At 62.1% G+C, this 113,129-nt stretch carries 110 protein-coding genes (2 of these 110 running past the window's edge); 54 read left to right on the top strand and 56 right to left on the bottom strand.

Going from position 1 to position 113,129, the window contains the following annotated elements:
• The 6 genes from FCT00_RS06375 to FCT00_RS06350 form a co-directional block, all read right to left on the bottom strand.
• On the bottom strand, positions 1–567 hold the start of the coding sequence (locus tag FCT00_RS06375; protein ID WP_008332371.1) for a TRAP transporter large permease. Its footprint begins 732 nt before the window's first position; 567 of the gene's 1,299 nt are visible here — the first part of the coding sequence; it begins with the start codon at positions 565–567; the stop codon falls past the left edge of the window.
• Positions 564–1,082 (bottom strand): TRAP transporter small permease, encoded by a 519-nt coding sequence (locus tag FCT00_RS06370; RefSeq protein WP_138422278.1) that lies wholly within the window; start codon positions 1,080–1,082, stop codon positions 564–566. Before FCT00_RS06370 ends, FCT00_RS06375 begins: the two co-directional genes overlap by 4 nt.
• Before the next feature lie 63 nt (positions 1,083–1,145).
• Positions 1,146–2,234 carry a TRAP transporter substrate-binding protein DctP gene (gene dctP, locus FCT00_RS06365; protein ID WP_008332374.1) on the bottom strand — a complete coding sequence of 363 codons (1,089 nt, stop codon included), beginning with the start codon at positions 2,232–2,234 and terminating at the stop codon, positions 1,146–1,148.
• 26 nt (positions 2,235–2,260) lie between these two features.
• A complete protein-coding gene (locus FCT00_RS06360) occupies positions 2,261–3,148 on the bottom strand; it encodes a 4-hydroxyphenyl-beta-ketoacyl-CoA hydrolase (protein ID WP_008332376.1) in 888 nt (295 codons plus the stop codon).
• Positions 3,139–3,612 carry a MarR family winged helix-turn-helix transcriptional regulator gene (locus FCT00_RS06355; RefSeq protein ID WP_008332377.1) on the bottom strand — a complete coding sequence of 158 codons (474 nt, stop codon included), beginning with the start codon at positions 3,610–3,612 and terminating at the stop codon, positions 3,139–3,141. Before FCT00_RS06355 ends, FCT00_RS06360 begins: the two co-directional genes overlap by 10 nt.
• Positions 3,612–4,394: a crotonase/enoyl-CoA hydratase family protein gene (locus FCT00_RS06350; RefSeq protein WP_008332379.1), complete on the bottom strand. Its 783-nt coding sequence runs from the start codon at positions 4,392–4,394 to the stop codon at positions 3,612–3,614. The genes FCT00_RS06355 and FCT00_RS06350 overlap by 1 nt, the downstream gene beginning before the upstream one ends.
• Positions 4,395–4,506: 112 nt before the next feature.
• Between FCT00_RS06350 and FCT00_RS06345 the strand changes: the two genes are divergently transcribed.
• The 9 genes from FCT00_RS06345 (at position 4,507) to rpe (ending at position 13,417) form a co-directional block, all read left to right on the top strand.
• Positions 4,507–6,333 (top strand): feruloyl-CoA synthase, encoded by a 1,827-nt coding sequence (locus tag FCT00_RS06345; RefSeq protein WP_138422277.1) that lies wholly within the window; start codon positions 4,507–4,509, stop codon positions 6,331–6,333.
• Between the two features lie 64 nt (positions 6,334–6,397).
• Positions 6,398–7,123, top strand: a complete 726-nt coding sequence (locus tag FCT00_RS06340) for a GntR family transcriptional regulator (RefSeq protein ID WP_138422276.1) — start codon at positions 6,398–6,400, stop codon at positions 7,121–7,123.
• A gap of 113 nt (positions 7,124–7,236) precedes the next feature.
• Positions 7,237–8,643 (top strand): vanillate/3-O-methylgallate O-demethylase, encoded by a 1,407-nt coding sequence (gene ligM, locus FCT00_RS06335; protein ID WP_138422275.1) that lies wholly within the window; start codon positions 7,237–7,239, stop codon positions 8,641–8,643.
• Between the two features lie 210 nt (positions 8,644–8,853).
• Entirely contained in the window at positions 8,854–9,840 is a 987-nt protein-coding gene (locus tag FCT00_RS06330) for a TRAP transporter substrate-binding protein (RefSeq protein ID WP_008332390.1), read from the top strand.
• Between the two features lie 3 nt (positions 9,841–9,843).
• Positions 9,844–10,362, top strand: a complete 519-nt coding sequence (locus FCT00_RS06325) for a TRAP transporter small permease (RefSeq protein ID WP_138422274.1) — start codon at positions 9,844–9,846, stop codon at positions 10,360–10,362.
• On the top strand, positions 10,359–11,663 hold the full coding sequence (locus FCT00_RS06320; RefSeq protein WP_138422273.1) for a TRAP transporter large permease: 1,305 nt from the start codon (positions 10,359–10,361) through the stop codon (positions 11,661–11,663). The genes FCT00_RS06325 and FCT00_RS06320 overlap by 4 nt, the downstream gene beginning before the upstream one ends.
• Complete coding sequence (locus tag FCT00_RS06315) at positions 11,663–12,337, top strand: alpha/beta fold hydrolase (RefSeq protein WP_138422272.1); 675 nt, start codon at positions 11,663–11,665, stop codon at positions 12,335–12,337. Before FCT00_RS06320 ends, FCT00_RS06315 begins: the two co-directional genes overlap by 1 nt.
• Before the next feature lie 4 nt (positions 12,338–12,341).
• On the top strand, positions 12,342–12,665 hold the full coding sequence (locus FCT00_RS06310) for a YciI family protein (RefSeq protein ID WP_138422271.1): 324 nt from the start codon (positions 12,342–12,344) through the stop codon (positions 12,663–12,665).
• 56 nt (positions 12,666–12,721) lie between these two features.
• Complete coding sequence (rpe, locus tag FCT00_RS06305; protein WP_138422270.1) at positions 12,722–13,417, top strand: ribulose-phosphate 3-epimerase; 696 nt, start codon at positions 12,722–12,724, stop codon at positions 13,415–13,417.
• On the opposite strand, the gene FCT00_RS06300 is transcribed toward rpe, so the two are convergent.
• From FCT00_RS06300 to FCT00_RS06290, 3 genes are read right to left on the bottom strand one after another with little or no spacing between them, the layout of a single operon-like run.
• On the bottom strand, positions 13,414–14,580 hold the full coding sequence (locus FCT00_RS06300; RefSeq protein WP_235888945.1) for a lytic murein transglycosylase: 1,167 nt from the start codon (positions 14,578–14,580) through the stop codon (positions 13,414–13,416). The two genes, rpe and FCT00_RS06300, sit on opposite strands and share 4 nt — an antisense overlap.
• Positions 14,581–14,613: 33 nt before the next feature.
• On the bottom strand, positions 14,614–16,869 hold the full coding sequence (gene rnr / locus FCT00_RS06295; protein WP_138422269.1) for a ribonuclease R: 2,256 nt from the start codon (positions 16,867–16,869) through the stop codon (positions 14,614–14,616).
• A gap of 31 nt (positions 16,870–16,900) precedes the next feature.
• The gene (locus FCT00_RS06290; protein ID WP_138422268.1) at positions 16,901–17,476 is read right to left on the bottom strand and encodes a TIGR04282 family arsenosugar biosynthesis glycosyltransferase; all 576 of its coding nucleotides are present in this window, start codon (positions 17,474–17,476) and stop codon (positions 16,901–16,903) included.
• A gap of 135 nt (positions 17,477–17,611) precedes the next feature.
• Here FCT00_RS06290 and FCT00_RS06285 point away from each other — a divergent pair, with 135 nt between their 5' ends.
• The 3 genes from FCT00_RS06285 to FCT00_RS06275 all read left to right on the top strand — a co-directional run bounded on the left by FCT00_RS06285 (position 17,612) and on the right by FCT00_RS06275 (position 19,550).
• Positions 17,612–18,223, top strand: a complete 612-nt coding sequence (locus FCT00_RS06285) for a ribonuclease D (RefSeq protein ID WP_138422267.1) — start codon at positions 17,612–17,614, stop codon at positions 18,221–18,223.
• Between the two features lie 238 nt (positions 18,224–18,461).
• The gene (gene hpf / locus FCT00_RS06280; protein WP_008332404.1) at positions 18,462–19,037 is read left to right on the top strand and encodes a ribosome hibernation-promoting factor, HPF/YfiA family; all 576 of its coding nucleotides are present in this window, start codon (positions 18,462–18,464) and stop codon (positions 19,035–19,037) included.
• 48 nt (positions 19,038–19,085) lie between these two features.
• Positions 19,086–19,550 (top strand): PTS sugar transporter subunit IIA, encoded by a 465-nt coding sequence (locus FCT00_RS06275; protein WP_008332405.1) that lies wholly within the window; start codon positions 19,086–19,088, stop codon positions 19,548–19,550.
• Here FCT00_RS06275 and FCT00_RS06270 read toward each other — a convergent pair whose 3' ends face one another.
• The 7 genes from FCT00_RS06270 to cysQ all read right to left on the bottom strand — a co-directional run bounded on the left by FCT00_RS06270 (position 19,551) and on the right by cysQ (position 28,111).
• Entirely contained in the window at positions 19,551–20,990 is a 1,440-nt protein-coding gene (locus tag FCT00_RS06270) for a hypothetical protein (RefSeq protein WP_008332407.1), read from the bottom strand. It abuts the gene before it with no gap.
• A gap of 7 nt (positions 20,991–20,997) precedes the next feature.
• Complete coding sequence (locus FCT00_RS06265) at positions 20,998–22,692, bottom strand: DUF5927 domain-containing protein (protein WP_138422266.1); 1,695 nt, start codon at positions 22,690–22,692, stop codon at positions 20,998–21,000.
• Complete coding sequence (locus FCT00_RS06260) at positions 22,689–23,675, bottom strand: glycosyltransferase family 2 protein (protein WP_008332411.1); 987 nt, start codon at positions 23,673–23,675, stop codon at positions 22,689–22,691. The genes FCT00_RS06265 and FCT00_RS06260 overlap by 4 nt, the downstream gene beginning before the upstream one ends.
• Before the next feature lie 63 nt (positions 23,676–23,738).
• Positions 23,739–24,959, bottom strand: a complete 1,221-nt coding sequence (locus FCT00_RS06255; protein ID WP_138422265.1) for a glycosyltransferase family 4 protein — start codon at positions 24,957–24,959, stop codon at positions 23,739–23,741.
• Positions 24,960–24,969: 10 nt separating this feature from the next.
• The gene (galU, locus tag FCT00_RS06250) at positions 24,970–25,866 is read right to left on the bottom strand and encodes a UTP--glucose-1-phosphate uridylyltransferase GalU (protein WP_138422264.1); all 897 of its coding nucleotides are present in this window, start codon (positions 25,864–25,866) and stop codon (positions 24,970–24,972) included.
• A gap of 136 nt (positions 25,867–26,002) precedes the next feature.
• On the bottom strand, positions 26,003–27,229 hold the full coding sequence (locus FCT00_RS06245) for a glycosyltransferase family 2 protein (protein WP_171042906.1): 1,227 nt from the start codon (positions 27,227–27,229) through the stop codon (positions 26,003–26,005).
• Between the two features lie 84 nt (positions 27,230–27,313).
• A complete protein-coding gene (gene cysQ / locus FCT00_RS06240; RefSeq protein ID WP_138422262.1) occupies positions 27,314–28,111 on the bottom strand; it encodes a 3'(2'),5'-bisphosphate nucleotidase CysQ in 798 nt (265 codons plus the stop codon).
• A gap of 124 nt (positions 28,112–28,235) precedes the next feature.
• Between cysQ and FCT00_RS06235 the strand changes: the two genes are divergently transcribed.
• Both FCT00_RS06235 and FCT00_RS06230 read left to right on the top strand, forming a co-directional pair.
• Positions 28,236–29,057: an ABC transporter permease gene (locus FCT00_RS06235; RefSeq protein ID WP_050772038.1), complete on the top strand. Its 822-nt coding sequence runs from the start codon at positions 28,236–28,238 to the stop codon at positions 29,055–29,057.
• Positions 29,054–29,656 carry an SH3 domain-containing protein gene (locus FCT00_RS06230; RefSeq protein WP_138422261.1) on the top strand — a complete coding sequence of 201 codons (603 nt, stop codon included), beginning with the start codon at positions 29,054–29,056 and terminating at the stop codon, positions 29,654–29,656. The genes FCT00_RS06235 and FCT00_RS06230 overlap by 4 nt, the downstream gene beginning before the upstream one ends.
• On the opposite strand, the gene FCT00_RS06225 is transcribed toward FCT00_RS06230, so the two are convergent.
• Complete coding sequence (locus tag FCT00_RS06225) at positions 29,653–30,279, bottom strand: alpha-ketoglutarate-dependent dioxygenase AlkB family protein (RefSeq protein WP_138422260.1); 627 nt, start codon at positions 30,277–30,279, stop codon at positions 29,653–29,655. The genes FCT00_RS06230 and FCT00_RS06225 overlap by 4 nt on opposite strands.
• Before the next feature lie 190 nt (positions 30,280–30,469).
• Here FCT00_RS06225 and dnaK point away from each other — a divergent pair, with 190 nt between their 5' ends.
• The 3 genes from dnaK (at position 30,470) to radC (ending at position 34,432) form a co-directional block, all read left to right on the top strand.
• Positions 30,470–32,380 (top strand): molecular chaperone DnaK, encoded by a 1,911-nt coding sequence (gene dnaK, locus FCT00_RS06220; protein ID WP_138422259.1) that lies wholly within the window; start codon positions 30,470–30,472, stop codon positions 32,378–32,380.
• A 78-nt stretch (positions 32,381–32,458) separates the two neighbouring features.
• Positions 32,459–33,607, top strand: coding sequence for a molecular chaperone DnaJ (dnaJ, locus tag FCT00_RS06215; protein WP_138422258.1), 1,149 nt, complete (start codon positions 32,459–32,461; stop codon positions 33,605–33,607).
• Positions 33,608–33,658: 51 nt separating this feature from the next.
• The gene (gene radC, locus FCT00_RS06210) at positions 33,659–34,432 is read left to right on the top strand and encodes a RadC family protein (RefSeq protein WP_138422257.1); all 774 of its coding nucleotides are present in this window, start codon (positions 33,659–33,661) and stop codon (positions 34,430–34,432) included.
• 5 nt (positions 34,433–34,437) lie between these two features.
• Here the strand turns inward: radC and FCT00_RS06205 are convergent, their stop codons facing one another.
• From FCT00_RS06205 to secA, 4 genes are all read right to left on the bottom strand, one after another.
• Positions 34,438–35,997, bottom strand: coding sequence for a substrate-binding domain-containing protein (locus tag FCT00_RS06205; RefSeq protein WP_171042905.1), 1,560 nt, complete (start codon positions 35,995–35,997; stop codon positions 34,438–34,440).
• A 55-nt stretch (positions 35,998–36,052) separates the two neighbouring features.
• Positions 36,053–37,333: a hypothetical protein gene (locus FCT00_RS06200; protein ID WP_138422256.1), complete on the bottom strand. Its 1,281-nt coding sequence runs from the start codon at positions 37,331–37,333 to the stop codon at positions 36,053–36,055.
• 188 nt (positions 37,334–37,521) lie between these two features.
• Positions 37,522–39,441, bottom strand: a complete 1,920-nt coding sequence (locus FCT00_RS06195) for an acyltransferase family protein (RefSeq protein WP_138422255.1) — start codon at positions 39,439–39,441, stop codon at positions 37,522–37,524.
• Positions 39,442–39,579: 138 nt separating this feature from the next.
• Entirely contained in the window at positions 39,580–42,279 is a 2,700-nt protein-coding gene (secA, locus tag FCT00_RS06190; protein WP_138422254.1) for a preprotein translocase subunit SecA, read from the bottom strand.
• A 177-nt stretch (positions 42,280–42,456) separates the two neighbouring features.
• On the opposite strand from secA, the gene FCT00_RS06185 reads away from it, so the two are divergent.
• Genes FCT00_RS06185 through mutT form a run of 3 tightly spaced genes read left to right on the top strand, consistent with a single transcriptional unit; the run spans position 42,457 to position 45,083 of the window.
• The gene (locus FCT00_RS06185) at positions 42,457–43,359 is read left to right on the top strand and encodes a peptidylprolyl isomerase (protein WP_008332442.1); all 903 of its coding nucleotides are present in this window, start codon (positions 42,457–42,459) and stop codon (positions 43,357–43,359) included.
• A 60-nt stretch (positions 43,360–43,419) separates the two neighbouring features.
• Complete coding sequence (gene argJ, locus FCT00_RS06180; RefSeq protein WP_138422572.1) at positions 43,420–44,685, top strand: bifunctional glutamate N-acetyltransferase/amino-acid acetyltransferase ArgJ; 1,266 nt, start codon at positions 43,420–43,422, stop codon at positions 44,683–44,685.
• Positions 44,685–45,083, top strand: a complete 399-nt coding sequence (gene mutT, locus FCT00_RS06175; RefSeq protein WP_138422253.1) for an 8-oxo-dGTP diphosphatase MutT — start codon at positions 44,685–44,687, stop codon at positions 45,081–45,083. The genes argJ and mutT overlap by 1 nt, the downstream gene beginning before the upstream one ends.
• 174 nt (positions 45,084–45,257) lie before the next feature.
• Here the strand turns inward: mutT and infB are convergent, their stop codons facing one another.
• Genes infB through rimP form a run of 4 tightly spaced genes read right to left on the bottom strand, consistent with a single transcriptional unit; the run spans position 45,258 to position 50,621 of the window.
• A complete protein-coding gene (infB, locus tag FCT00_RS06170; RefSeq protein ID WP_138422252.1) occupies positions 45,258–47,756 on the bottom strand; it encodes a translation initiation factor IF-2 in 2,499 nt (832 codons plus the stop codon).
• Positions 47,753–48,391, bottom strand: coding sequence for an RNA-binding protein (locus FCT00_RS06165; protein WP_008332449.1), 639 nt, complete (start codon positions 48,389–48,391; stop codon positions 47,753–47,755). The genes infB and FCT00_RS06165 overlap by 4 nt, the downstream gene beginning before the upstream one ends.
• Before the next feature lie 23 nt (positions 48,392–48,414).
• Complete coding sequence (nusA, locus tag FCT00_RS06160; RefSeq protein ID WP_138422251.1) at positions 48,415–50,034, bottom strand: transcription termination factor NusA; 1,620 nt, start codon at positions 50,032–50,034, stop codon at positions 48,415–48,417.
• A gap of 2 nt (positions 50,035–50,036) precedes the next feature.
• Positions 50,037–50,621: a ribosome maturation factor RimP gene (gene rimP / locus FCT00_RS06155; protein WP_008332453.1), complete on the bottom strand. Its 585-nt coding sequence runs from the start codon at positions 50,619–50,621 to the stop codon at positions 50,037–50,039.
• A gap of 220 nt (positions 50,622–50,841) precedes the next feature.
• Here rimP and FCT00_RS06150 point away from each other — a divergent pair, with 220 nt between their 5' ends.
• Positions 50,842–51,855, top strand: a complete 1,014-nt coding sequence (locus FCT00_RS06150) for a ligase-associated DNA damage response exonuclease (RefSeq protein WP_138422250.1) — start codon at positions 50,842–50,844, stop codon at positions 51,853–51,855.
• Positions 51,852–53,411, top strand: a complete 1,560-nt coding sequence (locus FCT00_RS06145; protein ID WP_138422249.1) for a cisplatin damage response ATP-dependent DNA ligase — start codon at positions 51,852–51,854, stop codon at positions 53,409–53,411. Before FCT00_RS06150 ends, FCT00_RS06145 begins: the two co-directional genes overlap by 4 nt.
• On the opposite strand, the gene FCT00_RS06140 is transcribed toward FCT00_RS06145, so the two are convergent.
• A complete protein-coding gene (locus FCT00_RS06140) occupies positions 53,408–54,022 on the bottom strand; it encodes a class I SAM-dependent methyltransferase (RefSeq protein ID WP_138422248.1) in 615 nt (204 codons plus the stop codon). The genes FCT00_RS06145 and FCT00_RS06140 overlap by 4 nt on opposite strands.
• Positions 54,019–55,008 (bottom strand): prolyl aminopeptidase, encoded by a 990-nt coding sequence (gene pip, locus FCT00_RS06135; protein ID WP_138422247.1) that lies wholly within the window; start codon positions 55,006–55,008, stop codon positions 54,019–54,021. The genes FCT00_RS06140 and pip overlap by 4 nt, the downstream gene beginning before the upstream one ends.
• A gap of 52 nt (positions 55,009–55,060) precedes the next feature.
• On the opposite strand from pip, the gene ubiG reads away from it, so the two are divergent.
• Complete coding sequence (gene ubiG / locus FCT00_RS06130; protein ID WP_138422246.1) at positions 55,061–55,807, top strand: bifunctional 2-polyprenyl-6-hydroxyphenol methylase/3-demethylubiquinol 3-O-methyltransferase UbiG; 747 nt, start codon at positions 55,061–55,063, stop codon at positions 55,805–55,807.
• A 37-nt stretch (positions 55,808–55,844) separates the two neighbouring features.
• Here the strand turns inward: ubiG and hslU are convergent, their stop codons facing one another.
• Together hslU and hslV are read right to left on the bottom strand one after the other, a co-directional pair.
• The gene (gene hslU, locus FCT00_RS06125) at positions 55,845–57,152 is read right to left on the bottom strand and encodes an ATP-dependent protease ATPase subunit HslU (protein WP_138422245.1); all 1,308 of its coding nucleotides are present in this window, start codon (positions 57,150–57,152) and stop codon (positions 55,845–55,847) included.
• 9 nt (positions 57,153–57,161) lie between these two features.
• A complete protein-coding gene (gene hslV / locus FCT00_RS06120) occupies positions 57,162–57,713 on the bottom strand; it encodes an ATP-dependent protease subunit HslV (RefSeq protein ID WP_138422244.1) in 552 nt (183 codons plus the stop codon).
• 98 nt (positions 57,714–57,811) lie between these two features.
• Here hslV and FCT00_RS06115 point away from each other — a divergent pair, with 98 nt between their 5' ends.
• A complete protein-coding gene (locus FCT00_RS06115; protein WP_138422243.1) occupies positions 57,812–58,729 on the top strand; it encodes a hypothetical protein in 918 nt (305 codons plus the stop codon).
• 3 nt (positions 58,730–58,732) lie between these two features.
• Here FCT00_RS06115 and hemH read toward each other — a convergent pair whose 3' ends face one another.
• Complete coding sequence (gene hemH, locus FCT00_RS06110) at positions 58,733–59,770, bottom strand: ferrochelatase (RefSeq protein WP_138422242.1); 1,038 nt, start codon at positions 59,768–59,770, stop codon at positions 58,733–58,735.
• Positions 59,771–59,798: 28 nt separating this feature from the next.
• Complete coding sequence (locus FCT00_RS06105; protein WP_008332465.1) at positions 59,799–60,608, bottom strand: methyltransferase domain-containing protein; 810 nt, start codon at positions 60,606–60,608, stop codon at positions 59,799–59,801.
• A 30-nt stretch (positions 60,609–60,638) separates the two neighbouring features.
• On the opposite strand from FCT00_RS06105, the gene FCT00_RS06100 reads away from it, so the two are divergent.
• Genes FCT00_RS06100 through FCT00_RS06085 form a run of 4 tightly spaced genes read left to right on the top strand, consistent with a single transcriptional unit; the run spans position 60,639 to position 62,915 of the window.
• Entirely contained in the window at positions 60,639–61,355 is a 717-nt protein-coding gene (locus tag FCT00_RS06100; protein ID WP_138422241.1) for a ComF family protein, read from the top strand.
• A gap of 41 nt (positions 61,356–61,396) precedes the next feature.
• Positions 61,397–61,651 (top strand): glutaredoxin 3, encoded by a 255-nt coding sequence (gene grxC, locus FCT00_RS06095; protein ID WP_008332471.1) that lies wholly within the window; start codon positions 61,397–61,399, stop codon positions 61,649–61,651.
• Positions 61,651–62,469, top strand: coding sequence for a carbon-nitrogen hydrolase family protein (locus FCT00_RS06090; RefSeq protein ID WP_138422240.1), 819 nt, complete (start codon positions 61,651–61,653; stop codon positions 62,467–62,469). Before grxC ends, FCT00_RS06090 begins: the two co-directional genes overlap by 1 nt.
• The gene (locus tag FCT00_RS06085) at positions 62,469–62,915 is read left to right on the top strand and encodes a MarR family winged helix-turn-helix transcriptional regulator (protein ID WP_008332473.1); all 447 of its coding nucleotides are present in this window, start codon (positions 62,469–62,471) and stop codon (positions 62,913–62,915) included. The genes FCT00_RS06090 and FCT00_RS06085 overlap by 1 nt, the downstream gene beginning before the upstream one ends.
• A gap of 56 nt (positions 62,916–62,971) precedes the next feature.
• Here the strand turns inward: FCT00_RS06085 and secB are convergent, their stop codons facing one another.
• Positions 62,972–63,466 carry a protein-export chaperone SecB gene (gene secB, locus FCT00_RS06080; RefSeq protein WP_008332474.1) on the bottom strand — a complete coding sequence of 165 codons (495 nt, stop codon included), beginning with the start codon at positions 63,464–63,466 and terminating at the stop codon, positions 62,972–62,974.
• Between the two features lie 104 nt (positions 63,467–63,570).
• On the opposite strand from secB, the gene idi reads away from it, so the two are divergent.
• Positions 63,571–64,092, top strand: coding sequence for an isopentenyl-diphosphate delta-isomerase (gene idi / locus FCT00_RS06075; protein WP_138422239.1), 522 nt, complete (start codon positions 63,571–63,573; stop codon positions 64,090–64,092).
• Here the strand turns inward: idi and FCT00_RS06070 are convergent.
• Positions 64,072–64,566, bottom strand: coding sequence for an FxsA family protein (locus FCT00_RS06070; protein ID WP_138422238.1), 495 nt, complete (start codon positions 64,564–64,566; stop codon positions 64,072–64,074). The genes idi and FCT00_RS06070 overlap by 21 nt on opposite strands.
• A 104-nt stretch (positions 64,567–64,670) precedes the next feature.
• Here FCT00_RS06070 and FCT00_RS06065 point away from each other — a divergent pair, with 104 nt between their 5' ends.
• From FCT00_RS06065 to FCT00_RS06055, 3 genes are read left to right on the top strand one after another with little or no spacing between them, the layout of a single operon-like run.
• Complete coding sequence (locus tag FCT00_RS06065) at positions 64,671–65,330, top strand: Tim44/TimA family putative adaptor protein (protein ID WP_008332489.1); 660 nt, start codon at positions 64,671–64,673, stop codon at positions 65,328–65,330.
• Between the two features lies 1 nt (position 65,331).
• A complete protein-coding gene (gene mltA, locus FCT00_RS06060) occupies positions 65,332–66,372 on the top strand; it encodes a murein transglycosylase A (protein WP_138422237.1) in 1,041 nt (346 codons plus the stop codon).
• A 2-nt stretch (positions 66,373–66,374) separates the two neighbouring features.
• Entirely contained in the window at positions 66,375–66,968 is a 594-nt protein-coding gene (locus FCT00_RS06055; RefSeq protein ID WP_138422236.1) for a Smr/MutS family protein, read from the top strand.
• Here the strand turns inward: FCT00_RS06055 and dnaQ are convergent.
• The 4 genes from dnaQ to FCT00_RS06035 are packed head-to-tail and all read right to left on the bottom strand — an operon-like array spanning position 66,965 to position 69,669.
• Entirely contained in the window at positions 66,965–67,657 is a 693-nt protein-coding gene (dnaQ, locus tag FCT00_RS06050) for a DNA polymerase III subunit epsilon (RefSeq protein WP_138422235.1), read from the bottom strand. The two genes, FCT00_RS06055 and dnaQ, sit on opposite strands and share 4 nt — an antisense overlap.
• Complete coding sequence (gene coaE / locus FCT00_RS06045; protein ID WP_138422234.1) at positions 67,650–68,243, bottom strand: dephospho-CoA kinase; 594 nt, start codon at positions 68,241–68,243, stop codon at positions 67,650–67,652. The genes dnaQ and coaE overlap by 8 nt, the downstream gene beginning before the upstream one ends.
• Complete coding sequence (locus tag FCT00_RS06040; RefSeq protein ID WP_008332494.1) at positions 68,240–69,073, bottom strand: shikimate dehydrogenase family protein; 834 nt, start codon at positions 69,071–69,073, stop codon at positions 68,240–68,242. Before FCT00_RS06040 ends, coaE begins: the two co-directional genes overlap by 4 nt.
• The gene (locus FCT00_RS06035) at positions 69,070–69,669 is read right to left on the bottom strand and encodes a Maf family protein (RefSeq protein WP_138422233.1); all 600 of its coding nucleotides are present in this window, start codon (positions 69,667–69,669) and stop codon (positions 69,070–69,072) included. The genes FCT00_RS06040 and FCT00_RS06035 overlap by 4 nt, the downstream gene beginning before the upstream one ends.
• Before the next feature lie 527 nt (positions 69,670–70,196).
• Here FCT00_RS06035 and rho point away from each other — a divergent pair.
• The 6 genes from rho to FCT00_RS06005 are packed head-to-tail and all read left to right on the top strand — an operon-like array spanning position 70,197 to position 76,949.
• Positions 70,197–71,465 carry a transcription termination factor Rho gene (gene rho, locus FCT00_RS06030; protein ID WP_040884862.1) on the top strand — a complete coding sequence of 423 codons (1,269 nt, stop codon included), beginning with the start codon at positions 70,197–70,199 and terminating at the stop codon, positions 71,463–71,465.
• A gap of 26 nt (positions 71,466–71,491) precedes the next feature.
• Positions 71,492–72,763: a tRNA uridine-5-carboxymethylaminomethyl(34) synthesis GTPase MnmE gene (gene mnmE / locus FCT00_RS06025; RefSeq protein WP_138422232.1), complete on the top strand. Its 1,272-nt coding sequence runs from the start codon at positions 71,492–71,494 to the stop codon at positions 72,761–72,763.
• 10 nt (positions 72,764–72,773) lie between these two features.
• A complete protein-coding gene (gene mnmG, locus FCT00_RS06020) occupies positions 72,774–74,651 on the top strand; it encodes a tRNA uridine-5-carboxymethylaminomethyl(34) synthesis enzyme MnmG (protein WP_138422231.1) in 1,878 nt (625 codons plus the stop codon).
• Positions 74,648–75,268 (top strand): 16S rRNA (guanine(527)-N(7))-methyltransferase RsmG, encoded by a 621-nt coding sequence (gene rsmG, locus FCT00_RS06015; protein ID WP_138422230.1) that lies wholly within the window; start codon positions 74,648–74,650, stop codon positions 75,266–75,268. The genes mnmG and rsmG overlap by 4 nt, the downstream gene beginning before the upstream one ends.
• Positions 75,261–76,040 carry a ParA family protein gene (locus tag FCT00_RS06010; protein WP_138422229.1) on the top strand — a complete coding sequence of 260 codons (780 nt, stop codon included), beginning with the start codon at positions 75,261–75,263 and terminating at the stop codon, positions 76,038–76,040. The genes rsmG and FCT00_RS06010 overlap by 8 nt, the downstream gene beginning before the upstream one ends.
• Before the next feature lie 9 nt (positions 76,041–76,049).
• Positions 76,050–76,949 carry a ParB/RepB/Spo0J family partition protein gene (locus FCT00_RS06005; RefSeq protein WP_138422228.1) on the top strand — a complete coding sequence of 300 codons (900 nt, stop codon included), beginning with the start codon at positions 76,050–76,052 and terminating at the stop codon, positions 76,947–76,949.
• Here FCT00_RS06005 and hemW read toward each other — a convergent pair.
• Genes hemW through rph form a run of 3 tightly spaced genes read right to left on the bottom strand, consistent with a single transcriptional unit; the run spans position 76,946 to position 79,417 of the window.
• Positions 76,946–78,103, bottom strand: coding sequence for a radical SAM family heme chaperone HemW (gene hemW, locus FCT00_RS06000; protein ID WP_138422227.1), 1,158 nt, complete (start codon positions 78,101–78,103; stop codon positions 76,946–76,948). The genes FCT00_RS06005 and hemW overlap by 4 nt on opposite strands.
• Positions 78,093–78,707 carry an RdgB/HAM1 family non-canonical purine NTP pyrophosphatase gene (rdgB, locus tag FCT00_RS05995; RefSeq protein WP_138422226.1) on the bottom strand — a complete coding sequence of 205 codons (615 nt, stop codon included), beginning with the start codon at positions 78,705–78,707 and terminating at the stop codon, positions 78,093–78,095. Before rdgB ends, hemW begins: the two co-directional genes overlap by 11 nt.
• Positions 78,704–79,417 carry a ribonuclease PH gene (gene rph / locus FCT00_RS05990; RefSeq protein ID WP_040884868.1) on the bottom strand — a complete coding sequence of 238 codons (714 nt, stop codon included), beginning with the start codon at positions 79,415–79,417 and terminating at the stop codon, positions 78,704–78,706. Before rph ends, rdgB begins: the two co-directional genes overlap by 4 nt.
• 85 nt (positions 79,418–79,502) lie before the next feature.
• Here rph and hrcA point away from each other — a divergent pair, with 85 nt between their 5' ends.
• Both hrcA and FCT00_RS05980 read left to right on the top strand, forming a co-directional pair.
• Positions 79,503–80,567: a heat-inducible transcriptional repressor HrcA gene (hrcA, locus tag FCT00_RS05985; RefSeq protein ID WP_138422225.1), complete on the top strand. Its 1,065-nt coding sequence runs from the start codon at positions 79,503–79,505 to the stop codon at positions 80,565–80,567.
• A gap of 11 nt (positions 80,568–80,578) precedes the next feature.
• Positions 80,579–81,178, top strand: a complete 600-nt coding sequence (locus FCT00_RS05980) for a nucleotide exchange factor GrpE (protein WP_138422224.1) — start codon at positions 80,579–80,581, stop codon at positions 81,176–81,178.
• 3 nt (positions 81,179–81,181) lie between these two features.
• Here FCT00_RS05980 and mutS read toward each other — a convergent pair whose 3' ends face one another.
• Positions 81,182–83,806: a DNA mismatch repair protein MutS gene (gene mutS, locus FCT00_RS05975; RefSeq protein WP_138422571.1), complete on the bottom strand. Its 2,625-nt coding sequence runs from the start codon at positions 83,804–83,806 to the stop codon at positions 81,182–81,184.
• 92 nt (positions 83,807–83,898) lie between these two features.
• Complete coding sequence (gene galE / locus FCT00_RS05970) at positions 83,899–84,906, bottom strand: UDP-glucose 4-epimerase GalE (protein WP_138422223.1); 1,008 nt, start codon at positions 84,904–84,906, stop codon at positions 83,899–83,901.
• 235 nt (positions 84,907–85,141) lie between these two features.
• Here galE and FCT00_RS05965 point away from each other — a divergent pair, with 235 nt between their 5' ends.
• The 3 genes from FCT00_RS05965 (at position 85,142) to FCT00_RS05955 (ending at position 88,795) form a co-directional block, all read left to right on the top strand.
• On the top strand, positions 85,142–87,400 hold the full coding sequence (locus FCT00_RS05965) for an NADP-dependent malic enzyme (protein WP_008332514.1): 2,259 nt from the start codon (positions 85,142–85,144) through the stop codon (positions 87,398–87,400).
• A complete protein-coding gene (locus FCT00_RS05960; protein ID WP_138422222.1) occupies positions 87,400–88,266 on the top strand; it encodes a ribokinase in 867 nt (288 codons plus the stop codon). Before FCT00_RS05965 ends, FCT00_RS05960 begins: the two co-directional genes overlap by 1 nt.
• A 112-nt stretch (positions 88,267–88,378) precedes the next feature.
• Positions 88,379–88,795: a DUF7282 domain-containing protein gene (locus FCT00_RS05955; RefSeq protein WP_138422221.1), complete on the top strand. Its 417-nt coding sequence runs from the start codon at positions 88,379–88,381 to the stop codon at positions 88,793–88,795.
• Positions 88,796–88,851: 56 nt separating this feature from the next.
• Here the strand turns inward: FCT00_RS05955 and FCT00_RS05950 are convergent, their stop codons facing one another.
• From FCT00_RS05950 to FCT00_RS05940, 3 genes are all read right to left on the bottom strand, one after another.
• On the bottom strand, positions 88,852–89,136 hold the full coding sequence (locus FCT00_RS05950) for an SCP2 sterol-binding domain-containing protein (RefSeq protein WP_138422220.1): 285 nt from the start codon (positions 89,134–89,136) through the stop codon (positions 88,852–88,854).
• Positions 89,137–89,232: 96 nt separating this feature from the next.
• Positions 89,233–90,459 (bottom strand): argininosuccinate synthase, encoded by a 1,227-nt coding sequence (locus FCT00_RS05945; RefSeq protein WP_138422219.1) that lies wholly within the window; start codon positions 90,457–90,459, stop codon positions 89,233–89,235.
• 86 nt (positions 90,460–90,545) lie between these two features.
• Positions 90,546–90,872: an Hpt domain-containing protein gene (locus FCT00_RS05940; protein ID WP_138422218.1), complete on the bottom strand. Its 327-nt coding sequence runs from the start codon at positions 90,870–90,872 to the stop codon at positions 90,546–90,548.
• Between the two features lie 140 nt (positions 90,873–91,012).
• On the opposite strand from FCT00_RS05940, the gene FCT00_RS05935 reads away from it, so the two are divergent.
• Positions 91,013–92,314, top strand: coding sequence for a PP2C family protein-serine/threonine phosphatase (locus FCT00_RS05935; protein ID WP_138422217.1), 1,302 nt, complete (start codon positions 91,013–91,015; stop codon positions 92,312–92,314).
• On the opposite strand, the gene FCT00_RS05930 is transcribed toward FCT00_RS05935, so the two are convergent.
• The gene (locus FCT00_RS05930; protein WP_138422216.1) at positions 92,269–92,718 is read right to left on the bottom strand and encodes an NUDIX hydrolase; all 450 of its coding nucleotides are present in this window, start codon (positions 92,716–92,718) and stop codon (positions 92,269–92,271) included. The two genes, FCT00_RS05935 and FCT00_RS05930, sit on opposite strands and share 46 nt — an antisense overlap.
• Before the next feature lie 74 nt (positions 92,719–92,792).
• Here FCT00_RS05930 and hslO point away from each other — a divergent pair, with 74 nt between their 5' ends.
• The 5 genes from hslO to FCT00_RS05905 all read left to right on the top strand — a co-directional run bounded on the left by hslO (position 92,793) and on the right by FCT00_RS05905 (position 97,457).
• Positions 92,793–93,767 (top strand): Hsp33 family molecular chaperone HslO, encoded by a 975-nt coding sequence (hslO, locus tag FCT00_RS05925; protein ID WP_138422215.1) that lies wholly within the window; start codon positions 92,793–92,795, stop codon positions 93,765–93,767.
• On the top strand, positions 93,754–94,353 hold the full coding sequence (locus tag FCT00_RS05920) for a CoA pyrophosphatase (RefSeq protein WP_138422214.1): 600 nt from the start codon (positions 93,754–93,756) through the stop codon (positions 94,351–94,353). The genes hslO and FCT00_RS05920 overlap by 14 nt, the downstream gene beginning before the upstream one ends.
• Positions 94,350–95,513 (top strand): CCA tRNA nucleotidyltransferase, encoded by a 1,164-nt coding sequence (locus FCT00_RS05915; RefSeq protein ID WP_138422213.1) that lies wholly within the window; start codon positions 94,350–94,352, stop codon positions 95,511–95,513. The genes FCT00_RS05920 and FCT00_RS05915 overlap by 4 nt, the downstream gene beginning before the upstream one ends.
• Positions 95,510–96,721 (top strand): class I SAM-dependent RNA methyltransferase, encoded by a 1,212-nt coding sequence (locus tag FCT00_RS05910; protein WP_138422212.1) that lies wholly within the window; start codon positions 95,510–95,512, stop codon positions 96,719–96,721. Before FCT00_RS05915 ends, FCT00_RS05910 begins: the two co-directional genes overlap by 4 nt.
• 70 nt (positions 96,722–96,791) lie before the next feature.
• Positions 96,792–97,457, top strand: a complete 666-nt coding sequence (locus FCT00_RS05905; RefSeq protein ID WP_138422570.1) for a L,D-transpeptidase family protein — start codon at positions 96,792–96,794, stop codon at positions 97,455–97,457.
• Between the two features lie 72 nt (positions 97,458–97,529).
• Here FCT00_RS05905 and dalA read toward each other — a convergent pair whose 3' ends face one another.
• A complete protein-coding gene (dalA, locus tag FCT00_RS05900) occupies positions 97,530–98,042 on the bottom strand; it encodes a divisome-associated lipoprotein DalA (protein WP_040884878.1) in 513 nt (170 codons plus the stop codon).
• 166 nt (positions 98,043–98,208) lie between these two features.
• Here dalA and FCT00_RS05895 point away from each other — a divergent pair, with 166 nt between their 5' ends.
• Both FCT00_RS05895 and FCT00_RS05890 read left to right on the top strand, forming a co-directional pair.
• Positions 98,209–98,820, top strand: coding sequence for a L,D-transpeptidase (locus FCT00_RS05895; RefSeq protein WP_008332533.1), 612 nt, complete (start codon positions 98,209–98,211; stop codon positions 98,818–98,820).
• 125 nt (positions 98,821–98,945) lie between these two features.
• A complete protein-coding gene (locus FCT00_RS05890; RefSeq protein WP_050771961.1) occupies positions 98,946–99,152 on the top strand; it encodes a hypothetical protein in 207 nt (68 codons plus the stop codon).
• A gap of 155 nt (positions 99,153–99,307) precedes the next feature.
• On the opposite strand, the gene trxA is transcribed toward FCT00_RS05890, so the two are convergent.
• The 8 genes from trxA to regB all read right to left on the bottom strand — a co-directional run bounded on the left by trxA (position 99,308) and on the right by regB (position 111,224).
• On the bottom strand, positions 99,308–99,628 hold the full coding sequence (gene trxA, locus FCT00_RS05885; RefSeq protein ID WP_008332536.1) for a thioredoxin: 321 nt from the start codon (positions 99,626–99,628) through the stop codon (positions 99,308–99,310).
• Between the two features lie 34 nt (positions 99,629–99,662).
• Positions 99,663–103,022, bottom strand: a complete 3,360-nt coding sequence (gene addA / locus FCT00_RS05880) for a double-strand break repair helicase AddA (protein WP_138422211.1) — start codon at positions 103,020–103,022, stop codon at positions 99,663–99,665.
• Positions 103,019–105,967, bottom strand: coding sequence for a double-strand break repair protein AddB (addB, locus tag FCT00_RS05875; RefSeq protein WP_138422210.1), 2,949 nt, complete (start codon positions 105,965–105,967; stop codon positions 103,019–103,021). The genes addA and addB overlap by 4 nt, the downstream gene beginning before the upstream one ends.
• The gene (locus FCT00_RS05870) at positions 105,960–106,652 is read right to left on the bottom strand and encodes a nucleotidyltransferase family protein (RefSeq protein WP_138422209.1); all 693 of its coding nucleotides are present in this window, start codon (positions 106,650–106,652) and stop codon (positions 105,960–105,962) included. Before FCT00_RS05870 ends, addB begins: the two co-directional genes overlap by 8 nt.
• Positions 106,628–107,647 (bottom strand): aminoglycoside phosphotransferase family protein, encoded by a 1,020-nt coding sequence (locus tag FCT00_RS05865; protein ID WP_138422208.1) that lies wholly within the window; start codon positions 107,645–107,647, stop codon positions 106,628–106,630. Before FCT00_RS05865 ends, FCT00_RS05870 begins: the two co-directional genes overlap by 25 nt.
• Positions 107,640–108,128 (bottom strand): tRNA (adenosine(37)-N6)-threonylcarbamoyltransferase complex ATPase subunit type 1 TsaE, encoded by a 489-nt coding sequence (gene tsaE / locus FCT00_RS05860; RefSeq protein WP_138422207.1) that lies wholly within the window; start codon positions 108,126–108,128, stop codon positions 107,640–107,642. Before tsaE ends, FCT00_RS05865 begins: the two co-directional genes overlap by 8 nt.
• A gap of 39 nt (positions 108,129–108,167) precedes the next feature.
• Entirely contained in the window at positions 108,168–109,772 is a 1,605-nt protein-coding gene (locus FCT00_RS05855) for a PAS-domain containing protein (protein ID WP_138422206.1), read from the bottom strand.
• Between the two features lie 72 nt (positions 109,773–109,844).
• Positions 109,845–111,224: a sensor histidine kinase RegB gene (gene regB, locus FCT00_RS05850; protein ID WP_138422205.1), complete on the bottom strand. Its 1,380-nt coding sequence runs from the start codon at positions 111,222–111,224 to the stop codon at positions 109,845–109,847.
• Positions 111,225–111,320: 96 nt separating this feature from the next.
• Between regB and FCT00_RS05845 the strand changes: the two genes are divergently transcribed.
• The 3 genes from FCT00_RS05845 to FCT00_RS21415 all read left to right on the top strand — a co-directional run bounded on the left by FCT00_RS05845 (position 111,321) and on the right by FCT00_RS21415 (position 112,931).
• Positions 111,321–111,941 (top strand): SCO family protein, encoded by a 621-nt coding sequence (locus FCT00_RS05845; RefSeq protein ID WP_138422204.1) that lies wholly within the window; start codon positions 111,321–111,323, stop codon positions 111,939–111,941.
• A 100-nt stretch (positions 111,942–112,041) separates the two neighbouring features.
• On the top strand, positions 112,042–112,596 hold the full coding sequence (locus tag FCT00_RS05840) for an ActR/PrrA/RegA family redox response regulator transcription factor (protein ID WP_008332545.1): 555 nt from the start codon (positions 112,042–112,044) through the stop codon (positions 112,594–112,596).
• Between the two features lie 161 nt (positions 112,597–112,757).
• Positions 112,758–112,931 (top strand): hypothetical protein, encoded by a 174-nt coding sequence (locus FCT00_RS21415; RefSeq protein ID WP_171042902.1) that lies wholly within the window; start codon positions 112,758–112,760, stop codon positions 112,929–112,931.
• Here FCT00_RS21415 and FCT00_RS05835 read toward each other — a convergent pair.
• A protein-coding gene (locus tag FCT00_RS05835) for a LysR substrate-binding domain-containing protein (protein ID WP_008332547.1) crosses the window boundary here: on the bottom strand, positions 112,916–113,129 show its 3' portion. 668 nt of this gene lie beyond the right edge of the window; only the last 214 of its 882 coding nucleotides appear in the window; its start codon lies off the right edge, out of view — the gene reads right to left on this strand; it ends in the stop codon at positions 112,916–112,918. The two genes, FCT00_RS21415 and FCT00_RS05835, sit on opposite strands and share 16 nt — an antisense overlap.

The raw sequence follows: 113,129 nt of genomic DNA, 5'->3' as shown, positions 1-113,129 counted from the left end.
GGCGATTGCAGTCGCGATCCCGATGCTGATGCCGCCAAGAAAGACCTTGGTGACCGATGTTTCGGCGATGATGCCGTAGATAATCATCAGGATCGAGGGCGGGATCAGCGCCCCGATGGTGCCACCCGCAGCGATGGACCCGGACGCGATAGACGGTCGATAGCCCGCCTTGACCATTTCCGGGATCGCGATGCGCCCCATGGCCGCTGCCGTGGCGAGCGAAGATCCGGAGAGGGCGGCGAAGCCGGAACAGGCGAAGATGGACGAGATCGCCAGACCGCCGGGCAATCGGGCGAGAAACACCTTCGCCGCATCGAACAAACCCGCCGTCAGGCCGGTGTGGAACGCGACGAAGCCCATCAAGAGGAACATGGGAACCGCGCTCATCGTCCAGCTTGCGACGAAGCTGTAGGGCGTGTTCTCGAGGATGCCGAGCGCGGGTTTCAGCCCGATCATCGCCCAGATACCCGAAAAGGACACGAGGATCAGGGCAAGCGCGACGGGCAGACGCAGGACAAGCAGGATGGCGAGCGCGATGACGCCATAAATGCCGGTTTCGACGCTCATTCGGTGGCCTCATCCAGTTGCGCGGCAAGTGTCGGGTTCAGATAGCCGATCGCCAGCAAGGCGGTGATGACGGTCGCAAGCGTGAACCCGATCGGCGCGAAGTAGAACGAATGCCAGACCGGCATCTTGTAGGTCGCGATCTCGACGAGCGTGCCGACCCGCGTTTCGGAAAGGGCTTTGTCCCAGTTGGTCCAGGCGAGAAAGCCATAGATCACCGATGCAACGACCATGACGAGGGCATCGGAATATTGCCGGACCCGTTCGGACAACGCGAAGTCGATCAGTTCGACCGAGATCATCTGACGGCGAAGCTCCAGCCAGCCGAGCGGCAGGAACGCAAGCGCCGTCATGTAATACCGCGCCACGATTTCAGGCACGGTGTTCATGGAGATACGGAACAGGTTGCGCAGAACGACGTCGAGCGAGATGTGGAGCATCATGGCGACGACGGCGAATGCGCCGATATACCCCATCGTTCGGGCAATCATCCGCGCGATGGCGACCAGCTTTCCCATAGTGCGACCCCGAGATGAGTGGTTGGGGTGCCCCGGCCCATGAACAGGGCCGGGGCATCGGCATCACATGCCGTAGGTTTCAAAGTCGACCTTGGACCAGATCTCGTCCCAGGCGCGGGCGGCGAGAGCTTCGGGGTCTTCACCCACTTCGGCCACGATCCCGTCCCACTTCTCGATCAGCGCGGCGAAGTCGGCGGCCAGCGGGTTGCTGTCGATGCGCGACTGCACGTCCTGTTCGGCGAAACCGTTCGATGCCGCGAGGAACTCTTCCGACGGTTCGGTGTCTTCGATCCCGGCCTCCGCAACGGCGGCGTTGGCTTCACCCGGCATCTGGTAACCCCAGCGGTCGGTCAGCTGCGGGTCGGCGCGGTTGGCGGCTTTGGCGAACTGGGTCCGCTGTTCGACCGACATATCCGCCCAGACATCTGCGGCGACGGTGAAGTTGGACGTCACGTGATAGGTGCCCAGCGGTACGCGCAGCACGTTGGTCGCCACGTCGACGAGACGGTAGGACAGCATGTCCGCGATAGACGCCATGGTGCCGTCGATGGTGCCCTGGCTCAGGGCTTCGAAGGTCTGGCCGACCGGCAGGTTCACAGGGGTCGCGCCGAAGTTTTCGGCCCAACGCGAATACGGTGCTCCGCCCGAACGCAGGCGAAGGCCCTGAAGGTCTTCGATGGTGTTGACCGGCTTCGTGGTCATCAGCACGTAGACGTCCGACGACCCGGAACCCAGGAACACGCCGCCGAAAGCCTTGTATTCTTCCTGACAGGGCGCGCAGTTCACGACCCACTCGGTCATCGCCCAACCCATCGCGTGCGGATTGCGCCCGGCCAGGGCGAGGTCGCCCGCCACGCCGGTTTGCGGGAAGTCCGCCGCGAAATAGAGCGGGAGCGAGTTGCCGACGCCGGCAAGCCCGGTCTGAAGCGCATCCTTCATCTGGGGCAGCGAAACGACTTCCGGCCCGATGACGTTCGCGGTCATTTCGCCGCCGGTTTCCTCGGCGAGGAACTCGGCGAACTTGCCGTACATATAGGCCGCCGGGTGCGCCGGAGGGGCGGCCGGTGCGGCGACGACGGTTTCGGCCTGCGCCGGAACCGCGAAGGCGAGGGCGGCGGCAAGGGCCGCACCCGTTACATTCCAAGTCTTCATTGTGGTTCTCCTCCCAATCAGACGTCCTAAAGGTTCAGAAGACGCTTCGCGTTTTCCTTGAGGATGAGCGGACGTACCTCATCCTTGAATGGAGCTTTCTCGAAATCGGCCAGCCAACGGTCCGGCGTGATCGCGGGCCAGTCGGAACCGAAGAGCATCTTTTTCTTCAGCATCGAATTCGCGTATTTCACCAGAATTTCCGGGAAATACTTCGGGGACCAGCCGGACAGGTCGATGTAGACGTTCGGCTTGTGCTGGGCGACGGCCAGCGCCTCTTCCTGCCACGGGAAGGACGGGTGGGCCATGATGATCTTGAGGTCGGGGAAATCCACCGCCACGTCGTCGATGGACATCGGGTGCGAGTATTTCAGCCGCATCCCCATGCCGCCGCGCATCCCCGAACCGACCCCCGTCTGCCCGGTGTGAAACAGGGTGATGACGCCTTCTTCTTCCAGCACTTCGTAGAAAGGATAGGCCATGCGATCATTGGGCCAGAAGCCCTGCATCGTCGGGTGAAACTTGAACCCCCGCACACCGAAATCACGGATAAGCCGACGCGCCTCCCGCGCGGCCATCTTGCCCTTCCACGGGTCGATGGAGGCAAACGGGATCAGGATGTCGTCGTTCTCGGCGCAGATTTCGGCCACTTCTTCGTTCGAGTAGCGGTGGAAGCCGGTCTCGCGTTCGGTATCGACCGGGAAGATGACGGCGCCGATCTTGCGCTCGCGGAAGTATGCGGCGGTCTGGCCCGGCGACGGAAGCATCCCGTCGGCCCCGGCGGGGTTGCCGAAATACTTGGCCATCCCGGCCTGAAACTCCATGTACCCGTCGTCACGGGTTTCGCCGTGTTTGCACGGCTCTTCCGCGTGGGTGTGGATGTCGATGGCGACGAGTTCGTCGACGTTCAGTGGCATGCGTTCAGTCCTGTGAATTTCTTGAGCAGCGAGGTCAGTTGATCCGCCTCTTCCTGGCTCAGGTTGTCTTTTTCGGTGAAGTTGAACGAAAGGAAGTTCTCGCGGTGCGCTTCCACAAAGCCGCTCCCTTCCTCGGTCAGATAAAGCCGCACCGCACGCCGGTCCGACTTCGGCGTCTTGCGCGTGACGAGCCCGCGCTGGACCAGCCGCGCCGTGAGTTTGGTCATATGGGCCGGCTTGATCCGAAGCGTGTTCGCGATACTGCCCTGCCGCAGTCCGGGGTTCAGACCGATCACCCAGAGCACCGTGAACTCGCCCGGTTTCAGCCCATGGTCGCCCAGATTCTCGAAGAAGTTGTCGAACGCCTTGATCTGGGCCAGACGGATAAGGAAACCGAGCGAATCCGTGATGGCGCCCATCCGGATCGGTGCGTCTTCGGCTTCCTGTTCCATCGCGTCCCGCATCAGTCGTCCTTGGTCACCGCGACCTTGCCCGCTTTCTTGTTCAAGAATGCGTTCAGCCGCTCTTCCGCTTCCGGGCTCGTCGCCGTGAACGAGGCGATGAAGCTTTCGACGAACAGGCCATCGTCCGAGGCCATATCCTGAATGCGGGGCAAGGCATTGATGATCGCGTAGTTCGAGATTTCGGCATTGGTGGCCGCGTGCGAGGCCAGCGCGATCGCCTTTTCCAAAGCCTCGCCTTCGGGCACCACATACTGAACGATGTTCCAGCGTTCAGCGGTGTCGGCATCGACCGCGCGACCCGTCAGCATCATGTCGGTCATCCGCGCCAGTCCCATAAGGCGCGCGGACCGGACCGACGCCCCGCCGCCGACGAAAATGCCGCGCTGGCCCTCGGGCAGCGCGAAAAAGGCCGACTTGTCGGCAACCCGCACGTGAACGGACGAGGCAAGTTCCAGACCACCGCCCACGACGGCGCCGTGAAGTGCGGCGAACCACGGCAGTTTGCCCTTTTGAATCCAGCCGAACACCTCATGCCAGCGGCGCGAGCCATGAACGCCCTCGAAGGGAGTCTTTTTCACATGCTCGGCCAAATCGAGGCCCGCGCAGAAATGGGTGCCATGCCCGTGAATCACCGCCGCTTTGGCCTCGGCTTCCGCCTTGCGCACGATCAGCGCGAGCTCTTCGACGAAGGCATCGGAAATCGCGTTACGCTTTTCGGGCCGGTTCAGGCCGACGAGCGCCACGTTCCCCCGCAGCTCGTAGGTGAGGTATTTCAGGTCCAACGATGTCCTCCCAACCGACTTTTCGAGTCGCGTTGAAACCACTATCCACGGATTTAGTTTCCGCGTAAACTAAATTTTGTAACGCGTCGGGAGGGACGCAAGGGAGGAATGAATGACGAAGGCAAAGCTGCGCCCTGTCAAACTCTGGCAACCGGACATCGCGTGGGAAGAATCGGACGATGGCACGATCTTGGTGCGTCAGACCGCGCCGTTGGGCGACTACCCCGACAAGATCACGGACCGACTGGATCACTGGGCGGATGTCGCGCCGGACCGTCTTTGGATGGTGGAACGGGGCGTCGGCGAGGCGGAGTGGACCGGGCTGACCTATGCCGAAGCGCGCGCTCAGGTCCGGTCGATCGGGCAGGCGCTTCTCGATCTCGGCCTGTCGACGGACAGGCCGCTTGTCATTCTGTCGGGTAACTCGGTCGCCCACGCGCTGATGGCGCTTGGCGCGCAGTATGTCGGCGTGCCCTCTGCGGCCATCGCCCCCGCCTATTCGCTGGTGTCGACGGACCACGGCAAACTCAAAGGCGTTCGGGATCAGATTACGCCCGGCGCGGTCTTCGTCGATGATTTCGCGCCGTTCGAGCCGGCGATTGCGAATGTCTTTCCCGAACTGACGATCATCGCGAAGACAGGGACCGAATGGTCGTGGAGCAGTCTGGTCAACACGCCGGTGACCGAGGCCGTCGATGTGGCGAATGCGGCGATCACGCCCGATACCGTCGCGAAGTTTCTGTTCACCTCAGGCACCACCGGCAGTCCGAAAGCGGTCATCCAGACCCAGCGTATGCTTTGCGCGAACATCGAACAGGTGACGGATTGCTACGCCTATTTGCGGGACGAGCCGCCCATCGTCCTCGACTGGGCGCCGTGGAATCACGTCGCGGCGGGCAACCTGATGTTCAACATCGTGCTGCACAACGGTGGCACGTTCCATATCGACGCGGGGCGGCCCACCAAGGACATGATCGGCGAGACGATCCGAAATCTTCGCGACGTCTCGACGAACTGGTATTTCAACGTGCCCGCCGGGTTCGAGATGATCCTGCACGAGATGGAGCGCGACCCGACATTCGCCGACGCCTTCTTCCGCGACATGAAACTGATGTATTACGCCGGGGCGGCGATGGCCCAGCATACGTGGGACGACCTGAAAGCGATGGCGGTTCGTACGACCGGCGAGGAAATTCTGCTCGCCACCGGGCTTGGCGCCACGGAAACGGCGCCGTTCGTCCTGTTCCAGACCGAGCCTCAGGCAAGTCCGGGCAATATCGGCGTTCCCGCGAAGGACATCACCATCAAGCTGGTTCCCAACGAAGGAAAGCTTGAGGTCCGCGTGAAAGGCCCGAACGTGACGCCCGGCTACTGGCGGAACGAGAAGCTGACCGCCGAGGCTTTCGACGAAGACGGCTTCTACATGCTGGGCGACGCGCTGAGGTTCGCCGCGCCGGGCGACCCGTCCAAAGGATTCTTCTTCGACGGGCGCGTGGCCGAGAACTTCAAACTCCAGACCGGGACATGGGTGTCGGTCGGTGCGGTGCGCGCGAAACTGACCGATGCGCTTGGCGGCCTTGCCCGCGATGTCGTGTTGACCGGCGACGGCGAGGAAAAGCTGGGCGCCCTGCTCGTGCCGTTCCGTCCCGCCATCGCGGCGCTCGTGCCGGGTGGGGCCGAGATGAGCGATGCCGATCTGTTCACCCATCCGGCGCTGCGCGACGCTGTTTCCGAACGGCTCGCCGCCTACAACGCGAAGGCGACAGGTTCGTCGATGCGGGTGCCCATCGCCATGGTGCTGGTGGACCCTCTCGACCTCGACAAGGGCGAAGTGACCGACAAGGGCTCGGTCAATCAACGCGCCGTCCTGCGCGAACGCGCCGATCTGGTCGCCCGGCTTTACGAAGAGGGGCCCGAGGTCATCCGTTCAGGGCGCTGACGTCGATTGTCTTTGCCTTGCCGCGCCAATTGTATACATTTCAGTGTATACATGGGAGCGGTAGATGACTGAAACGCGCGGCAGCACACATGCGAAACGGGCAGCCTACGATCTGCGTCAGCGGATCGTGAAGGGCGAGTTGCCGGGCGGAACGCGGCTTTACGAGGTCGCCCTCGCGGAAGAACTGGAAATATCCCGCACGCCCGTGCGCGAAGCGATGAGCCGTCTTGCCGAAGAGGGCCTGTTGGAGCGCGCGCGGGGCGGCGGATTCGTCGTGCGGTCCTTCACCTATGCCGATGTCCTCGACGCCATCGAACTGCGCGGCGTGCTGGAAGGGACTGCGATCCGGCTGGCGGCCGAGGCAGGCGTTTCGCCGGAAAAAATTCAGCATATCAAGAGTTTGATCGCACAGATCGACGCGGGTTTCAGTGCTGCCGGCGATCCGCCGGACCTTGAGGCCTATTCGGGTCTGAACGAGCAATTCCACGACGATATCGCGGATCTGTGCCCGTCGGGTATCGTCCGGTCCGAATTGCAGCGGGTCAAATCGCTTCCCTTCGCCTCACCCTCGGCCTTCGTCTTCCGCCGCCGCGAATCACAGACGATGACTCAGTCCATCGTGATCGCCCAAGCGCACCACCACGCCATGATCGAAGCGATCGAACGGCGGGAAGGCGCACGGGCCGAGGCGCTTGCGCGGGAACACGCGCTGATCGCCCGAAGAAACCTTGAAGAAAAGGCACTTGCGCCGGGCGAAGGCAATCCGGCGCTCGCTCTGATCGTCGATTAAAACCCGCCCGCGCATACATTCCGAGGCCGATTCAGCGCGGTTTTCCGGATTTTGCTTGCAAAATCGCGTCAATCGTCGTTCCATGTATACATTCTGATGGTAGGGAGGTCATCATGGCGAAGAGCCTTGAGCAAATCATGCAGGAGACGGACATCGTCACGCACCTGCGCAATTCCAAAATCGGCATGTACATTTACCCGGGCGTCGCCCCGGAGTTCACGAACTGGCGTTCGGAACAGATGGCATGGCGTGACTCGGTCGTTCTTTACGACCAATCGCACCACATGGACGAAGTGACCGTCGAAGGCCCGGACGCGCAGGCGTTCCTCGCCCACGTCGGTATCAACGACTTCGGCAACTTCGACATGGGCCGCGCGAAGCACTTCGTGCCCGTGACCCCGGCGGGCCACGTGATCGGCGACCACATCATCTTCCGTCTGGACGAAAACAAGTACGTGACCGTGGGCCGCGCCCCGACCTCGAACTGGATCATGTTCCAGGCCGCGATCGGCAAGTGGAACGTCAAGGTTTCGCACGATCCGCGCTCGGATTCGCGTCCGGACGGCAAGGCGATCTACCGCACGCACTACCGCTTCCAGATCCAAGGCCCCGATGCCGACAAGATCTTTGAAGAGATCAACGGCGGTCCGGTGCCTGAGATCAAGTTCTTCCACGTCGACACGATCAACATCGGGTCGCGCAAGGTGCAGGCCCTGCGTCACGGTATGGCCGGTGCGCCCGGTCTGGAAATCTGGGGCCCCTACGCGGACAAGTCCTACATCCAGTCGACCATCGCCGAGGCCGCCAAAAAGGTCGGTGTCGAGATGCATTTCGTGGGCTCGCGCGCCTATTCGACGAACACCGTCGAATCCGGCTGGATCCCCTCGCCGCTGCCCGGCATCTACACCGGCGACGGCATGATGAAGGACTACCGCGAGTGGCTGACCGAACAGTCGTATGAGGCCGCAGGCTCCATCGGCGGGTCTTATGTCTCCGACAACATCGAAGACTACTACGTGAACCCGTTCGAACTGGGCTACGGCTTCTACATCGGCTGGAAGAAAGACGACTTCATCGGCAAGGACGCCCTGACCAAGATGAAAGGCGCCTCGTCCAACCGCAAGAAAGTCACCTTCGAGTGGAACGCGGAAGACGTGATGAAGGTCATCGCTTCGAACTTCGCGCCGGGCGAGAAGAACTACAAGTGGATCGACTTCCCGCAGCCCAACTACGCCTCGTCCACCGCGGACAAGGTGATGCAGGGCGACAAGATGGTCGGCATGTCGATGTTCAACGGCTATTCGTTTAACGAACGCTGCCTGCTGTCGCTGGGCGTCGTGGACCAGTCGGTCGAAGTCGGCGATGTGCTTGAAATGGTCTGGGGCGAGCCCGACGGCGGGTCCAAGAAGACCTCGGTCGAGCCGCATGAGCAGACCACGATCCGCGTTCGCGTGTCGCCGACGCCGTATTCGACGGAAGCGCGCACCAACTACGCCGACAGCTGGCGCACCAAGACCTGATCGGTCTGGCCAAGCTTTCCTGCGGCGGGATGGGTCATCCCGCCGCAGACAACCCCGAGATGCCTTGTTCAAGCGGTAATCATCGGGGAAGAATAGACAAACCTTATGGGACAAAGCTGAATGTGACTTGACCGGCCCCACGGCTCCCATACCGTGCGGCCACCTCTATAGCCCGAATTCGGGCGCGACATCTGACTGGGAGGACTACAGATGATCCAAGGAAACATTTTCCGCACTGCCGCCGCAGCCGCGGCCGTCACGGTGGCAGGCATGGCTCCGGCCCTTGCCGAAACCGTAAAGTTTGCGCACTGGGTTCCGCCCGCGCACACCCTCACCGCTTCCACCATCGAACCGCTTCAGGCCGCCGTCGAAGGCTCCGGTCTTGAGATCGAAGTCTACCCCGGTGGCGAGCTTGGCGCCGGTCCGCTCGAACAATACGTCCGCGTCGTTCAGGGCGTGGCCGACATCGTGTGGGGGCTTCAGGGCTATACCTCGTCTCAATTCCCGCTGACCATGGTGTCGGAACTGCCGGGCGCCCTGCCCGAGGGCATGACCGGCTACGACATGCTGTGGAACGCCTATGAGGCCGGGCAGCTCGACGGCGAGTTTCCGGGCACCGTTCCGCTCGCCCTGTGGCTGTCGGAACCGAACATCTTCATCATGAAAGACGTCGACGTTCGCACGCCCGCCGACCTTCAGGGTCTCAAGATCCGCGTGTCGGGTTCCGCTGCGGCGGCCGCCGTCGAAGCCCTTGGCGCGACGCCCGTCCAGATGCCCGCTGGCGAAATCTACAACTCGCTCCAGACCGGACTGATCGACGGTGTCATCACCGGCGCCTCCGCCGTCGGCGACTTCAAGCTCGACGAAGTGGCGAACAGCTACACGCTCAACGCGCCGCTCGGCCACATCTCGTTCTACGTCGTCATGAACAAGGCGAAGTACGAAGGGCTGCCCGCCGAGATGAAGGAAGCCATGGACTCGATCATCGGCCGCAAGCTGTCGCAGTCGGCGGAAGAGGGCTGGAACGCCCGCGCCGCGAGTGTGATCGAAAGCCTCGAAGCCGCGGGTGACAACACCGTCTACACGCTTTCGGACGACGAGCGTGCCGCCTTCGAAGAGCTGACCTACCCGATCCGCGAGAAAGTCGTCGGTGAAGTGGGCGGCGAGGACGTGCTCAAGACCATGCAGGGCATGTAAGCCTTGGGCGCACGCGTAAGCACCTGGGCAGACGGGCTTATTCGCCTGTCTGCCCTTGTCGGCACCATCGGCCTCGTCATCGAGGTGGTGGTGATCCTGATCGACGTCATCGGCCGTTTCTTCGGCAGCCCCCTGACCGGAGCGCAGGACATCAGCCAGATGAGCATGGTCCTGATCGTGTTCGGCGGCATGGCGCTGTGCGACAAGATCGGCGGTCACGTGAACGTCGACCTTCTTGAAAACGCCATGCCACGCTGGATGATCTGGGCCGGCGATTTCGCCTCGGCCGTCATCGGCGCGGTTATCTTCATCGGGATCGCATGGACCACCTGGTCTTCGATCTACCTGATGCGGTTCCAGCTTGGTGTCGTTCAGAAAACCAACATCATTGACCTTCAATTCGACTGGTTCAAAGGCGCCATCGTCGTCATGTCGATCATCACCGCCCTCGGGATGATCCTGCGCGCGATCGGATTGGTCTTGACCGGCGACAACGGTCAAGAATCGCGAGGCCACGCATGAGCGTTGAAATGATCGGCCTGCTCGGGCTGGTGGCGTTGTTCGTCCTGCTCGGGCTGCGCATCCCCGTGGCCTTCGCCATGTTCACCGTCGGGTTCATCGGCAACATGATCCTGAACTCCCCGCAGGCCGCGATGAGCCAGCTCGCCTCGGACAGCTTCTCGCTTGCCGCGACCGTGGAACTCGTCGTCGTGCCGCTCTTCATCCTGATGGGCAACGTGGCCACCGAAACCGGGATGAGCCGTAAGCTTTACGATGCCGCCTATGCCTGGATCGGATCGATCCGGGGCGGGCTGGCCTCGGCCACCGTCGTCGCCTGTGGCGGGTTCGCCGCCCTGTCCGGCTCGTCCGTCGCGTCGGCCCTGACCATCGGGCGCGTGTCGCTGTCGGAAATGGAGCGGTTCAAATACGACAACCGCCTGTCGACGGGCGTAGTTGCGGCCGGCGGGACGCTCGGCATTCTGATCCCGCCTTCGACCGGGTTCGTGATCTACGCGTTGTTGACGCAGCAATCCATCGGCCGCCTGTTCCTTGCGGGCGTTCTGCCCGGCCTTTTGCTTTTGTCCATGTTCATCCTGACGATCCTCATCATCACGTGGTTCAAGCCGGAGATGGGGCCGAAAGGCCCGAAAACGACCCTGTCCGACAAGATGCGGTCGACGGGTGGCGCGGCCCCGATCCTGCTGGTCATCGTGCTGACCATCGGCGGCATCTACACCGGCATCTTCTCGCCCGTCGAAGCTTCGGCGGTCGGCGCGGGCCTCATCATCCTGATCGGCGCACTGTCCGGCAAACTGACGCTCAAGACGTTCTGGAAAGCCGCGCAGGACAGCGTCGTGACAACCGCGACGGTCATGCTGATCCTGATTTCGGCCTACATGATCAAGACCTTCCTAGCCCTCAGCCACATTCCGCAATGGCTTGGAGGATTCCTGGAAACCGCCGACATTTCCACGCTTGGCGTCTTGTCGATCATGCTGCTGATCTACCTGGTCCTCGGCTGCTTCCTTGAAGGGTTCGCGATGATGGTGCTGTCGATGCCCATTTTCTTCCCTGTGGTGCAGCAACTTGGTATCGACCCGATCTGGTTCGGTGTGCTGGTCGTTCTGACGCTGGAAATGGGCCTGATCTCCCCGCCCGTGGGATTGAACGTGTTCATCGTGAAAAGCGTGGCGCCGAACGTGTCGCTCGGACGGATGTTCCGGGGCGTGGCACCGTTCTGGCTGGCCATGTTCATCACGCTCATCATCCTTGTCGCCTTCCCGCAGATTTCGCTGATCCTGCCGGACACGATGATTAACTGATGACCGCGATCCTGATCCCCGGCCTGCTGTGCGACGGGTTCTGCTGGGAACCGGTCACCGCCAGAATGCCCGCCTACGTGGCCGAAGTCTCGTCGCAGGACCGGATCGAGCAGATGGCGGTCGATTGCCTTGCCATCGCCGAGGGGCCGCTCGAGGTCGCCGGGCATTCGATGGGGGCCCGCGTCGCGATGGAAATGGCGCGGATCGCACCCGGGCGCGTGCGCAAACTCGCGCTTCTGGACACAGGCTTCGGGCCGCTCAAGGACGGCGAGACCGAGAAGCGGGCGGACATCGTGGCCTATGCCCATGAACACGGGATGCAGGCTCTGGCCGACCGATGGTTGCCGCCGATGGTGTATGAACCGAACCAGACGCCGACGCTCATGGGCGCTTTGACCGAGATGGTCCTGCGCAAGACGCCTGAGCAACATGAACGGCAAATTCATGCTTTGGTGCGCAGGCCCGATGCCTCGGCGTATCTGGATCAGATCGCCTGTCCGACGCTGGTGATGGTCGGGCGGCAGGATGCGTGGTCGCCCGTCGAACAGCACGAGGAGATGGTGAAGCTGATACCCGACGTGCGGCTGGAGATCATCGAAGAGGCCGGCCATTTCGCGCCTGTCGAGCGCCCGAACGAGGTCGCGGACCTTCTGGTGCCGTTTCTGAAAGGGTAACCTTATGTTTTTTCTCATGGAAAACATCCACCACCCCGGCAAACAGGACGAGCGGGACCGCCTGCGACCCGATCACCGCGATTGGGTCGGATCCGGGGGGCATGGGCTGTGCTCGGTCCTGATCGGCTCGGCGCTTTGGAATGACGACGGGGACGCGATCGGTCACTGGGGCGTGCTGGAGGCCGCCACGCTTGCGGATGCACGCGCCTTCGCCGAAGGCGACCCGTTCTACGCGCAAGGTGTCGTCGCAGACCTCAAACTGACCCGTCTGGCGGACGGTTTTCAGGCCCAGCGCATATCGGAGCGCATGAGTCCCGCGATTCCGTAACTGGACCCACACGGGCCGGGGCGCTATGTGCAGGGAAACCGCACATGAGGCCTGCCATGACTTTCGACCGTTCCATCAAGATCGCCCCGTCGATCCTGTCCGCCGACTTCGCCAACTTCGGCGAGGAAATCCGCGCGATCGAAGCTCAGGGCGCGGACTGGGTGCATGTCGACGTGATGGACGGGCATTTCGTGCCGAACCTCACCTTCGGCCCGCCCGCCGTCAAAGCGTTCCGCCCGCACGTGAAGACCGTCATGGACGTCCACCTGATGATCGCGCCGGTCGACCCCTATATCGACGCCTATGCCGAGGCGGGGGCCGATATCCTGACCGCGCATGTCGAGGCCGGGCCGCACACCCACCGGACGCTTCAGGCCATTCGGGGCGCGGGAATGAAGGCGGGCGTCGCGCTTAACCCCGGCACGCCGGCGGACGCGGTCGAGCACCTGCTGGATCTGACCGACCTCATTTGCGTGATGACCGTAAACCCCGGTTTCGGCGGACAGAAGTTCATCGACATGACCGCCAAGGTGCGCCGCCTGCGTGAGATGATCGGTGATCGTCCGATCCATATCGAAATCGACGGTGGCGTCGACCCGACGACGGCCCCCTTGGTGGTCGAGGCGGGTGCGGACGCGCTCGTCGCCGGGTCCGCCGTGTTCAAGGGCGGTTCGGTGGGCAATCCGGACGTTTACGGCGACAATATCCGCGCCATCCGCGCGGCGGCGGAAGGCGCGCGCAAGGTAGCCTAGGCCGCGCCGCCTTTTTCGCGCAGAAGGTCGAGGACCGTGCCCGACAGGTAGCCGTCGGGCACCAGCCCTTCATCGGTCTGGAAAGCGCGCACGGCGCGGCCCGTGTTGGGGCCGCGCATTCCATCGACGCCCTGCGTCGAATAGCCAAGACCGCTGAGCAATTCCTGCGCCTCGCGCACCTCGCTTCGGGTCAGAACGCGATCGTCGAAAGGCCACGGTTGCACCAGCCCTTTGTGGCCGCCGATCCGGTCCGCCAGCACACCGACCCCCAGCACATAGGCTTCGGCATTGTTGTAGCGAAGAAGCGCATGGGCATTGCGCAAAAGCATGACGGCAACGCCGCGCGCCCCCGCTGGCAGCAGGATCGATCCGACGCCGTAGTCCGGCAGCCTGTCCCCCGTCACGGTCCGAACGCCGCGATCATCCCAGAACGGGGCGCCATGCGCCTGATCCATCCCGACGAGCGCATAGTCGAACCCTTCCGGCAACGACACCTCGTAGCCCCACGGCTGCCCCCGCCGCCATCCGTGCTTGGACAGGTAATTCGCGATGGACGCGACCGCGTCGGTCGGGTCGTTCGACCAGATGTTCTTGCGCCCGTCGCCATCGAAATCGACGGCGAAGTTCAGAAAACTCGACGGCATGAATTGCCCGTGACCCATCGCACCGGCCCAAGACCCGACCATCTTTTCGGGCGTCGTGTGGCCGGATTGAAGGATACGCAGGGCTGCGACCAGTTCATCCTCGAAAAACGCCTGCCGGCTTCCGCGCCACGCCAGCGTCGCAAGGGCGGACAGGATGGGCACCGAACCCCGGTTCACGCCATAGCCGGATTCCAGACCCCAGATCGCGGCGACGATTTCGGGTTCGACCCCGAACCGGCGCTCGATCTCGATGAACAGTTCCCGGCGCTTGCGAAGGGCGGTGCGGCCATTGCGAACACGCTCCTCCGATGCGGCGATGTCGAGGTATTCCCAGATCGGCAGGACGAATTCCGACTGGTTCATCTGCCGTTCGACGACATCGGGCAGGAACTGCGCGGACCCCATCGCTTTGTCGAAAACGCCTGCCTGGATCATGCGACCCAGCGCGCGCGGGCGAACCACGCGCGCAATCCAGTCATGGAAATCCGCCTGACTTATGTCAGATTGCGGGACGGTCATGCTCCAACTCCTCGCGTCGCCGGAGCGACGTTCTTATTTCCGCGTTCGACGCACCTTGGCACGTGTTTTCGCTGATTTTTTTCCGGCTCGCGCAGGTTTTCTCCTTACGCCTTTCCCGCCCGGGGTGCGACCTGTCGTTTTGACAGGTTTGCCAGCAACTTCAAGAAGCTGGAACATGAGACCACCTGTCACAGGCACCGCTTCCGAAAGCCTGACAAGGACCGGAAGGCCGACCGTCAGCTCCAACCCGGAGCGTTCGCCGACAAGGCTCTGCGACGGCTCTTCGTAGCGGAAATATTCCGCCCCGATGCTTGAAACCGGCACCAATCCATCGGCGCCTGTTTCATCGAGCCTGACGAAAATCCCGAATCGTTGGACACCCGCGATGCGCCCCGTCATCTCGTTGCCGACACGATCCGACAGGAAGGCGGCAAGGTAACGGTCGGTCGTATCGCGTTCCGCTTCCATCGACCGACGCTCGGTCTGCGAGATATGGGTCGCCGTCGCCTCCAACTGGTCGATGTCGTCCTGCGACAGACCATCGGCACCCCAGTTGTGGCCCGAGATCAGCGCGCGGTGCACGATCAGGTCGGAATACCGGCGGATCGGCGAAGTGAAATGCGCGTAGTTCTTCAACGCCAGACCGAAGTGGCCGAAGTTCTGCGGAAAGTAATAGGCCTGCGTCATCGACCGCAGCGTCGACATATTGATGAGTTCGTCGAATTCGCTGCCTTCGGCCTGAGACAGAAGTTGGTTCAGGTGCCGGGTCTGAAGCACCTGCCCTTTCGCCAGCGTGAAGCCCGAGGCTTGCGCCACCTCCCGCAAGGCTTCGAGTTTTTCCTGCGATGGTTCCTCGTGCACCCGATACAGAAGCGGGCGGCCCAGACGGTTGAGTTCCTCGGCCGCGGCGACGTTGGCCAGAACCATCATTTCTTCGATCAGTCTGTGCGCGTCGAACCGTTCTGCGAACCGCACGCTTTCGACCTTGCCTTCGTCCGAGAGCACGATCTTGCGCTCCGGCAGATCGAGGTCGAGCGGCTGACGAGCCTCGCGCGCCCGGCGCAGGGCATAGTAAGCGTCGTAAAGCGGCGTGATGACCTCATCCATGAACGGCGCGACCTTGTCGTTCGGGCTGCCGTCCTGCGCCTGCTGCACCTCGCCGTAGTTCAGTGAGGCGTGAGATTGCATCAGGCCGCGAATGAACGAATGGCTTTTCTTTTCCCCCTGCGCGTCGATGACGATCCGGGCCGCCAGCACGGCACGCGGCACGCCTTCGTGCAACGAACAGAGATCGCCGGACAGCCGGTCCGGCAGCATCGGCACAACCCGGTCGGGGAAATAGCTGGAGTTGCCGCGTTTGCGCGCCTCACGGTCCAAGGCGGACCCCGGCTTGACGTAATGGGCCACGTCCGCAATGGCGACCCAGATGACGAAACCTCCGGGGTTCTTCGGGTTGTCGTCGGGATGGGCATAGACCGCATCGTCGTGGTCGCGGGCATCATGCGGGTCGATGGTGATAAGCGGCAGGTGACGCAGGTCTTCGCGCCCCTTCAGTCCCGCGGGCTTCATCTTGTCGGCTTCCGCGATCACCTCATCCGGGAACTCATCGGGAATGCCGTGCTGGTGAATCGCGATGAGCGAGACGGCGCGCGGCGCGGTGGGGTCGCCCAAACGCGCGACGATCTGCGCGCGCGGCAGGCCCATCTGGCCTTTCGGGCCGGATTGCTTGGCTTCGACCAGTTCACCATCCGTGGCACCGTTCACGGCACCTTCCGGCACCATCCATTCCTTGTCCGACCCCTTGTCGATGGGAATGATCCGCCCGCCTTCGTGGCCTTTGCGGTAGATGCCAAGGATGCGGCGGGCGTTCTCGCCGATCCTGCGAATGAGCCGCGCCTCGTAGTCGTGGTCGCCGCCATCCACCTCGGTCATCCGACACAACAGGCGGTCGCCCTTCTTCAGCGCGGGATCGCCTTGCTTTGCCACGTACAACACGCGCGGCTTGTCACCCTCCCCCTGCCACTCCAGCGGGTCGGCGAAGATGTCGCCGTCGGGCGTGATCTCGGACACTTCGAGGATGGAAACTGGCGGCAGTTTGTCCGGATCGCGATAGGTCTTTTTCCGCTTTTCCAGATGCCCCTCCGCCTCAAGCTCCTTGAGCAGGCGCTTCAGGTCGATCCTGTCCTGCCCCTTGATGCCGAAGGCCCGCGCAATGTCGCGTTTGGAGGTCTGGGTCGGGTTCTCGGAAATCCACGCGAGGATTTCCTCTTTGCTGGGAATACGTGCCATGTCATCGGCGTATCACGGCGCCACGAGGCCGTCAGTCGGAAAGTCGTGCGAGGTCGGAGGCCGTGTCGACGTCATCCAGCAAAGGCAGGTAGGCAGGCGGCGGGCAGGTCGCCAACGTGTCGGACAGGGCGTTTTCCGTGGACCAGCGGACACCTTGGAACAGGTTTGCCGGTATGGGCCGCCGGGTGTCGAGGCCAATGGCCCAGAAACCGCCGTCGCTTGCGGGACCGAGCACCGCCTTGTGCCGCGCGATCAACTCGAAACCCCGTGCGACGTGATCGCGGGTCAGTCCGGGGATATCCGTGCCGACGACAAGCACCGGGCCGGGCCGGGCCACCCTGAACGCACGCGCCATGCGATCACCCAGGTTACCCGGACCCTGTGGAATGCGGAGGGCATGTGGAATCAAAGCCGATGTCATGGCGCGGTCCGGCGCGACCGCCAGCACGACCGTCCAGCGCTCATGCGCGAGCGTACGAACCATGGTTGCGATCCGGCGACGAACCCAGTGTGCTGCGGGCAAAGCGCCGATATCCGCAGCCAGCCGCGTTTTGACCAGACCCGGTCGCGGTTCCTTGCACATGATGACAAGCGTGTGCGCGGCCATATGCCGACCTCCATTCGGACCGCCAATGAGGCATGGTTCCGCCGGAACAGCCAGCGGAAAGACGCAGGCCGCGGCCGGGCGCCGGAGTTGATCCGCAGAACCGCGCGCCGTATCACGAAAGAAACGGAGGCTCCCATGGCGAACCATCTTTACAAGCGCGATCTGCCGGACGGGCTCGACCTTGGCCCCGTTGTGGCCATCGATTGCGAGACGATGGGCCTGAACCCCCACCGGGACAGGCTTTGCGTCGTCCAGATGTCGGGCGGTGACGGCCACGCACATATGGTGCAGGTCGAACGGGGACAGACCGAGGCGCCGAATTTGACCGCCATGCTCACCGATCCGAACGTCCTGAAGATCTTTCACTTCGGCAGATTCGATATCGCCGCCCTGCTCAATGCGTTCGGCGTCGTCACCGCGCCGGTCTATTGCACCAAGATCGCGTCTAAGCTGATCCGAACCTACACGGACCGGCACGGGCTCAAGACCCTGCTCGAAGAGATCCTCCGAATCGATATCTCCAAGTATCAGCAGCAGACCGACTGGGGCGCGCGGGAACTGACCGAAGCGCAGCTCGACTATGCCGCATCGGACGTTCTTTACCTGCATCGCCTGCGCGAAAAGCTGGACGGGCGGCTTGCCCGCGAAGGCCGGGCGGAGCTTGCTCAGGCCTGCTTCGACTTCCTGCCCGCGCGTGCGCAGCTCGATCTGGCCGGTTGGCCGGATACCGACATCTTCACTCACTAAAGGCTGCGTTCGCAGCATCTTATGTGGATTGACATGGGTTCAAATCGGGCGCTGAATGAAGTTGATGCATGAGTACGCGCCACTTGTTTCGTGCTGCAAGAGAACCACTCGCAGCACGTCATGCGCCCAGGGAAACCGGGCGGCGCGCCTCGCACAACTCCCTGAAATCCGTCCCTTTTTCGTGTCTTTGCGCGCGTCGCGCTAAGGCTCGGGGGCATTCCATCCAAGAGGAGGAAACATGCAGTATCAAATCAGTGGCAAGCAGATCGACATCGGCGAGGCGCTTCAGGTCTATGTGAAAGACGGACTGGGTGCCGTGGTCGAAAAATACGCCGAACGGCCGACCGATGCGCATGTGATTTTCTCCAAGGTGGCGAGCGAATTCTCATGCGAGGCCATCGTGCACCTGTCGACCGGCCTGACGGCGCAAGCCTCGGCCAAATCGCACGATATCCACTCGGCTTTCGACCAATGCGCTGAAAAGATGGAGAAACAACTTCGCCGTTACAAACGCCGTCTGAAAGACCATCACAAAGCGCGCGTTGACCCGGTTGAAGTTTTCGGAGGGGCCTCGTATATCCTCGCCGCGGAAGATGGGTCCGACTCGTCGGAACCCGAAGGCATGGAGCCAATGATCATCGCCGAGATGGAGACGCGGATCCCCGCGCTTTCGGTTGGCGAAGCGGTCATGCAGATGGAGTTGGCCCATGCGCCGGTTCTGGTCTTCCGCAACGAAAAATCGAACGGCGTGAACGTTGTGTATCGCCGTGAAGACGGAAACATCGGTTGGATCGACCCCGGCAACCTCGCCTGAGTTTGGCAGGTTAGAGCAGGAACAGGCCCGGGTCAGCAAATGGGACTTATGGAACTATCCGAAATCCTTCGGCCCGCCGCCGTGAAGGTGGTTGCCAACGTTTCTTCGAAGAAACGTCTGTTTCAGGATCTGGGTGATCTTGTGTCGGCCACCTATGGGATCGACAACGCCGCCGCCTTTGCCGCTCTGCAAGAGCGCGAGACGCTGGGGCCCACCGGCGTGGGCCACGGCATCGCTCTGCCGCATGCAAGGATCGAAGGTCTCGACCGTGTGGTCGGGGCCTTCTTCCGGATCGAAAAGCCGGTGGATTTCGACTCCGTCGACCGTCAGCCGGTGGATCTGGTGTTCGCGCTTTTCGCGCCCGATGGCGGCGGGGTCGACCACCTGAAAGCTCTCGCTCTCGTGTCGCGCACGATGCGGGATGCGGGCGTCACGGCCAAGTTGCGCGCCAATGCGGACCCTGAGACCCTGCACACTATCCTGACGGAAGCGCAGGCCACGCGGGCGGCCTGATCAGCGCCCGTCTCGGTCCCATTTCTTGAAGCCGAAAGCCATGTAGTCGCGCGCATACGCGTCACGGACGGCTTTTTCCACCTCGTCGTCATAGATCGACGCCAGCGGAAACGGCTCGTCCGGGATGGCGTCTCCCAAGGGCGGCGGGTCGATCCCGATCTCCATCGCCAAGACGGCCAGCCCTTCGTTGATCTGCGTCTCGCGCAGAACGTGATCCGGCGCCACGAACTCGGAAAACCCACGCAGGAGGTTGTCCTGCGTCGCCCAGATCGGTTCCACCCCATGCACGCTGGACCCGCCGAGCGACCCGGTCACGAAATGCAGGAACCGCAGGAACGCCTTGCGGTGGCGCACGCGGTCATACCCCTCACCGATGGGCGTGTCCCACGGGATGTCTAGGTCATATCGTTCGATCAACCCGTGCCGAAGCTCCCACATCGTCCAGGGTGTGTGGTTCAGCACGTAGCGGCAGAAGACCGAATGCGCGCGGGCGACCGGGTGGCGCAGCACCGTGAAGCTGCGATGGCCCTTGTTCTGGTTCTTCCACTGCCGCAGCTCTTTCTGCGTAAAGCCGGTGTCCAGCACATCGCGGTGGACGTCGTCGATGGCGCCCAGCCAGTCGCGGATTTCCTGATCCAAGGCCCCCGGCACCGGCATGAAACACAACGGCGCCTTGTGGGCGGTGACGTAGGTCGGAACGGAGGGGCCGCGCGGGGGTTCGAAATTGGGCAGCGCGCCAAGATCGTATCGGTCGATCTCGTTCACCGTCTTTTCGATATCCTCGAAATTGCGGACCTTGTCCGCCAACGGCTCGGGGTTCTGCTTCTTGAACTTGCCCGAGAAGTGCTTGATCTCTTCGGTTTCACCCAGAAATCGGGCGAGTCCGTTGACCACCTTGAGGTCCTGAATGTCGTCGTAGTCGATATAGAACCCTGCCTGCCCCTCGACCTGAAGCCGCCGGGCGATGCCGCGTTGCCGGTCTTTGACCGTGAAGTAGAAGTGCTTGAAATCCTTGGGGTCGAACTTGACCTTCCACTTCTTCACGTCGGCATGGTCGCCAAGCTGCCACTGCTTCGTCGACCATGCGATTCGCTGGCTGACCCATGCATCGACGAGGTTGCGGTTCAGGATGATCTTGGCGCAGCGCCGGTCGCCCATCACATGTTCGAACACGCGCGGATCATGGTCATGGAACAGGCGGAAACCCGGAATGCCGTCCGTGTTTTCCTTCATGGCTTCGATCATGCCGATGGGGTCGGCATCCCGCTTGGCCATGGTGAAGCCGAACAGCTCGGTCCGGTCGGGATCGACGATGAGATAGGGGTTATAGGCCTCGCCATAGCAGGTGATGCCGGGAAAGGCGTTGAGATTGGATTCGAGGAAATTCGACCCTGTGCGCATCTCGGCAAGGATGACGAAATAATCGAAGGGGCGGTCCATCGCGGTCCTACTTCACGAGGTATGGCTTGCGGGGTTTCTGGCGCGACGGCACATTCGCCCCGGTCGGGAAATCGCCCATGAGGTGTGGCTGCATCCCCTGATTCTTCAGGTTTTGCAGGAATTGTCCGAAACCCTCAAGCGATCGCATCCTCGGCGCTTCGGTCAGGCGGTTGGCATTGCGCGCCCCGATCTCGTCGATGATCGTCTGAAGCGGCTCCATCGGCGATTCAACGAAATCGGCGAGCGTCCAGATCCGCACGCGCGCCTTGGTCCAGACCGACCGCAGCACCTCCAGATGAACCGCCTCGATCTTTTGAAGCGCGGCCGCTTCGCGCCGGATTTCCGAAAAGTTCGCGTTGGAATAGAACAGCGGCACGGCCCAGGCGCCGGAAATGACGCTGATCTGAGCGTTCGGGTCTTTGGCGATATCCCACGAGATATCCTGCGTATCCGCCGGGCCGAACATGAAACACTGTCGCTCGCCCCGCGTGTTCCAGATCAGGTTGGTCAGGAACGCGCGCGGGTTGTAGTCACGCAGTTCGGCGCTGTCGGTCAGGGCGCCGGCAAAGACCTTTTGCCCCCCGGAAAACTCGACCCTGTCGGGGCCGAAGATATGCCCATGAACGCGGGTGCCGGTGACACGGGCCAGCCAATCCTCGAAATCCTCGAACAGTTCGGTGAACCCCTCGAACACCGAATATTGCGACGATGTCAGGCCGTTTTCCCAGTTGTCGTTCGGAAACCGGCTTTGCATGTACAGCCCGGGCCGCCCCTTCGTGCGCCGTTCGACCGCCTTGGAAAAGATGCGGTCGATCTTGCCGGGGTTCGGTTCGGCGCCCGTGAAGATCGAGCCATCGTCGGATAGGAACCCGGAGTAGAGCTTTTCCGCCTCGGGCCAGATCTTGCGCGCCACGAAACAGTCGGACCGGCGCAGAAGCTGCATGTGGTCGTCGTAGAAAATATGCGGTTTGCCCTGAAAGTCGAACTTGCTCAGTGTCAGCGAGCGGCTTTCGATATTCGTGGAATAGAGCCTGACGAGGGTCTGAAAATAGCTTTCGTCGGGAATCCAGACCTTCGAGAAATAGCGGTCGAACGCCGGGCGCTGCGGATCTTCGAGAATGGCGGTCAGGGTCTGACGGGTCAGGCACCACCACTGGCTTCCCAGATGCGGCACGAGCCCCTCGGGAATGCGCCGTTTGAATTTCCATCGGCGTTGAAAATTGACGTACCAGTCAAAGGCGCGGCGCTGGCTTTTCCATGAGAACGGGAACCTGAACGTGAAGCGTTCGATATCCAGACCGCCGACCGTCCAAGGCACATCCTCGGTCGTCACGCTTTCGATGAAGTTCGTCATGGGCCGTTCGGCGAGGTATTCCTTCATCTCCTCGACCGGACGAAGCGGCAGGCACGACCCCGACGCGAGGTAGACGTGCCGCACCTCGGGAAATTCGGCGAGCAGCAACTCCGAAGCCGATTGGCTGGCCTCGACAAGGCTCCATGTCCCCCAGTCGCAACTGTGCCGTTTGCAGAACTTGACGTTGTCGAGGTCCGCAAGGCTCGCCGTCAGTTCAAGGTATTTGCGGCGCTTCACCTTCTTGTCGACATGGATCACCACCGGGCAGTCGTTCTTGGCCCAATGGCGCGCAACCTGCGCCGCCCGGCCCAGCGCGGTATGGACCAGCATGGCGAAACCGACCGTCACGCCCAGTTCCCCTTGGACATGATCCCGAGAATTTCGAGCTGCCGCCAGTTGATGTATTTCTCGGACCACTTGCACCACAGGTCCGGGTCATCCTCGAGTTTCTCGTGATACGCCTTGTATTCATGGCTGGCGGCATAGTGCTGCTTGCGCTCCAACTCCTCCGCCGCCTTGATCGCGAAAGTGTCGAGGAACTTGGCGTGCAGCAGGCAGCCGGACGCCTTTTCCCCGCCCCACTCGTCGTAGACGAGGTTCAGACCGCGGGGCAGCAGGTTATGCGTGGACGAGACATAGGTGTAGTTGCGATGCCATTTGACCAGCGGGATCTTGTTCAGCGCGGGGGCGCGGGCCGGGTTGTCGGGAAAGAACATGCGCGCGCGCGGACCGCCCTGAATCCAGAGGTTTCCGAACTTCTTGTTCTTCTCGATCATGTAATTGCCGGCGTCGAACCAGTTCGCGATCTCGAACGGGTCCTGCCCTTCGCGGTAGGGCTGTCGACCCATCGGACCTTTCGGATACATATCCAGCAGCATGGCCCCGAAACTTTTGATCGAAGACGCGTCGAGCCAGTCGGTCAGCGCCCGTAACCCCCGCGTGTCGCAGAACGGAAAAACGAGGAACTCGTCCGGGTCGATGGTCAGGCACCAGTGGCCATGCCCGTGGCGCCGCATCAGCCAGTTGAGCCAGTCCATCCCGAACCGCGCGCGCTTGTAGCTCGCTTTCGAGGTCCAGACCGACACATCGGGTTGCTGCGCCAGATACTCGGCAGACCCGTCGTCGCTGTCGTTGTCGACGAAGATGAAGTGCCCGACACCCATGTCACGGTAGAACCGCAGAAAATACGGGAGCCGCACACGTTCGTTTCGCGCGGTGCAAAAGACGAGGATGTCACGAGGCTTGATTGTGTCGGTTTTGTCGACAATCGGCTTGATCTCGCGACGTTTGCGGAAGGCACGAATACGCCAGCGCTTTCGCAGGAGACGCAATCGGTATGTCCGCACAATGCCCAAAATCGCCCCTTCCACGCCGCACAAGCTTGGTCGCCTGTATCATAGGCACTTTAAGACAAGGTTGAAGTGATCATCCCACGTTGGAAGCGATGATGCCGTTGCCTGTGCCCCGCGGTTCTTAGTCGCGAATGTTCTTATCTGTTCTACCCAAGAATACAGATCGTGTGGATCGAGGTAAACGAGATTGTTTCCAAACACTTCACGATAAACCGGAAGGTCCGAGGCGATCACGGGGCAGCCCAGCGCAAGCGCCTCGCCGGGCGGCAGGCCGAACCCTTCGACGAGGCTCGGCATGAGCAGGGCTTGCGCGCGGGTCAGCAGGCTGGCGACCGCGCCATCGGGAAGCGGACCAAGCTCCCGCACATGGGCCGGGCCTTTGTCCAGCCGATCGAAGACGGGTTCATTGCGCCAACCGCGCGATCCGACGATGTAGAGCATGGGCATATTGTCGCCCGGCAACCGGGTGGCGAGTTCGGCCCAAGCGTCGAGAAGCAGCGCATGGTTCTTGCGCGGTTCGATGGTGCCCAGCGCAACGAAATAGGGTCTATCCCGCCTGATATTGGCCGAAAGCTGCGTGTCGTCGGGGACCGGTGCGTCGATACCGAGATGCGCCACGATCCCATCCGGCACGCTGCCTTCACGTGCGAAATGGCGTTCGGTCTGCTCGCGCGTGGCCTGCGCCGTGTGAACCACCAGATCGGCCTTGCCCGCGACTTGCTGGATGCGGGCGCGGAAACTGTCGACCGTCCCTTCGCGCTGCCAATCCGGGTGATCGAGCGGGATGGTGTCATGGACAAGCACGACGGCCTTTCCACCCAGCCGATGCACGGCGTCGAACACGCTGACCTGAAGATCGGAATGGCCGACGTTGATCCAACACGGTGGACCGGGAAGCATATCCTCCAACAGACCCGGCAAAGCACGACGGTTCGCACGACCAAGGCTCAGGCGGCGCAGGTCGGCCTCGGCCCGCCGTTTATCGGGATGCGCCTTCAGGAACAGACGTGACAGTGCGTCGGCCTGACCCCATGGAATGCGGCTGAACAGCCGATCGGCGAGCGCGTGTGATCCGGCCCGGTCGAAAAGCGTGAACCCGAACGAGGATCGAACGAGCGCGAAAAGGGGTTCATCCTCGGCGAGCAGTCGTTGCAGATAGGCCGCTTCGACCCGGTCGATCCCGGTCCACGCGCCCCGCCCGACGCGGGAAACAAGGCGCGACAGGTCGAGAAGTCGAACCGTGCCCGTCGCGCCCGTGGTCAATCCGCGCCCCTTATTCGGCGGCGCGTTTCATCGCGACGATCTGCTCGAGGTGCTCCATAAGCTCGTCGTGCAACTCTTCGCGCTCCAGCCCGAAGGAAACGGTCGCTTGCAGGTATCCGGCCTTGGACCCGCAGTCGAACCGCTGGCCATCGAACCGATAGCCATGCACCGCTCGGCCCTGCGTGATTTCATCGGCAATCGCGTCGGTGAGCTGAATCTCACCGCCTGCCCCCTTCTTGAACGACCCGAGGTTGTTCAGCACGTCCGGCGTCAGGATGTAGCGGCCGATCACGGCAAGGTTCGAGGGCTGGGTGCCCGCTGCGGGCTTTTCGACCATCGCCTTGACCTTGGCCAGGCGCCCGTTCTCGCTTTCGACGTCGAGGATACCATAGGACGACGCCTTGTCTTCCGGCACTTCCATGCAGGCGACCATCGCGCCCCCGGTTTCTTCATAGGCTTCGACCATTTGTTGCAGGCAGGACTTGCCATTGGTCGCGATCACGTCGTCGGGCAGGATCACCGCGAAGGGTTCGTCACCGATCAGACGGTGCGCGCAATAGATCGCGTGGCCCAGACCCAGCGCCTTGTGCTGACGGATATAGGCGATGGCGCCGGATTCCATGTTCGTCGCGTTCAGGACGTCGAGAAGCTTGTCTTTGCCCTTTTCCTTCAGGTCCTCTTCGAGGATCGGGGCACGGTCGAAGTAATCTTCGAGCGAGCCCTTGCCGCGTGACGTGACGAAGATGAACTCCTCGATCCCGGCCGCGCGGGCCTCGTCGATCGCGTATTGGATAAGCGGCCGGTCAACCAGCGTCATGATCTCCTTGGGGATCGACTTGGTCGCGGGCAAAAAGCGCGTCCCAAGCCCCGCCACGGGGAAAATCGCCTTGGTTACCTTGTTCGTCATTTGGATCTCACCTTTTGAAATCTTGCCGTGCTGCACGTGCGTATCAATTGAACGCAGTGGCGGGAACCTTAGGTCCCGATTGCGACAACCATATGTTCAGCCCATGGGCACGTCACCCAGATATTGGGCAATCTGCCTATTTGAAACGCACCTTGGAAAGTCTTGCCTGTTCTTTTTGCACCCGTGCGCTGAAGCTTGCCCATCTGAACCATGGGCCATCACGGACCGAGCGACCGAACAATCCCCCCCATTGCTCCCAATAGCCCGCCGGGTTGAACGCAGCGCGGTGTGACAGGGCTGTCGGAGAGAACCGAAACACGGTTGCGACCTCACCCTGCGCCGCCGCTCGTTTCGCTTTCATGGCAAGTGCGCGCCGCTGCCACGGGCGACCCGAGAAGACCGACGATTGCCCGGATGACCGCGGCGCGTAGGTCAGGAACGGTTCAGGCGAGGCCGGGAAATCCACCGCTTCGCCAACCGGCGTTTTGCGACCCTCTGCGATGCCGATTTCCAGTGTAACGAGAAGCGGCGCGATCTCGTCAGGCGAGAGCGAGCCATCGACCATTTGTCCGATCAATCGCGCTTTCTGGCTTGAATAGAGTCTATCCAGCGCGCCTTCTAGCTCAGCTTGAGGCGCATGTTTTCGAAGGAAAGCCGCCGTGGACACCCCGATATCGGTAAGGTCCGACGCGCCACGGTTGGCGCGCCGTCGGTCCGATCCGGCAAACCCGTGATGCACCTGCGCCAAGGGGACGATGACCGTCCGTCGGTCACGCAGGCGGTAGTTCACATCGGTCTCGTCCAGATAGAACCGGAACGCGGGATCGAAGCCGCCCAGGTTTGTGATCACATCGCGCCGCACGGCCATGTTCGTGCCTTCGGTCTTTACCGCCTCACCTTCCTTCACGGCGGGCGTGAACGGCGTGTCCTGATCCAGCGTCAGGTTACGGGTCTCGCCCAGCGCGTTCACCGCGCGGACGGGCCATTGGAACGTGATCCCGTTCCGCCCCCGCACCAAACCGCCGACCTGCGCGACGTCCGGGTCACGGAAGGGGCCACAAAGGTGGGTAAGCCATGTCGGTTCCGGCACCGCATCGTCGTCGATGAAGGCAACGACCTCGCCCGCCGCGCGGGCGATGCCGATGTTGCGCGCGACCGAGATGTTCGCTTCGTCACAGGCAGCGAGCTTGACGCGATCCCGCCAGCCCATCCCGACCACGGCATCGCGACCCTGTTCGTCCGCAACGACGACGATTTCGAATCGCGGATACCAAAGCTGCCCGATCCCGGTGAGGGCACGTTGCAGCAAACCGGGCCGACCGCGGCTGACGACGATCACCGACACGGGGATCGCGCCCGTCACGCCGCGCTCCCGTTTGTCGCCACGGCCCGCCCGCCGCACATGATGGTGCGGACTGATCGGCGGTGTCCCGTGACGGTGCTCACGTCACGCCGACTTCAACTCCACGCCCGGGGCGTAGGCGATGAAGAAGGGGTTTTCGTAGATCGGTTTGCCATAGGTCAGGGGCTCGTGGTTGTCGAAGCGCACAACCTCACCCCCCGCGCCCTTTAGCACGGCGTGCCCTGCGGCGGTGTCCCACTCCATCGTGCGCCCGAGACGGGGGTAAAGGTCCGCCTCACCCGTCGCGACTAGGCAGAATTTCAGGCTGGACCCAGCGCTGGTCATGTCTTTGACCGCATATTTCGCGATGTAATCGTCGGTCGCCTGATCCCGGTGCGATTTCGACGCGACGACCATGAGGGCGCCGTTGTCCGGGTGCGACACGCGGATCGGGGTGCAATGGCCGGGCATGTCGGGGTGCAGGTCGCCGGTTTCCTCGACCGAGGCGCCGTCTTCCATCGTATAGAACATCCGCTTGCGGGCGGGTGCATAGACGACGCCGCGCACGGGGGTGCCGTCGACGACATAGGCGATATTCACCGTGAAATCGCCGCGCCGCTTCACGAATTCCTTGGTGCCGTCGAGCGGATCGACGATCAGGAATTCCGAGGCGCTTTCGCTGTGGCTGTCGGCCTGTTCTTCGGTCACGATCAGCACGTCCGGGAACGCCTTCTTCAGACCGGCCGAGATCAGGGCATCCGCCGCTTCATCGGCTTCGGTCACCGGGCTTTCGTCCGACTTCGAGCGTACTTCGAAATCGTCGGCGTCGTAGATCTCCATGATCTTGTCGCCCGCCTCGATCGCCAGACGCCGCATCACGCCCATAAGCTTTTCGTAATCCAAGGCCGCTCCTCTCGCCGGACCCTCCGGCATCATTGAATTAACACATCATGCCCCTTATGCTGCCGCATCAAGGGAACAGCAAGATTTCCAAGCGAAAATTGGCGGGCAGGCCACAGGACGCAAGATGTTCAGAGTAGACACCCGACCCAGCAGACTGACCGTGATCGTCGGCCTTCTCGAGCTGATCTATCACGCGACCGTCCACAACCTGCGCAAAACGCATTCCAATGCGCTCATGGGGCTGTTCATCAACATGCTCCAGACCATGATGTTGGTCGCGGTGTTCTACGTGATGTACTCCGTGCTCGGCCTGCGCGGCGCGATGATCCGGGGCGACTTCCTGCTCTACATTATGTCCGGCATCTTTCTTTACATGACGCAGACCAAGACGATGGGTGCCGTGGTCGGCGCCGATGGTCCTGCCTCGCCCATGATGCAGCACGCGCCGATGTCGACCTTCGTGTCGATCCTGTCGAATGCGCTGGGCGCGCTCTACATCCAGATCCTGTCTGTGCTCGTCGTGGTCTACATCTATCACATCGCGGTCAATCACGTGACGATCCACAATCTTGCGGGCGTCTTCATGATGCTGCTTCTCGCATGGTTTTCGGGCATCGGGATCGGCATGGTGTTCTATGCGCTCAAGCCGTGGTTCCCGCAGTTCGCGACCGTTGGCTCGACGATCTATGCGCGCGCCAACATGATCGCGTCCGGCAAGATGTTCGTGGCCAACACGGTGCCGTGGAACATCATCGTGCTATTCTCGTGGAACCCGCTTTTTCATATCATCGACCAATGCCGGGGGTTCATGTTCATCAACTACAACCCGCATTACTCGAACTGGCTTTATCCCCTGATCGTCTCGACCGTCCTGCTGGTCATTGGCTTCATGGGTGAAAGCTACACGCGCAAACATGCGTCGCTGTCTTGGAGTGCCCGCCGATGAAACGCCTTTTGCTCGCCCTGTTCCTTGCCCCGACGCTTGCGTTTGCCCAGTCCGTCGAATTGCCCGCGCTGTACGACGTGACCGGCGTGGCCGCGAACGACACGCTGAACGTGCGGGCCGGGCCGACAGTGAATGCCGAGGTGATGGACGAGCTTGGACCTGAGCGTGACGGGGTCGAGGTTGTCGCCTTTGCCGACGACCGCAAATGGGGGCAGATCAATATCGGCGAGGGAACCGGCTGGGTTTCCATGGCCTATATGGAACGGCAGCCGGGGCAAGATCCGGTGTCGAAAACCCCGACCCCACTGTGGTGCTACGGGACCGAACCGTTCTGGTCGCTTGAGATCGGCCAATCCGACGTCAGCTTTACCGATCCGGGGATGGACGAACCGGCGCTGGTTCAGCCGACCGAGTATTACGCGTCTGTCCCGCACAGCCCGCGCGGTGCACTGGTCGCGGGAGACATCACCGGGTTCGTGTCGCGCGAGATGTGTTCCGACGGCATGTCGGATCGCCAATACGCGTGGCGGATCGATTTCCTTCGCACCGGGAACGGCGGGCAGTTCATGTTTTCGGGCTGCTGCACGCTCCAGCCTTAATCCACCACCCGCAGCGTCAGGTTGATCCGCCCCCCTTCGGACAAAAGCTGGCTGGTCCCGAAGCGTATGCGGTCGATGCCGTGATAGGCCAGCCGCGCCTCACCGCCCAGCATGAGCACATCGCCGGACCGCAGCCAGACCGACTGCGTCTTGCCGCCCCGCTCGGTCCCTCCGATCCGAAAGAGGCCGTCATCGCCGAGGCTGATCGACAGGACGGGCCAAGAGAAATCGGCTTCGTCCCGATCCTGATGCAAACCCATCCTCGCCTTCTCGCGGTAGAAGTTCACGAGACAGCAGTCGGGTTCCCGCGCCACCCCGGTGACGTCGTGCCAGAGCTTCAGGATGCGCGCCGGGATCGGCGGCCAGTCCACCCCCGTCGGGTGCTTGCGTTCGTAGCGGTAGCCGCGTCGATCCGAATACCACCCGTATTTCCCGGCTGACGTCATACCGACCGACATCGGTTTTCCGAACCGCGTTTCGGGCGAGAAAAGCGGCGCGGCGGATACGACATCGCGCAGGTCTGCCACGATCTTCGCCTGCTCATCCGCAGGGATGTGACCCTCATAGACCGCGGCCCCGCCGACGGTCAGCGATGGCACCATTCCCTTTCCTTGCTCATCCATTGCCAAAACCCTGAAAACGACTCGCTTTTTTCCGCGAAATGGCGGTTTTCGCCGCCTTGCAGGCCCCAAATCCCCTCCTTATATACGCCCAGACGCCGGTTAGGATCATCCCTGCCGGTTACCTTATGGGATCGGGCGACGGTGCCTTTCGGGCCAGAGCCCAACACATCGCCAAAGAGAGGAAAAGAGCATGGGTAAAGTCATTGGTATCGACCTGGGGACCACCAACTCCTGCGTCGCCATCATGGACGGCTCGCAACCGCGGGTCATCGAAAACGCCGAAGGTGCACGGACGACCCCGTCGATCGTCGCTTTCAAAGACGAGGAACGCCTCGTCGGTCAGCCGGCCAAGCGTCAGGCTGTCACCAACCCCGACAACACCATCTTCGCCGTGAAACGCCTGATCGGCCGCCGCGTCGGTGACGCTGCTGTCGAGAAGGACAAGAAACTCGTCCCCTACGCCATCGTCGATGGCGGCAACGGTGACGCGTGGGTCGAAGCCGCTGGCGAGAAATACTCGCCGTCGCAGATCTCGGCCTTCATCCTCGGCAAGATGAAGGAAACGGCGGAAAGCTATCTTGGTGAAAAGGTCGATCAGGCCGTCATCACCGTGCCCGCCTACTTCAACGACGCCCAGCGTCAGGCCACGAAGGACGCCGGCAAGATCGCCGGTCTGGAAGTGCTGCGCATCATCAACGAACCGACGGCGGCTGCGCTTGCCTATGGTCTCGACAAGAAAGAGGCGCGCACCATCGCGGTCTATGACCTTGGCGGCGGTACGTTCGACGTCACGATCCTCGAGATCGACGATGGCCTGTTCGAAGTGAAATCCACCAACGGCGACACGTTCCTCGGCGGTGAAGACTTCGACATGCGGATCGTCAACTACCTTGCCGAAGAGTTCAAGAAAGAGAACAACGTCGACCTGACGAAAGACAAGATGGCCCTCCAGCGCCTCAAGGAAGCTGCGGAAAAGGCCAAGATCGAGCTTTCGTCGGCCTCCCAGACCGAGATCAACCAGCCGTTCATCTCGATGGGGTCCGACGGTCAGCCGCTGCACATGGTCATGAAACTGACCCGTGCGAAGCTGGAAAGCCTTGTCGGCGATCTCATCAAGAACTCGCTCAAGCCCTGTCAGGCCGCTTTGAAAGACGCCGGTGTGTCGAAGGACGAGATCGACGAGGTCATCCTCGTCGGCGGTCAGACGCGTATGCCCAAGGTCGTCGAAGAGGTGACCAAGTTCTTCGGGAAAGAGCCGCACAAGGGTGTGAACCCGGACGAAGTGGTTGCGCTCGGCGCCGCCATTCAGGCGGGCGTTCTGCAAGGTGACGTGAAAGACGTCGTCCTGCTCGACGTGACCCCGCTGTCGCTCGGCATCGAAACGCTGGGTGGCGTGTTCACCCGCCTGATCGACCGCAACACGACGATCCCGACCAAGAAGTCGCAGATCTTCTCGACCGCGGAAGACAACCAGAACGCCGTGACGATCCGGGTGTTCCAGGGCGAGCGTGAGATGGCTGCGGACAACAAGATCCTCGGTCAGTTCAACCTCGAAGACATCCCCCCGGCACCGCGCGGTATGCCGCAGATCGAAGTGACCTTCGACATCGACGCCAACGGCATCGTGTCGGTTGGGGCCAAGGACAAGGGCACCAACAAGGAGCAGAAGATCACGATTCAGGCGTCGGGCGGTCTGTCGGACGACGAGATCGAACAGATGGTCAAGGACGCCGAGGCGAACGCCGAGGCCGACAAGGGTCGCCGCGAGCTGGTCGAAGCCAAGAACCAGGCCGAGAGCCTTGTGCATTCGACCGAGAAGGCGCTCGAAGAGCATGGCGACAAGGTCGACCCCACCACGGTGGAAGCCATCGAACTGGCCATCGCCGCGCTCAAGGACGAGCTGGAGACCGAAAACGCCGACAAGATCAAGGCGGGCATCCAGAACGTGACCGAAGCGTCGATGAAGCTGGGCGAAGCCATCTACAAGGCGCAGCAGGCCACGGACTCGGGTGAAGCCGACGAGGATCAGGGCCCGTCCAGCGTGGACGATGACATCGTCGACGCCGACTTCGAAGACCTCGACGACGACAAGCGGTCGTAAGACCCATGACGCGAAAGGGCCGGTCCGTCACATGCGGGCGGACCGGCCTTCGCGTTCCTGACAAGGGGACGACGATCCATGTCGAAACGTGACTATTACGAGGTTCTCGGAACCACCAAAGGCGCATCGGCGGATGAGATCAAAAAGGCCTATCGAAAGAAGGCCAAGGAACTCCACCCTGACCGGAACGCCGACAATCCCGACGCCGAGAACCAGTTCAAAGAAGCGAACGAGGCCTACGACGTCCTGAAGGACCCCGAGAAGAAGGCGGCCTACGACCGTTTCGGCCACGCGGCCTTCGAAGGCGGTATGGGCGGCGGTCCGCGACCGGGCGGTCCGGGTTTCGGGCAGCAAGGCGATTTCGCCAGCGCATTCTCGGACGTGTTCGACGACCTGTTCGGCGACTTCATGGGCCAGCGTGGCGGCGGTCGGTCGCGGGCGACCCGCGGATCGGACCTGCGCTATAACCTGCGCGTGACGCTGGAAGAGGCCTATGAGGGTCTGCAAAAGACCATCAACGTGCCGACCTCGGTCATGTGCGACACCTGCGAAGGCACCGGGTCCGAAGCGGGCGCCGAACCCACCACCTGTCCGACCTGTTCGGGCATGGGCAAGGTGCGCGCGCAGCAGGGCTTCTTCACCGTTGAGCGGACCTGCCCGACCTGTCAGGGCGTGGGCCAGATGATCAAGAACCCGTGCAAGAGCTGCCATGGTCAGGGTCGGGTCGAGAAAGAGCGCGCCCTGTCCGTGAACATCCCCGCGGGGGTCGAAACCGGCACCCGTATCCGTCTTGCCGGTGAAGGCGAGGCCGGGATGCGCGGCGGGCCGTCGGGCGACCTCTACATCTTCATTCAGGTCGCTGAGCATCCACTGTTCGAGCGGGACGGGGTGAGCCTGCACTGCCGCGTGCCGGTGTCGATGACCTCGGCCGCAATGGGCGGCGACATCGAAGTGCCGACGATCGACGGCGGACGCTCGCGGGTCAAAATCCCCGCCGGGTCGCAATCCGGGCGTCAGATGCGCCTTCGCGGCAAGGGTATGCCCGCGCTGCGGGGCGGCGGTCATGGCGATATGTATATCGAGTTGGCCGTCGAAACGCCGGTGAACCTCACGTCCAAACAGAAAGAGCTTCTGCGGGAGTTCGAGAAGCTTTCGGAAGAGAACAATCCTGAAAGTTCGACCTTCTTTTCGAAGGTGAAAAGCTTCTGGGACGGGATGAAGAACTGACGCCCTTTCGGCGTTAACCATTCATTCACCGACTCGTAGCAGGCTGGGATCATGTCCCAGCCTGTTTCACATCTGGCCGAAGTGGCCCTTCCGCTGTTCGAAACCGACGAGGCGCAGCCTGTTCCGGTCAAGGGAACCAAGGCGCGACTGCCCTCCTACATCTCGGACCATCGCGCGCGTCTGCGTGAACGGTTCATGTCGGGCGGTGCCGCGGCCTTGCCCGATTACGAGATGCTGGAGCTTGTGCTGTTTCGTGCGATCCCCCGGCAGGATGTCAAACCTCTCGCCCGGCGGCTGCTGGACCGGTTCGGCGACTTCAACGGGGTTCTGTCCGCGTCACCGTCGCGCCTCAAGGAAATGCACGGGGTCGGCGATGCAGTCGTGCAGGAGTTGAAGATTGTCGAGGCCGCCGCGCATCGCCTGTCCCGCGCCCGCGTCATGGGCCGTCGGGTGGTTTCGTCCTGGGACCAGTTGATCGACTATTGCCACACCACGATGAGCCACCGGGAAACCGAGCAGTTTCGGGTGCTCTACCTCGACCGCAAGAACACCCTGATCGCAGATGAGGCCGCAGCCGAAGGCTCGGTGGGACACGTGCCGGTCTATCCGCGCGAGATCGTCAAACGGGCGCTGGAACTCAGCGCCTCGGCGCTGATCCTCGTGCACAACCACCCATCCGGGGATCCCAGCCCGTCGCGTGACGACATCGACATGACCGAGCGGGTCCGGTCGGCCGCCGCTGCCTTGGAAATCACGCTGCACGACCACATCATCATCGGAAAATCGCGCGAAGTGAGCTTTCGAAGCGACGGGTATCTGACCTGACCGGCCTATTCGACCCAGACTTCCACACGCCTGTTGATCCGCCGGCCCCAATCCGTGTCGTCGCAGGCCATCGGAAGCGCCTCGCCAAAGGCCTCGGCCTCGATCACCACGCGCTCAGGATCGAAAGTCTCGGCCGCGTCGAGAACGGCACGGCGAACCGCGTCCGCCCTCCGCGCTGCCAGCCTCAGGTTCAGTGCGGCCGCGCCCTGACCGTCCGAGAATCCGACGAAGGTCAGCCTGCGCCCGTCAAAGGCGCCTGCCTCGAGCGCATCGGCAAGCAAAGCCACGTTCGAGCGGGAGGGGGCGTCCAATGCCGTCGATCCGCCCTTGAACCGATACGTGAGCGTCAGCCGCCGCATACCGTCCATCAGCGCCACCATGCGCTGTAACTCGGAAAGCCCGACTTCGGGACCGGCTTGCGCGATGGCGTTCGCCAACCTCGTCCCTTGCACCGAAAACGGGATTTCCTCGATCTCCTGATCGACGAGTCCGATGCGCTGGATCACCCGGCCAGCCGATGCGGTCCGCAGATAGCGCATGAAATCCCGGCCGACCTGCGGCAGTCGTATCGCGGGACGGTAAAGATAGATCGGGGCGGCGAGCGGATAGTCCCCGGCCTTGATCGCCATCTGGCTTGGCGCGATCTCGAAGGCGCACGCGCCGGTCAGCGTCACGATTTCCGTCAGGCCGGGGCGAGAAAAGCTCGCGATCCCCAGTCCGAAGGGGTCTTCTTGAACCGCGAGCGTCACGCCATCGTTCGAAGCCTTTGTGAGAATGGAGGGGGACAGGCTTTTGTCCTGCGCGGTCACCACGTCCCGCGCGAAAGCCATCCCGAAGCCAGCATCGGGGTCGCGCAGATACAGCGTGACGGGTGCCGCCTCGCCGCCTATCGCGTCCCAACGACCGATCTCGCCCGCATAAAGCGCCGCCAAAGTCTCAAGTCCCAGTCGCCGGATCGGGTTTCCGGGGTTCACGACGGGAACAAGGGCATCGAGCGCGATGACACGCGACTGCCGCACCGCGTCGAGGTCGCCCAGACCCGCGTCGCGCGCCATCAACCGCTCCGCGCGCGTCGGTTCACGAAGGGACAGGACCATGTCGGCCTCTTCGCCCAGAAGATCTGCGAAGCCCTCAGAAGACGTGGTCTGCCGAATGGTGAAGCGCGCTGCCGGAACCGAGTTGTCGGCTTCGTAGAGGCTGTAAGTCAGGCCGATCCCGGCCTTTTCCTCGCGCGTGACGGCGTAGTTTTCCGATAGCGCGAAGGCTTCGATCAGGGCGGGCATCAGGGTCGATCCGATCTCGGCCTCGCCCGAGATGGTGAGGTCGGCGGTGAACGACATCAGGTTCGGGCAGCCGGGCCCCTCGCAATTTACCCCGGAGCCATCGACGGTCAGCACGCCGTATTCGGTGTCGATCCGATAGAACTGGCCGTCATAGCCAAGCAGGGTGCCGGACATCTCCATCGACCCGTCGCGAGAGGTCAGGGTGACGTCGTCGGCCACCGCGAAAGACGAAAGAACGATTGAAACGAGTGCGGCGCACACCGCCACACGCAGATGTCTCATGGTGACCGCCCCGCACCCCGCCGCTGCTCTTGTCGGGCGGGTGGATCACCCGCCTTTAGTTGCGGGCGATTGTCAGGTCTTGGGGCAGGTTTTTCAACACAAGATATTCGCCGACCGCATCACAGTCCGGTACGACCATACCGACCTGAGTTCCGGTCGGTTGACCGTTCTGCACCGAACGAAGGTAATCACCGACGATGGCCTGTTCGCATGTGGTTTCCAGAACCTGCGCTTCGATGGAAACGGCCGGGGCCGTCGGCATGGACACCGGATAGGTATAGACGTCGGCGGCAAAGCCCCCCGTCGTCGACCCGAGAACGGTGATGAACCCGCCCTGACCGTCCGTGGCACGTGCCGGAAGGCCAGGCTCCTCGGCCCAGACATGCCCTTCTTCGCCGTAGTAGGCCCCATTCTCGAGCGCATGAAGCTGAAGCCCGGTGCCGCCTTTCCAGATCAGCGCGATACGGTCGTAGTCGTCCATATCCTCGATCTGAATGCGTGCTTCGGTGATCTTTTCCTGGTCACCGATCGTCGCGGTGATCGCGGCTTCGCGGGTCATCGCCGGAACCATGACGGTAAGAGCGCCGTCCTGATCGAGCGTTTCCGTGAACTTCAGACCCGCGTGGTCGAACTGGACCTCACCCCCGGCGTCGCACGGCGCGCGAAGCTCGGTATAGATGAGTGCGCCGGGCAACGGGGCAAGCGACAGGGTCGGCGTACAATCTTCGGCCGCCGTTTCATCGGTTTCCGGCTGCGCGATGACATCGGCCGGGGCCACGTCGAACTGGCTTTCCGGCAGGGCCGGACGCGGCAGATCTTCGGTCGTTGCGGCACGCGAAACTTCGGCAATCTCCAGCGGTTCGACCACACCCTGATCCGGACGGGCCGCCTTTTCAATCGGCTCGGCCTGTTCTTCCGGCTCCGGCGCGCTTGCCGCAATTCGATCGTCACGCATGACGTCAGGCGAGGTCGGGCTGTCCGCCGCGGGGCGGTCCGCCACCTGCGGTTCCGGCAATGGCGCAATCGGGTCGGTCGCCGGCGCGTTATCGGCCTTGGTAACCTCATCCGGTGCCGCGTCATTGGCAGGAACGGGAAGCGGTTCCGGCGTCGCTTGGGCCGTTTCGACGGGTGCGGCAGGAGGTGTCGACATGGCCGGAATGACCTGCCCCTGTGTCACCTGCGCCTGCTGCACACGGGCATCCACTGGCGCGTTCGGCTGATTGACCGTGCGTTGCATCACGTGCCCGGTCGCCAAAGCCACCACGAGAGCGCCAACGGCAGTATAGACCCGTTTCTTGTCGAGGTTCGTCGAGATCGACTGGATTTTTTCCAGCATGGCGAGGCTTCCTTTCCCACGTTCGATGGGAACTCTGCCAATGCAATAGGCCGATAGAATGAATAAATGGTGACCGGAAACGGGTTGTTTCCAGATTGTGGAAACCTCTGATAACGTGGGATTTTCCACCGGGAACGGCGGCGATTGTCAAATCTTCGCCCGATTCACGCGGTTGGCGAAGGCTCCGGTCAGTCACTCGAACCGGGTTTGAGGATCGCATTCAGGCGTTCCGAGATGCGGCTCTGGTCATCCAGATACAGGGCGCGTGAGGCGCCGACTGAAATGTGAGTGCCATCGAGCGAGTAGGGAATGCCATTGTGTTGGTATCCGCCCACGGCGAATTGATCTCCGAAGTCTGCGGGCGACAGCAAGGTTACGGCAGGGTTCTCGCCAAACCGTGTAACCGCCTGCTTCCAGAACGCGGCAGACCCCGCCTCCGACGTTTCGTCCGTCAGCAGGTCAGATCCTTTTCGGTAGTAGGCGCGTTCGACAGACCCCCTCGAATACTGCGGCGGCGTGGCGATGAGGACGACGCGAAGCGTGGGATCGAACAACATTTCGTCGATCATGTCCAAGACGCCCGTTGTGAAACCCCGCTCTTCCACCTTGGCCCACTGACCGGACAGAACGATGTTGTCATAGGACGAAGCCCTTTCGCGGACATGGTCGCGATTGATCCGGCATTGCGTGCGGGCAATATGACCGCGCTTTGCCGTCGAATCCTCTGTGAACGTCGGGAAGCACCAGTTCGTCGTGAGCACATCGAACGCCACCCCGTTTTCCTGGCCGTAAAGGTCGAAGAACGGTTCCCAATGGGCGGCGAGGGAATCGCCGAACAATAGGGTTGTCGATGGCCTCGTTTCATCCCCCAAGCGGCAATCCGGCAGGTCATTTTGCACATTCATTTCGGGATAAGTCTGGAAATCCCGGAAACAATAGCCGTCTTCCATCAGGGGCAGCGTCAACTTTGCCGCGTCGCGGTCATACCAGAACGTAAAGCGTTCGCTCATGCCGTCGCGCGCACCGAAGCCGATGAGGACGAATGCGGCCACTCCCACGAGACTCGACGCGAAAACGACAGGGCGTCGAGTGATAACAGTATGCGGGCCGGCGCGGAATGGACGTTCGACAAACCGCCAGCTGAGATATGCCAGCAGGAGCGACAGCAGACCCAAACTGCCCATGAGCAGCAGCGGTGGTTCATGGATCGTGCGCAGACGCGCGAATGCAAGCAAGGGCTGATGCCAGAGATAGGCGCTGTAGCTGATTAGGCCGATGCCGACCATCACCCGAACGCTGAGAACTCTGGCGACCAAGGTTCCCGGCCCGCCGAACAAGACGATGAGCACCGCGCCGAGCACTGGCACCAGCGCGAACAGGCTTGGGAAGGGCGTTTCCGCGTCGTACAGGAAGATCGAAGCGACGATGCCCGCCAATCCGACGATTGCGAAGAGATCGTTGGAACGTACACCGCGTTTCTGAATCACAAGCGCGGCGATGGACCCTGCGAAGATTTCCCACGCACGGGTCGGAGCGAGATAGAAGTTAGCCGACGGTGCACGTCGCCAACCGATTTCGCACAAGAGCAAACTGACCGCCGCCATCGCGGCGATCATCCAGAACACGCGATCCCGTCCGAACCCCCAGACGAGGAACAGGAAGACCGGAAACAGAAGGTAATACTGCTCTTCGACGGCGAGGCTCCAAGTATGAATGAGCGGTTTGAGTTCGGCCGCCGGAGCGAAGTAGCCGCTTTCCTGCCAGAACAGGATGTTGGAAACGAACAGGCTGACCGCGACGAGGCTGTTAGCGAAGTCGCTCAACTGATCCGGCAGCATCCAGAACCACGCGAACGGAATGCTGCACAGCATCACGAGGAAAAGCGCCGGGAGGATGCGGCGGGCGCGGCGGTCGTAGAATTTCAAAATGCTGAACTGGCCGCGTTCAAGATCGTCAATCAGGATCGTCGTAATCAGGTAGCCGCTGATGACGAGGAACACGTCGACACCGACGAACCCGCCACTGAACAGGCCGAACCCTGCGTGGAACAGGATGACCGGCACGACCGCAACGGTGCGGAGCCCATCGATCTCAGGTCTGTATTTCATGGGTCCGCTGGTCGAACTCTGCCGTGCGGGACGGTAGCTGCAACCTCGGGGGCTCACAAGCCATTGACGGAGCCCGAAACGGTCGTTTCCGGGCCCGCATCACACTGATGCCTATGAATTGGGATCAGGCTGGCGAGATCAGACCTTGCCGTGGCAATGCTTGAACTTTTTGCCCGACCCACAGGGGCACTGTTCGTTCCGGCCCGGATTGCCCCAGGTCGAGGGGTCGTTCTCGTCGAACCCGTCGCGCGGCGTGCCCGGTTCGGATGGGCCGGAAGCTTCGGCAGCTTTGGCTTGGGCCGCTAGCGCGTCCTGCTGCTGCTTCAACTGGTCCATCATCGCCTTTTGTTCGTCCTCGGTCATGGGACGAACCTGACCGATCTTCTGGCTGACTTCGGCGCGCAGGCTGTCGAGCATCGACTCGAACAGCTGAAAGCTTTCGGTCTTGTATTCGTTCAGCGGGTCGCGCTGGGCATAGCCACGGAACCCGATGACCGAACGCAGATGTTCGAGCGTCAGAAGGTGCTCGCGCCACTTCCCGTCGATGGTCTGAAGCAGGATCTGCTTTTCGATGTTGCGCATCGTGTCCGGGCCGAAAGCCTCGGCCTTTTCCGACATTTGCTTGTCGCTGGCCTCATAGAGCTTTTCGCGCACCGTATCGTCGTCGGCACCTTCCTCGGCCGCCCATTCCATGACCGGCACGTCGAGGTTCAGGGTTTCCAGAATAGCGGCATAAAGACCTTGGGTATTCCACTGATCCGCATAGGACTTGGGCGGCATGTATTCCAGAATCAGGTCGTCGATGACCTGATGCCGCATGTCCTGAACCACGTCCGAAAGATCTTCGGATTCCATGATGTCGCGGCGCTGGTTGAAGATCACCTTGCGCTGGTCGTTCATCACGTCGTCGAACTTGAGAAGCTGTTTGCGAATGTCGAAGTTGCGCCCTTCGACCTTCGCCTGCGCACGTTCCAGCGACTTGTTCACCCAAGGATGAACGATGGCCTCGCCCTCTTTCATGCCAAGGCCCGAAAGCACCTTGTCCAGCCGCTCGGACCCGAAGATGCGCATCAGATCGTCTTCCAGCGACAGGAAGAAGGACGAGCGCCCCGGATCACCCTGACGGCCCGAACGACCGCGCAGCTGGTTGTCGATGCGGCGGCTTTCATGCCGCTCGGTGGCGAGCACAAAAAGGCCGCCTGCCTCGAGCACCTTGGCTTTCTCTTCGGCGACTTCCGCATCCATCTGCTTGCGCAGCGTTTCGGGATCGGCGTCGGGCGTTTCGTCAAGGGCCTGAAGCACCTTCATCTCGACGTTCCCGCCAAGCTGAATGTCCGTGCCGCGGCCCGCCATGTTCGTCGCGATGGTGACCGCCCCGAGACGCCCGGCTTCGGCGATGATCTGCGCTTCCTGCTCGTGCTGACGTGCGTTCAGCACGTTGTGCGTGATGTTTTCCTTGGTCAGAAGCTGGCTCAATGCCTCGGACTTCTCGATCGAGGTGGTGCCGACAAGAACCGGCTGTCCCTTGGCATTGGCCTTTTTGATCTCGTCGACGATGGCCCCGTATTTTTCGGCCGTCGTGCGATAGACGGCGTCATGCTCATCCTCGCGCGCGATGGGCTTGTTCGTCGGCACTTCGACCACCCCCAGCCCGTAGATTTCCATGAATTCGTCTTCTTCGGTCAGCGCCGTGCCGGTCATCCCGGCGAGCTTTTCGTAAAGACGGAAGTAGTTTTGGAACGTGACCGACGCCATGGTGACGTTCTCGGGCTGGATCGGCACGCCTTCCTTCGCCTCGATGGCCTGATGCAGGCCCTCGGACAGACGGCGACCGGCCATCATGCGGCCGGTGAATTCGTCGATCAACACGACTTCATCGCCACGAACGATGTAGTCCTTGTCCTTCGTGAACATCTTGTGGGCGCGCAGGCCCTGGTTCACGTGGTGGACGATCGTGGTCGATTCCGGGTCGTAAAGCGTCTGTTCCTCCGGCAACACGCCGATCTGGTGCAGGCGGTTTTCGAGGAAATCGTTGCCCTCGTCCGTAAACGTGGCCGAGCGCGCCTTTTCGTCGAGGACGAAGTGCTCTTCGGTCAGTTCCGGGATGATCCTGTCGATGGCCACGTAAAGCTCCGACTTATCGTCGGACGGGCCGGAAATGATGAGCGGCGTGCGCGCCTCGTCGATCAGGATCGAGTCGACCTCGTCCACGATGGCGAAGTGATGGGGGCGCTGGTTCATGTCTTCGATCCGCGACTTCATGTTGTCGCGCAGGTAGTCGAAGCCAAGCTCGTTGTTGGTGGCATAGGTGATGTCGGCGGCATAGGCGCCTTTCTTCTCACCGTCCGGCTGCTGCGGATAGACGACGCCGGTCGTCATCCCGAGCGCGGCATACACCTTGCCCATCCAGTCCGCGTCGCGTTTGGCGAGGTAATCGTTCACCGTCACGATATGCACGCCCTTGCCGGTGAGGGCGTTCAGATAGGCGGGGAAGGTCGCGACCAGCGTCTTGCCCTCGCCCGTCTTCATCTCGGCGATGTTGCCTTCGTGAAGGAAGATGCCGCCCATGAGCTGCACGTCGAAGGCGCGCAGGCCCAGCGCACGGCGCGCGGCCTCGCGGCAGTTGGCGAAGGCTTCGGGCAGGAGATCGTCGAGTTTCTCACCCTTTTCCAGCCGCGCCTTCAATTCCGCCGTCTTGTCGATCAGTCCCTGATCCGTGAGTTTCTCGAACTCCGGTTCCAGCGCGTTGATCTTTTCGATGGTCGGTCGGGTTGCCTTGATCTTGCGGTCATTGGGCGTGCCAAAAACCTTTTTGGCGATGGTTCCGAAACCCAGCATGTGCTCTCCGCTCGATGAGCTCTGACATTCTCGTGATTGCGCGGGGTGCTTGCCCGTGTCCGCGCGCCCCCATATCAAGGGCGTGAAGTCGGCCCCCCAAGGACCATTGCGATGTAAGGGTGGGGGCCGGGATAGTCAACGATGCCGGGGCTTCCGGCACGACCATGAGGAGGTTTCATGACCCATACGTCCACCCGCGCGTCGCTTTTCGCGGCCACGCTGCTTTCGGTTTCGCTGGCTCTGCCCAGCTGGGCCCAGGATGCGGCCCCCGAAGCCGAGGCCGAAACGGATGCCGCGCCGGCGATGGAAGTGACGGTCGACACCGTACTGGCCACCGTGAACGGCGAAGAGATTACGCTTGGTCACGTCGTGGCAGCCAAAGAGCAGCTTCCGCAGCAATATCAGCAGCTTCCGAACGACGTTCTGCTGCCGGGTCTGATCGACCAGTTGATCCAACAGACGGTTCTGAGCCAGGCGATCGACGAGGTCGGCGCCGGTGTCGAGGTCCGTTTGGAGAACGAGCGTCGCACGCTCGTCGCTGCCGAAAAGATCGACGACGTCATCACCGAGGCCGTGGATGAAGACGCCATTCAGGCGGCCTATGACGCACAGTATGCCGATGCCGAACCCACGACCGAGTGGAACGCGTCGCATATCCTTGTCGAGACCGAAGCGGAAGCCGCGGATCTCGTCGAGCAGGCCAAGGCGGAAGATGCCGACTTCGCCGCGCTCGCCAAGGAATTTTCGACCGGTCCCTCCGGCCCCAACGGCGGCGAGCTTGGCTGGTTCTCGGCCGGCATGATGGTCGAACCCTTCGAAACCGCCGTGGCCGACATGGCCGCCGGCGATATTTCGGACCCGGTCCAGACCCAGTTCGGCTGGCACGTCATCAAGCTGAACGAGACCCGTGAAAAGGGTGCCCCGCCGCTTGAAGAGGTTCGTGAGGACATCATCGGTCAGCTCCAGACTTCCGCCGTGGAAGAGGCGCTCAACGCGCTGATGGACGGCGCGACCATCGAACGGACCGACGTGACGACGCTTGATCCCGCCGTCCTGTCGGATATGTCGATCTTCGAGTGATCGACGCGGGAGGGGACAGTCGTGGGCAAAAAGAAGAAGATCAAGAAGCTCAAGGGTAAGTTGAAATCGCTCGAGGCGGCACTCGCCTCGGCGAAGAACCACAAGCACGCGGTCGCACCGCTTGCCCCCAAAGACGGCTTTCCCAAATTGCCGAAGATCGGCGGCGTTCGTTTCGCCGCCGTTCAGGCCGGGGTCCGCTACGCCGGGCGTTACGACGTGATGATGGCGCTGTGCGACCCGGGCACGACGATTGCAGGCGTCTTCACCCGTTCTTCCACGCGTTCCGCCAACGTGCTGGACTGTCAGGCCAAGCTTGGCTCGGACCCGTCCGGCGGCGCGGCGATCATCGTGAACTCCGGCAACTCGAATGCCTTCACCGGAGCGTCGGGCGAGAACGCGGTGGCCGAGATTTCCAAGACCGTGGCCGATGTCACGGGGGTCGCCGAAAACAGGGTCTATACCGCCTCGACAGGCGTCATCGGCGAACGTCTGCCCTTTGACCGGATCACGGCGAAGATCGGAGATCTGATCGACGCACTCGACGAAGGTGGTATCGAATTCGCCGCTCGCGCGATCATGACCACCGACACGTTCCCGAAGGGTTCGATGGCCGAGGTCGAAATCGGCGGTCGGACGGTCAGGATCGCGGGCATCGCCAAAGGCTCCGGCATGATCGCGCCGGACATGGCCACGATGCTGGTCTACATCTTCACGGATGCGAAGGTGGAGCAGAAGGTTCTGCAAGCCTATCTCTCTGGCCTGATCGACGAGACCTTCAATTCGATCACCGTGGACAGCGATACTTCGACGTCGGACACCCTGATTCTTGCCGCAACCGGCGCCAGCGGTGTCGAAGTGACTCCCAAGGACGAGGCATTCCAAACCGGCCTTCGCTCGGTGATGATGGAGCTCGCCCATCAGGTGATCCGCGACGGGGAAGGGGCGACCAAGTTCGTCGAAATCCATGTGAGCGGGGCCAAGTCCAAGGCCGACGCGCGCACCCATGCCATGTCCATCGCGAATTCCCCGCTGGTCAAGACGGCCATCGCCGGGGAAGACCCGAACTGGGGCCGGATCGTCGCCGCGATCGGCAAATCGGGCGCCGCCGCCGACCGCGACAAACTTTCGATTTCATTCGGAGACATCCTTGTCGCCGAAAAAGGCTGGGTTTCGCCTGAGTACCGGGAAGAGCAGGGCGCCGACTACATGCTGGGCGAAGAGATCGTCATCAACGTGGATCTCGGCCTCGGCAAGGGCGAGGCCACGGTCTGGACCTGTGACCTGACCCACGCCTACATCCAGATCAACGCGGACTACCGAAGCTGATGAAAACGGTTCTCGTGTCTGCCGTCGCGCTCGTCGACCGTGACGGGCGCGTGCTTCTGGCCCAGCGCCCCGAGGGCAAGTCGATGGCCGGGCTGTGGGAGTTTCCCGGCGGCAAGGTCGAAGACGGCGAAACGCCCGAGGCCGCGCTGATCCGCGAACTTCACGAAGAACTCGGCATCGACACCTGGCAATCCTGCCTCGCGCCGCTGACCTTCGCATCGCACAGCTATGATACCTTCCACCTTCTGATGCCGGTCTTCGTCTGCCGGAAATGGGAGGGGACGCCGCAACCGAAAGAGGGCCAGACCCTCAAATGGGTGCGCGTGCGCGACATGCGTGACTATCCCATGCCCCCCGCCGACATCCCGCTCGTCGCGATGATGCGGGACATGCTCTAAAACTTCTCTGTTTCAGGAAACCTTCGGGGGTGGCCGGAGGGGGCCCGAGGGCCCCATTCGGCTGGGGGGGGGTGGGGGACTGGTCCCCCCAAGAACCGCCGCGGGGGCGCTCGCCCGCGCAATGAAAAAGGGCGGCCCGATGAGCCGCCCTTTCTATTCCAATCGGTCCGCAGATCAGGCGAGCGTGCGCTCGACCTCTTCGCGTTCGAAGATCTCGATGACGTCGCCCTTGCGAATGTCGTCGTAGTTCTCGAACGCCATACCGCATTCCTGACCCGAGATGACTTCCGACACCTCGTCCTTGAAACGCTTGAGCGTCTTGAGCGTGCCTTCGTGGATCACGACGTTGTCGCGCAGCAGGCGGACACCTGCAGAGCGCCGTGCCACGCCTTCGGTGACGAGACACCCGGCCACGTTGCCGACACCGGAGACGCGGAACGTCTCTTTGATCTCGGCGTAACCGATGAACTTCTCGCGCACTTCGGCGGACAGCAGGCCCGAGGCCGCCGCTTTCACGTCGTCCACAAGGTCGTAGATCACGCTGTAGTAGCGAATTTCCACGCCCTTCTGGTTGGCCGAATTCCGGGCCGGCGCGTTCGCACGGACGTTGAAGCCGATGACCGGGCAACCGGACGCTTCGGCAAGACCCACGTCGGTTTCGGTGATCGCGCCCACGCCGTAGTGGATCACGCGCACGCGGACTTCGTCGTTGCCGATCTTCTCCATCGCCTGAACGATGGCTTCGGCCGACCCCTGTACGTCCGCTTTCACGACGATGGGCAGTTCGGCGACGTTCTCGTCCGCCTTTGCCTTGGCCATCATCTGTTCCAGCGTGGTCGCCGCACCGGCGGCTGCGCGTTTGTCCTTGGCGGCGTTTGCGCGGTATTCCGCGATCTCGCGCGCCTGTGCTTCGGTGTCGACCACGTTCAGAACGTCGCCCGCTTCCGGCGTGCCGTTCAGGCCGAGCACCTCGACAGGCACCGACGGACCGGCTTCCTTGACGCGTTCGCCGCGGTCGTTCTCCATCGCGCGGACCTTGCCCCACTGCTCGCCGACGACGAAGATGTCGCCTTGGCGCAGCGTGCCGTTCTGGACGAGCACGGTGGCGACCGGGCCACGGCCCACGTCGAGCTGCGCTTCGATCACGGCACCCTGAGCGGACCGGTTCGGGTTCGCCTTGAGTTCGAGGATTTCCGACTGGAGCGCGATGGCTTCGAGCAGTTCGTCCAGACCCTGACCCGTGTGGGCCGACACTTCCACGTCCTGCACGTCACCCGAGAGCTTCTCGACGATGACTTCGTGCTGAAGCAGGTCGGTGCGCACCTTGTCCACGTTCGCGGCGGGCAGATCGACCTTGTTGATCGCGACGATCATCGGGACACCCGCCGCCTTGGCGTGGTTGATGGCTTCGATGGTCTGCGGCATCACCGCGTCGTCGGCGGCCACCACGAGGACGACGATATCCGTCACCTGCGCGCCACGGGCCCGCATCGAGGTAAAGGCCGCGTGGCCCGGCGTGTCGAGGAACGACAGAACCGTGCCGCTATCGGTCGTGACCTGATAGGCACCGATGTGCTGGGTAATGCCGCCGGCTTCGCCCGCGACGACCTTGGCGTTGCGGATCGCGTCGAGAAGCGAGGTCTTGCCGTGGTCGACGTGGCCCATGATCGTGATGACCGGCGGGCGGTTCTCAAGATCTTCGGCCTTGTCTTCGGTCGTGGTGATGACATCCTCGACGTCCGAGTCCGACACGCGCACGATCCGGTGGCCGAATTCTTCGATGATGAGTTCGGCGGTGTCCTGATCGATGGTCTGGTTTTGCGTGACCATCATGCCCATCTGCATGAGCGATTTCACGACATCGGCGACGCGTTCGGCCATGCGGTTGGCAAGTTCCTGCACCACGATGGCTTCGGGCACCTGCACGTCGCGCACGACCTTTTCGCGCGGCTCGGCGTTGCCCATCGCTTTCTGGCGCATGCGTTCCTGCTTGCGGCGCATCGCGGCGACCGAGCGTTGACGCCCGCCTTCGCCCCCGGTGAGCGCCTGGTTCACGGTCAGCTTGCCGGACCGGCGGCTGTCGTCACGACCGCCCTTGCCACGGTTCGACCGATCGTCGGCCGGTTGCGGCGCACGTTCGCGTTCGGTCTTGCGCGGGCCGGTCTTGGCGCCACGGGCCTCGGCGGCCTGTGCGGCGGCCGGGTCTGGGTCGGCGGCAGGGGCCGGCTTGTTCTTGGCCGCTTCTTTTTCCTTGCGGCGACGCTCGTCTTCTTCGGCCTTCTTGGCCGCGGCTTCCGCGCGTTCCTGTTCTTCGCGGGCCTTGTCCTCGGCTTCCTGCCGACGACGCTCGCGCTCTTCCTCGCGGGCCTTCTCTTCTTCTTCGCGCCGCTTCGCTTCTTCGGCCTCGTTGGCCTTGGCTGCGGCAAGCGCCTTCATCCGGCGCTCGAGTTCGGCGTCGGAGATACCTGCGGGGCGCTTGGACGGGTCCGTCGCGGGGGAGCCATTGCCGCCGCCCGCACCGCCACCCGCACCGGGTTTGGGCACGACGACGCGCTTACGCTTCGTCTCCACCACCACGTTCTTCGTGCGCCCATGGCTGAAGGATTGCTTGACGGAACCCGACCGGGGTCCACCTCGCAGGCCAAGGGGCTTCTTGCCGTCCGTATCGCTCATCTGGTCGTCTTACCTTTCCGGCGGGCGGTCCCACCGTCGTTCATATCGCGCATGCCCGAAAGCTTCGCGGCTTCGTCTACAACACGTTTCGTGAGTCCGCCACCCGCGAGTGCGGCATGTATCACATGTTCCCGCCCGAATGCCAAACCCAATTCATCTTGGGTCAAACAGGTGATCAGGGTGCCTTTGCCACGGGGTGGGCGGAGCTTGGATTTCCCGCGATCAGAGCCGTCGGAGGCCTGCAAAAGCACCTCAGCCTGATCCTTGGCGAGCCAGTCTTTGACCTTTTCAAAGCCGGCAATTGCCTCGCTCGCCTTTCGAGCAAGAGAGATAAGGTGGATCACGCGTTCTGCAAGACCCGCCTCGACTTTTGCGAACAGATCCTCAGGGACCGTCACCTGTTGTTTCGCGGCGCGGGCGAAGGCGCCCTTCTTCGCGGCAAGGGCGAACGCCTTGGGCGAGGGCGTGATCCAGAACCCCCGGCCGGGCAGCTTGCCCAGCAGGTCGGGATAGACCGCGCCATCGGGTCCGACGACGAACCGGATCATCAGCGAGGTGTCCTTCACCTCGCCGGTTCCGATGCACCGGCGTTCGGGTTCCCCCGTCCGGTCTTTTTCACGGCCGCCGCGCGTCACGCGCTAACCCCCGAGGCCTGGGATCAGGCCCCGGCCTCCTCGGTGGCTTCGCCGTCTTCCTCGGTCTCTTCTTCCGAGACGAGATCGGCGGGGTCGACCCAGCCAAGCTGGATACGGGCGGTCATGATCATGTTCTGGGCTTCCTCGAGGCCCACATCAAAGGGTTCAAGAACGCCGTCGTCCTTGCTGCGTTCGCCGTCGACGGTCGTCCAGCCACCGGCCAGTTCCCAGTCGGCGCAGGTCGCGAAGTCTTCAAGCGTAAAGACACCGTCCTTGGCCAGAGCCTCGATCATCTGCGGGGTGAGACCCTCGAAACCGATGAGGCTGTCCTGAACGCCCAGCGCCTTGGCGTTTTCCAGCGCCTTGCGGTTCTGTTCGTCAAGGAAGTCACGGGCGCGGGCCTGAAGCTCGTTCGCCGTATCTTCGTCTACACCGTCGATGACGAGGAGTTCGTCCACCTCGACGTAAGCCACCTCTTCAAGGTTGGTGAAGCCTTCGGACACGAGAAGCTGGGCGAAGAATTCGTCCAGATCGAGCGTGTCCATGAACAGCTTGGTGCGCTCGGCGAATTCCGCCTGACGACGCGCGCTTTCTTCTTCTTCCGTCAGAATGTCGATGTCGAGCCCGGTCAGCTGGCTGGCCAGACGCACGTTCTGACCGCGGCGGCCGATGGCCAGCGACAGTTGATCGTCGGGCACGACCACTTCGATCCGCTCGGCGTCTTCGTCCAGAACGACCTTGGCGACTTCGGCAGGCTGAAGCGCGTTCACGAGAAAGGTCGGCATATCCTCGTTCCACGGGATGATGTCGATCTTTTCGCCCTGAAGCTCGTTCACCACGGCCTGAACGCGGCTGCCGCGCATACCGACACAGGCACCGACCGGGTCGATGGAGTTGTCATAGGACACGACACCGATCTTGGCGCGCGAACCCGGATCACGGGCGACCGCCTTAATCTCGATGATGCCGTCGTAGATTTCCGGCACTTCCATCTTGAAGAGTTCGGCCATGAATTCCGGCGCGGTCCGGCTGAGGAAGATCTGCGGCCCACGCGTCTCACGCCGCACGTCTTTCACGTAGCAGCGGATACGGTCGTTCGGGCGATAGCTTTCGCGGCCGATCTTTTCGTTGCGGCGCAGGATCGCTTCGCCAGCGCCCACATCGACGATGACGTTGCCGTATTCCTCGCGTTTGACGACACCGTTGACGATGGTGCCGGCACGATCCTTGAATTCTTCGTACTGACGATCCCGCTCGGCTTCGCGGACCTTTTGCAGGATGACCTGCTTGGCCGACTGCGCGGCGATCCGGCCCAGTTCAACAGGCGGCACTTCGTCGACGATGGTGTCACCGACAACGGGGTTGTCGAGGTACTGCTTGGCCTGTTCCACGGTCAGCTCGGCCTGATAGTTCTCGAGCTCTTCATCCTCGACCACGGTGCGGACGCGGGTGAAGGTGGCGCGGCCCGTCTTGCGGTCGATCGACACGCGAATGTCCATCTCGGCGCCGTAACGCGACTTGGCGGCACGGGCGAGGCTTTCCTCCATCGCTTCGATCACGAGCGACGGGTCGATCATCTTCTCGCGCGCGACCGCTTCGGCGGTCTGGAGCAGTTCGAGCTGGTTGGCAGAGGTAATGGCCATTCTTATTCCTCCTCGGACCCTTCGTCCGTTTCGATGTCATCGTATTGGCTTTCGTCGATGATGCCGGCGTCCTTGCGCTGTTTCAGCATCTCGGCAATGAGTTCGTCGGTCAGAACCAGTTTCGCATCCGCGAGCAGGTCGAAGGTCAGACCGATGGTCACTGGCTCGCCCTTGTCCTCGATCTCGATGAGGATCTCGCCGTCTTCGGTGCCCTGAAGCGTGCCCTTGAACCGCTTGCGCCCTTCGATCAACTCGCTGGTCTCGACCTTGGCGATCCAACCGTCCCAGGTGTCGAAATCCTTGTAGCGGGTCAGCGGGCGGTCGATGCCGGGCGAAGAAACCTCGAGGTTGTATTCCCCCTCGATCGGATCCTCGACATCCAGCGTCGCGCCCAATGCGGTGTTGATCGCCGAAAGATCGTCGACCTCGATCCCGCCCTCGGGTTTGTCGGCCATGATCTGAAGCGTCTGGGTGTTGCCGCCCTGAAGCCGCAGGCGCACAAGCTCGTATCCCATATCCTCGATCACCGGGCGCACGATATCGGCGAGCCGGCGGTCGATGGCAGTTCTGGCGACGAGATCGGTCATGTGGTCCTTTCAGGCACAAAAAAACGGGCCAGCGGCCCGTCGGTGTGTTCCGGTGGAGCGTCGGGTTTGGACCCCAGCGCCTCCGCTGTTGACGCGGATATAGGGGAGGGCGGGTGAGTCTGCAAGGAAAATGACGAACCGCTGGCGGATGGGTGCCGTATCATGTGGGAACGTGCCGCGCCGCGGGCGCGTTCGTGAGTGCCGCAATGTGGAATGACCGATGGGTGAACCCGCCTTCGAAGACATCCTGATCCCGCGACCCGAAGGGCTCTATTGTCCGGTCGGGGATTTCTATGTCGATCCTGTACGGCCCGCCGCCAAGGCGCTTATCACCCACGGACATGCGGACCATGCACGGTCCGGCCACGGCGCGGTGCTCGCCAGCCAGCAGACGCTCGACATCATGGCGATCCGGTATGGCGAGGATTTCGCCAAGTCGCGGCAAGCGGTCGATGGGCCGGTCGAGGTGAACGGCGTTACCGTCAGTTTCCACCCGGCGGGGCATGTGCTCGGCTCCTGCCAGATCCGGCTGGAGGCCAAGGGGATGGTCGCGGTCGTGTCCGGCGATTATTCCCGCGTCGCCAACCCGGCCTGCGCGCCGTTCGAGCCTGTGCCCTGCAATCTGTTCATCACCGAGGCGACCTTTGCGCTGCCCGTTTTCAAGCACCCCGAACCGGCGGACGAGATCGCCAAGCTGCTCGCCTCGGTCCGGGCCTTTCCCGAACGGCCCCACCTGATCGGGGCCTATGCGCTCGGCAAGGCGCAGCGGGTCATCATGCTCTTGCGCGAGGCGGGGTATGACGCGCCGATCTATGTCCACGGGGCGCTGCAACGACTGAGCGATTATCACATCGAACAGGGCGTGCCGCTGGGCGACCTGCGCCCAGCGACGATGGACAAGGCCGAGGCGCGGGACTTGCGCGAGGCGATCGTCATCTCGCCGCCGTCCGCCTTCGCGTCGCCGTGGGTGCAGCGGTTCGCCGACCCCGTCATCGGCTTCGCCTCCGGCTGGATGCAGATCCGGGCACGGGCGCGGCAGCGTGGGGTCGAACTGCCGCTCATCATCTCGGATCACGTCGACTGGCCCGACCTGACCGCCACGATACAGGAGATCGACCCGAGCGAGTTCTGGATCACCCATGGGCGCGACGACGCGCTGATGCGGTGGGCCGAATTGAACCAGCGTCGTGCGCGGCCGCTGCATCTTGTGGGATACGAGGATGAGCCGGAATGAAAGCCTATGCCGCCCTTCTCGAACGGCTCGCATTCACGCCGGGCCGCAATGCCAAGCTTGCGCTCCTTCAAAAATACCTCACGACCGCGCCGGACCCGGATCGGGGGTATGCGCTTGCCTCGCTCACCGGAGAACTCGACTTCGCCGGGGCGAAACCCGCGCTTCTGCGCGCGCTCGTGTCCGAGCGGGTGGATAGCGAGTTGTTCACCATGTCCTACCACTACGTCGGTGACCTTGCCGAAACCATCGCCCTGATCTGGCCTGGGCAAGGCGAGGCGAGGGATGTGCCCTTGTCCGAAGTGGTCGAACGGCTGAACGCGGCATCCAAGACAGAAACGCCCGCGATGATCGCGGACTGGCTCGACGCGCTGGACCCGTCGGAACGTCTGGCGCTTCTCAAACTGATGACGGGCGGAATGCGCGTGGGCGTATCGGCGCGACTGGCCCTTACCGCACTTGCGAACACCGGAGAGGTGCCGCTCGACGACATCATGGAGCTATGGGCGGGGTTCAAACCGCCATATGAGCCGCTTTTCGCGTGGATCGCAGGCGGGCCGAAGCCCGAACCGACGATCAAGGCGCCCTTCCGGCCCGTCATGCTGTCGACCCCCAACGATTATGAAGGGTTGTCCGCGCTGGACCCGGCCGATTTCGCCGCCGAATGGAAATGGGACGGCATCCGCGTGCAGGCCGCCGCGCATGGCGATGAACGGCGGCTTTATTCGCGGACGGGCGAGGATATTTCGGCGGCCTTTCCGGACATCGTCGACCGCATGGAGTTCACTGGCGCTCTGGATGGTGAGTTGATCGTGCGGCGCGCGGATGAGGTCGCGCCCTTCGGCGATCTTCAGAAGCGGCTGAACCGGAAAACGGCGAGCAAGGCGCTGCTGTCCAGCCACCCGGCGGCGCTCCGGTTGTATGACATTCTGATCTGGGACGACGAAGACCTGCGCGAGCTTCCGTTTCACGAACGCCGCGCACATCTGGAAGCGGCTGTCACAACACTCGACCCCTTGCGCTTCGATGCCTCGCCCTTACTCGACTTCGACACGTGGGACGCGCTTGCCGCCCACCGTGCCGATCCGCCCGCCGCCGTGATCGAGGGCGTGATGCTGAAACGGTTGGACAGCGCCTATGTCGCGGGCCGGCCGCGCGGGCCTTGGTTCAAGTGGAAGCGCGACCCGATGATCGTGGATGCGGTCCTGCTTTATGCCCAGCGCGGACACGGAAAACGCTCGGGCTTCTATTCCGATTTCACCTTCGGGGTCTGGGATGACGACAGGCTCGTGCCGGTCGGCAAAGCCTATTCCGGGTTCACCGACGAAGAGCTCAAACGCCTCGACAAGTTCGTTCGTCAGAATACCGTCGAACGGTTCGGGCCTGTGCGGTCCTTGTCCCCCGAACTTGTCGTCGAGGTGGCGTTCGAGGGGCTGAACCGCTCCAAACGGCACAAGTCCGGCGTCGCAATGCGTTTCCCGCGCATCTCACGCATCCGCTGGGACAAGCCTGCGAATGAAGCGGATCACCTGACGACGTTGGAGGCGATGCTGCCCTAGCCGGGTTTCTTTGCGACGATGAACCGTGCGGCGTGACCTTCGGGGCGTTCGTCCACGGCGATGTCCAGCCCTGCATCCCGGATCATGTGGCGCATGTCGTCTTCAGACAGGAACGTCAGATGCGGTATCGCGCCGAACATCTGCCCAAGCGGCGCGATGAGCTTCAGGAACTTCATGCTTCCCAGCACTGCGGACGAGGAAACAAAATACCCGCCGGGGCGCAGGCTTTCCCCGATCTTCTTCACCGTGAACGCCGGGTTGGGCAGCAGGTGCAGGACGGATAGGGCGAGGATCATATCATAGCTTCCGGGCGCCACGTCGGCTCGGTCGAAATCCGCATGAACGAAACGCATGTTGGCCGGGGTCGAGCCTTGGTCCTTCGCGGCCTCCAGCATCGCGGACGAGATGTCCATCGCCGTGTAGCTACGGACGAGCGGTGCATGGCGACGTCCGGTGTTGCCCGAACCACAGCCGATCTCGAGCGCGTCCATGTCGGGCCGCATGTAGGATTGGGTTATGCCGAGCTTCCACTCGTAGGTGTCGAGGTCCGAGATCGGCGACTTGATGTAGCGCTTGGCGAGTTTGTCCCAGACCTGCGCTTGATCCTTCATAGCCCGAGCGTATCCCGCTGCCGGGCAAGCTTATCCGTGGTGCGCACCAGTTCCGCCGCGATGCCGGGTTCCGAAACGGCGTGGCCTGCGCGTGGGATCATGCGAAACTCGCTCGTCGGCCATGACTTGTGCAGGGACCATGCCGCTTGCGGGGGGCAAATCATGTCATGGCGACCCTGCACGATGGTGCCGGGGACATGGGCGATCCGGGTCATGTTTCTGAGAATCTGCTGATCTTCGGATAGGAACGCGCGGTTCTGGAAATAGTGGTTCTCGAGCCGCGCGAAGGCGAGCGCGTAGTCGGCCGGGCTGTCGATCATGGCCCCGTCATTCTCGATACTGGCGAGCGCGTTTTCCCACGACGCCCAGACGCGGGCATGTTTCAACTCGTCGCCCCGATCACCGGAGAACAGCCGCTTGTGATAGGCTTCGATCAGGTCTTCACGTTCGTCCGCGGGAATGAGGTCGGTGAACCGCGCCCACAGATCGGGCCAGAACTGTCCGGCGCCTCCGCCATAGAACCAGTCGAACTCCCGCTCGGTGGCGAGGAAGACACCGCGCAGCACCAGCCAGGCAACCCGGTCCGGGTGGCTTTGGGCATAGACCAGCCCCAAAGTCGCCCCCCAGCTTCCGCCGAATACGATCCAGCGGTCGATCCCGAACGTATCGCGGATAAGTTCGATGTCACGGATGAGGTGCCAAGTCGTATTGGCCGTCACTGAGGCATGCGGGCGGGAGCGGCCGCAGCCGCGCTGATCGAAAAGGATGATGCGATACTTCTTCGGGTCGAAGAACCGGCGCATGGCGGGGGAACATCCGCCGCCCGGGCCACCGTGCAGCACGACGACGGGCATCCCGTCTTTCGCGCCGCACTGTTCGACATACACCGTGTGGCCATCACCGACCTCGAGCATCCGACGGTCGAATGGCTCGATCGGGGGATACATTTTCCCCCCTGCGGTGTTTTTTCCTGCGGCCTGTTCCATAGGGAACCTATATAGGTGCTGCGACAAAGACGCCATGAAAGACGAGGCTAACATGAGTGCCGGACAAACGACAGTCGATCCCAGCGAAGTCGCCAAATTCGAAGCGATGGCAGCAGAATGGTGGGACCCGACGGGGAAATTCAAGCCGCTTCACATGATGAACCCCGTGCGTCTTGATTACATCACGTCACAAATCGCGGCGGAGTTCGGGCGCGACCTGTCCGATGACAAACCTTTCGCCGGTCTGCGCATCCTCGATATCGGTTGCGGGGGTGGTCTTTTGTCGGAACCGATGGCGCGGCTCGGGGCCGACGTCGTGGGGGCCGACGCCGCCGAGCGCAACATTCCCGTGGCGCAGGTCCATGCCGAGCAATCGGGGCTGGACATCGACTATCGCTTCACCACCGCCGAGGCGCTGGCGGCCGCAGGCGAACAGTTCGACGTGGTTCTGAACATGGAAGTGGTGGAGCATGTGGCAGACCCGTTGTCCTATCTCACCGCCTGTCAGCAGCTTCTCAAACCCGGCGGTCTGATGGTCTGCTCGACGATCAACCGCAATCCCAAAAGCTTCATGGTTGCGATCATCGGAGCCGAGCATGTGATGCGTTGGCTGCCGAAAGGCACGCATGAATGGGACAAGTTCATCACGCCCGACGAACTTGGAAACCTCATCACGGAATCCGGCCTGCGACTGGTCGACAAGCAGGGCTTCGTGTTCAACCCGATCCTGTGGAGCTGGTCGATCTCGTCACGCGATCTGTCGGTCAACTACGTGACGGCGAGCGTCAAGGCAGCCTGAGGCTGGCGCGCCCGGCCCGCGCCGGACGCCGCCTTGGCTACAGCATGTAACGACCGACGTCGGTGTTCTGCATCAGCTCGCCGAGGTTTTTCTGAACGAAAGCCTCGTCCACGACCACTTCCTCGCCCGACTTGTCCGGCGCGGTGAAGCTGAGTTCTTCGAACACACGCTCCATCACGGTGTAGAGCCTGCGCGCCCCGATGTTCTCGACCGTCGTGTTCACCTCGGCGGCGATCCGGGCCAGCGCGGCGATCCCGTCTTCGGTGAAGGACACCTTGACCTCTTCAGTGCCCATGAGCGCGGTGTATTGCAGGGTCAGCGCGTTGTCCGTCTCGGTCAGGATGCGCACGAAATCCTCTTCCGTCAGCGCACGCAGTTCGACACGGATCGGCAGACGACCCTGAAGTTCGGGCAGCAGGTCCGAAGGTTTGGCGATGTGGAACGCACCCGAGGCGATGAACAGCATGTGGTCGGTTTTCACCGGGCCATGCTTGGTCGACACCGTCGTGCCTTCGATCAGCGGCAGCAGGTCGCGCTGAACGCCTTCGCGGCTGACGTCGCCGCCGCGGGCATCGGAGCGGGCGCAGACCTTGTCGATCTCGTCAATGAAGACGATCCCGTTCTGCTCGACCGATTCCAGTGCGATCTTGTTCACCGCTTCGTCATCCAGAAGCTTGTCGGCTTCTTCGCCCATCAGGATTTCATAGCTTTCGGCCACGGTCATCTTCTTGCGCACGGTGCGCCCGCCGAAGGCTTTGCCGAACATATCCGACAGGTTCATCATGCCCATGTTCATGCCGGGCTGGCCGGGCACATCGAACATCGGCATCCCGCCGCCCGTATCCTGCACGTCCAGTTCGATCACGGTGTCGTCCAACTCGCCCGAGCGGAGTTTCTTGCGAAACATCTCGCGCGTCTGCTCGCGGGCCTGATCCCCGGCGACGGCGGAAATCACACGCTCCTCGGCGTTGTGTTCGGCCGCGGATTTCACGTCTTCGCGCATCCACTCGCGGGTCTGGACGATGGCTGTGTCGACGAGATCGCGCACGATCTGCTCGACGTCACGGCCCACATAACCGACCTCGGTGAACTTGGTCGCCTCGACCTTGATGAACGGCGCGCGGGCCAGCTTGGCCAGACGCCGGGAAATCTCGGTCTTGCCGACGCCGGTCGGGCCGATCATGAGGATGTTTTTCGGATATACCTCGTCGCGCAGGTCGTCCGACAATTGTTTGCGGCGCCAGCGGTTGCGCAACGCCACGGCCACGGCGCGCTTGGCGTCCTTCTGGCCGATGATGAACCGGTCGAGTTCCGATACGATCTCGCGGGGGGTCAGGTCGGTCATGTCCGCCTCTTACTTTTTAAGCGTTTCGAGCGTCAGGTTGCCGTTCGTGTAGACGCAGATGTCGGCAGCGATCGCCATCGCAGCGCACGCGATTTCCTCCGCCGATTTGTCCGTGTCCATCATCGCCCGGCCTGCGGCGAGGGCGTAGTTGCCCCCCGACCCGATTGCGGCCACGTCATGTTCGGGTTCCAGCACGTCGCCCGCGCCGGTCACAACGAATAGGTCCTTGCCATCCGACACGATCAGCATCGCTTCGAGTTTCTGGAGGTATTTGTCGGTGCGCCAGTCCTTGGCCAGTTCGACACAGGCCCGCGCCAGTTGCCCCGGCGTGGCTTCGAGTTTCGTCTCGAGCCGTTCGAGCAGCGTGAACGCGTCAGCGGTCGATCCTGCGAACCCGGCGATGATGTCATAGCCGCCGGGCGACAGTCTGCGCACCTTGCGCGCCGTGCCTTTGATGACCGTGTCGCCCAGGCTCACCTGCCCGTCGCCTGCAATCACCACTTCGCCGCCTTTGCGCACGCCACAGATCGTGGTGCCGTGCCAGCCGGGAAACTCGCTCATGTCCGCCTCCTTTTGGTTCCGACGCTATATGGACCCCCGGTTTGCCCGCGACAACCACCCGGCTTGACCGGACCGGGCGGGCAGGTAGCTTGCCGCCCATGGAAGCCCGAATTCTGCGCATCTACCTTGACGACGTCATGCTGGACATGGCCCAGCGGGGCGAGTTCGGGTTCGTCGCGCGGGTGACCAAGTCCTTCGAGGGCATCGGATTTCGCGTCGAGCTGCGCCGTAATTCGTTTCAGGAACGGCTGAAGTCGGCGGCCCGCAACGGGTACTCGCTCTTCCTGATGGATGACCCGTTCCACCCGAAATCCCTGACGATGCGCAAGAGCTACTATTTTCCCTTCTGGCGGATCGAAGCGACGCCGAAGCGGTGGGAATTCGAGGTCGCGAAGAAAATCTTCGATCCGGCTGAAATAGACACTGATATCGCACTGAACTGGGTCGGCAACTGGCGCAAATGGCTGTTCAAGCGAGGGCCGGAGACGGCGGGGCGCACTGGGCTGATCTACGTCGCCCTTCAAGGCAAATTGCTTGAACATCGCTCGTTCCAAACCATGTCACCCATCGACATGATCGCCGAAGTGCAGGCGCGCGCGGGTGACAAGCGTATCCTGCTCGGGCTTCATCCGGGCGAGGATTACTCGGACGAAGAGCGCGCGACGCTCGACGCTATCGCCGCGAACGACCCGCGGGTGGCGGTTCAGACCGGGGGGATGGAAGAGGCGCTCAGGGTTTGTGATTTTGTGATCACACAGAACTCGGCCGCGGCCCTGTCGGGGTTCTTCTTCGAAAAGCCCGCGATCCTGTTCGGGGAATGCGATTTTCACCACCAGATGCCGCGCGTCTCGCAATTGGGGGTGGATGAGGCCTGGCGACAGCTTGAAAGCACCCCGCCTGCCTATGCGGAATACCTTTACTGGTTCGTCGCGCTGAACTCGATCAAAGCGGACGTGGAAGGCGAAGCAGAGGCAAAGATCCTTGCCACGTGCAAACGCTTCGGATGGGACGTTTAGGCTCTAATCCAGCCAACCGCGCAGGTTATCAACCGCCACGGTCGTCAGCGCGGCGATGTGCTCGTCATCATCGTTGAGGCAGGGAATGTAGGTGAAGCTTTCGCCTCCGGCATGTTCGAAGCTCTCCCGGATCTCACCGTTGATCTCTTCCAACGTCTCGATGCAGTCCGCCGAAAACGCGGGCGCCAGAACGGCGATCGACTTGACCCCGTCCTCTTTCACAAGCCGCGCAACTTCGTCCACGGTGTAGGGCTTCAGCCATTCCTCGGGTCCGAATACCGACTGGAACGTGGTCACGATCCGGTCCTTCGACCATCCAAGGCGTTCGGTCAGAAGACGCGTCGTTTTCTGGCATTGGCAGTGATACGGGTCGCCCTCCATCAGGTAGCGTTCCGGCATCCCGTGGTAGGAGCAGATGATCCGCTCCGGTGCCTGATCCTCGGACGGGTAGACCCGCAGCACAGAGGCCGCGAGAGCCTCGATATAGTCGTCGCGGTCGAAATATTCCGGCGCGGTGCGCACCGCAGGCATCCGGTTTTCGTCCATCAGCGCCCGGAAGAACTGGTCGTTCGCCGTGCCGCTCGTGGTCGCGGAATACTGCGGGTAGAGCGGGAAGAAGAGGATCTTTGTGCACCCGGCCTCGACCAAGGCGCGGACTTTGGATTTGGTCGACGGATTGCCGTAGCGCATACAGAAATCGACGACGACCCGATCCCCGAACCGCTGTTTCAGCGACGCGTCCAGCTTGGCGACCTGATCCTTGGTGATCGTCATCAACGGGCTTTCGCCCTTGTCGTGATTCCAGATCATCTTGTAGTTCGCGCCGGAGCGGAACGGGCGGATCGTCAGGATCGGACCCTGTAGGATCGGCTGCCATTTCCAGTTCGGGTAGTCGATGACACGCTTGTCCGAAAGGAATTCGTTCAGGTAGCGCCGCATCGACCAGTAGTCATAGTTGTCGGGCGTGCCGAGATTGGCGAACAGAACGCCGACCTTCGGCGTGGGAACCCTGGGATGGTCCTTTGGCATGTGTTCGTTCATGGTCCTGATCCTGTCCGTGGCCCGTCTGTTACGGCTTGTCGTTCAATTTGGTTTCATCCGTGTTCAAGGCATCCGCGAGACGCGCCTCGGCAGACCCCGGTCGAAGCGGTTTCTGCTGGCTTTCATGCGGGGCCCAGCCCGCAAGGAACACCAGTTCGAACGTGGCGTGGATGCGGCCCGCTTCGTCGGCGTCCGAGGCATAGCGCGCCGCCGTTTCCGCGAACACGCCGCGTGGCGTGAAGCCCGCGCGGGTGGCGAGCGCATTGCCTTCGCCCATCTTGCGCAGGTCGCGCATCAGGGCGAGCGCATCCGAATAACTGACATCGCGCAGGGAACTGTCGGCGACCGGCAGGGCGAACCCGGCCCGCTGGAGAAGGCCGCCAAGGTCGCGTAGCTCACCCATCGGCAACATGCGCGGTGACAGGCCCCCGGTCTGGGCGATCTCGGCGGCGGTAATCGCCGCTCGCAATTCCCTGAGCGTCTCGCCCCCGAACATGACGCCCATGAAAAACCCGTCGGGCTTCAACGCCTTGTGGCATTGGATCAACTGCCCCACCGGATCGTTCGACCAGTGCAGCGACAGGCCATGAATGACAAGATCGTGGGCGCCCGGTTCGAGCGTCAGCACCTCGTCATCCGGAACGATCACGGCATCGGGAAAGAATTTCCGCCAGATCGCGGGGAATCCCGTCACGACGGCAGGCGCCGTAAAGGTTCTGTTAACCTCTTCCAGCCGATCCTGAACTTCGAAGGCCGCTTCTTCCTGAAGGAACATGCCATCCGCCTGCGCGCGGGCGCGGGTCAGGGTCAGACGGGCGGGATCGGTCAGCTTCGACATGGCGCGGCACCATAGATGGAGGCCTGAGGAATGCAATCGCTGCTCCGCGCGATCTACCCCGCGCAATGCGCATCCTGCGGCGAAATCGTCGAGGGTGACGGTGGGCTTTGCGGGCCTTGCTGGCGCGAGACCCGGTTCGTCACCGGGCACGTCTGCGACAAGTGCGGGGTCGGGCTGCCGGGCGAAAGCGACGGGCATCTGGACCTCTGCGACGACTGCATGACCATTGCGCGCCCTTGGTCTCAGGGGCGCACGGCGCTGGACTATACCGGGAACGGGCGCAGGCTGGTTCTGGCGTTCAAACATGCCGACAGGCCCGACATCGCAGAGCCGGCCGCGCGATGGGTGGCGCGGGCGGCCCAGCCGTTGTTCACGCCGGGGATGCTGATCGTTCCGGTCCCGTCGCATTGGACCCGGCTTTATCGCCGTCGGTACAATCAGGCCGCCGAGCTGGCCCGCGCGTTGGGGCGCGCTACCGGACACGGCGTCTTGCCGACCGCGTTGGTGCGGACCCGAGGCGGGGAAACGCAGGAGGGTAAGACCGTGGATCAGAGGTTCGCCAACCTGCACGGGGCGATCCGACCCCATCCGAAACGCGGCGCGGCATTGGAAGGGAAACGCATTCTGATCGTGGACGATGTGATGACGTCCGGCGCTACGCTCGCCGCCGCAACCGAGGCCGCTTTCGTCGCCGGTGCAGCGGACGTGAAGATCGCGACACTGGCGCGCGTTGCCCGCGGACCCTAAATGTCCTTCAATCGGGGTAACCCGGATGAAGGATACAGAAAATGCAGCCTGTCACGATCTACACCACGCCGTTCTGCGGCTTCTGCCATGCGGCCAAACGGCTTCTCACCTCGAAAGGGGTCGCCTTCGACGAAATCGACGTCAGCGTCGATCCGGCTTTGCGTCAGGACATGATGGCCAAGGCCGGCCGACACACCGTCCCGCAAATCTGGGTCGGGGAAACCCACGTCGGGGGCTTCGATGACCTGAACGCGCTCGAGCGTTCCGGGAAGCTCGACCCGCTTCTCGCAGCCTGATGCGCGCGGCGCTGATCCAGCTTTGTTCCGGTGATGACCCGGCGGCGAACCTTCCCGTGACGCTCGGGTTCGTCGCCGAGGCGGCCGAGGCGGGTGCCGAGCTGATCCTGACGCCGGAAGTGACGAATTGCGTCTCGACCTCCCGCAAGAGGCAGGCGGCTGTGCTTCAGCGCGAGGATGACGACATCACGCTCGCCGGATTGCAGGAGGCCGCGAAAGCACACGGGGTCTGGATTTCGGTGGGGTCTCTCGCGGTCAAGACCGACGACCCGGACGGGCGGTTCGCGAACCGATCCTACCTCATCGCCCCTTCGGGCGAGGTGACTGCGCGCTACGACAAGATCCATATGTTCGACGTCGACGTGTCGGAGACGGAGAGCTACCGCGAAAGCGCGGGCTACAGGCCCGGAACGCGGGCCGTCGTCGCAGACACCGACACCGCGCGGATCGGCTTGACCATCTGTTACGACCTTCGATTTCCGCATCTCTACCGCGCGCTCGCACAAGCGGGTGCTCAGATCATCACCGTTCCGTCCGCCTTTTCGACCGGCACAGGCCCCGCGCACTGGGAGGTCTTGCTGCGGTCCCGAGCGATCGAAACCGGATGCTTCGTCCTGGCGGCGGCCCAGACCGGACAAAACACCGACAAACGCGCGACATACGGTCACGCCCTGGCCGTCGCCCCGTGGGGCGAGGTTCTGGCGGATGCGGGGACGGAACCTTGCGTCACCTTAGTTGATCTCGACCTTGCGACCGTGGAAAAGTCGCGCAAACGCATTCCGTCGCTGTCACACGACCGCTCTTTCGAAAGACCCTGATGCCAGATAGCACCGCCGATAGCCTTTCGGTCGCCCTGTTCAGCGAGATGTTCATGGCGGACCAGTTGGCGCGCACGGCGTTGTCGAAGGCGCTGCCCAAGGGGATGGAACTCAGCCACTTTTCCGTGCTCAACCATCTGGCGCGGGCGGGCGAGCCGAAAAGCCCCGCGCAACTCGCAAAGTCGTTTCACGTGACGCGCGGCGCGATGACCAACACCCTGAACAAGCTGGAATGGGCCGGGCACATTCATATTCACCCCGACTGGGACGATGCCCGGCGCAAACAGGTCACGATTTCGCCCGCTGGCCGCAAGGCACGGGACGCCGCCCTGGCCTCGATCACCCCGATCATTTCCGATGTGGTGCGATCCATCGGAACCGAAAAGGTCCGCTCGATGCTGCCCATTCTGCGGGCCATGCGCGAACGCTTCGACGCGCAGGACTGACCAACGAAAAAGGGCTGCCCGATCAGGCAGCCCTCGGTCGTTTCATGCGCGCAGGCTCAGTTGGCCTTGGCGGCTTCGCCCTGTTGCTGACGACGGGCGAGTTCGGTGCGATACAGCTGCACGAAGTCCACGTTGTCGAGGTTCACCGGCGGGAAGCCCCCGTCACGGGTCACATCCGACACGATGCGCCGCACGAACGGGAAAAGCTGGCGCGGGCATTCGATCAGAAGGAACGGGTGAAGCTGATCTTCGGGCACGTTCTCGATGTGGAACAGGCCGGAATATTCCAGTTCCATGATGAACAGCTGGGCGTCGTTGCCTTTGTTCGTCGAGACGACCTTGTACTTGGTGATGACCTCGTACTGGTTTTCGACCTGACGCTTTTTGGCATCCAGCGCGACCTCGACCTTGAGGTCGGGCTGCATTTCGCCGGTCATGCCTTTCTGCACCACGATGTTCTCGAACGACATATCCCGAATGAACTGTCCGAGAATGCGCATCACGGGTTGCGTGGGTTGCTGCGGTGCGCCGGTGGGGGCTTCGTCCGCCATAATCTTTCTCCCTGGAATCCAAAGTCGCGGCTTTCTAGCAAGAAGCGGCGAGGGCCTCAACGACAACCCTTCCTTGTCGGTGCGTGCAAATGTATCAGCGACATATGGCACACATGATCCCCGCCTGGGTGGATGGCACCCTGCAACCCGTCGAAAAGCTCGCGGCGCATGTCGAAGGGCTGCGGCATCGTGCGGTGTCGGTGTTCCTGATCCACGACGACGAAATCCTGATCCAGCAACGCGCTGCCGGGAAATATCATACGCCCGGTCTTTGGGCCAACACCTGCTGCACCCATCCCCATTGGGACGAAGCGCCGCTCGCCTGCGCGATCCGTCGGTTGGACGAGGAACTGGGGATCAAGGGCGTCGATCCGGTCTGGAAAGATCAGATCGAATATCGCGCCGACGTCGGGGATGGCCTGACAGAGCACGAGGTTGTCGATCTTTTTCTCGTGCAGACCGATGTCCGTCCCGTCCTGCACCTGAACCCGGAGGAGGTCGATGGTGTGCGTTGGGTGTCACTGACCGATCTGGAAGACGAGGTCGCACGCCACCCCGAACGGTTCACGCCGTGGCTTCGGATTTACCTCGCCGAACACAAGTTGTCAGTGTTTGGTCCCTCCTGAGGGCCCGCGCGTCGGTTCATGCGTCGGTTTCTTCGGCGGGCTGACGTCTTCGTACTCCCCGTCGATCACGTCAGTCGAGGAATAGGTGTGCGTCTGTCCGCCCGAATGGACGGTAAAGCTTTTGTTCACCTGCACGCGCCGTGAAATCTGTTTGAACGCCCAGCGCCGCACCGCGGGGACGAGCAGAAGGAAGCCGACCGTGTCGGTGAAGAAGCCGGGGGTCAGCAAAAGCGCGCCGGAGAACAGGATCATCGCGCCGTGGGCAAGCGGTTCGGACGGGTCGGACAGTTGGTTGAAGCTGTCGCGGACCTGACCCAGCGCGATCGCCCCCTGCGCGCGGACCATGTACGACCCGATGATCGCTGTCACGAGAACGATGAGAAGGGTGGGCCAGAGCCCGATCAGCCCGCCGACCTGAATGAAAAGTCCGATCTCGACCAACGGAACGGCGATGAACGCAAGCAAGAGCCACATGGCATCCTCATATCGTGTTTGGGGGCTGGTAGACTTGCTCCCGCCCAGCGCCTACATATGTTCCGAACGCGGAAAATCAAACCGCGCCCTGAAATGAGGTTCGAATGTCTTCACCGATCATCCAGCTGATCGTTCTCGCCGCCATCGCGATTTTCCTGATCCTTCGCCTGCGCGACGTCCTCGGCACGCGGGAAGGGTTCGAAAAGCCTGTGGTTTCCCGGACCGAGTCCCAAAGGGTCGACAACCGCGGTAAATTCGAGGTGATCGAGGGGGGTCCGGACACGGACATCACCGACCACGTCGAAGACCCGGCCAGCATCGAGGCGCTTGCCAAGATGAAAGGCGCCGAACGGTCCTTCGCCGTCGGGGATTTCCTGAACGGGGCGCGTGGCGCGTATGAGATGATCCTCATGGCGTTCGAGGCCGGTGAACTGGACAAGATCAAGCCGTTTCTGTCGGACGAGGTTTACGAAAGCTTCGCCACCGTCGTCGAACAGCGCGAGAAGGACGGCTACAAGATCGACGCGAACTTCGTCGGCCTGCGCGAAATGAAGCTGGTCGAGGCCGAATTCGATGATGAAAGCCGCGAAGGCGAAATCACCATCCGCTTCATCGGCGAAATCACCTCTGTCGTGCGCGACAAGTCCGGCGAGATCGTCGAGGGCAATCCGACCGAGGTGAAGCGGCAGAAAGACGTCTGGACCTTTGCCCGGATCATGGGGTCCGAGAACCCGAACTGGCAGCTCGTCGCCACGGGCGGTTGACGTGGGCAAGCTGGTCGGCCTCGCACTTGCAGGGCTGATCGCCTTGACCGCGCCCGCGCGCGCGGAGCTTGTGGAAGCTGAAATCACGCTGCTCGACTTCACCGACCTCGTGGGGTGGGAGCTCGACGATCATGAGGCGGCGTTCGACGCGTTTCTTCACACCTGCGAACTGCTGGACGATCCGCAGTGGGACCCGATCTGTTCCATCGGATTCGATTTCACGGGGGCGCCGAAAGCGTTTTTCGAGTTGTTCTTTCGCCCTGTGAAGATCGAAGACGGGCAGCCGGGTGTTTTCACCGCCTATTACGAACCGGAGATCCGGGGGTCGGAACGCCGCACGGGGCGGTATGACATCCCCGTCTATCGCCGCCCCCCCGAAATCGCCGCCGGAACCGCGAACTACACCCGTCGCGAAATCGAAGAGGACGGCGTGCTCGAAGGGCGTGGGCTTGAGATCGCGTGGGTCGAGGACCCGGTGGAACTCCAGTTTCTGCAAATTCAAGGGTCGGGCCGGATCAAGCTGCCCGACGGCTCATCCATCCGGCTCGGATTCGGGGGTCACAACGGCCACAGTTTCCGCTCGCTCGGGGACGAACTGGTGCGGCGCGGCATCTACAACATCCATCAGGTCTCGGCCGAGGTCATCAAGAATTGGGTATCCCGCAACCCTGTCGAGGGCCGCGATCTTCTGAGCCACAACACGTCTTACGTGTTCTTCACCGAGCTTGAACATCTACCGTCGCATTCCGGTCCAATCGGCGCAATGGCACGGTCGATTTCCGCGGGTCGGACCTTGGCGGTCGATCCGGCCTATACCCCGCTTGGCGCGCCGGTCTGGATCGAAAAGGGCGGGGCCGAACCGTTTTCGCGCCTGATGGTCGCGCAGGACACCGGATCGCGCATCAAGGGTGCGCAACGGGCCGACATTTTCTGGGGCACCGGTGACGAAGCCGGGAAGGCGGCCGGGCGGATCAAGGACGCTGGGCGCATGGTCGTCCTCCTCCCGATCCAGCGTGCTTACGCGCTTGCCCCGGAGGAATAGGTTTGGCGCGGCGACCCCGGCATCTGAGTGCCGACGAAAAGGCCCTCTGGGACGAGGTTGCGAAACGGGCGACGCCGATGCATCCGACGCGAACCCAGGAAACGGCGAGCGAGGCATTGGTGTCGAAGCCGAAACCCGCGCCTCCGTCACCGGACATCAAACCTTTTCGGATCGGAACGCGGTCGGACACCAAGCTGCCCTCGAACGATCTGGCGCCGAAGGTCGAAGACAGCGTGGCCCGTGCGCCCGTCGCGATGGATCGGAAACGCTACCAGCAGATGAAACGCGGCAAGCTGTCGCCCGAAGCGCGGATCGACCTTCACGGTCTGACCATGGCGCAGGCGCACCCGCGTCTTCTAGCTTTCATCATGAACTCGGTCGCCGAGGGGCGTCGGTTCGTTCTTGTCATTACGGGTAAGGGCAAGTCGCGACCCGACGACGGCCCGATCCCCGAACGCCACGGCGTTCTGCGGCATCAGGTTCCGCACTGGCTGAACTCGCCACCGCTACGGTCCCACGTCCTCCAGATTTCCGAGGCGAACCGAAAGCACGGTGGTCTGGGCGCCTATTACGTTTACCTGCGCCGACCCCGCTAGGCGAGTTTTGACCAGAGCGACGACGCGCCGAGTTTTTCCACGAATGCCTGATGTGCCGCGCGTTCGTCTTCGGTGATCCGCGATGGCAGGGCTTCCGGTCGGGGCCGGGGGCGCCAATCCTCGGTCTGCGTCGTGTCGGACGTTTGCGATCCGCCACCGCCAAGCACCAGGTCGGGCTGTCGGCCACCGATCAGCTCCAGATAAACTTCGGCCAGAATTTCCGAGTCGAGCAAGGCGCCGTGCAGCGTGCGGTGCGAGTTGTCGATCCCGAAGCGGCGGCACAGGGCATCGAGCGAATTGCCCGCACCCGGAAACTTCTTGCGCGCGATGAGGAGCGTATCGATGGATTGATCCATCGGGATCTGCCGCCGTTTGCACCAGCCAAGTTCGGCGTTCAGAAACGGAACGTCGAAGGACGCATTGTGGATGACGAGCTTCGCGTCCCCGATGAATTCGAGAAACGCATCCGCGATATCGGCGAACACCGGGTAGTCCTTCAGGAATTCCTCGGACAATCCGTGGACCGCGAAGGCCCCCTCCGGCATATCGCGCTGCGGGTTGATGTACTGATGATAGGTCCGGCCCGTTGGCATGTGATTGAACAGCTCGACCGCCCCGATCTCGACCATCCGGTCGCCGGTCTTGGGATCGAATCCCGTGGTTTCGGTGTCGAGCACGATCTCACGCATCAGCCAGTTTCCTTCGGATATCGTCGAGCACAGACTGGACCTGCGCCTGTGCGGCTTCAAGTGTCAGGGTTTCGATGATGTAATCCGCCTTCGCCCGTTTTTCGGCATCCGGCGTTTGTTTCGCGCGAATGCTTTCGAATGTCGCCTCATCCATCGTTCCACGTGCCAGAACCCGCTCACGCTGGACGTCTTCGGGGGCCGAGACGACAACGACCGCGTCCATGGCGGTGTTTCCGCCTGTTTCGAACAACAGCGGGATGTCCAGAACCACCAGATCGGCGGTGGTGTTCGCGAGAAAGGCCGCGCGGTCCTGCGCCACGAGGGGATGAACGATCATTTCGATCTGCTTCAACGCGGAGGGGTCTTCGGCCATCCAGCGTTTCAACGCCGCGCGGCTTACGGCCCCATCTTCGATCACGTCCGGGCGCAAGGCCCGAAACGGCTCGACCGCCGCGCCGCCCGAGGCGTAAAGCCGATGAACCGCGGCATCCGCATCCCAAACCGGAACGCCCGCTTCCGCGAACATCTTGGCCGTCGTGCTTTTGCCCATGCCGATGGAACCGGTCAGTCCGATGATGAAAGTCATGAAGCCGCGGCGATCCTTGCATCTTCGTCATTCGGCGGTCGCTGGCCGAACCACCGTTCGAAACTGGGGGACGCCTGGCAGATCAACATGCCGACACCGTCGGCGACATGACAGCCATAAGCGGCGGCCTGCTGCAAAAACCGGGTCGCAGGCGGGTCGACCGTCAGATCGCAGGCGACCGCGCCCGGCGTCAGCCCGTCCAGCGGCACGCGAAAGTCCGAGTTGCCGCGGGTTCCCAGAGGCGTCGCGTTCACCACCGTCGCGGCCCCTTCCGCCATATTCCCCGCCTTCAGCCAATCGACGACCTCGATCCGGGTGCCGAATTCGCTGCGAAGCTGCTCGGCCTTCGGGCGGGTGCGCGATGTCAGGCGGATCTGTCCGACCCCGACCTCGATCAAGGCCGAGATCACGACGCGGGCCGCGCGCCCGGCGCCGAAAATGGCAGCGGGGCCAAGGCGCGCATCCCACCCAGGCACACTCAGACGGATGTTTTCGATGAAACCGTAGCCATCGGTGTTGTCGGCATGGATTTTCCCATCACGCCGGAAGATGAGCGTGTTCGCACCAGACATCAGCGCAGCGCGGTCCGTGATGATATCGGCATGATCCAGAACGGCCTTTTGGTAAGCCGCCGAGATATGGAGCCCCACGAAACCGGCTTTGGGAAGCGCCGAGATCACATCGCCGATATCCTGCGGCTCGACCGTCAACGGAAGGTAGCGACCGGGAAGCTGCGTCGCCCAGAGCCAGTGGTCGAACAACACCGGCAACCGGCTGGTTTCGCCGGGTGCAAGCATGACCGCTGCTATGGGCGTCGACGCCTCGCTCATGTCTCAAGGTCTCCCCTCAAGATGAGATAGGATATCAACTCGGTCAGCGGCAACCCGAGAACGTTGAAATACGATCCGTCGATCTGCGAGAAGAGCCGGACCCCTTCTTCTTCGAGTTTGTAAGACCCGACCGAGTGCCGGATGCTGTCCCAGTTCCTGTCGACGTAATCCTTCACATAGGCATCGCTCAATTGCCGCATGGTCATGCGGACCATACCGACATGGCGCCAGACGGGTTCGTAATCGTGATAGATGACCGCGGCCGACATCAAGTGATGCGTCTGGCCGGACAGGCGGGCCAGCTGTTCCCGCGCCACTTCGCGCGTCTCGGGTTTGTTCAGAATCTCACCTTTCAGCGCCGCGACCTGATCGCAGCCCAGCACAAGCGAGGTTGGGTTCTTCTGCCCGACCTTGCGCGCCTTGTATTCCGCCAAGGCATCCGCGACGTCGCGCGGTGTCGCTTGTTCGGCGGCCAGACCGGCCCGAATTGCGGATTCGTCGATCCGCGCCGGTTCGACATCGAAGGCGATCCCGGCGTTCGCCAACAATGTCGCCCGAATTTCGGACCCGGATGCGAGGATCAGTCGTGTCGGCATGTTGGGAACCCTGTGGAGAATCCTTGTTTGTTCCTCGTTATGCGATTGTGCGTGGAACGGTGCAATTCCGGCGTTCCGTCTTATCGGCGGGTTTCCGACATTCCGTTCCTCGGCGCGCCAACACGGGACAACCGGGTTCGCCCAAGTTGTGAGTTCCGGGTCCACGAACAGAACGGTCCACGGATTTGTTCACAGGCTGAGTACCACGTAAGTAACTGTTTTTGAATTCATAAACTGGCATCTCACCGGTTTCCGACGGTCTTATCCAACCGCGTTTATTCGTGACGAAAACGCTGCGGACAAGTCGTTAATCCCCAATACCCACAGCTCCTACAATTCAATACAACCCTTTTTCTTTCTTTTCTTTATTAAGGGAGGGCGGACATGCGGGCGAGATTTGCAAAGAACGCCAAGATTGACTTGGAAGGTCCGGTTCCCTATATCCCGCGTCCAAAGGGCCGTCCGGTCCGTGTTTCCCACTCTACAACGCTGACTGAGCCAATGGCTCGTCCTATCGGTGATTTTCCATGACTGAACGCTTGAACCTGTCCGATCTCAAGGCGCAGAGCCCGAAAGACCTTTTGGCGATGGCCGAAGAGCTCGAGATCGAGAACGCCTCGACCATGCGCAAGGGCGAGATGATGTTCCAGATCCTTCAGGCGCGTGCCGAAGACGGCTGGGAGATCGGGGGCGATGGCGTGCTCGAAGTGCTTCAGGACGGCTTTGGCTTCCTGCGCTCGCCCGAGGCGAACTATCTGCCCGGCCCCGACGATATCTACATGTCGCCGGACATGATCCGAAAGCATTCGTTGCGCACCGGTGACACGGTCGAAGGCGTCATTGCGGCACCGGGCGAGAACGAGAACTATTTTGCGATCACCCAGGTCGAGAAGATCAACTTCACCGATCCGGAAACGGCGCGGCACAAGGTGGCCTTCGACAACCTGACGCCCCTGCACCCGGATGAGCGTCTGAAGATGGAAATCGACGATCCGACGATCAAGGATCGTTCGGCGCGTATCATCGATCTGGTTGCACCGATCGGTAAGGGACAGCGTTCGTTGATCGTGGCACCGCCGCGGACCGGTAAGACGGTGCTGATGCAGAACATCGCGCATTCGATCTCGGTCAACCATCCCGAGGTCTATCTGATCGTCCTGCTGATCGACGAACGGCCCGAGGAAGTGACGGACATGAAGCGGTCCGTGAATGGCGAAGTCGTTGCTTCGACCTTCGACGAACCCGCGTCGCGTCACGTCGCCGTTTCCGAAATGGTGATCGAAAAGGCGAAGCGTCTGGTGGAGCACAAGCGGGACGTCGTCATCCTGCTCGACTCGATCACGCGTCTGGGCCGTGCGTTCAACACGACGGTGCCGTCCTCCGGCAAGGTTCTGACAGGTGGTGTGGATGCCAACGCATTGCAGCGCCCGAAGCGGTTCTTCGGTGCTGCGCGCAACATCGAAGAGGGCGGTTCGCTGACCATCATCGCGACGGCCCTGATCGACACCGGAAGCCGCATGGACGAAGTCATCTTCGAAGAGTTCAAGGGTACGGGTAACTCGGAACTGGTGCTGGATCGCAAGGTCTCGGACAAGCGGATCTTCCCGGCGATCGACATCCTCAAGTCCGGCACGCGGAAAGAAGAGCTTCTGGTGGATTCCAAGGACCTTCAGAAAACCTATGTGCTGCGTCGTATCCTGAACCCGATGGGCACGACAGATGCGATCGAGTTCCTGATCTCGAAGCTCAAGCAGACCAAGACGAACGACGAGTTCTTCGACTCGATGAACGCATAATCCTGTTTTAATTCAACAGGTTAACCATGGATACGATCTATGCGCTCGCCTCGGCACGGGGCAAAGCAGGCGTTGCCGTCATCCGGGTGTCCGGCCCGGACGCCTTTTCGGCTGGTGAGGCTTTGGCCGGTGCATTGCCGCCAGCGCGGACAACCGGTCTGCGCACGCTGTGCAACGGAATTGATCCAATCGACGAAGCTTTGGTTCTGACGTTCTCGGAGGGTGCGAGCTTTACCGGGGAACCTGTGGTGGAGTTTCATTTGCACGGATCGACCGCCGTCGTGTCGCGTGTATTATCGACGTTGTCTTCGGTGCCGGGTCTGAGGATGGCGGAGCCGGGCGAGTTCACGCGCCGCGCGATGGAGAATGAGCGGCTGGACCTTGCCCAAGTGGAAGGGCTTGCCGACCTCATCGACAGCGAAACGGAAGCCCAAAGAAAGCAGGCGCTGCGCGTGCTGTCTGGTGCGCTCGGCGACAAGACATCCCGGTGGCGTACCGATCTGGTGCGGGCGACGGCGTTGCTGGAAGCGACGATTGATTTCGCTGATGAAGAGGTTCCGGTCGATGTCTCGCCGGAAGTTCTGGACCTCATTGATAGAACGCTGGACGATGTCCGGTCTGAAACGGCCGGAGCGCGTATTTCGGAACGCATTCGCGATGGGTTCGAAGTTGCGATCGTGGGGGCGCCGAATGCTGGAAAATCCACGCTGCTGAATGCGCTCGCCGGCCGAGACGCTGCGATTACGTCCGAAGTTGCGGGAACGACGCGGGACGTTCTCGAGGTTCGAATGGACCTTGCCGGGCTTCCCGTCACGATCCTCGACACAGCGGGATTGCGTGAGTCGGAAGATGTCATCGAGCGTCTGGGAATCGAAAGGGCGAAGGCGCGTGCTGCGGATGCAGACCTACGGATTTTCCTGTTGTCAGGCGAGGTTCTGCCGATGGACCCGATGGATGGCGATATCGTCGTTCAAGGGAAATCGGACCTCACGGGTACGGGCATTTCGGGTAAGACCGGCGAGGGCTTGGATTTTCTGGTAGAGCAGATCACATCCGTTCTAAGCGAACGGGCGAGCCACGCGGGAACAGCGATCCGGGAGCGTCACCGCGTGGCGCTGAGTACCGCGCAAGTGGCTTTGGAAAACGCTCGAATCGAGGTACAGAGCGGGTCCGAACGTTCCGAACTCGCCGCTGAAGAACTCTGGTCCGCAATCCGCGCTCTCGATGCCCTGATGGGTCGTGTGGACGTGGAAGTGGTGCTTGACGAGATATTCGCGAGTTTTTGTCTGGGTAAGTAGAGAGAGAGGCATGTTTCACGTGGAACATTCTGATTTCGATGTCGTGATCGTTGGTGGAGGCCACGCTGGTGCAGAGGCTGCGGTCGCTTCGGCACGGATCGGCGCGCGAACGGCTCTCGTCACCTTGCGGGCGTCAGATCTGGGCGTCATGTCCTGCAATCCGGCAATCGGTGGGTTGGGGAAGGGCCATCTGGTTCGTGAAATCGATGCCCTCGACGGGATCATGGGGCGTGCGGCGGACTTGGCGGGTATCCAGTTTCGCCTGCTGAACCGTTCGAAAGGCCCAGCCGTTCAGGGTCCGCGTGCGCAGGCGGACCGAAAACGCTACCGCGCTGCGGTCTCAGAACTTGTTTCGGAGCAAGAACACCTGACGGTTGTTGAGGGAGAAGTCGCGGCGCTTGCAATGTCGGGCGAAAAGGTCTCTGGCTTGATCCTTTCTGATGGCTCCGAGATTTCGGCGCGCGCGGTGGTCCTCACGACTGGCACCTTCCTGCGTGGGGTCATCCATATCGGTGATGTCCGTTGGGAAGGTGGTCGCATGGGCGATCGCCCGTCCGTCAGGCTGGCCGAGCAGATCGAGTCCCTCGGCTTGCCGTTTGGCCGGCTCAAGACAGGAACGCCGCCGCGATTGGATGGTCGCAGCATCGAGTGGGGTAAGCTGGAAACTCAACCTGGCGACGAAAATCCCGAGGTTTTTTCTTTTCTGAACACCAAACCGACAGCACGGCAGATCTCGTGCGGCATCACGCACACAAACGAAAGAACGCATGAGATCATTTCGCGGAACCTTGATCGGTCTGCGATGTATGGCGGGCATATCGATGGCGTCGGCCCAAGGTATTGCCCGTCTATCGAGGACAAGGTCGTGCGCTTTTCAGACAAGCCGTCGCATCAGATCTTTCTGGAACCGGAAGGGCTGGACGATCATACAGTCTATCCGAACGGTATTTCGACGTCTCTGCCTGAGGACGTTCAGCAAGCTTATGTCGCATCGATTTCCGGTCTGGAGAACGCGCGAATTTTGCAGCCAGGATATGCGATTGAATACGATTATGTCGACCCGCGCGCCTTGCGCCTGACCTTGGAGCTCAAGAATGTCTCGGGCCTGTATCTTGCGGGTCAGATCAACGGCACAACGGGCTACGAGGAAGCTGCGGCACAAGGCATTGTTGCAGGCTTCAACGCTGCTCGCGCTGCGCTCGGGTATGACGAGGTCATTTTTTCGCGGTCGTCCTCTTACATCGGGGTGATGATCGACGACCTTGTGACGCGTGGCGTGACCGAACCGTATCGCATGTTCACATCGCGGGCTGAATTCAGACTCGCACTTCGGGCCGATAACGCCGACCAGAGATTGACGCCTTTGGCCATCGACCTGGGAGCTGCATCCGCTGAACGGAAAAGGCGTTTTTCCGAGAAGATGGAAAAGCTCGACGCGGCGAAGACCCTGTTGAAAGGCCGCTCGTTCAAGCCGCAGGAAGTCAACGCAGCCGGTGGTTCGGTGAGCGAAGACGGGACACGCCGGACTGGGTTCGATCTGCTGTCGATCCCGGGGATCACATTCGCATCGCTGGTGAAGATGGATGACGTTTTTTCGTCCGTCGATCCCGACACGCGTTCGCAAGTTTCGAAAGATGCATTGTATGCGCGGTATATCGAGAGGCAGGCGCGGGAAGTGGAGGCGCTCCGCCGCGATGAGCACCAAGTCATTCCGAGCGATTTCGACTATGTCGGCCTTGACGGGCTGACGGGCGAGTTGAAGCAGAAGCTTTCCAAAGTTCAGCCGGAAACCCTAGCTCATGCAGGTCGGATCGAAGGTATGACGCCTGCTGCGCTCGCGCTAATTTTGGCGAAAGTCCGGCAGTCCGCGCGAAGGAAATCCGCGTGAACAAAACTGCCTTTCTGGAGGCGGTGAGTGTTTCACGTGAAACAGAGCGGCGGCTCGATACCTTTGCAGAGCTTCTGACAAAATGGAATCGCCATATAAACCTGGTCAGCGCGTCGACGCTGAAGGATTTGTGGAGCCGGCATTTGCTGGATTCCGCGCAACTCCTGTCGCTTGCCGAAGGCCGATCCGGCCTTTGGCTCGATGTCGGCACCGGCGGAGGCTTTCCTGGAATCGTTGTCGCCATCATAGCCGCCGAGGCGCAGCCGGACCTGCGAGTTCGATGCATCGAGAGCGACCAGAGGAAAGCGACGTTTCTTAGGACCGTGGCCCGAGAATGCGGCGTGTCGGTTGAAGTGCTGTCCGAGAGAGTCGAGAAGGTCGGTCCGGCGGGTGCAGACGTGATTTCCGCACGTGCGCTGGCGCCGTTGGACGACCTTCTCGCTTATGCGCTGCGGCATCTGAAACCCGGAGGTTTGGCGCTGTTTCTGAAAGGTGCGGGATACAGGGAAGAGCTTGAAACCGCTCTTGTAAACTGGCGTTTCCAAGTCGATACATACCCCAGCAAGACCAATCCGGACGCGGTCGTCCTGAAGATCGGAGATATCGAACGTGCCTGACGCCAAGATCATAGCGGTGACCAACCAGAAAGGCGGCGTCGGAAAAACCACGACCGCGATAAACTTGGGCGCAGCTCTGGCGATGAAGGGGAACAAGGTCCTCATCGTCGATCTCGACCCGCAGGGTAACGCATCGACCGGGCTTGGTATCGAGCCGCAGGATCGTGAAAGCACGACATATGATCTGTTGTTGGAGGAGTCGCCGCTCGAGTCCGTCGTTCTCCAAACCGAGATCGACAACCTCTGGATTGCTCCGGCGACGACGGATCTGTCTTCGGCGGATATCGAGTTGGTCGCGAATGAGAAACGGTCGCATCTGCTGCATGATTCCCTGCGTGCACCGACCGCCGAGAGGTTGGGGTTGGACTACATCCTGATCGATTGTCCGCCCTCTCTGAACCTGCTCACCGTGAACGCGCTCGTCGCTGCTCATTCCGTCCTTATCCCGCTGCAATCCGAGTTTTTCGCACTTGAAGGCTTGAGTCAGCTTATGCTGACGATCCGCGAGGTGCGCGAGGCGGCGAACCCGAAACTGAGGATCGAAGGCGTCGTGCTGACGATGCACGACATGCGCAACAACCTTGCGCAGCAAGTAGAGGCGGATGCGCGGGACACCCTTGGAGAATTGGTCTTCAAGACCGTGGTTCCAAGAAATGTCAGGGTTTCGGAGGCGCCGTCTTTCGCCATGCCGGTGATTTCCTACGATCCGAGTTCCAAGGGCAGTCAGGCGTATATTTCATTGGCACAAGAACTGATGGCGAAGGCCGGGTAGGAGGCAGACATGGCAACGAAGAAACCGAACCGCGGATTGGGGCGCGGGCTTTCCGCACTCATGGCCGATGTTCAGCCGGATGCCGAAGTGGCACATGTTGGGTCCGAAGGGCAAAGAAAGCCCGATATGTTGATTCCAATTGAGAACGTGGAAGCCAACCCAGACCAACCGAGGCGCAGGTTCACGCCCGAAGGGTTGGAGGATCTGGCCAACTCGATCCGTGAGAAGGGGATCATCCAGCCTCTGATCGTCAGGCCGCACCCCACGAAAGAGGGCGCGTATGAGATCGTCGCCGGCGAACGCCGGTGGCGTGCGGCTCAGGTCGCCCAGTTGCATGAAATTCCCGCGATTATCCGTGGCTACAACGATAACGAAGCGCTGGAAGTCGCGATTATCGAGAATATCCAACGCGCGGACCTCAATCCAATTGAAGAGGCCGCAGGCTATCGCGATCTGATGGAGAAGTTCGGGCATACGCAGGAAAAGCTGGCGGAGGCCCTCGGGAAATCGCGGTCGCACATCGCCAATATGATGCGTCTGCTGAATCTGCCGGAAGAAGTGCTCGAGATGGTCGTGGATGGACGCCTGTCTGCGGGCGCCGCGCGGGCGATTATCACAGCGGAAAATCCGGTAGAGCTTGCGCGTCGTGCTGTGAAAGAGGGGCTTTCCGTTCGCGATATCGAACGTCTGGCGAAATCTCCCACATCACCGAAGAAGCAGTCTACCCCTGCCCAGAAGGCCCAAAAGGACGCGGACACGGTGGCGCTTGAAAAGTCGCTTTCTGCTGCATCGGGCATGAAGGTTTCGATCGACCATAAGGATGGCGACGATCAGGGGACCGTGACGATCCGGTACGCAACGCTCGATCAATTCGACGATCTGTGCCGCATGCTCGGCGGTGAAGTCTAGCTTGGCAAAAGCTCGCGTATGACCGCGTTCAGGATGGCGCGGCCAGATCGTGTCGGGGCGAGGTAACGGTTGTTCAGGCTCAGGTAGCCATTCTTGACGAAGTCCTGAAGAACCATTTCATCCAGCTGCTCACCGGATATAGCCTCGTATCGGTCTAGATCTAGTCCCCGCGTGGTGCGCAGACCCATCATCAGGTATTCACCGGCTTGGTCCGCGCGATTCAAGGCTTCGCGACCAGCCTCGCCGTTGTGCTTTAACGCTTGATCCAGCCATTTCGAAGGCGACAATTCGGTCCAGGTGGTCCAGCGTCGACCTCCAAGGCTCAGGCGCCCATGTGCGCCCGGGCCGATGCCGATGTAGTCACCAGCCGACCAGTAGATCAGGTTATGCCGAGATTCTTGGCCGGGTTTGGCGTGATTAGAGACTTCATAAGCCCACAGTCCGGCATCTTCGCAGATGTCTTGTGTGGCAAAATACATATCCGCAGACAGATCTTCGTCCGGCAGGCCCCGCAGCTTTCCGCGCGCGAACCGATCTCCGAATGCGGTGCCGTCCTCGATGGTGAGTTGGTAGAGCGACAGGTGATCCGGCTCAAAACCCACCGCCCGTTCAAGTTCAGCGGTCCAGTCTTCGAGTGACTGGTCCTGACGTCCGTAGATGAGGTCGAAATTGATCCTGTCGAACGTCGAACGCGCGACGTCCAAAGCAGCCAAGGCCGTTTCAACGTCATGGAGCCTGCCGAGCGCCTTCAGATCCCGGTCATTCAGGGCCTGAAACCCCATCGAAACCCGGTTCACGCCCGCCGCTGCATAGCCAGCGAAGCGTTCGGCTTCCACCGAGCTTGGATTCGCTTCGAGCGTGATTTCAATGTCGTTCGCGGGCGTCCAGTGCCCGGCGACAGCATCCAGCACCGCACCGACGACGGCGGGGTCCATCAGGGAAGGTGTCCCGCCGCCGAAGTAAACCGAGCTCAGGACACGGTTCGGGGTTTCGCGTGCATAACGCTCCAACTCGGCAAGATAGGCGGCCTGCCAGTCGGCCATTTCGATTTGTGAGGACACATGGCTGTTGAAGTCGCAGTAGGGGCACTTGGCGGCGCAGAACGGCCAATGGATGTAGAGGCCGAAACCGCCCTCTCTCCAATTATCGGTCAAAGCAGCCCTCTACCAGCTTGGCGAATGCGACGGCCCTATGACTCATCTCGTGCTTCTGTTTCGGGTCCATCTCGCCGAATGTGATGTCGAAACCGTCCGGGATGAAGATCGGGTCGTATCCGAAACCCTGATCGCCGCGCATCGGCCATGTCAGACGACCGGACACACGGCCCTCGAAAATCTCGTCATGCCCATCCGGCCAGGCGAGGCACAGCGTGCAATTGAACGACGCCGTGCGGGGTTCGGCTGCGCCTCGTTCGTCGAGAAGATCCCACGTCTTTCTCATGGCCATGGGAAAATCGCGACCGTCCGGTGTCTCGGCCCAGTCCGCCGTATAGACCCCGGGGGCACCGTCGAGCGCATCGACCATGATCCCACTGTCATCCGACAATGCGGGCAATCCGGTTGCCTTCGCCGCGAAGTGGGCCTTGATCCGGGCGTTCCCGGCGAACGTGTCCTCGGTCTCATCCGGTTCTTCGAGCCCGAATTCCGATGCCGAGGAACAGGTCACGCCAAACGGCTCAACCAAGGCGGCGATTTCGCGCAGCTTGCCTTTGTTGTGCGAGGCGATGACCAAACGGTCGTCGGTGAACGCGCGGGTCATGCCACGGCGGCCTTTTGTGCGGCCACCAGCTCTGCAACGCCCTTTTCGGCAAGACCCATAAGGTCATCCATCTGAGCGCGGGAGAAGGTGGAACCTTCGGCCGACATCTGCACCTCGATCAATCGCCCGGTTCCCGTCATGACGAAGTTCCCGTCAACACCGGCTTCGCTGTCCTCGGGGTAGTCGAGGTCGAGAACGGGCTGACCGGCATAAATGCCACAAGAGACGGCGGCGACCGGATCGATCAAGGGGTCCGACACGATGTCGCCGGCCTTCATCAGTTTCTGAACCGCAAGGCGCAGAGCGACCCATCCACCGGTGATCGAGGCGCAACGCGTGCCCCCGTCGGCCTGAATGACGTCGCAATCGACCGTGATCTGACGTTCGCCAAGCGCCTGCCGATCGACACCCGCGCGCAGCGAACGACCGATAAGCCGTTGAATTTCCACGGTTCTCCCGCCTTGCTTGCCTGCGGTCGCCTCGCGCCTCATACGCGAAGATGTGGACCGCGGCAGCATTCCATATTCGGCGGTGACCCATCCCATGCCGGTGTTGCGAAGCCAGGGCGGCACGCGCTCTTCCAACGATGCGGTGCACAGCACATGCGTGTCGCCGACCTTGATCAGGCAGGACCCTTCGGCATGTTTCGTGACGCCCGTTTCAATTGAAATCGGGCGCAGTTCATCTACATTCCTGCCAGATGGGCGCATGGCGTATCCTTCCTGATTTTTCTGCGGCGTGGGTGTCACGCCGCCATGAAAAAAGCAAGGGCGGCCGCCCGGTGGAGAGAATGGCATGACCGACGGGTCACCCAGACTGGACGAACTGAACGACCGATCGCGTGAGGTGTTTCGGCGGCTGGTCGAGGCTTACCTTGAAAGCGGTGATCCGGTCGGCTCGCGCACCCTGACGCGCACCTTGTCGGAAAAGGTCTCGGCGGCGACGATCAGAAACGTCATGCAGGATCTCGAATACCTCGGGCTGTTGAATTCCCCTCACGTCTCAGCCGGTCGCATCCCGACCGAACTTGGCCTGCGCATGTTCGTAGACGGCTTTCTCGAAGTCGGTGATCTGACCGAAGGCGACCGCGACAAAATTCAGGAAACGCTCGGCTCGAACTCCGCCGATGTTCCGGCGTTGATGAGTTCGGTCGGCAAGGCCCTGTCCGGCATCACGTCCGGCGCGAGCCTTGTGCTCACACCGAAGTCCGAAGCGCCGATCAAGCATATCGAATTCGTAAGCCTTGGCGTGGACCGCGCGCTCACCGTTCTGGTCTTTGCAGATGGTCAGGTCGAAAACCGGCTGTTCACCCCACCCAAAGGCCACACGCCCAGTTCAATGCGGGAAGCTGCGAATTTCCTCAACTCGCTGGCCGAAGGGCGGACGCTGTCCGAACTGCGGGAGGTGATCTTGCGCGAGGTCGAAAAGCGACGGCGCGAAGTCGACGAGGTCGCGCGCGCTCTGGTCGAAAGCGGGCTTGCGGTCTGGAACAAGGATGGTGCCGGAACCGATCGCCTGATCGTGCAGGGGCGGGCGAATCTGATTACCGACCCAGCGGACGAGGCCGAGCTTCACCGGATCAAGAGCCTCTTCGATGACCTCGAACGTAAGCAAGACATCGCCGAGTTCCTCGAACTGGCGGAAGATGGCGAAGGTGTGAGGATCTTTATTGGCTCTGAGAACAAACTTTTCTCACTTTCCGGTTCCTCTCTGGTGGTTTCTCCATATATGAACGCTGACCGAAAGATCGTCGGTGCGGTTGGGGTCATCGGACCCACCCGGCTCAACTATGGGCGGATCGTGCCGATCGTGGATTACACTGCGCAGCTGGTCGGGAAACTGATCTCCGACCGGGGGTAATGAGGGAAAGAATGGCCGACCCGAAGAAGAAAGAGCCGCTCGAGGATATCGAGGCTGCAATCGAAGAAATCATGGCGGATCAGGGCAAGTCCGATCTGCCGGAAGACGAAGACGTGGCACCGGAAACCGATCCGCTCGAAGAGGTGGACGAAGTCGAGGCGCTTCGCATCGAGCGCGATCAGCTCAAAGACAAATTCATGCGGGCCTTGGCGGATGCCGAGAATGCGCGCAAACGGTCCGACCGGGATCGGCGCGAGGCCGAGAATTACGGCGGATCGAAGCTCGCCCGTGACATGCTGCCGGTCTACGACAACATGAAGCGCGCTATGGAAGCGATTGACGACGATCTGCGCGAAAAAGCCTCGGGCCTGACCGAAGGTCTGGAACTCACCATGCGCGAGCTGCTGAACATCTTCTCGAAACACGGCATCCGCATTCTTGCGCCCGAAGTGGGCGACAAGTTCGACCCGATCGAGCACGAAGCCATGTTCGAGGCGCCCGTGCCCGGCACGAACAAAGGCGAGATCATTCAGGTGATGGCCGAAGGCTTCATGCTGCACGACCGTCTGCTTCGCGCGGCGCAAGTGGGCGTGTCGTCCAATCCGGGCTGACGCCTAGTCGTTCTCGAGCGATTTCAACTCGTATATTAGATCCAGCGCCTCGCGGGGCGTCAGCTCGTCGGGATGAATTCCGGCGAGCTTTTCTTTGAGAACGGAAGGCGCCGTTCTCACCGGGGCGGACTGCACGGGAACGGCCGAGAACAGCGGAAGATCGTCGATCAAGGCCTTCTGTGCCGCGCCGCCTTCGCGTTCGCCTTTCTCAAGCGCGTCCAGCACGATCCGGGCCCGGTCAATCACACTCGACGGAAGCCCGGCCAGCTTCGCCACCTGCACACCGTATGAACGGTCGGCCGCCCCCTTGATGACCTCGTGCAGGAAAATCACCTCGCCGTCCCATTCCTTGACGGCGATGGTCGCGTTGTCGACACCGTCCAGCTTCCCGGCCAGTTGGGTCAGCTCGTGATAATGCGTCGCGAACAGGGCGCGGCATCGGTTGGTTTCGTGCAGATGTTCCAACGTCGCCCAAGCGATGGACAAACCGTCGTACGTCGCAGTCCCGCGTCCGATCTCGTCAAGGATCACAAGCGCATGGTCGTCGGCTTGATTGAGGATCGCTGCCGTCTCTACCATCTCGACCATGAAGGTCGACCGACCGCGGGCCAGATCGTCGGCGGCGCCAACGCGCGAGAACAATTGGCTGACAATGCCGACCCGCGCCGATGTCGCAGGCACGAAACTTCCGGCTTGAGCGAGAAGCGCGATCAGGGCGTTCTGGCGAAGGAATGTGGACTTACCCGCCATGTTCGGCCCGGTCAAAAGCCAGATGTCGGCCCCGTCTGACCCGTCCGCCAAGTGGCAATCGTTGGCGATGAACGGATCGCCGCCCTGCGCACGAAGCGCCCGTTCGACGACCGGATGCCGGCCCCCCAGAACCTCGAACGCGCGCGAATTCTCGACAACGGGCCGACACCAGTCTTCGCTGGCCGCAAGTTCAGCCAGCGCCGCTGAAACGTCGAGCTCGGCAAGACCACGCGCCGCGTCACCAAGCGCCGCTGCGTTGGAGAGGACTTCGGCTTTCAGGCTGTCATAGAGACGCTTTTCGATCTCCAACGCTCGGTTTCCGGCATTCAGAATCTTGGTCTCGAGTTCCGACAGATCGACGGTCGTGAAGCGAACGGCATTCGCGGTCGTCTGACGGTGAATGAACGTCTCGGACAGCGGCGCCGACAGCATCTTTTCCGCGTGGGTCGCCGTGGTTTCGATGAAATACCCAAGGACGTTGTTGTGCTTGATCTTGAGCGACGAAACCCCGGCCATCTCGGCGTATTTCGCCTGCATTCCAGCGATAACGCCGCGCCCCTCGTCGCGAAGGGTCCGCGCTTCGTCCAGTTCCGCGTCATAGCCCGCGGCAATGAAACCCCCGTCGCGAACCAGCAGAGGCGGGTCGGCCACGAGAGCACGATCCAACAACCCCACGAGCGCATCGTGTCCGGTCAAAGACATCCCGGCCTCATGCATCAGCCTTGGCGGTTCAACCGAAGAAAGCTGCGCGGCGATCTCAGCCGCTGCCGCAAGACCATCACGAATGCCGGTCAGGTCGCGCGGACCGCCACGGTCGAGGGCTAGGCGAGAGACGGCGCGATCGATATCCGGCACCTTGCGCAGCGCGTCGCGCAAATCGGCCCGAAAAAGACTCTCGTCCACCAAAAACCCAACCGCTTCAAGACGGCTCTCAATCGTATCGAGGGTTCTTGACGGGCTGGAAAGACGGCGTTCGAGCAAGCGTCCGCCACCAGCCGTCACCGTCTTGTCGATTGTCGAAAGCAACGATCCGTCACGCCCACCTGCAAGGGCATGAGTCAGCTCCAGATTTCGGCGCGTCGCGGCATCGATCTGCATCGCGGCTTGGCTGATTTCAACGACAGGCGGGCGCAGAAGCGGGAGTTTGCCCTTTTGAGTGATGTCGAGATACTCGACGATCGCACCCAATGCCCCCAGATCCGCCCGCGAAAAGGTGCCGAATGCGTCCAGTGTCGACACGGAAAACAGATCGCAAAGGCGTTTCTCGGCACCCGTGCTGTCGAACGCCGCCCGACCGAGCGGTGTGATCGCCGCACCAAGATCAGTGACCAACTCAGCCAATTCGGCTTCAGACGACTCGCTGACGACGACTTCGCGCGGTGCAATGCGCGCGAGTTCAGGGCCAAGGCGGGAGCGGGGACATTGCATGATCCGAAACGCGCCTGTCGATATGTCGACCCACGCCAGCGCACCCTCCTCCCGAACCTCGGCGAATGCGGCAAGGAAATTGTGACGCCGGGCGTCGAGCAGAGAATCCTCCGTCAGCGTTCCGGGCGTGACCAGACGCACCACATCGCGTTTCACGACGGACTTGGAACCGCGCTTCTTGGCCTCGGCGGGATCTTCCATCTGCTCGCAAACGGCGACCCGGAACCCCTTGCGGATGAGCGTTAGCAGGTAACCCTCGGCGGCGTGGACGGGCACGCCGCACATGGGGATGTCGTCGCCCAAGTGTTTGCCACGCTTCGTGAGAGCGATATCCAGCGCCTCGGCCGCCGCGACCGCGTCGTCAAAGAAAAGCTCATAGAAGTCGCCCATGCGGTAAAACAGGAGAGCATCCGGATAGCCGGATTTGATCTCAAGAAACTGCGCCATCATGGGCGTTACGGCAGCGTTGGCAGTGTTCACGCGGGTCCCCCGACCGACAGGCTTTGGCGGAATCTATCGGGCACGGCGAGGGGTTGAAACCCCTAGCTGTTGCGGATGCGCGAGACCCAGTTCCACGATGTCTGGCACATGTCGTCCAGACCGCGCTTCGCCTCGAACCCAAGGTAATCGCGCGCGGTGGTCGGGTCGGCATAAAAGCAATCGATGTCGCCTGCGCGACGTGGCGCGATTTCGTACGGCAACGCTTTGCCACAGGCCTTTTCATACGACTTCAGCATGTCGAACACGGAATATCCCGTGCCGGTGCCGAGGTTCACGACATGCGTGTCGCCCTCGTCGATCAGTTTGTTCACGGACTGCACATGGCCCTGGGCCAGATCGACGACGTGAATGTAATCGCGCACCCCGGTTCCGTCGGGCGTGTCGTAGTCGTTTCCGAACACGTTCAGATGCGGAAGCTCCCCTGTCGCCACTTTCGCGATATACGGCATGAGGTTGTTTGGAATGTCGTTCGGGTCTTCGCCGATAAGGGCGGAATCGTGCGCGCCGGCGGGATTGAAGTAGCGCAGGACGCCATAGGTCCAGCGATCGTCCGACTCCTTCAATTGGCGCAAGAGGGTTTCGCAGATCACCTTGGTTTGGGCATAGGGCGACACCGGTGCGATCCTGTGATCTTCGGTATAGGGCAGCGAGACCGGTTCGCCATAGACGGTCGCGGTCGAGGAAAAGACGACCCGGAAAACCCCGGCGTCCTTCATCGCCATCAACAGGTTCGAGAACCCGGTGCAATTGACCTCGAAATAGTCGAGCGGCTTTTGCACGCTTTCGCCCACGGCCTTGAGTGCGGCAAAGTGAATGACGGCGTCGAATTGATGGCGCCGAAAGACGTCGGCAAGAAACGCCTTGTCCAGCACATCGCCCCTGTAGCAGGTCACCGGCCCATCGGTGATGGATTGAAGCCGTTCCACCACATCGGCCCGTGCGTTGGAGAAGTTGTCGACAATCACGACCTCATGCCCGGCCGATACGAGCTCCACATAGGTGTGAGATCCGATGTAACCCGCACCGCCGGTAAGAAGGATTGTGCCCATTGTGATCCCCTGCCTGATTCGGACCAAATCTAGTATGGGCGGGGGTGAAGTTCACGCCGGAAGGGCGATTTCGGTGGGACATACGGGTGCATACGAATATTGCGCTTGAACCCGCTCGCCATTTACGAAAATGTCGCCAAGCCCGAAGAATGGCGAATTAAAGAAACGGGATAGCGGTTGAGGCGGCAAAGCGCCCCGGCTAGAGAAGCCCGGACGACAGGAAGGGACGACCAAAATGCCGCAAAAGCCCAAGATCACGCGCGAAGAGGCGCTTCAGTTCCATATCGAACCGCGCCCGGGCAAGTTCGATATCGCGCCGTCCGTGCCGATGACGACCCAGCGTGACCTGTCGCTTGCCTACTCGCCCGGTGTGGCCGTCCCGTGCGAAGCGATCCACGCGTCGCCCGAGACCGCGTATGACTATACCAACAAGGGCAACCTCGTCGCTGTCGTCTCGAACGGGACTGCCGTTCTGGGCCTCGGCAACCTCGGCGCGCTTGCGTCGAAACCCGTGATGGAGGGCAAGGCGGTGCTCTTCAAAAGGTTCGCGGACGTGAACTCGATCGACATCGAGTTGGACACCGAAGACCCGGACGAGATCATCAATGCGGTTCGATTGATGGGGCCGACGTTCGGCGGCATCAACCTTGAGGATATCAAGGCGCCCGAATGCTTCATCATCGAACAGCGGCTCAAGGAAGAGATGGATATTCCCGTCTTCCATGACGACCAGCACGGGACGGCGGTGATCTGTGCCGCCGGGCTTATCAATGCGCTGCACATTTCGGGCAAGGATATCGCCGATTGCCGCATCGTGTTGAACGGGGCAGGGGCGGCGGGGATCGCCTGTATCGAACTGCTCAAGACGATGGGGGCCAAGCACGACAACTGCATCGTCTGCGACACCAAGGGCGTGATTTTTCAGGGTCGCACCGAGGGCATGAACCAATGGAAATCGGCCCATGCGGTCAAGACCGACCTGCGCACGCTCGAAGAGGCGATGGTGGGCGCCGATGTGTTCCTCGGCGTGTCGGTCAAAGGGGCCGTGACGCAGAAAATGGTGTCTAGCATGGCGGAAAACGCCGTCATCTTCGCGATGGCGAACCCGGACCCGGAGATCACGCCGGAAGAGGTACACGATGTCCGCGAGGATGTGATCGTCGCCACGGGTCGCTCGGACTACCCGAACCAGGTCAACAACGTCCTGGGTTTTCCCTATCTCTTCCGTGGTGCGCTCGACATCCATGCGCGGGCCATCAACGACGAGATGAAGATCGCCTGTGCCGAGGCTTTGGCCAAACTCGCCCGTGAGGATGTGCCGGACGAAGTCGCCATTGCCTATGGCAAGAAGCTGACCTTCGGACGCGACTACATCATTCCGACTCCGTTCGATCCGCGTCTGATCTACACGATCCCGCCCGCTGTGGCGAAGGCCGGGGCCGACAGTGGCGCGGCGCGGCGGCCGATCATCGACATGCACGGGTATGAGAACCAGCTCAAGGCGCGGATGGACCCGACCGCCTCGATCCTTCGGTCGATCAATGCCCGTGCGCGCGCCGCGCAGGCCACGATGATCTTTGCGGAAGGAGATGATCCGCATGTTCTGCGGGCCGCTGTCGCCTATCAGCGCAACGGTTTCGGCAAGGCGCTGGTCGTCGGGCGCGATTCCGATGTGAAGGAGAAACTCGAAGGTGCGGGGCTCGCCGATGCCGTCGCCGAACTCGAAGTGGTCAATGCCGCCAACACCCATCACCTCGCGACCTACAAGGCGTTCCTCTATGAACGGCTTCAGCGCGCTGGGCATGATCGCAAAGACATCCATCGGCTTGCCGCCCGCGACCGGCACGTTTTCGCGTCGCTGATGTTGGCGCATGGTCACGGTGACGCGCTGGTCACCGGCGCAACCCGGAAATCGGCGCATGTGCTGGAACTCATCAACCACGTCTTCGATGCCCGGCCACAGGATGGCGCGGTCGGTGTCACCGCGCTGCTTCACAAGGGTCGGATCGTGCTCATCGCGGACACGTTGGTTCACGAATGGCCGGAGGCCGAAGACCTCGCCAATATCGCCGAGGGCGCTGCGGCCGTGGCCCGCGACCTTGGGCTTGAACCTCGGGTCGCCTTCGTGTCGTTCTCGACCTTCGGTTACCCGATTTCGGAACGGGCCGAGAAGATGCACGAAGCTCCGGGTATCCTCGAAGCGCGGGGCGTGGATTTCGAGTATGACGGGGAAATGACGGTCGATGTCGCGCTCAATGCCGACGTGCTGTCCCACTATCCGTTTTGTCGTCTGTCGGGACCGGCGAACATCCTCGTCGTGCCTGCCCGTCACTCGGCCTCGATCTCGGTCAAGCTGATGCAGGAAATGGCCGGCGCCACGGTGATCGGCCCGATTTTGACGGGTGTTCAGAAACCCATTCAGATCTGTTCCACCACATCGACCGCGAACGACATTCTGAACATGGCGGTTCTCGCGGCCTGCAAGGTCGGCTGATGACGATCTTCAATCTCGGGTCCATCAACGTCGACCATTTCTACCGGGTGCCGCATCTGCCGGTTCCGGGTGAGACGTTGGCGGCCACGGGTTACGACTTCGGGCTTGGGGGGAAGGGCGCGAACCAGTCGGTTGCAGCCACCAAAATGGGGTCGAGGGTCGTTCACATCGGCATGGTCGGGCCGGACGGATCGGGGCGCGACATGCTTGCCGAGTTCGGCGTCGATGTGCGGTTTGTGGGGACCGACGGATCGGTGACGGGGAACGCCTGTGTCTATGTCGACGGCGAAGGCGAAAACCTGATCGTCGTCCTGCCCGGCGCGAACCACGAACAATCGCTCGACCTGATCGAAGGCGCTTTGGCCGAGGCGGGGCCCGGCGATCACTTCATGCTCCAGAACGAAGCGACGCTCGGCGCGGACGCCGCCCGTCTGGCGAAGGCGCGGGGGTGTTTCGTGGTCTATTCCGCTGCACCGTTCAAGGCCGGGAAGGTGGCCGAAATGCTGCCCCTCGCCGATCTCGTGGTGGTCAACGACATCGAGGCGCAGCAATTGGCCGACCATCTGGGTTGCGACATATCCGATCTTCCGGTGTCCAATCTCATCGTCACGCACGGCGCCAAAGGGGCGATATGGCGGGGGGCAAAGACTTTTGAGCAGCCCGCCTTCCCGGTCGATCCGGTGGACACGACGGGGGCCGGGGACTGCTTCATCGGGGCCGTGGTCGCGGCGCTGGATCAGGGCCGCCCGGTTCCTGAGGCGCTACGCTTCGGTGTCGCCGCCGCAGCACTACAGGTGACGCGGCCGGGAACGGCGCAGGCGATGCCCGACCGTGCTGAGGTCGAAGCACTCCTTCGAGGTGAGTGATCTGACGCTTCCGTGATCCCGCGTGATCGCAAACCTGAAACTTTTCTGATCGTCCTACGTGTGTTCGGGGGACTGCGGGCAGACGCAGTTTGAAACCAACAGGAGACGATTCATGAAATTCGCATTTGCTACCGGACTTACCGCTGCCGCCCTCGCCACGACCGCTTTCGCTGCCAGCCACGAAATGGCTCCGATGGTGGAAGCATCCGACCAGTCCGTCGAAAACGGCGTGGTGTCGGCCGATATGGTGAACGCGCCCGCGAACGGCTGGCTCGTCGTGCACCGCACCGACAGCGAAATGGCCCCCGGCCCGGTCGTGGGATACGCCCCGCTGCGCATGGGTGAAAACGCCGATGTCGCTGCCATCCTTCAGGAGGACGTGGCACCGGGCGACATGCTCATGCTGATGATCCACTCGGAAGAGGGCGGCATGTCGACGGGTGTTTTCGAATACACGCTCGGCGCCAAGGAAGACGGCCCGATCCGCGTGGACGAAAACCTCGTCATGAAAACGATCACCGCGCAATAACGCGACGATTTGTTAACGAGTTCTCTGTTCGAGGGCGGCCCATCGGGTCGCCCTTTTCAGTTCACGAGCTGGCTGAGTCTCGTGGCGACGGACATATCGCCGGATACCTTGATCTTGCCCATGGCGAAGGCGGCCATCGGGTTCAGTTTGCCCGTCAGAAGCTTCACGAGGTTCTTCTCGGAAATGCGGATCGTGCAGTCGGCAGGCTCGTCGGCCAGACGCGCTTCGGTGCCCGAGATCGTGATCGCGCCGTCCTCGCCACAATCGAACTTAATGGAATTGTCCAGCGGGCGATCGGCCAGAGCTTCGTTCATTCTGTCGGCGATTTCAGCAAGGCTCATGGTGCTATCCTCGGGCATGTCCGTCCGCATATGGGCGCAAAAAAAGGGGGAGGCAACGCTGACGTTGCCTCCCCGCATTCCTGAACCGAAAAAGGATTACTTCGCCAAGCGCCGCTTGCGTGCTGCCAGAAGTTTCAGGCGCAGGGCGTTCAGGTTGATGAACCCGGCGGCGTCTTTCTGATCGTAAGCGCCCGCGTCGTCCTCGAACGTCACATGCGCTTCGGAATACAGCGAGTTTTCCGACCAGCGGCCCACGCAGAACACCGAGCCCTTGTAGAGTTTCAGGCGAACGGTGCCGGAAACAAGCTCCTGCGACTTGTCGATTGCCGCCTGAAGCATCTCGCGCTCCGGCGAGAACCAAAAACCGTTATAGATCAGCTCGGCGTAGCGCGGCATCAGGCTGTCCTTGAGGTGACCGGACCCGCTGTCGAGCGTGATCTGTTCGATCCCCCGGTGCGCTTCCAGCAGGATGGTGCCGCCCGGCGTTTCGTAGATGCCGCGCGATTTCATACCGACGAAGCGGTTCTCGACGAAATCGAGCCGCCCGATGCCATGCGTCTTGCCCAATTCGTTGAGCTGGGCGAGCATGTCGGCCGGGCTGACAGCCTTGCCGTCGATGGCGACCGCGTCGCCCTTGTCGAACGTGATTTCCACGATCTGCGCCTCGTCTGGCGCGTCTTCGGGGTTGTTCGTGCGCTGGAACACGTAATCGGGCGCCATTTCCGCCGGATCTTCCAGAACCTTGCCCTCGGACGAGGTGTGCAGAAGGTTCGCATCGACCGAGAACGGGGCCTCGCCGCGTTTGTCCTTGGCCACCGGGATCTGGTTCTGTTCAGCGAATTCAAGCAGCCTCGTGCGCGAGGTCAGATCCCACAGCCGCCACGGCGCGATCACCTTGATGTTCGGGTTCAGCGCATAACAGGCCAGTTCGAACCGCACCTGATCGTTGCCCTTGCCCGTTGCGCCATGTGCCACCGCGTCGGCCCCTGTCTCTTCGGCGATTTCGACGAGCCGTTTGGAGATCAGCGGGCGCGCGATGGAGGTGCCGAGCAGATACTGCCCCTCATACACCGTGTTCGCGCGGAACATCGGGTTCACGTAATCGCGGACGAACTCTTCGCGAAGATCCTCGATATAGATGTTTTCGGGCTTGATGCCGAGCATGATCGCCTTTTCGCGCGCAGGCTCAAGCTCTTCCCCTTGTCCCAGATCGGCGGTGAAGGTGACGACCTCGCACCCATACTCGGTTTGCAGCCATTTCAGGATGATCGAGGTATCGAGACCACCGGAATAGGCGAGCACGACTTTCTTCGGCGCGGACATCGAGGGACTCCTTTTCACTGTCCGGCGCGGTTTATCGGCAAGCCCCGTTGCGGGCAAGGGTGATCGCTCTCACACCCCTTGCCAGATCAGGCGCGGGCGGCTTCGAACACAGTCTTTGATGTCTGGTAGGCGGCGAAGATCGGTTCAAGGTCCACGGCACCGCCATTTGCCGCCTGTGCCTCGCCCGAAGCGCAAAGGTCGGCGAAACGGGAAAATCCGAGATTCAGTGCCGAGGACTTCAACGCATGAAGCGCACCTTCGAGTGTTTGATCGTTCTTCTGGTTCCTCAGGTCGTCCAACACACCTTCGACCTCTTCCAGAAACATCCCGACGACCTCGTCAAAGTCGTCCTCCCCGATTTCGCCCTTGAGGGTGTCAACCTGTTGCCAGTCGATCATCGTGCGCTCCTTCATTCGGAAAACCGTGCTGTCCTGCCGGTTAAGACGCGGTGTCGGACGCGGGAAAACTCATGAAAATTCGACATTTCACGCTGTGTTAAGCTGACGTGGATATGCCCCACAGGAACTGATCGAACCTTCTAGCGGGGCAAGTCGTGCCGGCACACCTGTTGAAATCCAAATCTGTACGCGGGCATCTGGACGATAGCGTCATCCGGCAGGTGCTTGTCGTCGATGACAGCCGCGCCCAACGCCGGGTTCTTGTGGCGACGCTCACCCGCCTCGGCTTTGACGTGATCGAAGCCGAAAGCGGCGAGGAGGCGTTGCTGATCCTCGGTTCCACGCACATCGATCTGGTTCTGTCCGATTGGATGATGCCCGGCATGACGGGGTTGGAGCTTTGCCGACAATTCAGGAAAATGCCGCGCGACCAGTATGGATACTTCATCCTTCTGACGTCCAAGAACGAAAAGGGTGCCGTCGCGCGCGGTCTGGATATCGGTGCCGACGATTTCCTTACAAAACCGATCAGTCCCGATGAACTGCGCGCGCGGATTTCGGCGGGGGACCGCATTCTTCGCATGGAACGCGAGTTGAACGAAAAGAACCGGCTCGTCATCGCGACGCTGGACGAAATCTCGACACTCTACGACGCACTCGACCGCGACCTCGTCGAAGCGCGCAAGATGCAGATGTCGCTGGTCAAGGACAAGCTACGCGACTTCGGTCAGTCGCAGGTCTCGCTCCTCCTGAAACCCAGCGGCCATGTGGGTGGCGATCTGGTCGGCTGCTTTGACGGCGGCAACGGGACCGTGGCGATCTATGCCATCGATGTCTCGGGCCACGGAATCGCCTCGGCGCTGCTGACCGCCCGGATCGCGGGCTACCTGACCGATGGGACGCCGGCGCGCAATGTCGCGTTCGAAGCGGTGCCGGGGCAGGGCTTCCGCATGAGACCGCCTGACCAAGTTGCCCAGACGCTCAATGAGCTCATGGTGTCGGAGCTGAAATCCGACCTCTATTTCACGATGACTCTTGCCTATGTCGATCAGGGCACCGGCGACGTCCAGATCGCGCAGTGCGGCCACCCGAACCCGGCGGTCATCGCGTCCGATGGGGCGGTGCGGTTTCATGGAACGGGCGGTCTGCCTATCGGGCTGGTGACGGATGCGACCTATGAAACTCATCGCTTCAAGATCGCTCCGGGCGAACGGCTTGTCCTCTATTCGGACGGTTTCACGGAATGCAGGGACGCGGCGGATGAAGAGTTGGAGGAGGGCGGCTTGGCGCAGTTGCTGACCAAGAACGCCGGCTTGCGCGGCGGCGAATTTTTCGAAGCCCTGACTTGGGATCTTGATCGTTTCGCGGACGGTCAGGCGATGCCCGACGATATATCGAGCGTCGTTCTGGACTACCGAGGACGTGCGCCTGACAAGAAGTCGGCCAAGAAGACCTGATCGCCGACGTTCGCAAGCAAGGAAACGGCAAGGCGGGCATCGGCCCAGATCGCCTCGTGCCCCGGCTCGGTCGGCGCGTGAAGCTGCCGCACCGGGTGCGCCACGAAAATCGTGCAGATCTTCTCGGCCCACAGGTCGTATTCCGGCATATAGGCAAACCGTTTGAAAACGCCCAGCCGACGCGGGCGGGCGATGCGCCAGCCCGTCTCTTCCAGCACTTCGCGGTGTAGCGCGCGCAGGGGGGACTCGCCTGGATCTATCCCACCACCGGGCAACTGGAACTCGGGGTTCGGCTCGTCCTGATGCGTCAGCAGAATCCGGCCATCGCGCGGAAGAATGGCGTAGGCGCCGGGGCGCGGGCGGTAGCGCTGTCCGCTCACAATGGCTTCACCATAGCGCCGCATCTCTGGTCTCCCGCTCGGTTGCTCCCTACATGGCTTCGCGGTATGCCACGCCAAACAGACAAGGAAAACCGCGCATGAGCCTCGGGTCGCAAATCGCCTGGGATGATACGATCCTGCCCTTCCAACTCGATCAGGCCGATGTTCGCGGCCGGGTCGTCCGGTTGGATGGTGTCTTGGACAAGGTGCTGGAACAACACGATTATCCGCCGTCCGTCGAAAACCTCGTCGCGGAAGCGGTGTTGCTGACCGCGCTTATCGGCCAGACGATCAAGCTGCGCTGGAAGCTTTCGCTTCAGGTCCGTGGCGACGGCCCCGCGCGACTCATCGCGACCGATTACTATGCCCCTGAGAAAGACGGCGAGCCGGGACGCATCCGTGCCTATGCCAGCTATGACGAGGATCGGATCGAGCCGGACGGGGCACCGTTCGACCAGATCGGCCGCGGCTATTTCGCCATTCTGATCGATCAGGGGGCGGGCACGACGCCCTATTCCGGTCTGACGCCGATCGCCGGGGAATCGCTGTCGGATTGCGCGCAAACGTATTTCGCGCAGTCAGAACAACTTCCCACCCGCTTCATCCTGTCCTTCAAGAAGGAAGAGCTTTGGCGCGCGGGCGGCGTCATGCTTCAGCACATGCCAAAGGCTTCGCCATTCGCGACCGGCGAGGGTGGTTCGGGGGAAAACGGCCTGCTGACCGCGGAAGACATCCTCCCGACCGAGGACGACCGCGAAAACTGGAGCCGCGCGAACATTCTGCTTGATACGGTTCAGGCCGAAGAAATGATCGGGCCCGAAGTGCAGCCGACCGAAATGCTCGCCCGCCTTTTCCACGAAGAGGGGCCGCGCGTTTACGATCCGCAGCCCGTCGCCTTCGGATGCACGTGTTCTGAGGACCGGGTGATCGAAAGCCTGTCGATCTATTCGGCCAAGGATATCGCCTACATGACCACGGACGACGGGATCGTGACGGCCGATTGCCAGTTCTGCGGCGCGCATTACGAATTCGACCCCAAGATCCTTGGCAAAGACAGCGATGGAAGCGTCTGACGTTTTCGCCGCGCTCGCCCGCGCCTGCGGGCCGGAGGGCGACAGCTCGTCCGACTTCGACCTGAACCCGGAGGTCCGCCCCCAAAACCGCACTTTCCGGGCAGCAGGGGTTCTGGTCGCGTTCATGGAGACGGAGCGAGGGGTCGACCTGATCCTCACACAGAGATCTTCGGCCCTGAAACATCATCCCGGCCAGATCGCGTTTCCGGGCGGAAAGGTCGATCCGGTCGATGCCGACGAAACCGCAGCGGCCTTGCGCGAGGCCGAGGAAGAGGTCGGGCTGTCACGCGAGAATGTCGAAGTGCTGGGTATCCTGCCATTCCACGAAACGATTACGTCGTTTCAGGTGACCCCCGTGGTCGCGCGCGTGAAAGCGCCGTTCCGCTTCACCCCTGAGCCGGGCGAGGTGGCCGAAGTTTTCACCGTGCCGTTCGACCATATCGCCGATCCGGACCGCTACATTATCGAGGGGCGTCACTTCCGTGGGCAGTTTCGTCGATATTTCACCGTGCCGTGGGGGCCTTATTACATCTGGGGCGCGACCGCCCGGATGCTGCGCGTTCTGGCAGACCGGCTTGCACAATGACCGACGCGCGCATCACTGAGGCATGGCTTCACGACCCGGTGGCGCAGTCTGTCTGCGCCATGCTGACGTCGGCCGGATATCAGGCGCATTTCGTTGGTGGATGCGTGCGAAACGCCCTCATCGGTGCTCCGGTGACGGATCTCGATATTTCGACCAACGCGTACCCGGAAACAGTGTCTAAACTTGCCCGAAAGGCCGGGTTTCACGCGGTGCCGACAGGGATCGAGCATGGCACGGTCACCGTGGTTGCAGACAGTCATCCGTTCGAGGTCACGACATGGCGCAAGGACGTGGAGACGGATGGGCGGCGCGCCGTGGTGGCGTTCGCCGATCGGTTGGAGGACGATGCCCGGCGCCGTGACTTCACGATGAACGCTCTTTATGCGGCCCCGGACGGGCAAATCATCGATCCGCTAAGCGGCCTCCAAGACCTGTTGGCGCGGAAAGTGCGCTTCATCGACGACGCGCATGACCGTATTCGTGAAGATTACCTCCGCATCCTCAGATTCTTTCGTTTCCACGCGTGGTATGGCGATGCCGATGCCGGGCTCGACCCAAATGCGCTGGCTGCGATTTCCGAGCTTTCGGATGGAATAGACACTCTTTCGCGTGAACGGGTCGGGTCCGAAGTGGTCAAGCTTCTGGCCGCCGCCGATCCGGCGCCTTCCGTCGCGGCGATGGCAGCTTCGGGGGTTCTGGCCCGCATCATGCCCGGCCTCGATGCCACGGCGCTGCCGATTTTGGTTCACTTCGAAAAGGACCGGGGCGTCGCACCCGACGCCATGCGCCGCCTTGCGGTGCTGGGGGGTTGTGATCACAAAGATGCGCTTCGCCTGTCGAATCTTGATGCGAGACGGCTTGATACCCTTTTGGAGCACCGGGGAAGCACGGAAAAACCCGCCGCTATGGGCTACCGTCTGGGCGCGGACGTTGCGAGGGATGTCGTGCTCATGAACGCGGCGCTGATGGAAGCACCTCCCCCTGACGATTTCATCGAAGCTTGCAGTGCCGGTTCTCACGCGGTTCTTCCCGTCACGGCGAACGATCTGATGCCGAGGTTTCAGGGTGCGGAACTCGGGGCACGGCTCAAGGCGCTGGAATCGAAATGGGTCGATTCGGGCTTCAAACTCACCCGCGAACAGTTGTTGGGTCTGCCATGACGGAAATCACCATCGAACGGCTTGGTCATCAGGGCGACGGTATCGGGCCGGGGCCTGTGTTCGTGGCGCGTGTCCTGCCGGGCGAGATCGTCGAAGGACAGATCGAGGATGGCCGGATCGAAGCACCGCGAATCGTTCGTCCGTCCGCCGATCGGATCAAACCGCCGTGCCCGCATTTCAAATCCTGCGGCGGTTGCGCCCTTCAACACGCCAGCGATGCGTTCGTGGCACAGTGGAAGGTCGGGATCGTCGAGCAGGCCCTGACCGCGCAGGGGCTGACGACGGAGATACGCGGTATCGCCACATCTCCCCCGAACAGCCGGCGCCGCGCGACCTTGGCGGTCCGGCGCACCAAGAAAGGCGCTCTTGTCGGCTTTCACGCGCCGAAGTCGGATGTCATCACGCCGATCCCCAACTGCCACCTTCTGACCCCGGCCCTGATGTCCGCGCTACCGATTGGCGAGGCTCTTGCCACCGTGGGGGGTTCGCGGAAGGGCGAAGTCAAAATGACGGTGACGGAGTCCGAGGCCGGGCTCGACATATCGGTCATTGGCGGAAAACCCCTTGATTTGAAGCTCGAAACAGAGCTTGCGGGGATTGCCGGCGAGTTCGATGTCGCCCGACTGGCGTGGGATAGCGAGGTCGTGGCGATGGCGCGCCCGCCCGCGCAACGGTTCGGCTCCGCGCTTGTCACCCCGCCGCCGGGGGCTTTCCTGCAAGCGACCAAGCCGGGGGAAACGGCTTTGACGGCGGCGGTCCTCGAGGCCGTCGGAAACGCATCGCGTGTCATCGATCTGTTTTCCGGAAGCGGGACATTCACCCTTCCCATAGCCGAGCGCGCCGGAGTGCTTGCGGTTGAAGGCGTGGATGACATGCTGTTGGCGCTCGACGCGGGATGGCGGCACAGCAAAGGGCTTCACGCCGTCAAAACGGAAACCCGCGATCTGTTCCGCCGTCCGCTGCTTTCGGACGAGCTGAGGGCGGATGCGGTGGTCATCGACCCGCCCCGCGCGGGGGCCGAGGCGCAGATGGTCGAGATCGCGGCGAGCGGTGTTCCGCGCATCGCCGCGGTGTCCTGCAATCCGGTGACTTTCGCGCGCGATGCGAAAATATTAACCGATGCGGGATACACGTTGAATTGGCTCGTCGTGGTCGATCAGTTCCGCTGGTCACCGCATGTCGAGCTGGCGGCGTGTTTCACTCGCTGACGATCTTTCCCGGTTTGGGAAAATCGTGTAAAACATGGCTCGGGCAGAATTTCTGGGACCAACGACAATGATGAACCGACGCGTGATGCTGGCATCGACGGCGGCCTTTGTGGGGCTGACGGCATGTTCCAAGTTCAAGACGTACAACGGTCCGGAAGTGACCGAGATTTTCGTCTTCAAGGAAAACCGCAAGATGTATCTGATGCACCATCAGACGGCGCTTGCGGAATACGATGTGCACCTGGGCTTTTCGCCCTATGGGCACAAGCAACAGAAGGGCGACGGTCGCACGCCTGAGGGCAGCTACCGGATCAACCGCCGCAATCCCGACAGCGCATTCCACCTGTCCGTGGGTCTGGACTATCCCAACGACACGGATCGCAAGATCGCGAAAGAGGTCGGAGTTTCTCCGGGCGGCGACATCTTCATCCACGGTGGCCCGACCCGGAAGGAAGACAAGAACAAGTCGGATTGGACCGCAGGATGCATCGCGGTCACCAACAAGGAGATCGAGGACATCTACGCCATGGTGCGTGACGGCACGCCGATCCACATTTTCCCGGCGAAGCAGCCGCCGCTGCTGCGTCCGCGTCCGGGAACGCCGAAACCGTTCGACGAAACGGCGCCCGATATTCTGGTCGCCTATGGTCGCGAGCCGATCATGCCGATGGACCCGGTTCTGTGGCAGGCTCAGGCGGGGACCGAGATCCTCGTCACATCGAACGGGACGGAATAACTCCGGTCTTCGATGGGAATGAAAAAAGGGGCGCTCGCGGGCGCCCCTCGTCGTATCCGGTGACGCTGTTCGTCAGCCGCCCATGACCATCGTCCACCAGATCTTGCCGTTCGGCTCCTGATAGAACGCGAAGCCCATGTTGCGGCCACGGCTGTCGAGGATCACGTTGCGCGTGTCCTCCTGACCCATCCATGCGGCGAGCGTCTCAAGCTCCGTCTCGAAGGTCTCGGATATGTTCTCGCCCAGCATCGGGCCGCTGTAGCCGGCGCGACGGACCCGGTCGATGGGCGACGAGCCGTCCGAACCGAAATGCCAGGGCCTGTTCTGTACCGACATATCACGCGAATGGGTCGCGGCGGCGGCGGTCAGTTCCGCGTTCAACCGAACGGGCGGCACACCTGCCGCCGACCGAAGCTCGTTCACGGAATCCAGAACGCGAAATTGAATCTGGCTCTGCTGAGACTGAGAAATCTTGTAGACGGAGGGCATCGGCTTGCCATCCGGCCCCATGCGCATCGGCTGGTTCGTGCTACAGGCCGCCAAAGTGAACAGAAGCGCACTCAGAACAAGGGCAATGCGGGTCATGGAACGTGGGTCTTTCCGGTCAGTCTCGTAAGCCCCATCGCCTTAGCGACTATCGTTGAGACAATCAATTTGGCATCGGCAAAAATTGGCGTGAGCACATGGGTTTGAATTGCGACAAGCGGGTCTCCGCTCTATACGAAACGGTGAATGCCATGGAATTCGAGGAATGTTTCAGATGACCGGTTCCCGTTTCGACCGCATGGGGCGCCGCACCTTCCTGACCACGAGCGTTGCGGCTGTCGGTGCGCTGGGCGTCGCGCCTGCACTGGCCCAGACCGAGAATTCGACCGAGGTCGAGCGTGACCTGTCCGAAGTGGTGCGCCGGAACATCTCGAGCTTCCGCACGCTGGATTGGCGCCCGTATTTCGACAATCTCAACAACGGCGCAATCCTCGTCGACATCACCTCGCGCGCCCTGCATTTCTGGAACAACGACGGGGTCTACAAGCTGTATCCGACTTCGGTGCCGCTGACCGAAGATCTGACCCGTCGCGGGCGCACCAGCGTGACTCGCAAGGTCGAGGGGCCGGAATGGCGGCCGACCCCGTCGATGAAAGAGCGCAATCCCGAGTGGCCGGACTTCATTCCGGCCGGTCCCGGAAACCCGCTCGGCACCCACGCGCTGTACCTTGGATGGCAGTACTACCGAATCCACGGCACGCACGACACACGCAAGATCGGGCGGCGTTCTTCGAACGGCTGTATCGGGCTCTACAATGAGAATATTGCTGAGCTTTTCAGCCTTGCGACGGTGGGTTCTCAGGTGTTGCTTATCTGACACCACAGGTCGGTTTCGCCGGAAACTAGTTGCAATTTTTCGGTGATACTGTTTTCTGCAAGCACGAGGTACAGAACTACCCTTGTTCCGGCGCGCGAGTGTCGGAAGGACAATTGGAGATTGAAATGAAAAAAGTCATGCTTGTTGCAGCCGTTGCTGCTCTCGCCGCCACCGCCGCTCAGGCCGGCACCCTCATCGACCCGATCGTTGAGCCGGAAATCATCGTGGAACAGTCGTCGTCGTCGTCGAACGCCGGCATCATCGTTCCGCTCATCTTCCTCGCCCTCGTCGGCGTGGGTGTGTTCTGTGCAGTGGTTGCTACCCCCTGCTAATGAACGCGCCGGGCATCTTGCCCGGAACGGAATTGGAAACCCCGTCGCTTGCGGCGGGGTTTTCGCTTTTCAAGGGCATCTGGTCCGATGACCCGACAAGAAAAAGGCCCGGTCGAACACGACCGGGCCCTTTTTCGATTGCGCTGAAGCGCGGATCAGATCGATTCGTCGATCCAGCTTTGCAGGGCCGCCTTCGGGGCCGCGCCGACCTTGTTCGAGATCGGCTGACCGCCCTTGAACATGAACAGCGCCGGAATGCCGCGCACGCCAAGCTGGGCCGGCGAGTTCGGGTTCTCGTCCACGTTCACCTTGGCGATCTTGACCTTGTCGCCGTACTCGGTCGACAGCTCTTCCAGAGCCGGGCCGATCATCTTGCAAGGGCCGCACCATTCGGCCCAGAAGTCCACGACGACCGGGACATCGGATTTCAGTACTTCTTCTTCGAACGTGGCGTCGGTGACAGCGACGGTAGCCATAAGCTTGCTCCTTGCGTGATGCGTTGGGAGGAAACTAGGTATCGGTCCCTGCTGCGTCAAGCAAACGAAATGTGCGTATTGCCACACCGGGTGGCAAGGGCATCAGGGTTGCACTGCGCGTCCAGAGCACCGCACTTTCGATGCGCCGATCCGGATAGATCGCCGAAAGCGCACTTTCATATGCCCCGAGCTGGGCCAGAATCCCCTCCGGAATCGCCTCGGCGTTGTCCGGTTCGGTGAGGTTCGATTTGAAGTCGATGGCGAGCACGCGCTCCGGTTCTATCACGAGCAGGTCGATGATTCCGTGAAGACGCTTCTCGCCCGATGACCCGGCGGGTCCGGTGATCTCGACCTCGGAAAGAACGCCGCGCTCGAACAGCGGCGCGAGCGCGGGGGAGTCCAGAACCGCCGTCGCTTCGGCCAGCAACTCCGCAAGCTCGGCGTCCGACGCGGCATCCTCGCCAAATGCCAGAAGCGCCCGCGCGGTCGCGGGCCAGTCCTCACGCGGATAGGTCGGAAGAAACTCGAGGAGGCGGTGGATCTGCCGCCCGCGCCGTTTGGCAGCGTCGCCGTCCAATCCCTCGACAGCACCGGGCACCACCTTGGCACCCTTAAGGTCCGAGGGGGAAATGGGTTTCGGCGCGGGTTCTCGATGGGGTGCGGCCACGAGCGACCAGTCCGGCGGGTCAGGCTCCCGATCCGCGTCGGCTGTCACGTTCCGTTTCTCGCCCGCGGGCCAGTCGCCGACCTGAAACCGCAACCCGCCCGTCCCAGACGGGAAGCCGCGCGGGACCGCATCCAGTTTCGTCAGACCATCGCGCACCAGCCCATGCCAGGAGTCCGAGGCTTCTTTGCCGACGTCACCTGCGCCCGCGACGATCAACCAGCTTTCGGCGCGCGTCATCGCGACATAGAGCAGGCGCATCCGCTCCTCCGCCCCCTTCGTCCGGGCTTCTTCTTTCCTGCGCGCAAGGACCGAGGGCATATCCGGGGCCGCTGGCCGCCAGACGACGTTGTTGTCCAGCACCACGAGGTTGCTGAGATCGCGAACCGGACGCTTGGTGGTATCGGGCAGAATGACGATCGGGGATTCGAGTCCCTTAGCACCATGCACGGTCATCACGCGAATCTCGCGCGCATCGGAATCCATCTGTCGCTTGATCTCGACGTCTTCGGTGTCGAGCCAGGTCAGGAAGCCGGTCAGGCTCGGCACCTCGACACGCTCATAGGCCAGCGCCTGCGCCAGCATCGCGTCGATCCCATCCTCGGCCTCGGCCCCCAAGCGCCCAAGCAGAAGACGGCGTCCGTCATGCCGCGTCAGAACGCGGTCGATCAGATCATAGGGCCGCAGGAAGTCGGCCTGATCCCGAAGGTCGCTCAGGGCCTCGACGACGCGCCTGTGCCCGCTGTCCCACAACGCACGCCAAAGATACCCCTCGCGCCCATAGGCCAGCCTGTAAAGCTGATCCTCGGATAAGCCGAACAGGGGCGAGCGCAGGACGGATGCGAGCGACAGGTTATCTTCCGGCGTCGCAAGGAACGAAAGCAGAGCGGTCAGATCCTTCACCGCCATTTCGCCGCCGATCCGCAGCCGGTCGGCGCCTGCAATGGGCAAGCCGCGCGACTTGCACGCGCGTATCAGGTGGTGAAACAGGTCGGACCGTCGCTGGACAAGGATCAGGATGTCACCGGGCACGACAGGCCGGAAACCCGTTTCGCCCTTTTCAGTCGCAGGCACATGCTCTTCTTCGATCAGGCGGGCGATCTCGCCTGCAATGTTGTCAGCCAGTTGAACGGTGTGATCGGTGGGTGCGGCGACGTCCAGCGGATCGTCCCACGGTCGTGGCTCATCCTCTTTGACCGGCTCGATTGCGGGCCACAGGTCGACGCGGCCGGGTCGGTCGCCGTGAAACGCCCTGTGGTGCGGTTTGGTGCCGCCCAGACCATCTACATCGTCAAGCGTGACGTCCACGGCCGTCAGGATCGCGGGCGATGAACGGAACGAGTATTCCAGCGGCATTTGCTGGAGCGGGCGCTCGATCTGTCTGAGTTTCTCGTCGAAGGCGTCGCGCATCGATGCGAATTCGTCCGGGTCCGCGCCCTGAAACGAATAGATCGACTGCTTCGGGTCGCCCACGACGAAAATCGACCATTCGCGGTCGGCATGGGCGCCTTCGCCCGACATGAACTCCCGCGCGAGGCTGTCGATCACCCGCCACTGTGACGGGCTCGTGTCCTGCGCTTCGTCCACGAGGATGTGGTCGATCCCGCCATCTAGCCGGAAAAGCACCCATTGCGCGACGTCGGAGGCGTTCAGCAGGGCCGACGCCCGCAGGATCAGGTCGTCGAAATCCAGCCAGCCGTTTCTGGCCTTGCGCTCCTCATACATCCGGACGAACGGATGCGCGAAATCGTGAAGCGCCAAGGTCCGGTCGACGACGACGAGGGCTTTCACCCGGTCGACCTCGGTCTCGACCACTTCGGCAAGTGCCAACACGGTTTCCGCGGTGTCGCCGAGATCCGCAATCGCCGGTTTGGTCAAGAGGTTCTTGCGCACGGTGCCCGACTGAGTGAGCAAAGCCGACGCGAGGACATCGAAGTCGCTCTGGGACGGCGAAACAGTGTCTATTCCAGCCAATTTCTGCGCCAGCGTGACCATTGTCGAACTGTGCTGGGACAGGATCGGCGGGGCGGATTGGATGGCGGATTTGAACCGCGGCGTGAACACCCGGGAAAGCACATCGTCCAGTTTGAAATCCTGTGGCAGCCCAAGCTCCGCCAAGACGTCATGGCGTTCGACGGGCGCGACAAAGTGCTGACGCTTGCCGATGATCTCGCCCGTCAGGCCAATGATCTCGGCGCCGGTGTAGTAGCGGGCCAGACCTTCGACCCGCGTCCGCAGGTCGCCCGAGGCCATTTCTTCGACGATCTCTTCCTGCAAGAGCTGTGCCGTCCGGTCGTCCATTTCCTTGAAATCCGGCGAAACCCCGGCCTCCATCGGAAAGCGACGCAAGATCGTGGCGCAAAAGGCGTGGATGGTCTGGATTTTCAAGCCACCGGGGGTTTCGATCGCACGCGCGAACAGGCGCCGTGCCTTTCTCAGGTCCGGTGCGCCCATCACGCCAAGCGCATCCAGTTCGGCCCGCAAGTCATCGTCACCAAGCATCGCCCAAGCGCCGAGGCGCTGGAACAGGCGGTTCTGCATCTCGCTCGCCGCGGCCTTGGTATAGGTAAGGCAAAGGATGTGGCCCGGCTCGACGCTATTGAGCAAAAGGCGCGCAACGCGATCCGTCAGCACGCGCGTTTTGCCGGACCCGGCATTCGCAGACAGCCAGGTGTTCCCGCCGGGGTCGGCCGCTTCGACCTGACGTTGTGTCGCTTCGTCCCGGCTCATCCCCCGACCTCTTCGCCTTTGGGTTCCGCCGTGTGATCCCATTCGCCATAGCGCGCGAGGTGGTCGAAATCGCCGCCGAACCGATTGGCGCTCAGCACGACACGGCGCGACGTGTATCCCCGTTCACGGTTCGCGAAGTCGGCGAGAACAGACTCTAATTCAGCCTGCGTTCGGGCAAGAAGCGTCTCATCCACGTCGATCGGAACGTATTTCGATTTGGCACCCAGACCGATATAGGCGACGCGCGCGGTCTTCATCCGGCCAAGGTCACCGAAGCCGCCCTTGCGGGCGACCAGTGCCTCGAGCAGCAGTTGCTTGTCATAGGCCTTCTGCTGCTTTTCGCTGGGCGGTTGGCCCGTCTTGTAATCATAGATCGCGACCTGGCCGAAATTCAGAACATCGATGCGGTCCGCCGTTCCGTGAACCGTGAACGGAGGCGTCCCGAACGTCGCCTCCCCCCTGATCTCTGTCAGCGCATTGGTCGCATCCCGTTGTCGCTCGTCCTCGTCGTCCAGAAAATCATCGGCGATGCGCTCCAACTTGGCGAGCCACAGCAGCCGGGTGGCGGGCCAAGGCGCCTGAGCTTCAAACACTTCCCTCGCGACCGACAAAAGGCGTGCGCGGGCGTCGTCCCGTGTCTCATCCTTCGGTCTTTCCCTGATGAACCGCTCGAAGGCCGCATGAACGGCCGTGCCCCGAAGCGGCGCGTCCGGGGATTGATGCAGGGGGTCGATCCCGCGCAGACGGAGGATCTTGTCGGCATAAATCGCATAAGGATCGCGGATCAGAGTGCCGATCTGGGTGAACGAAAGGCGCTTGGGTCGGTGTTCGACGGGTGGGCGCGGCGAAGGACGCGGCGCGGGATCGGTTTTGTGATCACGCCCGGGCCGATCGAGTTCGCGCGCGAGGATCAGCCAAGCGTCACCTCTGGTTCGCATGGCCTTCAGCGCATCGGCCCCGGCGTCGGACATGCCGTTCATCAGGTTCATCAAGCGATTGATCCAACGCGACGGAACCGTCTCGGCCTCGTCGTCCCGCAGGGACCGCGTGAGCACGACTTCGGGCGCGCCCAAGCCTTGCTGGAAATCGTGGGCGGACAGCCCTATTCGCCTTTCAGGCAGCAATAGACCCGCTTTCTGCCGCATATCACGGTTCATCCACGGATCAGGGGCGGGTCGTTCAGGCCAGGTTCCTTCGTTCAAGCCAGCGAGGATGACGAGGTCCGCGCCGCCCACCCGCGCCTCGAGCGTTCCCCAGATTTTGATGCCGGGATAAGGCGTATCCGGGTTTCGGACCATTCCACGGTTCAGCACGGCGGCGAACAGGTCGCGGAAGTCGGAGGGCGTCATTTCACCCCCAAACGGCGCCTCGCGCAGGAGCTCGTCGACAAGGCGTCGCGCTTCTCGTCCCGCTTCCCTGTCCCAAAGCTCGCCGCTCTTCCTATCATCCGGTCCAGCCGACAGCCGTTCGGCGAGCGAGACGACCTGTTCGACGTGAGCGGTCAGGGATTGGGTGCCGGTTTCAGAAAGGTCAGCGACAATCGGCGCAAGCCATTCGACCCATTCGACCCGGTCCGGCTTTTCCCCGGCCCAAAGCGCGAGCGACGCCTTATCGGGAAACGGCATGTCGCGGCGCAGGGCCTGAAGCTCAAGATCGCGGGACAACCTGAGATGCTCGTTCCGTTCGCCGCCCGTGTGCGTGAGCGGATGCTTGAGCAGCGTGAGCAGATCGACACCAGTGATCCGGCGACCCCGCATTTCGGCCACATGGCGAAGCAGACGGCCGGGGGCGGTCAGCGGCAGCGGGCGGCCCGCGCTGTCATCAGGCGTGATGCGCCAGCGGTCCAGCGCGGCCGTCACCTGCCGCGTCAGAACTCGATCCGGCGTAATGAGCGCGGCTTCGCGCCCGCGTTGGGCCGCGTCGCGCAGGATCATCGCGATCGCCGATGCCTCCTCTCGCGGGCTCGGGGCTTCGATCAGGCTCAGCTCGCGTGTTGCCGCGTCGATATCCGCGAAGCCCGGCCCCTCATCCTGCCATTGGTCGGTGACGGGCGCGGGGCGAAGCGCCAGCGAAACGAACGCGTTTCGGCGCGGGTTGGGGGCATCCTGCGCGTGCCAGTCACCCACATCCCCCGGCGACAGGCTCAACGACGACAAAAGCCGGCGAAACCGGAACTGCGGATGATCCTCGGCCGTCAGCGCGTCGTCCATTTTCGCCCAGACGTGTGCCGGCATATGCGCGTCGAATCCCGGCAGGATCACGGCACCTTGCGGCAGGCGGGCCACCGCCTCCATCAGCATCGCGGTCGCGCCGCGCGACCCCGTGGACCCGGCGACGAGGATCGGGTCGGCAGGGGGCCGTTCGACCCAATTCGCCGTCACCCGTTCGATGACCTTCCGCTGACGGGCTTCGAGGTCGGGCGGCTCGGCGCCCCCGGTCCCGAAGAACCGGGCGATGAGCCGGATGAAGGCAAGACTGCGCGCCCAGTAAGCCGAATGCTGCGAGACATCGAGGTCTTCGAGGGCATCGGGCGGGACCCCCTCGCCGTGCATTTCGTCCATCAGGTTCGCAAGACTGTCGGCCAGCGGAAAGATCGCGTGCCGAGGCGCCAGATCGGGCTGGCTGTCGAGGAGTTCTGAGATCAAGCTCGCCAGTTCCAGCCGTCGTCTGAGCGGAGATACGGCGGGTGGAAGGTCTGCCATCGCCACGTCCTGCCCAAGGTCGGTGACCAGACGGATGCGGGGGAGGAGCGCGGGCGGGCCTTGGTCGAACAGTTCGATCAAACGCCGCTTCATCCGCATCGTGTTCACGAACAGGGTCACGCGCGCCATGGCATCTGGCGGCTGACCGTTCAGCCGCGCACGCAGCCCTTCGATCACGCTTTTCGGAAAATCGACGCCCGGCGCTTGGGCAAAGACACGGGGGCGTTCGCTGGGTTCAAGCATCCCGGTCATAGTCCAGCAGAGCCTCGGCTTCTGCAATCCCCTGCGGATGACCCACATCGCACCATTCGCCCTGATGGACGATGCCGGCCAGCCGGCCCGCGGCAATCATCCGGTCCCAGATCAGGTTCAGGGAAAAGACGGTCTCCGCAACGTCGTGCAGGCTTTCGGTCTTGATGATCTGCGCGCCCGAATAAACGTAGCCGGGCCCGCGGTTGAGCCGCCCATCCGACAAGGTGAAATCTCCCGCGCCCGGATGGCCGCGCGCATCGTGGGGCTCGAGCAGGAGAAGAAGGGCGTCCATTCGGTCCGGGTCCCATGCGGACCGAAGCTCACCCAACGGGTTGGCACCCGTCCAGACCGCGTCGGAGTTCAGGGTGAAGACCGGGCCGGTGCCCAGCAAGGGCAAAGCTTCCCGCAAGCCGCCGCCTGTGTCGAGCAACGTATCCTTTTCATGGGACAGCAAGATTCCGGTGCCGTTCAGATGTTCGATCAAAGGCTCCGGCTTGTAATGCAGGTTGGCGACAATCCTGCCGATACCGGCATCCTCGGCAATGGCGCGGGCGTGGTCGATGAGCGGTTTGCCCGCAACCTTGACCATCGGCTTCGGGCGGTCGGCGGTGAGCGAGCCCATCCGCGTGCCGAAGCCGGCCGCGAAGATCATCAGAGCGTCGGGATGGTGCCGCATTTGGCCTTCAGTGACGTTAGGATTTCCGGGGTAGGTTCGGGCAAGAGCTGCCTGATGGATCGGGCGAGTTCGGACAGTCCGGGGTGTGACAGGTCGGTCTGCAAGTTCCGCCAGACACGCGGGATGAGATCGACGTAATGCGCCTTGCCGAAGTGTAGCGACAGCCGGGCAAAGACCCCGAGAATGCGCAGATTGCGCTGGGCCGAAACGGTCGCGCAGGCGCGCGCGAAACCTTCCGCATCGTACCCGGTTGCGTCCACGTATCGCGCCATCATCGCTTCGCACGTTGCGGGCGAAACCTCCCGTCGCGCGTCGCGCGCCAGGGACATGAGGTCATAGGCGGGGTGCCCGATACCGGCGTCCTGAAAATCCAGAAGGCCGACACGCGCCGACCCTTGTCGCTCGGGCAGCCAGAGGAGGTTTTCGGCGTGGTAATCCCGCAGAACGAGGACCGGGGACCAAGCCGGAAGGGCGGCGAAAGCGGTCAGCATCGCCGCGCGCAACGTCTGGGTCGCTGCGGTATCCCGGTTCCCGGTGGCGCCGAACGCATACCAGTCCGTCGCGAGGCAGGCGAAGTCCGACATGGTTTCCGGGCCATAATCCGGCGCGCTTGGCAGGGGAGCCGCGTGCAGGTCGATCAGGGCGTCGGTCGCCGCGAGATACAACGGCAATTCCTGCGACGGATCGGTTTCGAGCAATCGCGCGTAAAGGTCGTCGCCGAGATCTTCGAGAAGGAGAAACCCAAGTTCTTCGTCTTGCGCCAGTATCTCGGGCGGCGACAGACCGGTCGCTTTCAGGTGCTCGCCAATGCGGATGAACGGCCTGACATCCTCGCCCTTGTCCGGCGGGGCATCCATCAGGACGGCCGGTGTCCCGTTCAGGTCGAGCCTTTCATACCGGCGGTTGGACGCATCGCCAGCCAGATTGCGGCGTGTCGCGGTGCCCCAACCGATCCCGTCGAGGAAGGCCGCGATCTTTGCGGCGCGGTCAGTCATGCAGGGCCTCCAGAACGGGTTCGAGATGTTCGGGAAGGTCGGAAAGGTCGACGATCCGTGTTTCCGGATCATCGGGCACCGAGAAGTCCATTCCGATCGCCTTGGTCGGGGCCAGATCGCCCAAGCAGTCGGGCCACTCGATCAGGCACACGGCGGTATCGAAGGCGTCGAACAATCCAAGCTCCTCGACCTCGTCGGGATGCGTCAGGCGGTACAGGTCGGCATGCCAGATTTCGAATCCGTCGACCTCGTATGTCTGGACCAGTGTGAACGTGGGCGAGGGGACGTCTTCGACAGGTCTGTCAGCATATGCGAGCCGCGCCTGAATGAGCGAGCGGGTGAAATGGGTCTTTCCCGCACCGATCTGACCTGACAGCAAAAACACGTCGCCGGGACGCACCAGCCTTGCGAAAGCGGCTGCGAGTTCCGCCGTTTTTTCGGGGGATGTCAGCCTGATCCGATGGGCGGGCGCGTCATTCATGCACCTGTTGTAACGGGCGCGGTTTGGGGGGCAAGTCGTTTAATTCCCGACGCCGACAACCGAACGGCTCGGCATCGGGAACCGGGCGAACCCATCGCTCTCGTCCCGGCTTTCACCCGCTGTGATCTGAGCGAATTCGATCAACGTGAATCCGCGTGGCAGCGGCACGACGCGACAGATCAGGCTTCGACCGTCCTTGAGCGAAATTCCGGTCTCGATGGTTTCGCGCGGACCGGCATGACCGACGGCGCCCTTGATCTGGTCCCAGACCGCGCTGGGCAAGGCGGCGTCCCGCCACAGTTCGACAGCCTCATAAATCGGCATAGTCGAAGGATCGGCGCCGTCTTCGGTGACCCACAACCCGGCATAGTGGCTGTTCGACAGCGTCAGCACCCCGGAGGTGGAGAAAACGACAATGGCAGAGGGCAAGGCGTCCAATGTGGCCTGCGCGGTTTCGATCTCGGCCCGGTATCGACGGGCAAGGCCGATCTCGGCGGAAATATCCTCGAACAGGAAAGCGACGGCCCCATCCGGGTGCGGCCTCCCGGTTACGCGGTAGGTCTGCCCGCCCGGCAGCGTCCAGCTTTCCTCATACGTGCCGTTTCGGGCGGCATCGACGAGGTCCGAGATGCGTTGACGCCAAGATTTGTAATCCTTCGGTTCGGGCATCATCTGCATTTCCCGCAGCCGATCCAGAAATGCGGCGAGGGACGGCTTCGACACGAGAAAATCAACCGGCAGCGTGGTCAGGTCCAGAAGGGCGGGATTGAACATCGCCAGTTCGCGTGAGCGGCTGAAGATCGCCAGACCGATGGGCAAGGACGCGAAGGTCTTGGACAGTGTGGTCACGAATTCGGTGCGCGAGACTTCGGCCTTGACCAGATCGTCCGCCGGGATCGCCGTGCAGATCTGGCCGTCCCCGTTCAAACGCGTCTCCACCTCGAACCAATGCCGCGTCTCTTCGCCCGTCGGGGTGAGCGCCATCCGTTCCCGTCGTGATTCCGCATCGCTGCTGTCCTCCGCAGTCGGCCCCGCGAACAGCCGTGTGGGAGGCCAATTGTAGGATTGGCCGCCTTCTTCCATCGAATCCGCGAGGTCGAGGTAAGCACGGTTGCACCATGTGATGACCCCGGACGCATCCTCTTGCCAGATTGGGAAAGGGGTCCGGTCCGTGGCGGCGCGAAGCGTGTCCAGTTCACGATTCAGGGCGGCGACCGCGTATTTGTCAGGCCCGATTTCGGTATCGTCCACGCCCGTCGAGGTCAGCGTGATCCGGGCGAGACCATCGTGCCATTCCGCACGTAGCAAGCTCGTGCCGTCATTCGACACACGCTCCATCGCGCCCAGATCGGCGAGTTCGAATATCCAGGCCTCAAGCCCCGGGAAGCGGGGTTCGAGCAGGATCGAAAGCCGCGCCCAATCGGTGCCCCGACGGGGGGCCGACGCCAGCAGATCGCGCGCGGATGTGGTGGCATCCAGAAGGCTTTCGTTCTCGAATACGAAGGTGATCGCACCCCGTTCGCCCACGGAAACCTGCCGGATGCCGCCAGAGGGACGCCTGTCGAAAAGCCCGATGAACAAGAGCACCGCAAAGGCCACCAGAAAGGCAACGAAAACGAGTGCGATCGCAAGCAGTGTGGTCATGAAACAAGGTCCAGCCGTGAATCGTCACTGCATCCTAAAGTTGTGATGGTTAACGAATGTTTAAACGGGACGTTACCCGGCGATGACCACGTTCTCGCCGAGCATCGGAAGCCGCTCGGCAGCCTCGATATTGTCGGTGCCACGCGGCCAGACAACCTCGACGATCGCGCCCGACCGTTCATTCGGGCGCGCGACACCCGTGTAGGGGTCTTGCCCGTTCGCAAAGGTCAGCTCGGCACCCGTGCGTTCCAGCAAGGTCTTGGCGATGAAAAGACCCAGACCCATGCCTTCGTATTCCGGTCTCTGCGCGTCCGGGGCGGTGCGCCGGCGCCGGATGAACGGATCACCGATCCGACCCAGAAGGTGCGGCGGGTATCCCGCGCCGTCGTCGACGATCCGGATCATGATCGCCGTGTCCGTGGTATCCGCCTCGACCCAGACGGTCGTCGCGGCGAAATCGACCGCGTTCTGGACGAGGTTGCGCAGACCGTGGACCAGCTCGGGACGGCGCTGGATCATCGCTTGATTGTCCTCGTCCGCCTCGATCACGATGTCCTTTCCGCGGTCGCGGTGGGGTTCGGCGGCTTCCTCGACCACCGCGACGAGGGGTGCCTGACGCAAGTGAAGGTCGTCCTTTCCGGATCGCCCCATCGAGCGGAGGATGTCGCGGCAACGGTCGGCCTGATCCCGGATCAGTTCCGCATCGTCGCGCAGGTCCGAGCCTTCGGGCAGGTCCGACACCATTTCCGACGACACCAGTTTGATGGTTGCGAGCGGCGTTCCCAGTTCATGTGCGGCTGCCGCAACGACACCGCCGAGGTCGGTCAGCTTCTGCTCGCGCGCCAATGCCATTTGCGTGGCGAGCAAGGCCTGACTCATGGCTTGGGTTTCCGACGACACGCGCCGGGTATAGGCGGCGATAAAGCCGATCGCGGTCACGATGGCGACCCAGGCGCCGAATACGAACACCTCGGGCAGTTCGAGGACCGAACCATCCGCCGTGTAGAGCGGGATGTGGAGATCGACCGCGAAGGACGTGAACGCAATCGCGGCAGCCCCGACCAGCAATGTCGCGCGCAGCGACAGGGCGGTTGCGGAGACGGTCACCGGGGCGGCGATCAGGACGGCGAAGGGGTTGTTAAGCCCCCCGGTCAACACGATCAGCAGCCCCAGTTGAAGCGTATCGAAGAGCAGCATTCCGACGGCTTCCCGTTCGTTCAGCCGCTTGTTTTCGGGATAGACGAAGTGGAACACGATGTTCGCGATGATCGAAAGCCCGACGACTGCCGCGCAATATCCAAGCTCGATCTGGATGCCGAACACACGATCCGCGACACCGATCGCACCGATCTGGCCCCCGACGGCGACCCATCGGAGGATGTTCAGGGTCCGCAGTTTGATCCAGCTTCGGCCGGGGTTGGCTTCAAACAGGTCTGCGCTGCTGTCTGGCATGGTGTCCCGCAAAAGTGAGGGGTTGCGTCAAAGTCTACCCTTGTTAGTCGGGGGCGACTGGCCGATCAATGCGCCCGAAGTGCGCAGGAGGTTCCCATGACCCGTATCATCGCCGTCGTCGCGGCCGTCGCAATCGTCGCCCTGATCGGAGCGACTTGGTATGTCAGCCGGTCCGAGGCCGACGCATTCGCCGACTGCCGTGCCTCGGTCGTGGGGAGCGGGACGAGCACGATTGGCGGGCCCTTCGAACTGGTGGATGAAGACGGTCAGACGGTCACCGATCAGGATGTCTTCACCAAGCCGACCCTGCTTTACTTCGGCTACACCTTCTGCCCCGATGTCTGCCCGCTCGACAACGCGCGGAATGCCGAGGCGCTCGATCTGGTGCAGGAACGGGGATATGATGCGCAGATGGCGTTCATCTCCATCGACCCGGATCGCGACACGCCGGAGCAGCTCAAGGATTTCACCTCCTTCCTGCACGACGACATGATCGGCCTGACCGGATCGCCGGAACAGGTCAAGGCGGCGAGCCAAGCCTATAAGACCTATTACAAGAAACAGGACGAAGGCGACGATGAGTATTACCTCGTCGATCATTCGACCTTCACCTATCTGGTGCTGCCGGAAACCGGCTTCGTCGAGTTCTTCAAGCGGGACGACAGCCCCGAGAAGATCGCCGAAAGCATGTCTTGTTTCATCGACGCGTCCTCCTGATCCGTAGAAGAAACTGAACCGAAGTTTGACATGCATCAATTTGACGCGTGCAAAGGTGATGCATAAAGCTTTGTGAATGCGAACAGGCGGAGGACGGGAAATGTCCGAGAATGTGGCTTATGACTTGGGTGAAGATCGGTCGATCCTTCTGGTCGACGATGATGAACCGTTCCTGAAGCGACTCGCGCGCGCGATGGAAAAACGCGGGTTCGAGGTCGAGACGGCCGACAGCGTCGCGGGCGGCAAGGCCATCGCGACCGGGCGGCCCCCGGCCTATGCGGTCGTCGATTTGCGTCTTGGCGACGGCAACGGGCTCGACGTCGTGGAGACGTTGCGCGAACGGCGGCCTGAGTCGCGGATCGTCGTGTTGACGGGCTACGGTGCCATCGCGACGGCGGTAGCCGCGGTCAAGATCGGGGCGACCGACTACTTGTCGAAGCCCGCCGATGCCGATGACGTGGTCAAGGCTCTGCTCGCCAACGGTGAAGACCTGCCGCCGCCGCCGGAAAACCCGATGAGTGCGGATCGCGTGCGGTGGGAACACATTCAGCGCGTTTACGAACTTTGCGACCGCAACGTGTCCGAGACGGCGCGTCGCCTGAACATGCATCGCCGGACCCTGCAACGTATCCTCGCGAAACGCTCGCCGAAATGAAGGCCGCGCTGGCGGTCGCCTGCGCCTTGTTGGCGGGTTGTGCCGGAACAGCTTCAAATGTTGCGCCCGCCCGGCAGGGTGTGAGTTTCACGCCGGATGCCCAAGGGCTTTTGGTTTCCGGCACTGGGCAGCGGATGGATTTCGGTCGCAGCCCAAGGGGAATGATCCCGGTTCTTGAAAGGGAACTCGGCGCGGGGCGTGCGCTGCCGCTGGCCGGCTGTGCGCCGGGCATTGTCCGCCAACTGGATTGGGATGGTCTGATCCTGACCTTTTCCTCCGAGCGGTTCGTCGGTTGGAAAACGGCGGGCGAAAGCGCCGGTCAGACCTGTGCCTGAGCCATTTTCCGCAGCCATGCCCTGAAGGCGCGCGCGCCGGGGCTTAGAACGCCGGGCCGCGTGACGATGTAGTAACCCAAGCCTTCGGGGTCGCCTTCGTAGAGGGTCGTAAGCTGGCCCGAGTCCAGATCGGGCGCGACGAGCGCCTTTGACTGGATCGAAAGCCCCAGCCCGGCGCGGGCCGCCGACAGGACCATG

The organism is Maritimibacter alexandrii, from assembly GCF_005871115.1.
Taxonomy (GTDB): Bacteria; Pseudomonadota; Alphaproteobacteria; order Rhodobacterales; family Rhodobacteraceae; genus Maritimibacter; species Maritimibacter alkaliphilus.
This window is presented reverse-complemented; position numbering and strand designations above follow the sequence as displayed.

Coding starts and splice junctions, on each gene's coding strand:
- dnaK (WP_138422259.1), top strand. CDS start 30,470: ATGGGTAAAGTCATTGGTATCGACCTGGGGACCACCAACTCCTGCGTC.
- rpe (WP_138422270.1), top strand. CDS start 12,722: ATGACTTTCGACCGTTCCATCAAGATCGCCCCGTCGATCCTGTCCGCC.
- rimP (WP_008332453.1), bottom strand. CDS start 50,621: ATGACCGATCTCGTCGCCAGAACTGCCATCGACCGCCGGCTCGCCGAT.
- FCT00_RS06145 (WP_138422249.1), top strand. CDS start 51,852: ATGAAAGCCTATGCCGCCCTTCTCGAACGGCTCGCATTCACGCCGGGC.
- addA (WP_138422211.1), bottom strand. CDS start 103,022: ATGAGCCGGGACGAAGCGACACAACGTCAGGTCGAAGCGGCCGACCCC.
- dctP (WP_008332374.1), bottom strand. CDS start 2,234: ATGAAGACTTGGAATGTAACGGGTGCGGCCCTTGCCGCCGCCCTCGCC.
- FCT00_RS06150 (WP_138422250.1), top strand. CDS start 50,842: ATGGGTGAACCCGCCTTCGAAGACATCCTGATCCCGCGACCCGAAGGG.
- FCT00_RS06065 (WP_008332489.1), top strand. CDS start 64,671: ATGTCTTCACCGATCATCCAGCTGATCGTTCTCGCCGCCATCGCGATT.
- hpf (WP_008332404.1), top strand. CDS start 18,462: ATGCAGTATCAAATCAGTGGCAAGCAGATCGACATCGGCGAGGCGCTT.
- infB (WP_138422252.1), bottom strand. CDS start 47,756: ATGAGCGATACGGACGGCAAGAAGCCCCTTGGCCTGCGAGGTGGACCC.
- mutS (WP_138422571.1), bottom strand. CDS start 83,806: ATGATGGCGCAGTTTCTTGAGATCAAATCCGGCTATCCGGATGCTCTC.
- pip (WP_138422247.1), bottom strand. CDS start 55,008: ATGGAACAGGCCGCAGGAAAAAACACCGCAGGGGGGAAAATGTATCCC.
- FCT00_RS06330 (WP_008332390.1), top strand. CDS start 8,854: ATGATCCAAGGAAACATTTTCCGCACTGCCGCCGCAGCCGCGGCCGTC.
- FCT00_RS05960 (WP_138422222.1), top strand. CDS start 87,400: ATGACGATCTTCAATCTCGGGTCCATCAACGTCGACCATTTCTACCGG.
- FCT00_RS05950 (WP_138422220.1), bottom strand. CDS start 89,136: ATGAGCCTTGCTGAAATCGCCGACAGAATGAACGAAGCTCTGGCCGAT.
- FCT00_RS05865 (WP_138422208.1), bottom strand. CDS start 107,647: ATGACTGACCGCGCCGCAAAGATCGCGGCCTTCCTCGACGGGATCGGT.
- FCT00_RS05930 (WP_138422216.1), bottom strand. CDS start 92,718: ATGCGGCGCTATGGTGAAGCCATTGTGAGCGGACAGCGCTACCGCCCG.
- grxC (WP_008332471.1), top strand. CDS start 61,397: ATGCAGCCTGTCACGATCTACACCACGCCGTTCTGCGGCTTCTGCCAT.
- rdgB (WP_138422226.1), bottom strand. CDS start 78,707: ATGACCCGCGCGTTCACCGACGACCGTTTGGTCATCGCCTCGCACAAC.
- FCT00_RS05920 (WP_138422214.1), top strand. CDS start 93,754: ATGGAAGCGTCTGACGTTTTCGCCGCGCTCGCCCGCGCCTGCGGGCCG.
- FCT00_RS05965 (WP_008332514.1), top strand. CDS start 85,142: ATGCCGCAAAAGCCCAAGATCACGCGCGAAGAGGCGCTTCAGTTCCAT.
- FCT00_RS06300 (WP_235888945.1), bottom strand. CDS start 14,580: ATGACCGTCCCGCAATCTGACATAAGTCAGGCGGATTTCCATGACTGG.
- nusA (WP_138422251.1), bottom strand. CDS start 50,034: ATGGCCATTACCTCTGCCAACCAGCTCGAACTGCTCCAGACCGCCGAA.
- regB (WP_138422205.1), bottom strand. CDS start 111,224: ATGCCAGACAGCAGCGCAGACCTGTTTGAAGCCAACCCCGGCCGAAGC.
- FCT00_RS06085 (WP_008332473.1), top strand. CDS start 62,469: ATGCCAGATAGCACCGCCGATAGCCTTTCGGTCGCCCTGTTCAGCGAG.
- FCT00_RS06100 (WP_138422241.1), top strand. CDS start 60,639: ATGCAATCGCTGCTCCGCGCGATCTACCCCGCGCAATGCGCATCCTGC.
- FCT00_RS06270 (WP_008332407.1), bottom strand. CDS start 20,990: ATGGACCGCCCCTTCGATTATTTCGTCATCCTTGCCGAGATGCGCACA.
- idi (WP_138422239.1), top strand. CDS start 63,571: ATGGCACACATGATCCCCGCCTGGGTGGATGGCACCCTGCAACCCGTC.
- coaE (WP_138422234.1), bottom strand. CDS start 68,243: ATGACTTTCATCATCGGACTGACCGGTTCCATCGGCATGGGCAAAAGC.
- FCT00_RS06315 (WP_138422272.1), top strand. CDS start 11,663: ATGACCGCGATCCTGATCCCCGGCCTGCTGTGCGACGGGTTCTGCTGG.
- FCT00_RS06040 (WP_008332494.1), bottom strand. CDS start 69,073: ATGAGCGAGGCGTCGACGCCCATAGCAGCGGTCATGCTTGCACCCGGC.
- FCT00_RS06195 (WP_138422255.1), bottom strand. CDS start 39,441: ATGAAATACAGACCTGAGATCGATGGGCTCCGCACCGTTGCGGTCGTG.
- FCT00_RS05905 (WP_138422570.1), top strand. CDS start 96,792: ATGAACCGACGCGTGATGCTGGCATCGACGGCGGCCTTTGTGGGGCTG.
- hrcA (WP_138422225.1), top strand. CDS start 79,503: ATGACCGACGGGTCACCCAGACTGGACGAACTGAACGACCGATCGCGT.
- dnaQ (WP_138422235.1), bottom strand. CDS start 67,657: ATGCGTGAGATCGTGCTCGACACCGAAACCACGGGATTCGATCCCAAG.
- hslO (WP_138422215.1), top strand. CDS start 92,793: ATGAGCCTCGGGTCGCAAATCGCCTGGGATGATACGATCCTGCCCTTC.
- FCT00_RS06310 (WP_138422271.1), top strand. CDS start 12,342: ATGTTTTTTCTCATGGAAAACATCCACCACCCCGGCAAACAGGACGAG.
- galU (WP_138422264.1), bottom strand. CDS start 25,866: ATGACGAACAAGGTAACCAAGGCGATTTTCCCCGTGGCGGGGCTTGGG.
- FCT00_RS06320 (WP_138422273.1), top strand. CDS start 10,359: ATGAGCGTTGAAATGATCGGCCTGCTCGGGCTGGTGGCGTTGTTCGTC.
- FCT00_RS05910 (WP_138422212.1), top strand. CDS start 95,510: ATGACGGAAATCACCATCGAACGGCTTGGTCATCAGGGCGACGGTATC.
- ubiG (WP_138422246.1), top strand. CDS start 55,061: ATGAGTGCCGGACAAACGACAGTCGATCCCAGCGAAGTCGCCAAATTC.
- FCT00_RS06275 (WP_008332405.1), top strand. CDS start 19,086: ATGGAACTATCCGAAATCCTTCGGCCCGCCGCCGTGAAGGTGGTTGCC.
- FCT00_RS06345 (WP_138422277.1), top strand. CDS start 4,507: ATGACGAAGGCAAAGCTGCGCCCTGTCAAACTCTGGCAACCGGACATC.
- FCT00_RS06070 (WP_138422238.1), bottom strand. CDS start 64,566: ATGTGGCTCTTGCTTGCGTTCATCGCCGTTCCGTTGGTCGAGATCGGA.
- FCT00_RS06090 (WP_138422240.1), top strand. CDS start 61,651: ATGCGCGCGGCGCTGATCCAGCTTTGTTCCGGTGATGACCCGGCGGCG.
- addB (WP_138422210.1), bottom strand. CDS start 105,967: ATGCTTGAACCCAGCGAACGCCCCCGTGTCTTTGCCCAAGCGCCGGGC.
- FCT00_RS06360 (WP_008332376.1), bottom strand. CDS start 3,148: ATGCCACTGAACGTCGACGAACTCGTCGCCATCGACATCCACACCCAC.
- dnaJ (WP_138422258.1), top strand. CDS start 32,459: ATGTCGAAACGTGACTATTACGAGGTTCTCGGAACCACCAAAGGCGCA.
- FCT00_RS06200 (WP_138422256.1), bottom strand. CDS start 37,333: ATGCTGGAAAAAATCCAGTCGATCTCGACGAACCTCGACAAGAAACGG.
- galE (WP_138422223.1), bottom strand. CDS start 84,906: ATGGGCACAATCCTTCTTACCGGCGGTGCGGGTTACATCGGATCTCAC.
- FCT00_RS06225 (WP_138422260.1), bottom strand. CDS start 30,279: ATGGATGAGCAAGGAAAGGGAATGGTGCCATCGCTGACCGTCGGCGGG.
- mnmE (WP_138422232.1), top strand. CDS start 71,492: ATGGATACGATCTATGCGCTCGCCTCGGCACGGGGCAAAGCAGGCGTT.
- FCT00_RS05840 (WP_008332545.1), top strand. CDS start 112,042: ATGTCCGAGAATGTGGCTTATGACTTGGGTGAAGATCGGTCGATCCTT.
- hslV (WP_138422244.1), bottom strand. CDS start 57,713: ATGAGCGAGTTTCCCGGCTGGCACGGCACCACGATCTGTGGCGTGCGC.
- FCT00_RS05870 (WP_138422209.1), bottom strand. CDS start 106,652: ATGCGGCACCATCCCGACGCTCTGATGATCTTCGCGGCCGGCTTCGGC.
- hemH (WP_138422242.1), bottom strand. CDS start 59,770: ATGAACGAACACATGCCAAAGGACCATCCCAGGGTTCCCACGCCGAAG.
- FCT00_RS06185 (WP_008332442.1), top strand. CDS start 42,457: ATGACCCATACGTCCACCCGCGCGTCGCTTTTCGCGGCCACGCTGCTT.
- FCT00_RS06205 (WP_171042905.1), bottom strand. CDS start 35,997: ATGAGACATCTGCGTGTGGCGGTGTGCGCCGCACTCGTTTCAATCGTT.
- ligM (WP_138422275.1), top strand. CDS start 7,237: ATGGCGAAGAGCCTTGAGCAAATCATGCAGGAGACGGACATCGTCACG.
- FCT00_RS05955 (WP_138422221.1), top strand. CDS start 88,379: ATGAAATTCGCATTTGCTACCGGACTTACCGCTGCCGCCCTCGCCACG.
- hslU (WP_138422245.1), bottom strand. CDS start 57,152: ATGACCGACCTGACCCCCCGCGAGATCGTATCGGAACTCGACCGGTTC.
- FCT00_RS05980 (WP_138422224.1), top strand. CDS start 80,579: ATGGCCGACCCGAAGAAGAAAGAGCCGCTCGAGGATATCGAGGCTGCA.
- secB (WP_008332474.1), bottom strand. CDS start 63,466: ATGGCGGACGAAGCCCCCACCGGCGCACCGCAGCAACCCACGCAACCC.
- FCT00_RS06005 (WP_138422228.1), top strand. CDS start 76,050: ATGGCAACGAAGAAACCGAACCGCGGATTGGGGCGCGGGCTTTCCGCA.
- FCT00_RS05940 (WP_138422218.1), bottom strand. CDS start 90,872: ATGAAGGAGCGCACGATGATCGACTGGCAACAGGTTGACACCCTCAAG.
- radC (WP_138422257.1), top strand. CDS start 33,659: ATGTCCCAGCCTGTTTCACATCTGGCCGAAGTGGCCCTTCCGCTGTTC.
- FCT00_RS06290 (WP_138422268.1), bottom strand. CDS start 17,476: ATGGCCGCGCACACGCTTGTCATCATGTGCAAGGAACCGCGACCGGGT.
- FCT00_RS06355 (WP_008332377.1), bottom strand. CDS start 3,612: ATGCGGGACGCGATGGAACAGGAAGCCGAAGACGCACCGATCCGGATG.
- rnr (WP_138422269.1), bottom strand. CDS start 16,869: ATGGCACGTATTCCCAGCAAAGAGGAAATCCTCGCGTGGATTTCCGAG.
- dalA (WP_040884878.1), bottom strand. CDS start 98,042: ATGACCCGCATTGCCCTTGTTCTGAGTGCGCTTCTGTTCACTTTGGCG.
- mutT (WP_138422253.1), top strand. CDS start 44,685: ATGAAAACGGTTCTCGTGTCTGCCGTCGCGCTCGTCGACCGTGACGGG.
- mnmG (WP_138422231.1), top strand. CDS start 72,774: ATGTTTCACGTGGAACATTCTGATTTCGATGTCGTGATCGTTGGTGGA.
- FCT00_RS05890 (WP_050771961.1), top strand. CDS start 98,946: ATGAAAAAAGTCATGCTTGTTGCAGCCGTTGCTGCTCTCGCCGCCACC.
- FCT00_RS06115 (WP_138422243.1), top strand. CDS start 57,812: ATGGAAGCCCGAATTCTGCGCATCTACCTTGACGACGTCATGCTGGAC.
- FCT00_RS06340 (WP_138422276.1), top strand. CDS start 6,398: ATGACTGAAACGCGCGGCAGCACACATGCGAAACGGGCAGCCTACGAT.
- trxA (WP_008332536.1), bottom strand. CDS start 99,628: ATGGCTACCGTCGCTGTCACCGACGCCACGTTCGAAGAAGAAGTACTG.
- FCT00_RS21415 (WP_171042902.1), top strand. CDS start 112,758: ATGATCCCGGTTCTTGAAAGGGAACTCGGCGCGGGGCGTGCGCTGCCG.
- tsaE (WP_138422207.1), bottom strand. CDS start 108,128: ATGAATGACGCGCCCGCCCATCGGATCAGGCTGACATCCCCCGAAAAA.
- FCT00_RS05915 (WP_138422213.1), top strand. CDS start 94,350: ATGACCGACGCGCGCATCACTGAGGCATGGCTTCACGACCCGGTGGCG.
- FCT00_RS06230 (WP_138422261.1), top strand. CDS start 29,054: ATGAAACGCCTTTTGCTCGCCCTGTTCCTTGCCCCGACGCTTGCGTTT.
- FCT00_RS06105 (WP_008332465.1), bottom strand. CDS start 60,608: ATGTCGAAGCTGACCGATCCCGCCCGTCTGACCCTGACCCGCGCCCGC.
- FCT00_RS05895 (WP_008332533.1), top strand. CDS start 98,209: ATGTTTCAGATGACCGGTTCCCGTTTCGACCGCATGGGGCGCCGCACC.
- FCT00_RS06370 (WP_138422278.1), bottom strand. CDS start 1,082: ATGGGAAAGCTGGTCGCCATCGCGCGGATGATTGCCCGAACGATGGGG.
- FCT00_RS06285 (WP_138422267.1), top strand. CDS start 17,612: ATGGCGAACCATCTTTACAAGCGCGATCTGCCGGACGGGCTCGACCTT.
- FCT00_RS05855 (WP_138422206.1), bottom strand. CDS start 109,772: ATGACCACACTGCTTGCGATCGCACTCGTTTTCGTTGCCTTTCTGGTG.
- FCT00_RS06035 (WP_138422233.1), bottom strand. CDS start 69,669: ATGCCGACACGACTGATCCTCGCATCCGGGTCCGAAATTCGGGCGACA.
- FCT00_RS06140 (WP_138422248.1), bottom strand. CDS start 54,022: ATGAAGGATCAAGCGCAGGTCTGGGACAAACTCGCCAAGCGCTACATC.
- FCT00_RS05845 (WP_138422204.1), top strand. CDS start 111,321: ATGACCCGTATCATCGCCGTCGTCGCGGCCGTCGCAATCGTCGCCCTG.
- FCT00_RS05945 (WP_138422219.1), bottom strand. CDS start 90,459: ATGTCCGCGCCGAAGAAAGTCGTGCTCGCCTATTCCGGTGGTCTCGAT.
- rho (WP_040884862.1), top strand. CDS start 70,197: ATGACTGAACGCTTGAACCTGTCCGATCTCAAGGCGCAGAGCCCGAAA.
- rph (WP_040884868.1), bottom strand. CDS start 79,417: ATGCGCCCATCTGGCAGGAATGTAGATGAACTGCGCCCGATTTCAATT.
- secA (WP_138422254.1), bottom strand. CDS start 42,279: ATGCTGGGTTTCGGAACCATCGCCAAAAAGGTTTTTGGCACGCCCAAT.
- FCT00_RS06235 (WP_050772038.1), top strand. CDS start 28,236: ATGTTCAGAGTAGACACCCGACCCAGCAGACTGACCGTGATCGTCGGC.